Below are 110,969 nucleotides of genomic sequence, written 5' to 3' on the forward strand. Positions count from 1 at the left end.
AGTTAGTTAGGTGCGTGGTTGGATTGCTCAGCACGTAGGCGTGCGTAGCGAGCCAGTGCAGCAATCTTGATGTTTTCACGATGCTGCGGGCTCTTGCTCTTGCCCTTAAGGCTGTTGCTGATGGCCGAGCAGGTGTCCGCGCTGGGTTTCTGTCCTGTCTTGCTTAGAGCGATACGTGCCCTGGTTTCATCCGAATGCTTGGTTCCCTTTTGCATGTGCTGTACCTCAGTTTATTGTTATCTATTTATCTCCGATGTTCCACTTGTCCTTCATTCGGACGATGGTGTGGAACTGATGCACGTTGAGGTACATGCCCTGACCGTTGCGCATGCGGCGTTCCATGCGCATGCGCAGTCGCAACAGGAGTTCGGCAGTTGTGCCGCTCTCGTATGGCATTGTGGCGCATACGATGTCGTACAAAGGCTCGATTTCGTCGGCCTCCACGTCAAGCAATTGGGTCTGATAAGCGTTTGCAACCTTCATGTTACTTAAGCCCCATCTTTTCGAGGCGCATTGTTTCAAGCAGAGTTTTGCCACCCTTCTTGTTCTCGAACACCTCACGCTTAGTCTTCATGTCCGGGTTGATCCAGATGCCGTAAGCCAGCAAGTTGTTGCCTGCACGGCTACCAGCGGGACGCTTGTCGAGCACCACTTCGGTTCCCCAGCCCTGTAGGCTCACCAAGATCGTGGGGTGCTGTTCACTGGCTTCCCAGAACACGATCGCTGCCGTATAGATGATCACCTTGTTGTCGGCGTCCTTGAACTTGGCTCCCAGTGGGCGAATGTGATATTTGGTGTCGCCGAGATTGGCGCGATCAATTGCGTGATCAATCTCGACGTAGAACTCGTCTTGCTCATATCCCTCGGGAACGTTGTTGCGGAAGCCGCGTGCAACGGGGTGGAATGCACCCAGGTAACTGTGCATGAGCCCGCCATCTTCCATGCAGAAGTGGATCTTCACCTTGTAGCGGTTGCTCTTGCTCTTACCGTTCTTGCCTGTGCCGTTGTCGAACAGGTCTACTTTGAGATAGAAGGGCGCAGGCATAATGGTTGCGCGGGCGGCGTCATCCTCACCCTGCTCGCAGTTATTCTCGATTACTTCTGCTGGCACATCCCCATTACCCGGCACGTCGGCCTGAGTGGGCGAAGGCGTGTGCCCGTTATTGCCTTGTTCTTTCTCGATGGCGGTAGCCGGATATTCCTCTGGTACGCAGCCAATGGCGTAGCCAGCAGGCGTGTATCCATTAGTAACATTATTCCCATTAGTAAGGGCGTTAATAATGGATACACGCTCTAGGCTAGTATGATTGCCCTGCTCTAATGGTTGCACGCCTTGGCCATCACTAGTGATCTCAGTGCCCATATTCGGCTGAGTGAGCGGCCTGTTGAACTTGGCCACCTTGATGGGGTCAATGCCGTTCTTGCGTAGGATGCTTTCCAGTTCTGCGGTGTTCATCATGATGCGTCTCCTCTTACAGGCATATGGATAAGCGCCTGTGTTCATTCTTATTTATAGCACTAGGCTAGTTTGCTACGTCAAATAAGAACAGAACAGGAGAGTGCGCTGCCAGCGAATAAATACTGGCATGCAGAAGACAAACAACAGCGGCGTAGACTTGATCCGCCAGTTCGAAGGGTGTGAACTACACGCCTACAGGTGCGCCGCAGGAGTGCTCACTGTGGGTTTTGGGCACACCGGCCCGGACGTAACAGCCAACCTCACCATCACCCCGCAGCGTGCGGTTGAACTGCTGCACGGCGATCTCGCGCGGTTCGAGAAGGCGGTAGCGGCTTCACTACGTGTGAAGGTGACGGATAACCAGTTCAGTGCCCTCGTGGCGCTCGCTTACAACATCGGCCCGGCTGCGCTGGCCAAGAGCACGCTGATCAAGCGCCTCAACGCTGGCCGCACCCAAGAGGCAGCCGATCAGTTCCTCGTGTGGACCAAGGCAGCAGGCAAGACCCTCGCCGGGCTGGTGCGTCGCCGGGAGGCAGAGCGCGCTCTGTTCCTGCACCCATGACCAACGAACCCACATTCACTGCCAACGACCAGCATGCACTACAAGTTCTGCGAAAGTTTCTTGATGCACGAACGCGCTTTGAGACCGTTCAACAAAAACTACAAGAGATGAACAACAAGGGTCTCATCCCTTATCCAACGCCACGCAAAGGCTTGATGGGGGAAGCAAAGGCATTGTGCGATGAAATTGATCGCCTTCGAGAACAGTTGTTTGCGTACGAGCGTGTGCTTCTTGCTTGGCATAGTGGCGAAAACGTTGTGCTCGCTAGGCTGGCCATCCCATGACCAACGAACAGATCATGGCGGCTCTTACGATCTTTGAGGCCATCCGCGATTACGGCATCCTTCTTCGCGATCTCCCTGGCGTCACTGACGAGGAGAAGGCAGCCATACAGAAGGTTGGACAAGTCGCGCTGCGCAAGTTCCAGCAAAGGTATGATCAGTGAGGGGCGGTCGCACTGGCAAGCCCAAGGTCACACTGGCAGCCAAACGGGCCAAGTTCGGTGGCTGTCGCAATGCACTGGAACACCGGGTGCGGCAGCAGTTGGGTGCGGAATTCGAGTACGAAACCACTCGCATGCCCTACACCATCGCGCATCACTATCAGCCAGACTTTATCGATCCCATTGCCAAGCGGATTATCGAAGTCAAAGGACGTTTCCCAGAGAGTGACCGCCGCAAGATGGCAGCCGTGCGCAAGCAGTACCCGGATTACCAAATCGAAATCAGGTTCTCCAATCCCGACACGCTAATATCGAAGACTGGCACACAGACATATAGAACTTGGTGTACCAAGCACGGCATCACAGCAACAAAAGCATAACGGAGTGAGCGTTGCCAACAGAGGCCACCGTAAGAAACACGTTCCAATATCATCGCATTCAAGCAGCCCGAATTGCTGAGACTTTTGACCTTTGCGTGCGGGAGTGGGTTGATGTGTGGCGCAGTCATCCCCAGCGGTATGAACGTGGCTACGTCACGCGCATCAATGATGATGAACCCTGGAGCGCCAGAAACATCGAGTTCAGGCTTGGTCGAGCGAGAAGGGGAGCACACCGCATCCCCAATTACAGGGGCGTTCGCACCCTCACAGTGCAGCAGTGGATCACGGAACTGGGTGGCACTGTGCAGGCCAAGCCCCGGCTAGAACCCCCGCCCAAGCCCAAACGTGTACCCCCACCCAAGCCTGCGCCTCAGCCCTATCGCGTGCACAAGGAGATGGATGCAGCCACCAAGGCGCTGTTGGATGCGGCACGCAACCGGGTGCGCAACGAGTGCACCTATGCCCAACGTCGCGCAGAGCGATCCGGTGAGGCGTTCTCGATCACGGGCCGAGAGTGGATGCGCATATGGCGTGCGAGCCCACATGCGCTGGAACCGGGCCACATGGTGCGCCCCTATCCCGACGAGCCGTGGAGCCCCACCAACTGCGAGTACGTGCAGGGCACAGCCGATGGCAGGCATCGCCGAAAAGCGGAACGCCTCGATAGGATCGCCCAACAATAAATAGAAGTGAGCCAGCAGGATGTTGTGACCCTGCTCTCGTACTCCTTCAGGACGGCGAACAACTCCGGGTTTCACTCCTCTCCCGGAGTTGTTCTACCTGTGAGCAGTTAAATACGATTGCGACCGGGCAGCAACCCCGTCAGTCGTTGAAGGTGTGCTCACCCGCTGCCCGGTTCGCTTAAAGCACTTGCTTCCATGTGCCACCCACGTTGGTGAACACGCTCTGAGCCTGCTTCCATGTGCCTGCGCTGTTGACCCATAGGCTCTGCGCCTGTTTCCAAGTGCCACCTACGTTCACGTTGATGCTGCCCTTGGTGGGCGCGGTGCTGCCGGGCGCGCTGCCATCGGCAAAAATCGAGAACGTGAAGACGTGGCCCCAGCCAAGGCTGCCCGAGGGCGCAAATGATGCAGCGGGAACAGTTTTGGCAGCGCTGGCGGCACTTTCTGCCGCATAACTCACGAGATAGTCGTTCACGCTGGTGCTGGCATCCAAGCGCTCTGTCCAGCCGCTGGGGGGAGTAAATGTGTTCCCTGAATTACTCCAAAAGGTTGCTATGGCGGCAACCATACTGCCCGCTGAGTTCGCCGCTACTGCTGGCGTCTTGAAGCCCGTGTAGGGATTTGTGTTGGTGGTAAAATCACCATCATTTGACGAGTAACTTTCCCATGGCGGATCGTAGGCAGTACTGGCACCACGATAAGCGAGAACTCTCGCATAGATGATACCGTACTGAGGCAGTGAGTATGAAATTGATCCTGCGTCAATGCCTTGACGCGCCCAATAGAGCCCATACACCCCCTTGTTGTTGGGCAACGCTCCCTGATCTACCTTTTGCCACTGACTGGGCAAACTGAACGTGCTGGTGGGTACAAGCGCGATCACGCTGAGCAGCAGCAGATCGCCAGCGGCGATGTTTGCCGGTAGCGTGAGTGCTTTACTTGCGTTGGCAGTGGCACTGTTGCGGTTATTTGCTGTAACGGCTGTGCTAACGCCTACATAGGAAACAGCCATCAGAGCGTGACCACCCAGAAATCACCGCTGGCACCACCAGAGGGCTGAGCCGTGCTGATGGTGACGTTGCGCAGGGCCATGCTGCCGATGCCCGAGACATCGCTGCTGGTGAGTGTGACTGCGCCTGTGCGACCGGCCACGCTGGTGACACCGCCAGTGGCACCAGTTGCGCCCTGCGGGCCTACATCGCCCTTGTCTCCCTTGGGTCCGGTGGGACCCTGTGGACCATTCAGCGTGCCCTGGCTGAACCAACTGCCCGAGGTCTTGCGGTAGTAAGTGCCGTTGCTGCTGTCGATGTAGAAGTCACCATCCGTGCCCGCGCTGCTGGCAGGTGCACCCGAACCGCTGAGCCAACTGGCTCCTGCTGGTCCCTGGCTGCCCGTGTCTCCCTTGAGACCCGCAATGCCCTGTGTGCCCTGTGGCCCCACCACATAGCCGGTGTCGATGGTGCCGCCCGTGCTGAGTGTGACGATCAGTCGGCCGCTGCCGTTCACTGCTGCTGTGGTGACGCCAACACCGTTGCTGCCTGCGGCTCCTGCTGCACCAGTGCTGCCAGTGTCGCCCTTGACGCCCTGCACGCCCTGCGTGCCCTGCGCTCCGGTGTCTCCCTTGGTGCCCTGAATGCCCTGGCTGCCTGTTGCGCCAGTGTCGCCCTTGGCTCCCGCTGCACCCACCACATAGCCTGTGTCGATGGCTGTGCCCGTGCTCAGCGTTACGATGAGCCTGCCAGCACCATTCACTGCTGCTGAGGTGATCGAGACACCCTGAGGACCGGCAACGCCCTGGTTGCCCTGATCTCCCCGGTCTCCCTTGATGCCTGCTGCACCCTGCGCACCAGCAGCACCGGGCAAACCCTGCTCGCCGGTGTCGCCTCGTGCACCAGCCACGCCCTGAATGCCCTGGTCGCCCTTGTCGCCCTTGGCACCAGCAGGGCCAGTGTCTCCCTTGCTGCCGGGCGCACCATCTGCACCGGCAGCACCAGTGACGCCCTGAACACCCTGGATGCCTTGAGCACCAGCCACGCCCTGAATGCCCTGTTCGCCCTGTGGTCCACGCTCGCCCTGTAGGCCGGTGGCTCCGCGTTCGCCGGTATTGCCCGGTAGGCCCTGCACACCCTGCTCGCCCTGAGGGCCAGCATCACCCCGGAGGTTGCCCACCTCGTGCGTGCTGCCATCGCTCAGCGTGACAGTGACTGTACCCTCTTCACTAGTAGTGAAGCCGGTAATTCCCACGCCAGCGTCACCGCGCAAAAACGGTGTGAGGTACGCCACAAACTGCGCCATGCTGGTGCGGCGATCCACGCCGCCCTGAATGGTGTGCCAGTATTCATCGCCACCCAGTGCGCCAACGAATGGCAGGCTGCTGATCTTTTTATTCGCCATGGGCAGCCTCCATCACTAGAGGCGAGCCATCTTCCATCACAACGGTGTCACCGCTCTCCAGCGTGTACTGGGGCTCCGATCCCGTGGGTTCGAGATTGCCTTCTTCATCCAGTGGAATGCGCTTGTGTCGGCCCACTGGACCCGTGTGCAGAGCGAGCCGGGCCATCAGTAGGAGCCCGCCAGCATGACGGCCACTCGGTGGCCGCTCTTGATGATGCCTTCGAACGTGTCCCAGGCAGCGAGAAACCTGCGGGGAGCCACACTGGCATCCGGCTCCACACCCACGCTCACAAAGATGGGGAGGCTGCCGTTGGCCACACGCAGCGTGCCCATGTCCAAGCCCTGGTCGGCCTGATCCGCGCTGGTGACCACAGTGCTCACCGACCCCGGTGACACTTCCACACTCACCAGTGGTCTGGCGTCGTGCAGGCCAGTTTCGCGGCCCTTCACAACGCCAATCTCAATACTTGTCTTGCTCATGCAGCCTCGATCGTACAGGGAAAACTCTACTGTATTTATCTGCGGCAGCAAGATGGGCGGTTTTGAACCCTTTTGAGCACGGTTGCGCGTGTGCCAACCTAAATACTAGGGGCAACAACAAGAGGAGCCGCACAATGGCACACAAGGTAGTGTTTGAAATTGAGACGCACGACGACACGGATATTGCGCTGAGCCCTGGCATGTATGGGGCCTGCAAGGGCAGCATGGACCATCGCTTTCACTGGCCCGCAGCGTGCCCAGATCAGTACGTGTTGGGCAGCATGCGCGGCAGCATGTTGGAGTGGCTGGCCACCAGCCCGCTCAAGGGCAAAAGCCGAATGGGCTTTGACCAGCAGCGCGAGGGTGATCTTCGCTTCACCCGCAGCCTGTGGGTGGAGTTTGACGAACTAAGTGACGCACTGCTGTTCCGGCTTACCTGGGGCTGCGAAACAAGCGAGCCATAAGTAAACGGAAAAGGAGCGCAAGATGATCAAGACAATTTACCACCGCTTGTTTGGTGAGCCACACTATCCCACCTGGGAGGAACTCCCGTACTTCACAATGGACGACATGGAGGCGGTTGGCCGTGCACTGCATGCGGCGGGTGCGCCCATGGTGCTGCCGGTGGATCAACCGACCATGACGCATCTCATCCGCGAGGCCAACGCCATGTGCATGGTGAAGCGCCACAAGAGCGCGGCAGACACCAGGGAACTCATTTACATCACCGCCGCTGGCAGGCTCAGCATCGTGCTTGAAGGCGAAAGTGCCGAGCACTGAGCCATGAACCGACCGCTCATACTCTGAACGGTCGGCGTGTCAGCCCCGCGTTGTTAAACAATACTCAGAGCAACGCGTTAGAATTGCAATTCTTTAGTTGTGCTAAGTGGTAGGCACAAGTATATTAGCCTAACACAACACGAGGAGCACAACATGAACACGTCACCAGCCTTTATAACTTACGGCGCATTTCAAAAGTGGATGTACAACGACAACGCCATGGAGGGCCTCAGCGAAATTACCCGGTGGCTGCCTCCGGACTTTGCCAGCAACCTCACTGGGGTGGGAACCAACAAGGTGAAGGGCACGCTCAACGGGGCCAAGGTGGAGGTGGCCAGGAGCAACCTTGTGCGGTTCAAGCCCAGCAAGCCCGGCGCAGTGAGCCCCAAGGAGTACAAGCGCTTGGTGCTGCGCTTGCAGCACCCGCAGTTCAGCCTCGTGCTGGCGTTTCAGGCCAAGGCCAGCGACATACGCCCCTGGCTCACCCTGGAGAGTGATTGCACTCACGATTTCACCGGGGACAGCACGGCGTTTCTCAACTGGCTCACCCAAGTGAAACTGATGGGCCATCCCATGTTCGACTGGGTGGATCAGGGCGTGATGGCGGGTGCAGCCGTGTATGCCAGCCGCCACCCATGAGCAGCCGCAGTGATGCACAAGAGGTGAGGCGTGCCCTGATCAAGCAGGGCTTCACCGCCACCAAAACCGGCGGTGGACACTGGCGCATCACCCATCCCCGCATGAGTGGCCCGGTGTTCACCAGCGACACACCGGGTGATCGCCGCAGCAGGCACAACCTCCTCGCACTGCTGCGCAGGCGGATGCGCCCCCACTAGAAGTGAAGCAACAGCAGGCCGGGTGCTCACCCGGCCACAACCATGAGTGAACAGCAAGCGTTGCCATGACCGAACTGGATCTCAGCCACAACCGAGCCCTCGCCATGCGGGCCCGTCTCAGCATCGCCGACAGCCGAGCGCAGCAGTTGGTGCGCAACTGGCTGCTGGTGCACCCCGAGGATCAGGCCACCGCGGATCGCAATGCCCGCGTGGTACACACCTGCGCACAAGTGAGCCGCACCAATCTCGATGAGGTGGGCGACTGGGATGCCTTTGCCTACTGCTTTGTGGTCAGCCTATTCAAGGAAGACGCAGACTGGCTGTGCGAACAATCATACTTTTACGACGCAAGCATGTTCCCGCACATTGGCTATGTTGTGCAGGACATATTCGGCACTCGCTATCAGGGCAACGACGTGGTTGAACGCTTTGACCTCTTGGGCGACGCCATGCTCGTAACACCCAGCAGATGGTAGCCCTTCACGAATGGTGGAGCCTCACACAGCAACCACCGGCATTCACTTGAGCACGTGAATGCCGGTGTGGACCCAGCAACCTTATGAGTAGTGGCGCAAGGGTATGTCGCTGATCCGCACGTTCAGATCAGGATGGGGCACACCATTGTCCCCGAGCAACTTCACAAAAGCCTTTTGCATAACCTCTGGATGCAATGTAGGTCCAATGATGAGGTGGCTGAGGAATTCAGGCAAATGTGCCCCGTAGAAGTTGATTGCGGGAATGTTCTCAAGCGGGAGCAGGTACACAATCTGAGGCGTACCCCTGACACTCTGAATGGACTGCTTGATATATTCAGCGGTATGTACAGAATTGTACACCACGCGCCACTCTCGTTCCTCTGCAAAGCCTGGATGCTTGGTGCACAGAACCAAGAACAACAAGAAGTCGTAAAACCTATCCAATATCCAGGATTTTTGCGCCTGATAGTACGCAATATCGCCGCTGATCACAGTGTGCATGTGCGCGAATTTGCTGATGTAGCCATCAGTGCCGCAATAGGTGACGGGAAAAGTCCATGCGCCGAGGTTGTCGTTGGGTTCGATAAAGGGCTTGTTGTTGACCACCATGGCAACGCCAGTTGTGCCGCCATAAGCACGCCACATGCTCAAACGGCCAGTGTTGTCCTCGCTGCTATCATGCTCACTTATGCTGGTGATGTAAGTGCTATTTTTGTATAGGCCGATGTATGCCTCATTATGGAACGGTGTTAGGCCTACTCCATTGATGCTGTATATGAGATCATGTAGCGCTTTGCCCTCTGGAGAATTAAGGCCATTGTTAAGGCATTCGATGCCGTGCTCGATCTCACGGAAATCGTTCATCACGCGTGTGCTGCGCATCCAAACTTGTTTCTTCTCGATGATGCTTCGAGCGACGTCGGCTGTTGTGTAATGGACGAAACGCTTGTTCTTCGCGGCGGCACGTTGAGCACCTTCCGCTGGGTACAGGCTGGCGTACATTTGTTCCAATTGGGACATGAAGATTTCAACGCAGGATCAGAGGCTGGAGTTTGCTGGTGTTACCATGCTACCGGCAAGGATACATACGATTTCCGCATTAAACATGCTCCAATCGTATTGCCAGCCAGCCGCCCTGGTCGCCGCTCATGGAGCCACACCGTAGTTCGCATCAAAAGTGCGAAACGGCGCAAATAAAACTCTATGTTCTGAATGTGTTAGGTTGGCGCTTTGTGCGTCCGGCTACAATGTACTGTCCTTGCGCCGTTTGCGCTGTTGTTGCTCTTATTGTGCGCCGTTTGCCCTGCTGTTCAACCGAAGACTTCGCATGGCCAGCAGAAATCTACACTCGCACAGCCACGAGCACGGCTGTACACACGCATACGCACATTCCGCTCGTGTACATCTTGGTGAAGGAGCCATGCAAAAACGTAGGGTCATCGCTTACTACCGGGTGAGCACGCAGAAACAGGGCGTTAGCGGGCTGGGTCTCGAAGCGCAGCGCAAAGCCGTCTCCGACTATCTCAGTGCAACGGGCGATGAACTCATAGCGGAGTTCACAGAGGTGGAGAGTGGTCGCAAAGCCGACCGGCCTCAACTGGCTGCTGCACTGGCTATGGCCAAACAGGAGAAGGCCACCGTAGCCATTGCCAAACTTGACCGCCTTGCACGCTCGGTGCGGTTCGTGAGCAACCTACTGGATAGCGGCGTGCAGTTTGTATCGGTGGACATGCCCGAGGCCAACCGACTAGTGCTGCACATGATGGCAGCCTTCGCCGAGCACGAGGCGGTCCTCATCTCCCAACGCACCAAGGCCGCACTGGCCGCGGCCAAGGCCAGGGGTGTGCAGTTGGGCAAGCATGCGGCTGTGATCAACGCAGAGGCATCAGCAGCAGCCGACGCTTACGCCAGCAGCCTTGTTGCTGCGCTAGCGGAGATCCGAGCCAGCGGGGCACACAGCGTCAGGGAGACAGCAGCAGCGCTCAACGCACGGGGCATTCGCACACGCAGGGGCAGCCAGTGGCATCCCACAAGTGTGCAGCGGTTGTTGGAGCGGCTGACGGAGATGGAGTTTGCCTCACTCGCAAACAATCTGCGCAATTATCATGTTGCGAGCAATTAGCGGTTGCCCGAAAGGCACACGGCATTACAATGGAATAGTGGAGAGGGGAACAAAGGGGGTTAACGGCTTACGCTGTAACAGTAACACCTATCCATTAGGTGGCCAGGACAGTGCCAGGGCTGGGCCTGGACTTCACAGGGGGGCAGGCCCCCCTTTTTCTACCTGGACCCAATCACGGTTGTGCAACTACCTTGCGACTGCATTCTGTAATGCGAAGCCCTTGCGATACGATTTTGCAATGCGACTGCTATGGTTCAGCCAACCACGCCCCTACAGTTTGCCCCGCGTGTTGTGCCCGCCGTGCTTGCACTCCTGATAGTCTTCAGCCAGCCAGTAGCAGCCCTGGCGCGCAGCCCACTCGCTTCTCGTCTTGAGGTAGGCGTTATTGATGCCGCGGCAGTCCTCGATGTCCGGGCAGCGCAGCGGGAACACCAGCATAGTGAGACCGCCCTGATTGTCCTTGGGTATGTTGAAGCGGATAGTTTCCACCCGCATGCTGCCATCTAAGCACCACTGGTAGAAGTGCCGGCTGAGCGCACCGGTCACCATGAGAATGCGGGCAGTTTGGTATTGACGGCCCAGCATGTCCCGCTTGATGTGTTCGCTAGCCCATTCAAACGTGGTCATTCGGGAAGCCCCTAATGTTTCGGGGCGGGCTTACTGCCACTCAACTTAACGTGATGTCACCGCTGCTTGCGACCCCTGCGGCAGGGCTAACGCCCAGTTAGCGGGTGATCAGCCAAAGAGGATCACGTCGGGATCGAACACAAAGCCCTCAGGTCGCTGCACCCATTCCCCCGCAGTGCTCAGCGCCTCAGTGAGCCACTTGCCTTCATCGCTCGGGATGTATCGCACCACACAGTATGCCGGTGGTTGGCCATCCGGTGTGGTGATCTGCCTGATCTGTGGCAGGCGCATGTCTTCTTCACGTAGCATGGGGTTCTCCTTTTTCACTTAGTTATCGTCGCGCTCGCCCTTCACGGCTTCACCTCTACGGGCTGCGCCTCGATCACTGTGCCCTCGATGGTGTTGGCCCGTGTGGCTTCCACGGCCCGCTGCACCAGTCGGTCCTGTGCCGCCGTGATTGCTGCTGCCAGTCCGCTCGCGTTGTGATCCACCTTGACGTCCACGCTCTGCTTGGGCCTGCCCCAAGCCCTGTCTAGGATTTGAGTGGCAGCCTGCACGCTGGCGCTGTCGTTGCGCCCGTGCATGGCAATGTCGAACAGGCGCTCCACCACCTTTGGTGTGAGTTCCCTGCACATCTCTTGGATTTCGCGATTGATGGGTGGCCTGCCTTTGGGGTTGCCGCTGCTACCCTTCTTGAAACCGCGTGCCTTGCAGGCTTCCGGCTCGTTCTGCTTACGAGGCATCAGCAACCTCCTGGCCACCGATGAGGCTCTGAAACTCTCTGGCGTGCTCGGTGCTAGAGAACATCACATCGAACTGGGCAACGCCCACGTTGCGGAACGAAAATGCCTCCGTGATGTTGCGGGTGATCCACTCCCCATAGCGAGCGGCCACCCACTGCTGTGCAGCCTCATCCGGCGTAGTGCCGGGCGATGCTTCCACAATCGCATTCACTTGCGGCCTGTGGCCGTTTGCAATCTTAACTCGAATTGTTGTTGCCATAGTGCTCCCTGCCCTGGCGCTGTTTCACGTATTTAATGAGAACAGCGAGGTAGAGCAGGTTTCTGGCTGGGCAGGCTATTCTCTGGTTGAACCCATTCTTGCTGGCGCTATCCAGAACGAGCGGCGCACAGGGCGCACAAGGAGAACGCAAATGGCCACCAAATCTCTGATGGATCAGTTCATCGCTTTCGCAGCGCCCAAGGAGAACACCCCCGTGGCACGCGATGCAGTCAGCGTGTTCTACAGCAAGATCGACCGGCAGGTGGCGCTGGCAGAGCAGGCCAAGGCGGGCGAGAAAGTGAGCGCGCGGGTCACGTGGTTCAAGCGCGATGGCGCTGGCTACAGGGTCAAGATCGGACGCGAAGCCCTCAAGTTTGGCGATCACCAGTGGTTTGCAGCGGCCAGCCTCGATGAGGTGATCGAGCGGCTGAAGATGGCCAAGGAGGTGATCACGAATAGTGAAGCGCTGCGCCAGCAGATCGTGCGCAACAGCAACGCGCGCAGCGAACGCATGCAGGGCACGCGCAAGGCCAAGAAGGCTGCCTAGCACGCTCCTCGCGCAACGCAGAGGCCGGGCAATGCCCGGCCTTTCGCACGTCAGAACGCGCTCCCTGGATAAATACGGAACAGCACCAAACAGGGAGACCCGCAGGTGGACGAAACGGAGATCACCTGCGAGGAGAGCCAACAGGCTGCTCCCAAGCCGCGTCGCAGGCGCAAGGCCGCTGCACGGGGCGGCTGGACTGACCCCAGCACTGTAGCAGTTGCCTTTGGCAACGTGGTGGGGGTGTTTGCCAGCAAGCCGCTGGCAGCCGTGCTGGTGACTGTGCTGCTGGGCGTGGGTGCAGTGGGATACGGCGCTTACGAGAAGCCCGAGTTCCGCAATGCCATGTGGACCGCATGGAGCAGCAGATCGGACATCCTAGAGGCGCAGGCCACCCGGGCACGCAAGGACATCGTGCGCGAGAACGCCGTGTGCGATCACGTGCAGCAGTTGGGCAAGCGCATCAGCGCCCATCGCCTCGTGTACTTTCAATTCTCAGACGCAGCACGACAGCCCGCCGCTGGTGGCGTGCCCTGGCGCTACAGCAGCGCCGTGTGTGTGTATCCCAAGCCCGGCGTTGACTATGACGTAGAGGGAGCCAAGGGCGTGCCCAACAGCCTCAACAGCGAAATCCTCAAGGTGCTGTTCCCGCTGGGTGATCGCGATGGCACCTGCGGCAAGTGGCATCCCGAGGAGATCCAGGGCGAATGGCTGCGCGGTCGCTTCGAGCGGAACGGCACTGACCTCAAGATCGCATGTGGGCAGACGAGCCCACAGGGGCTACCGGTGGGCTCGCTCAGTGCGGACTGGCTCAACAGAGGCGCGATCACCGAGCCTCAGACGGACGTAGAGAAGATCCTGCGCGAGGGCATCGACACCATCAACGAGTTGCAGAGCCGCGCTGTTCAGTGAGGCTCGCGCTTGGCTGCTCGCCACGCGTCAAACTTCTCTGCGCCTTCCTTGACCCACTCCCGAAAAGCAAGAGCAAACAGCAGTGCGAAGGGCACGCCCAGCAGCACCTTGGGGTTCTCGCGCAGGAAAGCATCCAGCCCCTGCCATAGCCCGTTGAACCAAGCGTGTATCTCCGCTCCCGCGCCACTGTAGTAGAGAAACGGTGACAACAGGAGCGCGAGCACAAAGCACCCCAGATAAAACAGTGCGAAAGCCAGTTTGATCAGTTCCCATGTGGCTTTGAGGTCTTCTTTGAGGCTGTAAGGTTGAGCCTCGATGTCTTGCTGTACAGCCATATCCAGAACCTTTCCATAGCATGCCTCTGCTAGTAAAAGGCTATCATACAGCCGCGCTTGTGCCGTTCAACCACTGATTTCGCACACTAACAAGTAAATACTTGAAACCACCAAGTTTCAGGTATGCATGGCATCTCAAGATGATCTGGTACTGCTGCTAGAGCAGTTCCGAAACGACATTCCCTTCTTCGTACAGCAGGCATTTGGAACCACGCTGAACGCCAAGCAGGTGGAGTTCGTCACCAAGTACCAAGCCCACACGCAGATCACCTTTCGAGGCGGCATTGGCTTCGGCAAGACGTTCTCGATGGCGGTGCTCATCCACTGGGCTCTGATCACGCACAACGACGTGCAGGTGACCATCTTTGGTCCCAGCGAAGACCAGATCAAAGCGGGTTTGTGGAAAGAGGTGGGCAACCTCTACGGCAAACTGCCACCATATCTGAAAGAACATCTCGAATACACAGCAACTAAACTGTACCGCGTGGAGAACCCCACGGGGGCATTTGCTGAAACGCGCTTGGCCAACAAGGACAACATCGAAACAGCGCGCGGTATCCACCAGAAGAACAACTTTGTGTTTGTGGACGAAGCCACTGGTGTGCCCGATCCGGTGTTCGCAGAGTTGCAGAACATCTTTACGGACCCCAACCCCAAACTGTGCATCATCAGCAACCCATCGCGCACGAGCGGCTTCTTCTTCGACACTTGGGAACACCCGGAGATCAGCAAGGAGTGGACCCCAGTACACGGCAAACTCACCGACAATCCCGGCATCAGCCCTGAGCGGCTGAGGAGCATCACAGCGTCATTCGGTGGTGTCGGTTCCAACGAGTACCGCGTGAAGGTGCTGGGTGAGTTCCCGCTGGAAGACGAAGATGGCGTGATACCGCGCGATATCGTGGTGGAGGCCATCAACCGCGATGTAGTTCCCCAGCCCAAGTATCCTGTGGTGTGGGGCTTTGACCCCTCGGGTACGGGCAAGGACCGTAGCGTTCTCATCAAGCGCCGCGACAACCTCATGATGGGCGATCCCATCGTGTACGGTACCATGCTGCCCGAGCAGTTGGCTGCCCGCGTGCGTGAGGAATACGACCTCACCCCCAAGGCCGACAGACCTACCGAAATCTGCGTGGACGGCATCGGTGTGGGTCACGGCATCGCCGGGCTGCTGCGCACGATGGGCCTGCCGGTCAAAGAGGTGATCGTCAGCAACAAGCCTCGCGATCCCGACCGCTATGTGAGCCTGCGCGACGAACTGTGGTTCAAGTGCAAGGAGTGGTTTGCCACTGGCAACGTAAGCATCCCCAATCACAGCGCGCTGATCAGCGAACTGTGCCTGCCCTCTTATGAATTCGTTGGTCTCAAGCACAAGGTTCAGAGCAAAAAGGACATTCGCAAAGCAGGGCGCAAGAGCCCCGACCTTGCGGATGCGCTGTGCCTTACCTTCGCGAGCGACGCGAGGAACACCCACTTCGGTAAATACGCTTGGAACAAGCCCATCGCCATCAATCGTGGCTGGAACATCGTCTAACCAACAAGATGCGGGCCAACCGCACATGAAAGGCATTGATGGAAGAGGAAGACAACAAGGCTACAACGCCAAAGGATAGTGCACCAAAGCCTCTGAGCGAAAGCGACATTCTTGCCCGTGTGAGCACTGCTTTCCCGCACACCTCCAATTACACGCAGGGCGTTCTAGAGACCAAGCGACTGAATGGTCTGGAACTGTACAATCGCGACGCTTTTGCCGGCGACGAGCAGATCGTTGGCCGCAGCCGCTACGTGACGGACGATGTGTTCGTGAGTGTGGAATGGACGCTGGCCACGCTGATGAGCCTGTTCGACAGCCAGGATCGCGTTGTTCAGTTCTCCCCCACCGGCCCGGAAGATGAGCCCTTGGCCGAGCAGCAGACGGATGTGGTCAACTATGTGCTCACCCAGGGCAACAGCAACGCCAAGGTGCTGCACGACTGGCTCAAGAACGGCCTCATCGGCGGCCTCGGCGTGGTCACAGCGGAGTTCTACAAGGACAAGCGCTGGAAGCCAGCCCAGGTGCTTGAGGGCGTTCCCGACCATCACGCGGTGGAGTTGGAGAACAGCGAGGATCACGAAATCCTAGAGGCAGGTGAGCCCTATGCCATCCCCGGCATGGAGCACATTCCAGGCATGGACATGCGCGACCTCAAGGTGCGCAAGAGTTACCTCGATGCAGGCGTGCGCATCCGCTGCCTGCCCCCGGAAGACTTCTTCGTCAGCAGGGACGCTCAGTTCGACTACCAGACCGGCGGCATTGACGCTGCGCTACAGGGCTTCAAGCGCACTCTGCCGCGCGCTGAACTGGTGGAGATGGGCTACGACGCTGCCAAGGTCACGCGCATCCCAGCCAGTGGCGGCGACCACAGCAGTTATGCCCTCGAACGCAACAGGGATCAGGGGTTCAGCGACGGAACCAACGACGTTGAGGCGGAAGTGGACCTCTACGAGATTTTCATGCGTCTCGATGCCAACGGCGATGGTGTGCGCGAACTGCTGCGCCTCACGATTGGTGGAACGCCAGCCGGTGGCGCTGTGCTGCTGGGCCATGAAGAGGTGGAACTGGCCCCGTTTGCGGCCTTCGTTCCCTACATGATGCCCAACACGCTCAACGGCATGAGCACGGGCGATCTGGTGGGCAAGGATCAGCGCCTCAAGAGCATGTTCATGCGAGGCATCAACGACAACCTCACCCAGGTGCTACGCCCGCAGCGCATCGCGGACGTGGAAGGCGTCAACATCGACGACCTGCTCAACAGCGGTCCCGACAGCATCATCAGGGTCAAGGACAAGGACGCTCTCAGTTACGCCACTACCCCGTTCGTGGGCGGTCAGGCGTTCGGCATGATCGACCAGATCAACCAGAGCGTGGAGCACCGCATGGGTGTGGGTCCCAACCTCATGGGCGTGGACCCCAGCCAGTTGCAGAACACTACAGCCACCGCCAGCAGCCAGCGCCAGACCATGAGCCAGTTGCGCTTGGAGATGATCGCTCGCCTGTTTGCAGAGACCGGCTACCGCTACCTGTTCCGCATGGTGACCAGCCTGCTCGTAGCGAACATGGAGCACACGCAGGCCCTCACGGTGAAACTGCGCGGCAACTGGGTTCCCTATGGCACTGACCAGTGGAACCCCGACCTCGACATCAAGGCCAACATCACCTTCGGCATCACCGACAAGCCCCAGAAATTGGCTGCGCTGAGCAACATCCTCAGCCAGCAGATGACCGCCATGCAGCAGGGCGCGCCCATCACGGACATGGGCAAAATCTACAACACCCTGGCGCTGATCGCGGAGAACTCGGGCTTCAAGAACGCCGAGCGCTTCTGGAACGACCCAGCCAAGATGCCACCGGGTGCAGCCCAGCCCCCGGACAAGCCCGATCCCAAGGCACAGGCAGAGCAGGCCAAGATGCAAGCCGACATACAGCGCGCTCAGGCTCAGTTGCAATTGGATCGCGAAAAGATGCAGGCTGAAATCCAGTTGGAACGTGAGAAGTTTCAGGCGCACATGGAACTTGAGCGCTACAAGGCCGAGCAGGAACTAGAACTGCGGAGGCAGGAGGTGGGCGCTGAAACACAACTCAAGGGCCTACAGATCATCACCAAGCAGAACGCTCAGCCTCAGATCCCCAACCCCCAGTAAGGAGTACTCATGGACGACAGCATTCGTAGGGCGGAAGTTTACAAGCAGTATTTTGAAGACCCCATCTACCGTGAGCCTTGGGAGAAAGTTCGTGAGGCACTGATGGATGCGTTTCCCAAGACAGCGGCGGGTGACACAGCCACGCGCGAGCGCATCTACCTCATGCTGGGCTTGCTCAAGAAGGTGGACGAGTTTGTGGGCCGCACCATCGCCAGTGGCGAAATCGACAAGCGAGCCCTGGACAAACTGGCTCTAGACCGCAAGCAGGGCTTTTTGGGGCTGGGCAACTAAATAAACAAACAAACAACAATCGAGGAAATCGATGAGCGACAGCAATACTCCCGAACAGGGAACTGCAAGTCTTTCGATGGAAGATGCAGCAAGCCAGATCACAGCACTTTTCGGTAACGACGAGGCTGCGGATGCTGAAACGGCCGTTGAGGCTGAAGTACCATCCCACGAGGATGCAGACGCCACAGAGGTACACCCGGAAACGGATACCCATGTGGAAGAGCAGCCGGAAGGGGATGCAGAGCCCGAGGCAGCCCAGCCCTCCACTATTAGTGAAGACGCTGAGGTTGAGTTGAATGGAGAGCGCGTTAAGGTCAAAGACCTCAAGAGCGGCTACCTTCGCCAGTCGGACTACACGCGCAAGACCCAGGAACTGGCCACACAGCGCCAGCAAGCCGAAAGTCAGGTTCGAAACGAACTCACTGCGCAGTACACCAATCATCTTGCTCGTATCGAGCAGAACTTGGTGGACCACTTCCCACAGGAACCCAATTGGATGCAGTTGGCCGAGGACAACCCGGCTCAGTATGCAGTCGAGAGGGAACAGTGGAACAAGCGCATCACTGACCTGAGACAGGTTCAGCAGTTGCGAGCACAGCATGAGCAGAACGTTGCCCAGCAAAAGCAGGCAGCGGTGGCTCAGGCACAGGCAGAGGCATACAACAACTTGGTGCACATGCACCCAGAGTTTGCCCGAACCGAAGATGGCAAGGTCAGCAAGGCCAGCGCAGAATTGGTCAATTTCGCCACTAACGAGGTGGGATTGCCCGAAGAACTGTTGCAGAGCGTGACTGACGCAAGGCTATTCAGCCTCATGTACGATGCAATGCGCTATCGTCGCATGCGGGCACAGGAGCCCAAAACCATCCAGGCCGTAGCGAACAAGCCTCCGCTGGCAAAGCCCGGTGTGACAACCAGCAAAGCCACGCTCGCAAGCACCAGTCAAAAGGATCAGATGGCGCGTCTCAAACGAACCGGCAGCATCGATGATGCTGCAAGCATCCTAGGCAGGCTATTCTGACACAAGATCAGAAAGCCCAATAATAAGGAGCCAGACAATGGCCACTCTCGTTACCAATACCCAGGTTCACATTGCTGAAGACATCGGCAACGTCATCAACAACATCACACCGGAAGAGACCCCGGTGTACAGCATGATTGCCAAGACTAAGGCAACCAACACCCGTCACGAGTTCTTCACTGAAACCCTCAACGCCCCCAACGCTGCAAACGCAGCCGCAGAAGGCGCAGACTTCGTTGACAGCGCGCTGACCTCGCCTGTTCGTCTGGGCAACTACACCCAGATCAGCACCAAGGTGATCAACGTCAGCGGCACTCTCCAGGCCGTCAAGACCGTGGGCAGCAACAACGAGTTCGGCCGTCAGGTTGGCAAGGCCGGTGTTGAACTGCGCAAGGACATTGAGGCTGCCATCGTTGGCAACAGCGCCAGCAATGCTGGTGGTGCAGGTGTTGCTCGTCGCAGCGCAGGCATGGAGAGTTGGATTGCCACCAACGTGAGCGCTGGTACAGGCGGTGCAACCCCTGGCTTCAACGGCGGCACTGTTGCTGCTCCCACCGACGGTACTGCTCGCACCCTCACTGAGAGCATGTTCAAGGACACCATCCAGAAGGCATGGAAGAACGGCGGTGACGTCAAGAAGGTGATCGTTGGCCCCTCTCTCAAGCAGGCCATCTCGGGCTTCACTGGTGGTGCTACCAAGTACACCCTCAGCAAGACCCAGGAACTCACCGCAGGTGTGGACGTGTACGTGAGCGACTTCGGTCGTCACGAGATCATCCCTCACCGCTACATGCGCAGCAGCACCGTGATCCTATTCGATCCGGCTCTGTGGGCGGTGGCTGTTGCCCGCAACTTCACCACTGAGAAGTTGGCCAAGACCAGCGACGCTGATCGCGTTGCACTGCTCGCCGAGTGGACCTTGGAGAGCAAGAACGAACTCGGAAACGCCAAGATTGCCGACGTTCAGCCCTAATAACTAGTTGGGCAGGGGAGAGCCACTCAGGCTCTCCCCATTTTTATTTGATACATATTCCGAGGTTCGCTCGTGACAAGGAAACAACTCTGGGAAGAGAACGAGGATCACCGAGTGTGGATCGTCCATGAGGGCGACTACATGTACTTCGTGACCGAATACAAGGTTGACGCACTGCTCGATGCCAACAAGCGCAAGCAGGTAGACTTCAGTAATACAAGCGCCCTGGGCGACATGGTGCAGGTGGCAAGCATTCCTAATGCAATGTACTGGGATTGGCACAAGCAGGGCATTCTAGACGACGAGGCAGCATTTGCCCGCAAGTTGAATGACAGCAGCCTACAGCACATCCGCACCAACAACTTGAGGGTGTAACGATGGCGCTGGCGAACGTAAACGAACTCAAGAGCGCTGTTGCCGACTACACCACTCGCGGTGACCTGCCCCTCAACGTGCTGATTGCTCTGGCCGAAACCAAGTTCGCCAGTGTGGTCAAGCACCGCCTATCTGAAAAGTACGTGGAGATTGCGGTTGCAGCGAGTTCAGCCTCGTTCCCGCTGCCAGCCGACTTCAAAGAAGGCCGCTCACTAAAAGTGAACCACGAGCCTCTGAGGCTGGCCAGCATCGACGCGCTCAATGCCGATCCCGGCTGCACCAACCAGTATGCCATCGTGGGCAACACCGTTCGGTTGCAGAGCCGACCGGCCAAGGACACCACGGTTGCGCTCGTCTACTACAGCAGGGTTCCTGCCCTCACGGATGCCAACCAGACCAACTGGCTGCTGTCTGCCTTCCCCGATGTGTACCTCTACGGCGTGCTGCTTGAGTACGCCATCTGGGCGCAGGATGCGGACAAGCAGACCTCCTACGGCACGCTGCTGGCCACCGCACTGGCCAACCTCACTGCGGATCACGCCAAGGGCTCGTTCAGCGGCAGCACCCTACAGAGCCGGAGGTTCGCATGAGCCTCAATGTGCCATTCGCGGAATGGCTGCCTGACCAGCCCCCACTCAACAACCCCGGTGTCACTCGCGCTCAGAACGTGATCCCCGGCAGCGGGCAGTTCTACAAGCCGTTTCCCAGTGCCGCGCAGTATGCGCCCACCAGCCTGCCCGGCCGCCCCTACGCGGCTATCTCGCTGCTGGACAATCTCAAGAACGCTCACGTTTACACGGCCACCCAGCGCAACCTGTTCACGCAGGACCCCGGCACAAGCAACTGGGCCGACATCAGCAGGGCTGCTGGGTACACCACCGCTGACATCGAGGGATGGCGCTTCACGGAGGCTTACGGCCTCGTGGTGGCTACCAACTACAGCGACAACCCCCAGTACATCGACGCCACCAAGGGCACAAAATTCGGCGACCTCACCACCCTGGTGAAAGCCCGTTACCTCACCACGCTGCGCGACTTCGTTCTGGTGGGCAACACCTTCGATGCCTTCGATGGTGCAGTTCCATACCGTGTGCGTTGGAGCGCCATCGGCAACCCGTTCGATTGGAATTTCAGCGCCACCACGCAGGCGGACTTTCAGGACATCCTAGGCGGTGGCCCGGTTCAGGCAGTGATCGGCGGTGAAGAAGGCACTGTGCTGCTGAAAAGCCAGATCGTCAAAATGGTGTACGTGGGTTCGCCAGCGATCTTCGAGTTCAAAACAATCTATCAGAACAAGGGCTGTGCCATCCCGCAGAGCGTTATCGCTGCTGACGGCAAAATCTTCTTCTACGGAGAAGACGGCTTCTACATGCTGCAAGACGACAAACTCAACCCCATCGGCAAGGGCAAGGTGGATGCGTGGTTCAAGGCCAACGCCAACCAGACTGGCTTTGACCGTATGACCGTGAGCATTGATCCGCTCAACAAACTGGTGATCTGGATGTACGCCAGCGTGGACAGTTTCGATCTCAAGCCCGATCAAATGCTAGTGTTCAACTACGACACTGGCGCGTGGAGCACGGCCAACAGCAAGGTCACCTTCCTCTTCAACAGCCTCAGCCTTCCCATTACATTGGCAGCGCTCGACAAGTACGGCAGCCTCAACGCTGTGCCTGCATCTCTGGACAGTTCCGTGTGGAGTGGTGGTCGAGCCTTCTTGGCGGCCATGGATGAGGCCGGTGTGATCTACTCGTTCAGTGGGGCCAACATGCCCGCCACCATCGAGACTGGCGAGTATCCCACCGGGCAGATGCTGCAGCAGGTCATGCAAGGCGTGAAGGGCGACAGGGCTCTCGTGCGCGCTGCCAGCCCCAAGGTGCATGGCGTTGGCGATGTGAGCGTGCAGGTGAGCGGCAAGACAACGCCGCAGCAGAACACCAACTACGGCACGGCCAGCCCCATCAACGTCAACGGCTGGTGCCCCCTGCGCAGTGACGCTCGCTACCACCGATACAGGATCACGCTGGCAGGCAACTGGACCCAGGCAATGGGCGTGGAAATCGACGCGGTTCCCACTGGTCTCAGATAAATAAACGCATGAGTACTCGTGCGGATGGAACAGTTAAGCAGGTGATTGACCAGTGCAATCGCCTTGAGCGTAAGACAAACGTCAAGGGCGAATTCACACTGGCCGTCAACACCACGCAGACTGTGGTGACAGTGGCGCAGGCTGGCTTTGATGCAGCAGTTAGCCTCTGCGCCAAGACGGCAACAGCAGCGGCAGAGATGGCCAGCGGTGCTTGCTACGTGAGCGCTTACGGCGCTGGCACTTTCACCGTCACGCATCGCAATCTCGCACAAGCGGATAGAACATTCAGATACATGGTGGCGGTTTGAGCGTACAGTTTTGCAGCACTGATCTTGCCTCCATCGTCACCCAATACACCCACTGCCGCGACTGGTTGCTTGCCGCTCTGGCGCATGGCGATGGCAGAATTAACGAAGACACGCTGCTGCGCGGATTGCTCAAGGGTGACTACCAGTTGTGGCGCACTGAAAACGCTGCCGGTGTCACGCAGATCGATGCCAACGAGCACACGCGGACGCTGTTTATCTTCCTCGCTGGTGGCGATCTCCGCGAGATCGAGCACGTAGCGGGACCCGTTGTTGAAGATTGGGCACGCTCTCAGGGCTGCACTTCAATTGTCCTTAGTGGTCGCAGGGGCTGGGAGCGTGAATTGCGCACGCTTGGATACTCCTACTCCACAACAAATTTGATTAAGAGATTGTGAGAGCCAATGGGAAGCAGTCCAAAGACCGAAACTACAACTACCACCCAAAAGACTGAACCCTGGTACGGCGCGCAGCCTTACTTGCTCGACGTGTACGCTGGTGCTGATGCCGCTCGTAAGAGTGGTGCTCCCGCGCCGTATGCTGGCAGCACGGTTATCGATTGGAGCAAGCCCACCCAGGACGCTTATGCGAGCATGGAGGCTACTGCCCGAGCGGGTTCGCCACTCCTCGGCAATGCCAGCAACGCCACCAACAACGTGCTCACCGGGGCGGCCTACAGCCCCACGCCTACCAACACCTATCAGGGCTTGCAGCAGGGGCTAAACCCCACTGCCAACCCCTACACGGGCATGGTGAACAGCGTGGCCAACGGCGGCCTCATGAACGGCTTCCTCGGCACGAGCGCGCTCACCCAGGGTGCGCAGTGGCAGAACCCCGGAGTAGGCGCTACCGCAGCCGCCGCAGGCACCATCAATAATGATGCTGGTAATGCCCTCATGCAGAACGGCCTCACCGGCACGAATGCCGGTATGGGACTGGCTCAGCAGGCCGCGGCCAATGCCAGCAGCAACCCGGCTCAGGCCGCCTACGCTAGCCAGACCGGCTACACTAATAGTGCTGGCGCGCAGGCAAATGCCTTGTCGCAGACAGCGGGCTTCAACCCCGCCTCGTTCCTGTTCGGCAGTCAGTCTGGCTACACCAACGCGGCGATGGGTGGCCAGACTGCTCTCAGCCAGTACCTCGCGGGCAACAACAACCCCGCTTCGCAAATGTTGAAGAGCACCGCCAACGGCGACTACCTCAACAGCAACCCCTACATCGATCAGGCGATCAAGAACGCCAACCAGAGCACTGTTGACCAGTTCAACAACAGCATCGCTCCTGGCATCGACAGCACCATGGCAGCGGCTGGTCGCTTGGGCAGCAACGCTTACGCCAGTGCCCGCAACAGCGCGGAGAAGACCACAGCAAATGCCATGGCCACCAACGCCGGCAACATGATGAGCGCCAACTACGCGAACGAGCGCAGCAACCAGTTGAACGCACAGAACGCAATCGGTGCACTGTACAACAGCGATGTGAGCAACCTTCAGAACTCGCTCAATAGCCTCAGCAGCACCAGCAACTCGCAGCAGGCTCAGCGACTGGCGGCGATCACTGGCCTGGGTAGCACCGTGGACAGCGCCACCAAGAACGCCATCGCGGCCAACCAGAACGCGGCCAACATCGACAACACCCAGCAGAGCCAGCGCCTTGCGGCGATCACGGGCATGGGCAGCACTGCGGACAGTGTTGCCAAGAACATGATCTCGGCAAGCAACAACGTTGCGAACATTGATGCTCAGCAGCAGACCACCAACAACAATGCCCTACTGAACGCAGGCAACCTCAGCAACGCCACCAGTGGCTTGTATCTGAATGCGGCCAACCAGTTGGGCAACCAGAGCGCGTTGCAGCAGAGCAACAACCTCAACTACCTGAACTCGCTCAGCGACCTGTACAAGTACGACACCACCAATCGCGTGAACGCGATGAACACTGGTGCAAACTTGGCCAATCAGGACTTCACCAACCAACTCAACAACGCCAACTTGCAGTTGAATGCCGCCAACGGCCAGACCAGTGCGCAGAACGCGCAGGCTGCTCAGCAGTTGCAGGCAGCCGGTATGGCCGGTGCGCTTCGCCAGAACGACTATGCCGATGCGCAGGCGCTATTGGGTGTGGGTCAGGCAGATCAGGCACGCCAGGGTGCGTTCTTGCAGGATGACATCAACAAGTGGAACGCCCAGCAGAACGCCGTTTGGACCGGACTGCTGAACGAAGCCAACATCCTCACTGGCGGCGGATACAACAGCACCACTGGCACAAGCACCAAGCCAATCTACACCAACACTGCGGCACAGGGCATGGGACTGGCAACGTCCGCCCTCGGAATGCTCGCGAAGTAAAGGGAGCACTCCATGGGACTACTCGACATTCTCGGCTTGGGTGGCGGCACTGGTGCTGCCCCCGGCACTGGCCCGGCTGCTGGCACTGGCGCATCGCCGGATGCAGGCCAAGGCGGTTTCCTCAGCATGCTGGGTCTCAATGACCCGGAGAAGCGCGCTCGCTTGGGTCAGGGCCTCATCGCCCTCGGCGGTAGCATGATGAAGGCAGGTGGCCCCTCGTACACCCCCAACAACATGCTGGGTGCGCTCGGCGATGGAATGAGCGCGTTCGGTAAGAGTTACAGCGGCAGCGCCGACGACGCGCTCAAGCGCGCTTACACCCGTGCCCAGATTGGCAACCTACAGGCCAACACCTCGCTGCACGGCGTGCAGGCGGCTCAGTTGCAGGCCCAGGCTGCTGCCCGTGCGGCTCTCAACGGCACTGTTAACCCGCTGGGTACTGGTGGCAGCGTGCTCAGCACCACGCCCGGTGCTCCTGGCGCTCCCGGTCAGCCCGCTCCTGGCACACCTGCCGTGCCCGGTCAGGCTCCTGCGCCCACCGGTCAGCCCCTCAACATCTTGCCTCCGGGTGTGCAGCAGCCGCAGTCAGGAAACGCCCAGGCTGCCCCAGGACAGCCCAAACCCCCAGGCGCTGCCCCTGCTGCACCCCAGGCCGCTCCGGCTGGTCCTGGCGCTCCTGCGCAGGCTCCTGCTGCCCCGGCGGTGTCTGGCGCTCCCATGGACACCGGTACGGTACTCATGGCCCGCATCAAGCAGTTGAACGACATGGCCCGTCAGTACCGTGCAGCGGGCTACGACACGCAGGCTCAGACCTATGCCGATCAGGCAATCGCGTTGGAGAAGCACGCCTTCAACAACGGTCAGGTTCTCATGCCCGATGGCACACTGAGTGCCGTGCCCGGCTACGCGGCTGGCAAGGGTCAGGTTGCGCAGGCTGAGGCTGCTGGCAAGAGCGCTGGCGAAATGCCCGGCAAGATGACCATGGCGGATTACGAGAGTGGTCTGCGCATGAAGGAGCAGGCAGCCAAGGACGCAAGCGGCGACAAGAAGACGTTCGATGACCGCGCCAAGGACATGAACAATTCGTGGAACCAAAGCGATTACAACAAGAAGTTCCTGGCGGCCAGCAACATCCGCGCAGGCTTTGATCGTGCTTACAAGGACAACAGCGGCCTTGGCACGGTTCAGTTGGTGCTGGACTGGTACAAACTCAACGATCCGGGTTCGGTTGTAAGCCAGAACGAAATCAACTCGCTCAGCACGCGCACGCAGAGCATGCCTGAAAGCCTCGTGGCTGCCATCAATCAGGCAGCCAACGGCGGCGGCATGAGCGAGGACAACAAGATCAAGATCCTCAAGAACATGGATGGCAAGTACCAGGATCAGCGCCAGACATACGAGAAGCAGCGCGACAACCAGCGCACGCTTGCAGGCACCATTGGTGGTGTCGATCCCACCAAGGTGATCCCGGACATCTCGGAACTGCACGGGGCTTGGAAGAGCCCTGCGGAACTGGCGGCTGAGAAGGCCGCTCAGGAGGCAGCGCAGAAGGCTACCGCCCTTGGTGGTGGTGCTGCACCGGCCACCCCACCCGCGCTGGGTGGTGGTGCTCCGCAGTTGCCCACCTATGCGCCAAACGATCCCAAGTTGCGCTCGCTCAAGAAGGGCGATCAGTTCAAGGGATTGGACGGCAGAATTTATTCGGTCGACTAACTATAAGAAAACACTGAAAGGCCACGCTAAGAATGGCAAGCGAAATCAACAGCACCGCAGTACTCGTGTATCAGCAGTTGCTCTCTTTGGGTGTGGCCCCCGGTACTGCTGCGGGTGCTGTTGGCTCGCTCATGGGTGAGAGCGGCAAAGGCCTGAATACCGCAGCCATCAATCGTGGCGATGGTAGCGATGGCTCGGACAGCATTGGCATGGGTCAGTGGAACCAAAGCCGTGCAACTGCCCTCAAGAACACCGCAGCGGGCATGGGTACGCCCTGGACCGACGCACGCGCCCAGGTTGCGCATATCGGCAACGAACTACAGGGCAGCCACAGGCACGTCCTCAAGAGCCTGCTGGCCGCTGGTGACGACGTAAACGCGGGCAACAACATCTGGACCCGCCAGTATGAGGTTCCCGCTGATGCGGCTGGCCAGAGCCGTATCCGCTTGGGCAATGGCCTCTCGTTCGCTCGTCAGATGGGCGCTATCACCCCCGAGCAGATGGCAGCCATCAGCAGTCAGGTTGCCGCTGCACCGGCTGAGCCTGCCACTCGTGGCGGTCGAGGTGGCAATGCTAGTACTCGCGACATCGTAGCCAACAGCGGCTTCGATATGGGTCCAAGCCCGCTCGCTGGCATGATCGCCCTCGGTGGATTTGGTGGCTCCACTACTAGTGAAGCAGACAAGCCACTGGCTCAGTTGGCCTCAGCCGACAAAGGCCAAGCCGACGCACTCACTGCTCGTGCTCTCGCCAGCGCTATGCCTGCGGCTCCCGCCGCTGCTGCTGCACCCGTCCAGGCTGCTACTGCTGCCGCTCCCGTGCAAACAGCCGGTGTTATTGGCAGCACTCCCGGCAGTGCGGGCAACCCTTATGCGGGCTTTGCCACCCCCACGGCACAGGCTGCACCGCAGCAGCCAGCGCAAACCCAGAGTGAAAGCCCCAACCCCTATGCGGGCTTTGCTACGCCCAGCACCGTGCAGCACGCATCCCCGGATGCAGCGCCAGCGCCAATGACCCCCTCTGCTCGCTATCACTTCGATGATGCAGCCGAAGCACCCGCCGCGTTGCGGTTTGAGGTGGAGGCACTGAGCAAGCCCGAGGATCAGTTGACCGCCTTGCGCAAACACTATCCCACCGCGCAATCCTACGACGGCGACAACTTCATCTATCAGAATGACAAGGGCGACTGGCAGAAGTTCAACAACAAGGGCTGGATCCCATCGCTGGGTGACATTGCCGGTGCTGCACCCATGTTCGCTGAGATGATCGGTGGTGCTGCTGGTGCGGCAGGTGGTGGTGCGCTCGGTGGTCTGGCCGGTGGTGTTGGCGCTGTCCCCGGTGCGATGGCAGGTGCAGCCACAGGCGGCACAGCCGCTCGCGAAGCAGCCCAGCGTGGCATCAACTGGTACTACGGCAACACGGACACTCGATCGACCGGCGAGCAACTGACGGATGCAGCGATCACCGCAGCAGCCAATGGCGTTGGCGAAGGTGTGGGACAGGCAGCACTCAAGGGCCTCAAGGCCGCTGGTGGCACGCTGGGCTTCGGCAAGCAGGCCACCACGGATGCAGCCACAGACCTTCGCGCTATTGGCATCGAGCCCACAGTGGGCATGGCTACCGGCAACGCTCCTACCCAGTACCTAGAACGCGCCGTGAGCGCTGTGCCCGTGTTGGGCAGTCAGGTGAGCAAAGCGGGTGAGAATGCAGCCGCCCGCATGGCAGCAGAGAGCGACCGCATCGTGAGCGGCATCGCATCGAGCACCAACCCCAATGCAGTGCCCGGCACCACCCAGGAAGTGGGCAACGCGCTCAAGCAGGCAGCCGGTGAAGCCGAGCAGCGCTTTTTCGACAGCGCCGACCAGCACTACTCCAACGTGAGCGCTCTCACTGGCAACACTCCGGTTCAGGGCAGCCACATTGCCAACCTCGGCCGTGAACTGGCCAACGAGAGCAGCAGTATCACGTCGTTCGGTCGTGAGACCCACGGCAGCGAACTTGCCCACGCCATGCGTCGAGTGCGTGCGCTGGGCGAAGACGTAGTGAACGGCAGCACCTTCGATAGTATCAAAGCCGCTCGCACCCAGGTGGGTCGCATGCAGGCCGACAGCACCAACGCAGCCGAGCGCGGCTATCTCGGTCGCATGTACGACGCACTCACAGCGGAGATGGGCGCAACCGCTGATGCAGCGGGCAATGGTGCTCGTGCAGCCTGGAACGAGGCTGATGCCGCCTACCGCGCTGGTATGGCCAAGGGTTCGCCCACCAACGTGCGAGAGAACCTAGCACCCATCACCAAGGCTCAGGTGGACGAGGGCGTTCTCGCCAACATGCTCAAAGGCAGCGACAGCGGCGGCAACAGGATCGCTGCTGCCCGCAGGCAGATCGTTCAGGGCCAGGGCAGCGAAGCGTGGGACCAGTTCACTGCTGCTACCGTGCAGCGCATGGGCGAAAGCACGGATGGTTTCTCTGCCACCTCGTTCCTCAAAAACTGGAACAAGATGAGTGCGGAGGCCAAGAGCGCCATGTTCGATGGCACTGCCAACGAGGCATACCGCGCCGACCTCGACCGACTGGCTCGCGTGGCTGCGCAGATGAAGCGCTATGGCAAGAGCGTGAACGGCAGCAACACCAGCAACCTCGAAACTGTGAAGGCTGGACTGGCAGGCATCGGAGCAATCGGCGGTGCAGTGGCCACCGGCAAAGCCGCGCTGGCCTTGGGTAACATCGCTACGGGCGCAGGTACGCTGGTGGCAACCAAGGGTGCAGACATGCTGCTCACCAGCCCCAGGGTGGTGAGTGCTATCGCCAATCTTCCCCGTGCGCAGATGCAGCGCAACGGCGTGCAGAAGACCATTGATGGCTTGCTCGACTATGCGGCTTCGCCCGGCTTGGGTGCAGCATTCCGTGAGAGCGTAACCGAACTGGCACGCAAGATTGAGAACGCGCACCTCAAGGACAACAAGCGCAAGTGAACGAATATGAGGCCCAGCGATAAATAGCGGAGCCTCCAACAATAAGAACGATGGTGAAAGATGGCAGATCTAACAAACTCCAGTTGGAGTGAAGCCGACAGCAGCAACACACAGCCCAGCCCCGCAGGCTTCCCCAGCGGCATTCTGCCCAGTCAGGTAGGCGGTGTGGTTCGCGCATTGATGGGTGCAGTCAAGCGCTCGTTCGATCGAAGCAATGTGATGACCACCAGCACGGGCAGCGCAAACGCTTACGTGCTCACGTATGCGCAGCCGCCCGAAGGCTACACTACTGGTGAAATCTATAGGTTCTTTGCCAACTTCACCAACACGGCTGCACCCACGCTCAACATCAATGGCCTCGGAACTCGCGCCATCCTGCGTGCTGATGGCACTGCGATGGCAGCCAACGAGATCGTATCCGGTCAGGTAGTCAGCGTGGTTGTTAGCGGCAACAACTTCTTGCACCAGCCCGTGGGCACGCGCTTCTTTACCGACGACGTGAGCATCCAGAAGGCCAGCGATAGCGTGCTGGCTCTAGAGGACACCAGCGCCCCCGCAACCACATTCCGTCAGAAGAAAATCTATTCTAGCAAGAACGTTGGCGGTGGTGACGACTGGCTGTTCCGCATGGTGCGGCCCAGCGATGGTGCAACCAGGGACTTCACGCTCAGCGCTGCTGCTCCCGGCACTGTGTGGACCACTGGAAACTTTAATCCCGCAACTAAAGCCGATCTAGCGGGTGCGAACTTTAACGGCAATGTGTTCGCGCCATCGATCACAATGGGTGGCAGTCTCAATCTTATTGGCGCTGGTACAAACAGTTTCCAGAACGGCAATGGTGACGCTGCCACGTATGCAACCCACAACGTGCGTATGTTGCTGTGGAACGGTCTGGGCATCTCCACTTACGACGGCTCGATCAACGGCGTTTACGATGCTCGCGCTGGCCGATGGGATACCAAGGCTGCGCCGCGCGTGAACGGTGCTGATGTCTGGTATCCCGGTAACTTCAATCCCAGCACCAAGGCCGACCTCAACACAAACGTTCGCTTTAATGGCGTGTCTCTCGGCAACAGCGAAGGCTTCATCTACGGCGATCAAAATATCAACAATGTTGTAGTCCGTACCGGCACGAGCAGTGCCGGATACAAGTATTCATTCTGGAACTCAGATGGCTTTTACACGTCGGCGGGTGGAGGTCGCTTCAATAGTGATCTCTATACAAGTGGCCGTGTGATCGTCGGTGAGAACCAGCCCGCCTCGTATATTGAGATGCGCGACACTGACGAGGGCACTCGTTACGTCCACAACAACAGTGGTCTCATCGGCTTCCTCGGCAAGGGTGGCGATTGGATTTTCCGCGTTGGCGATGATGGCGCGGTATGGACCAAGCAGTTTGGCGACCTCAACAGCCGCATTGAGAACCGTGCCAGTGATTTTGCCGTTGCCCGAGCAAATGAACGAGTTGCCAAGACTGGCGACATCATGAGCGGCGATCTCGAAATCCGCAAGAATTACGCTGCGCTGATCTTGCACTATCCTGGCATCAAGCGCGGCCTGTGGCATGTGCGCGAAGATGGCCGACTGCACTGGATGGATCAGGGCGGACAGTCGCACCTCAGCATCGGCGGTGATGGTACAGTTAGTACCCAGCAGTTGGGTGATCTAGCCACATACATCAACAACACTGCCAACAATGCTCGTGCTGATCGCGTGTTCAAGGGTGGCGACACCATGACGGGTCCGCTGTATATCGATTACGGTTATCCGCAGTTGCAGTTGACCAACCGCGATGGCAACGGTTTCGCCTACATCGACTTTACGAACGTTCCCTACGGCCACACCGATTTCTCGTGGAGGATGTGGCACAACACCGGCAACAACGAATGGAGCGTAAGTTACGTAGACAATGGCGCTCGCTTTTCAGTGCGTACTGACGGCAGCCTGTGGAGCGCGCAGATGGGTGACATCAACACCCGTATTGAGACACGCGGCCAAGCATTTGCCGATGACCGACTGAACACTGCAACAGCCCGCATCAACAACAAGAGCGCCCGACTGGCATACGTGGGTGACCTCAACTGCGGTAACTACGGTCGAGACATGGCTGAACCTTGGGGCGGTGGCGTGATCACCGGTCTACAGAGCAACAATGCTAGCGGTTACGCCACCGGCGGTCGCGGTCGCCAATTGCAGATGAGCGACAGCAACGGCAACTGGTACGCCTGCGGTTATGTTTGAGGTATTTGAATGAGCGATTATACTAGCATTGAAATTCTAGGCGATTTCGATTTTTACACCCCAGCGACGCGGCCAGAACTTGCTCCCGGTGATGCGCTGTTCATGCAGCGCACCTCGGATGGCTTGGACTGGTACGAGAATTGGAGCCACAAGCCGGATGCGTTCGACCCCAACGACGTGCTGGCTACAGTGCTGGCCGATGACCGGGGTGCTGTGATCCAGTGCGTGCTTCGCGCCACCCTCGTGCAGCAGATGCCCGTGGGCAAGGAGCGCATCATCGTGATCAAGGGCGTGGATCCCACGATTGAGAAGCCCCACCGTTTGTTCGAGCAGAAGGGCTTCGATGAGGCCACGCTCAGTATCGTGGACCTACCCGGCCTCGCAGTGCCGGTGATCACCTACAAGCGTGACATCTGGGTACGCTGCACGGACGAGGAAGCCGACATCATTGAGGCGGTGCTAGCCAAGCAGAGCACGCGCAAGCAGAACATGTTCAGGGATGCGCAGTACCTCGACCACGCGGACCCCTATTTTGCGGAACTGATGGCGGGCTTTGTACAAGCGTTCGGACAAGACAGAGCCAGCCAATTGCTGGCTGGCTCTAGCGCTTGATCCCAAGTGCTTCACTAATCGTGTAGGGCTACGAGCGGCTGAGCAGTTTGTTCAGCCGCGCTTCTTCTTCGGGAACAGCGTCAATTGTTTTGCCGTCCGCAGTGAATGACCTGGTGGGGATCTTGCCCAACTTGATGTCACCCAACTGGTCTGTGAGGTCGAACGAGCCAGTGAGTTTGTAGTTCTCAAACCTGTACGCACGAAGGCCATTCATCACGATCACCGTCACCGTGTAGTGCTTGCTGTTGAACGTCACCGCATCCACAAACGTGCGTAGGGCAGCGTTGGCCTTGGCACGCAGCATGTAAGCGGTGCTCTGGTCGGCTGTTGCCCACTCCTCGCGCATGCGGGCGATATCTGCCTCAGTGATGCCCTGACTGCTCGCTGTTAGTTCGGCATCGCTCTTTTGCCGCTCCAACTGTACCAGTGCTGCTTCTAGGTCCGCTCGCTGGCTTTTGCGTTGTGCGAGCCTCTGCCGGATTTCAGCGGTGTCACCATCAGTTTCCTCCAACTGGTCCAGCAAGCGCGCTTCACGCCGGGCGATGTTGTCGATCTCGCTGCGGGTGGTGGCGATCTGCTCCAACAGCGCATCCACGGGATTGGCCATCTGCCGCTGCCGTAGCACTTCGCTCAGTCGGAACTCCCGCACATTGTCGAGGATGGCCGCTTCGATCTTGTCGTAGTGGAACAGCCGGGCATGCTCGGGGCAACCCTTGCCCCGCTTGCGATTGCTGCAAGTGATGTAGTGCTTGGTGAAGGGCGAAAAGTTGCGCCGGGTGTTGCTCTGCACCGTCATGCTGCCCCGGCAGTGCTCGCACTTGCCCAGCCCGCTCAGCAAGTTGGTAAACAGCGTGCCCTTGCGACCGCCGGTATCCTTGTAGGGTCGCTTTTGCTGCTGTGCCTTGGCCCACACCTCTGGCGTCACCACCGCAGGGAAATAGCCCTGGATGGGATCGCCCACCGGAATGGCTTTCTTTTTGGGACCCGTCTTGTTGGGCTGGAACTCGCCAAGTGTGTCCCGGCCGTTGAGCACCCGGCCCACCATGCCAGCGAACCAACCGTCACTGGTGGACTTGAAGGTGGGCACGCCTTCGCGGTTGAACGTTTGCGCGATGGCGTTCTGACCCATGCCGTTGGCAGCCATGTCGAAGATGCGGCGAACCGTGGCTGCATGCTCGTTGAATGCAAACTCGTACTTGCCTCGCCCCACCTTGGTGGCAGTGAGCCAGCCCGGCGTTATGAGGGTGAAGGCGTAGCCACCCTCGGCGTACATGGCCCGCCGGGCTTCATACGATTTTTGGATGCGCTGGCTTTTGCGCAGGCTCTCCTCATGGGCTCGTGCCATGATGGTGAGCGAGATGATCAGTTTGCTCCAATCGTTGCCCACCGTCTCTTGGCTGTACACCTGATCGTCACCCAGCGTGACGATGGTGATGCCTGAGCGGATGATTTCTAGGAACAGGCTGAGCGCTTCCAGCACCTGATCGCGGCTGAGCCGGTCAAGGCTTTCTACCAGTAGGTAGGAGCCTCTGCGCACTGTGCCCTGTTCCACCATTTCGAGAAAGCGACCCAGCGCCCCCTCTCGACGGTTGCGCCCCTTGAAGGCGCTCACGCCGATGTCGCGCAGACTGCCGTCGAGCGTGACGTTGTGCCGTTCAGCCCATTCGCGGCTCATGTCCAACTGGCGACGCAGGCTGTCGCCTGTGACCTGTCGCTCCGTGCTCATACGTATGTATGAGTAGGCGACGTGTTCGGTGTTGATGGGTATGCCCGTCATTGCAGTTCCTTCTTACGATCAAACCGTTGTGCAATCGTAAGGGGCTGGCTGCACCCGCTTCCGCACCTACGACGTGGCGCTGCCGCCGGGCGCCGCCGCCTACCGCGACACGATCCTCCACTGGCCGCTCATGATCGAGTGGGCCGAAGCCGCCGCCCAAGAGCCGGAGGAGATCGAAGAACTCGACATGGAGTTCTGACGGCCGGCACTTTTCTGCATGTCTCGCGCCAAGCTCGACAGCCGTTCGCCGTGACCGAGGATCTTGTCAGCCCGCTGCAAACGCTGGCGAAAGGTTTCGGTAGCACCGCCCCACGCTGAGGGCGGACGGGGAGATCGGTCGCCCGCAAGGTAACAGTTCAACAGACGTCCTTTGTCGGCCCACCGGACAGCGCGATTGAAGCGCACCTGCAATTCTGTTCCACTTCGACTTAGAACAGGAACAGACTGGGCAGGAAACCTATGCCGCGTCACGAGCCCTGGAGCCACGAGCGGGCCTCGGGCATCATCGCCGAGCACAGCCATCTCGAAGGCGCCACGCTGCCGATCCTGCACGCGTTGCAGGAAACCTTCGGCTACGTGGATCACGGCGCGATCCCCCTGATCGCCGATGCCCTGAACGTGTCGAACGCCGAGGTGTTCGGCTGCGTCAGCTTCTACCACGACTTCCGCAAGGCGCCGGCCGCCGGCCGCCACGAGGTGAAGCTCTGTCGGGCCGAGGCCTGCCAGGCGATGGGCTCGGACTCCCTGCACCGCGAAATCCTCGGCCGTCTCGGCTGCGACTGGCACGGTACCGCCACCGACGGCTCCGCCACGGTGGAGCCTGTCTATTGCCTCGGCCTCTGCGCCAACGGCCCGGCGGCCCTGGTCGATGGCGAGCCCGTCGCGCATCTCACCGCCGACGCCCTGGAAGCCGCCCTGACGGAGGTACGCCAGTGAGCGTCACGCTTTACGTCCCCCGCGATGCCGTGGCCCTCGGGCTCGGCGCCAACAAGGTGGCCCGCGCGCTGTTCGCAGGCGCCGAGCGGCGCGGCCTCGACGTCACCATCGTCCGTACGGGCTCGCGTGGCCTGTTCTGGCTGGAGCCGATGGTCGAGGTGGCCACGCCCGAGGGCCGCGTCGCCTACGGGCCGGTGACGCTCAAGGACATCGACGCCCTCCTCGATGGCGGTCTCCCGACCGGCGGCGAGCATGCCCTGCGCCTGGGCGACCCCGAGAAAATCCCGTTCCTCGCCAAGCAGCAGCGCCTGACCTTCCACCGCTGCGGCGTGATCGATCCGGTCTCCGTCGAGGATTACCGGGCCCATGGCGGCTATCGCGGTCTCGAGGCGGCGCTGAAGCTCGATGCCGAGGGCATCGTGACGGCGGTGCGCGAGTCGGGCCTGCGCGGGCGCGGCGGCGCCGGCTTCCCGGCGGGCATCAAGTGGAACACGGTGATGCTAGCCAAGGCGGACCAGAAATACGTGGTCTGCAATGCCGACGAGGGCGATTCCGGCACCTTCGCCGACCGGATGATGATGGAGGGCGACCCCTTCAACCTCATCGAGGGCATGACCATCGCCGCCGTCGCCACCGGCGCGACGCGGGGCTACATCTACCTGCGCTCCGAATATCCGCAGGCCTTCGACACGCTGAAGGAGGCCATCGCCAACGGCGTGAAGGCGGGGGTGCTCGGCGAGAACATCCTGGGCTCGGGCAAGACCTTCCATCTGGAGGTCCGTCTCGGCGCCGGCGCCTATATCTGCGGCGAGGAGACTTCGCTGCTGGAGAGCCTGGAGGGCAAGCGCGGCATCGTGCGGGCCAAGCCCCCGATCCCGGCGCTCAAGGGCTTCCTCGGCAAGCCGACGCTCGTTAACAACGTAATGACCTTCACGGCCGTGCCGTGGATCCTGGAGAACGGCGCCAAGGCGTATGCCGATTACGGCATGGGCCGCTCGCTCGGCACCCTGCCGATCCAGCTTGCCGGCAACATCAAGCATGGCGGCCTGATCGAGCTCGCCTTCGGCATCACCCTGCGCGAGGTGATCCAGGAGTACGGCGGCGGCACCCGCTCGGGCCGTCCGGTCCGGGCCGTGCAGGTCGGCGGGCCGCTCGGGGCCTACTTCCCCGATCACCTGCTCGACACGCCCCTCGATTACGAGGCGATGGCGGCCAAGAAGGGCCTCGTCGGCCACGGCGGGATCGTCGTGTTCGACGACACCGTCGACATGGCCTCCCAGGCCCGCTTCGCCTTCGAGTTCTGCGCCACCGAGTCGTGCGGCAAGTGCACCCCCTGCCGCATCGGCGCGACGCGCGGCGTCGAGACGATGGACAAGGTGATCGCCGGCATCCGGCCCGAGGCGAATCTCAAGCTCGTCGAGGACCTCTGCGAGGTCATGACCGACGGCTCGCTCTGCGCCATGGGCGGCCTGACGCCGATGCCCGTGATGAGCGCCATCACCCACTTCCCCGAGGATTTTCGCCGCGCGGGCTCGCTGCCTGCGGCGGCTGAGTGAGGAGGCTTCCATGGCCCTCATCAAAGAGATCGACTACGGCACCCCGATCCGGGTCGCCGAGCAGACGGTCACCCTGAGCATCGACGGCATGGAGGTCACGGTCCCGGCCGGCACCTCCGTCATGGCCGCCGCCATGACCGCCGGCACGCAGATCCCCAAGCTCTGCGCCACCGACAGCCTGGAGCCGTTCGGCTCCTGCCGCCTCTGCCTCGTGGAGATCGAGGGCCGTCGCGGCACGCCGGCCTCCTGCACCACGCCGGCCGAGAACGGCATGGTCGTGCGCACGCAGACCGACAAGCTCGCCAAGATGCGCAAGGGGGTGATGGAGCTCTACATCTCCGACCACCCGCTGACCTGCCTGACCTGCGCCGCCAACGGCGATTGCGAGTTGCAGGACATGGCCGGCGTCGTGGGCCTCCGCGACGTGCGCTACGGCTACGAGGGCGACAACCACGTCGTGCCGAGTGCCGAGAAGTACCTCCCGAAGGACGAGTCCAACCCGTACTTCACCTACGACCCGTCGAAGTGCATCGTCTGCAACCGCTGCGTGCGCGCCTGTGAGGAGGTGCAGGGCACCTTCGCGCTGACCATCGCCGGCCGGGGCTTCGACAGCCGCGTCGCCGCCGGGCCGACGAACTTCATGGAATCGGAGTGCGTGTCCTGCGGCGCCTGCGTCCAGGCCTGCCCGACCGCGACCCTTCAGGAGAAGACGATCCACGAGTTCGGCCAGCCCGAGCACGCGGAGGTCACGACCTGCGCCTATTGCGGCGTCGGCTGCTCGTTCAAGGCGGAGATGCAGGGCACCCGCGTGGTGCGCATGGTCCCCTACAAGGGCGGCAAGGCCAATGAAGGCCATAGCTGCGTCAAGGGCCGCTTCGCCTACGGCTATGCCACCCACAAGGACCGCATCACCAAGCCGATGATCCGCGAGAAGATCACGGATCCGTGGCGCGAAGTCTCTTGGGACGAAGCGATCGGCCGGGCGGCAAGCGAGTTCAAACGCATCCAGGCGAAATACGGAAAAGATTCGGTCGGCGGCATCACCTCGTCGCGCTGCACGAACGAGGAAGCTTACCTCGTCCAGAAGCTGGTCCGCGCCGCCTTCGGCAACAATAACGTCGACACCTGCGCCCGCGTCTGCCACTCGCCGACCGGCTACGGCCTGATGTCCACGCTCGGTACCTCGGCCGGCACGCAGGACTTCAAGTCCGTCGAGCATTCCGACGTGATCCTCGTGATCGGCGCCAACCCGACCGACGGCCACCCGGTCTTCGGCTCGCGGATGAAGAAGCGCCTGCGCCAGGGCGCGAAGCTGATCGTCGCCGATCCGCGCAAGATCGACCTCGTGAAGTCGCCCCACATCAAGGCCGATTTCCACCTGCCGCTGAAGCCCGGCTCGAACGTCGCCTTCATCAACTCGATGGCGCATGTCATCGTCACCGAGGGCCTGATCGACGAGGCTTACGTCCGCGAGCGCTGCGACCTGCCGGAGTTCGAATCCTGGGCGCGCTTCGTCGCCGAGGAGCGGCACTCGCCGGAGAGCCAGGAGCAGTTCACCGGCCTCGACCCGCAGGCCGTGCGCGGCGCGGCCCGGCTCTACGCCCAGGGCGGCGCGGCCGGCATCTATTATGGCCTCGGCGTCACCGAGCACAGCCAGGGCTCGACGATGGTCATGGGCATGGCCAACATCGCCATGGCCACCGGCAACATCGGCAAGCTCGGCGCGGGCGTGAACCCGCTTCGCGGCCAGAACAACGTGCAGGGCTCCTGCGACATGGGCTCGTTCCCGCACGAGCTGACCGGCTACCGCCACGTCTCGGACGACGCCACCCGCGAGAGCTTCGAGGCCCTGTGGGGCGCCAAGCTCGACAACGCGCCGGGCCTGCGCATCACCAACATGCTGGACGAGGCCGTCGAGGGCGCGTTCAAGGGCATGTACATCCAGGGCGAGGACATCGCGCAGTCGGACCCCGACACGCACCATGTCACCGCCGGCCTGATGGCGATGGAATGCATCGTCATCCAGGACATCTTCCTGAACGAGACGGCGAAATACGCCCACGTCTTCCTGCCGGGCGCGTCGTTCCTCGAGAAGGACGGCACCTTCACCAACGCCGAGCGGCGCATCAGCCGCGTGCGCAAGGTGATGCCGCCGATGGGGGGCTACGGCGACTGGGAGGGCACGATCCTGCTCGCCAAGGCGCTCGGCTACGAGATGCACTACGATCACCCGTCGCAGATCATGGACGAGATCGCGAGCCTCACCCCGAGCTTCACCGGCGTGTCCTACGCCAAGCTCGATGAGCTGGGCTCGATCCAGTGGCCGTGCAACGAGCGGGCGCCGCTCGGCACCCCGATGATGCACGTGGACCGCTTCGTGCGCGGCAAGGGCCGGTTCATGATCACCGAGTTCGTGCCAACCGAGGAGCGGACGGGGGCGAAGTTCCCGCTCATCCTCACCACGGGCCGCATCCTGTCCCAGTACAATGTCGGCGCGCAGACCCGGCGCACCGAGAACTCGCGCTGGCACGAGGAGGACGTGCTGGAGATCCACCCCTTCGACGCCGAGCTGCGCGGCATCGTGGACGGCGATCTCGTCTCCCTGGAGAGCCGTTCGGGCGACATCGCCCTGAAGGCCAGCGTGTCCGAGCGGATGCAGCCGGGGGTGGTCTACACCACCTTCCACCACGCCAAGACCGGCGCCAACGTCATCACCACCGACTATTCGGATTGGGCGACCAACTGCCCCGAATACAAGGTGACGGCGGTGCAGGTGCGGCGGACCAACCGGCCCTCCGACTGGCAGGCGAAGTTCTACGAGGAGGACTTCTCCCTCACGCGGATCGCACAGGAAGCGGCGGAGTAAGGCGCGATGGCGGCGGCGACCCAGGAAGACAAGCTCCTGCGCATGGCGAACCAGATCGCCTCGTTCTTCCGGTCCTACCCGGACGACGAGGCGGTCGCGGGAATCCACAAGCACATCGAGGCGTTCTGGACGCCGAAGATGGTCCACAAGCTCGAAGCGGCCCTGCCGGGCTTCGGCGAGAAGGCGGACATCCTCGTCCGCCGGGCGATGCAGATCGACGAGCCGGTGGCCGAGAGCCCGATCCGCGCGGCCACTCGCGATCCGCAGAAGCTCGGTGACGGCGCCAGCGACGCCGGTTGAAACGACGCGCCGCCATGCAATGGATGGCGGCGCGATGACAAAGATCGGGTTTCCCCGTGGGATTAACCTCGGGGTGTCATCCGTGAACTAGCCTCGTCTTGGCCCGTGCGCTAAGTGCATTTCGTATTACGGCCCGTTGAACGAGGCTGTTACGGGAGGCGACGCATGACGACTGGGGTTGCGGGTGCAGTTGCGCCCGGTGAGACGCATGGCGTCCTGTCGCGAGAGCACATCGTCGCCAAGCCCGGCTTCAACCGCTGGCTCGTTCCCCCCGCCGCCCTCGCCATCCATCTTTGCATCGGCATGGCCTACGGCCTGTCGGTGTTCTGGCTGCCCCTGAGCCGCGCGCTCTCGGTGGGCAAGCCGGCGGCCGCCGCCTGCCCCGACATGGGCGTGATGACCGCCCTGTTCACCACCACCTGCGATTGGCGGGTGAGCGATCTCGTCACCGTCTTCTCCATCGGCATTGTGGTGCTCGGCCTGTCGGCGGCCCTGTTCGGCGGCTGGCTGGAACGGGCCGGCCCGCGCAAGGCCGGGCTCGTGGCGGCCCTGTGCTGGGGCGGCGGCTTCCTCCTCGGCTCGCTCGGCGTCTACATCCACCAGCTCTGGCTGGTCTGGCTCGGCATGGGCCTGATCGGCGGCATCGGGCTGGGCCTGGGGTACATCTCCCCGGTCTCGACGCTCATCAAGTGGTTTCCCGACCGGCGCGGCATGGCCACCGGCATGGCGATCATGGGCTTCGGCGGCGGCGCGATGATCGGCTCGCCCCTCGCCGACCTGCTCATCAAGACCTTCCGCACCCCCGACACGGCCGGCGTCTGGCAGACGCTGGCAGTGATGGGCGTGGGCTACCTGCTGTTCATGATGGCCGGCGCCTTCGGCTACCGCGTGCCGCCGGCCGGCTGGAAGCCGGAGGGCTGGACGCCGCCGGCGGCCTCCACCAACGCGATGATCGCCGCCGGGCACGTCCACCTGCGGGACGCGCACAAGACCTTCCAGTTCTGGATGATCTGGCTGGTGCTCTGCCTCAACGTCTCGGCCGGCATTGGCGTGCTGGCGCTGGCCTCCCCGATGCTGCAGGAGATCTTCGGCGGCGCGCTGATCGGACAGCCGGGTACGGCGCTCGCCGCCCTCGACGGCGGCCAGAAGGCGCAGGTCGCGGCCATCGCGGCGGGCTTCGTCGGGCTCCTGTCCCTGTTCAACATCCTGGGCCGGTTCTTCTGGGCCTCCCTCTCCGACCGGATCGGCCGGAAGGTCACCTACGCCACGTTCTTCCTCCTCGGCGCGCTGCTCTACGCCGCCGCGCCCTCCGCCGCGACGGCCGGCTCGCAGGCGCTGTTCGTAGCGATCTTCTGCGTCATCCTCTCGATGTATGGCGGCGGCTTCGCCACCATCCCGGCCTACCTCGCCGACATCTTCGGCACGCAGTTCGTAGGTGCCATCCACGGGCGGCTGCTCACCGCGTGGTCGACGGCGGGCATCGTCGGGCCGTTCGTGGTGACGAAGATCCGCGAGATCCAGGCGGCCGCCGGCGTACAGGGCGCCGACCTCTACGGGCGGACCATGTACGTGCTGGCCGGCTTCCTCGTGGTCGGCTTCGTCTGCAACCTCGCCGTCCGGCCCCTGGCCCGACGCTGGTTCATGGCGGATACGGAGGTGGCGGCGTTGAGCGCCGCCCCCGGCACGCGGCAGGTGCCCTCGGGCTCGTTCGGCATCGGCCGGGGCGGGTTCAGCCTCGGCGCGCTGCTCGCCTGGGCGGTGGTCGGCATCCCGATCCTCTGGGGCATCGGCATCACGCTCTCCAAGGCCTTGATCCTGTTCCGGTAAGGGGGCCGGCGCCCGCCGCATTGTGTCGGGGCGGGCGGGCGCTTACCTCCCTGGGGAACGGGGGCCGGGAATGACGACGTGATCGACAAGCTCGACTTCCTGCTCGCGCTGGCCCGCGAGCAGCATTTCGGCCACGCGGCCGAGGCCTGCGGCGTCACGCAGCAGACGCTTTCGGCCGGGGTGAAGCAGCTGGAGAACCGGTTCGGCGTGCAGCTGGTGCTGCGCGGCTCGCGCTTCCAGGGCTTCACGCCGGAGGGCGAGCGGGTGCTGGCCTGGGCGCGGCGGATCGTGGCCGATGCCCGCGCCATGCACGAGGAGGTCACCGGCCTGCGCCGGGGCCTCACGGGCCACTTGCGCATCGCCGCCATCCCCACCGCCCTGCCGATGGTCGCGCGGCTGACCACGCCCTACCGGGAGCGCCACCCGGACGTGCGGCTGACGATCGAGTCCGCGACCTCGACCGACATCTTCTCCTTGATCGAGAACCTGGAGGCCGATGCCGGCCTCACCTATCTCGACAACGAGCCGCTGGGCCGCGTCGTCTCGGTGCCGCTCTATCAGGAGCGCTATCGCTTCGTGACGGCGGCGGGCGGGCCCTATGACGGGCGCGACTCGGTGACCTGGGCCGAGACCGGCCAAGTGCCCCTCTGCCTGCTGACGCCGAACATGCAGAACCGGCGGATCATCGACCAGCAGATCCGCGCCGCCGGGGGCGAGCCCGCCGCGACCCTCGAATCGAACTCGATGATCGTGCTGATGAGCCATGTGCGCACGCTGCGCTGGGCGTCGATCATGCCGGCGGTGCTGGTCAACGCGCTGGGCTCCATCGAGGGGCTGCAGGCGATCCCGATCACCGCCCCCGACGTCGTGCACACGATCGGCCTCGTGGCACCCCGGCGGGAGCCGTCCACGCCGATGGTGACGGCGTTGGTCTCGGTGGCCCGGCAGCTTGCGCAGACGATGGCGCAGGAGGCGGACGCCTGAGGCCAAACAAAAAGGCCGCCCCAGAGGGACGGCCCGTCGTGCGGCGCAGAGAGGTGCGCTTACTTGATCTTGCTTTCCTTGAAGTCGACGTGCTTGCGCGCGACCGGGTCGTACTTGCGCATCGTCAGCTTCTCGGTCTGCGTCCGCGAGTTCTTCTTGGTGACGTAGAAGTAGCCCGTGTCGGCGGTGGAGACGAGCTTGATCTTGACGGTGACGGCCTTGGCCATGGCGGTTGCTCCTGGGCGGGTGGCATTCCGCCGCGTGAGCGAAACGCAAAAGGGCCGGGGAGGCCCGGCCGAATACGGCGGGTGGCATGCCCGATCGAGGCGGTCAGGTCAAGGGGAGCGCCGCCTCAGCGTCCCCGCCAGGGGCAGGGCGTAGGCCAGGAACAGGCCGAGCAGGGCATAGGCGAAACCGTTCGGCGGGATCAGGTCGAGCCCGCCGCCGATGACCGGCGGCCCGAGGATCAGGCCGACATTGTAGAGCACCACGAAGGTCGCGTTGGCGCCCGCCAGATCCGCCGCCGAGACCCGCGCGCCGAGGGCGGCGAGCCCCACCGTGTAGAGCGTGCCCGCGAGCCCGCCCCAGAGGAACAGCAGGATCGCGAAGGCGGTCGCGGACCCGGAGGCCGCCGGGATCAGCGCCGAGCCCACGGCGCAGCCGAGGCTGGTGCCGAGGAGGACGAGGGTTCGGTCGAACCGGTCGGCGAGCCAGCCGAAGGGGATCTGGAACAGCACGTTGCCGAGCGCGATCAGGCTCACGAGCCCCGCCGCCCCCTGCGCGTCGTAGCCGATGCGCAGCCCGTAGAGGGGCAGGATCGCGAAGATGCCGGTCTCGACGGCGCCGTAGAGCAGGGCAGCGCAAAGCGCGGCGGGGGCGAAGCGGACATAGCCGAACACCCCGCGCCCGGTCCCGCCCTCGACGGCGGGCGACAGGCCGCGCGCGAGGAGCACGGGCAGGAGGCCGGCGAGCACGAGGAGCGCGCCGGTCAGGTAGGGCCAGAGCCCCATCGTGCCGACGAGGGTGATGAGCACCGGCCCGGTGGCGAAGCCCAGCGCCAGCACGGTCGTGTAGATGCCGAGGACGAGGCCCCGCCGCTCCGGAGGCGCCGCCGCGTTGATCCAGTATTCCGACAGGACGAACAGCGCCCCGAGCCCCGCCGAGAACACGAAGCGCAGGGGGAACCACGGCCACAGACCGGGAAGCAGCGGAAAGGCGACGAGGCTCGCCGCCGAGACGACGAGCGACAGGGTCAGCAGCGGCACGACCCCGATCCGCGACGCCACGCGCGGCACGAAGGGCACGACCAGGATGCTGCTGATCCCGGCCATCGCCGTGTTGAGGCCGATCAGCGTGCTCGACGCCCCCCGCCGCTCCATCTCCAGGGAGAGGAGCGGGATCGACAGGCTGAGGCCGATGCCCACCACCGCGACGCAGGCGATGGCCGCCGCGATGGCCGCGACGCGCTCCCGCTCGGTCGGCATCCAGCCGCCGCGTCCTCCGGCCGCCGCGACGGGGCCGGATCCGTTGAACTCTGTCACAAAAACTCCCGCTCGCGGCGGCCGTAGCGCTCGTAATGGAAGGGGATCTGCCGGTGGGGCGCGAAGTCCACGGCGATCTGCGCCTCCAACTCGTCGAGGATGGCGCGGGTGATGAAGGGCAGGTCGAGCTTGCGCGCCGCGTCGAGGCGCACCCAGGCGAGTTCGGTGAACTCGCTGTCCTCGCTCACCCGGCCGGCTTCCTCGGCGGCGACGCCGGTGCGGTCCACGGCGAAGAAGCGTGTGTCGAACCTCCGCACGCGCTTCGGCGGCGTGATCGCGCGGGCGACGAGGTGCAGGGCTTCGAGGTCAGGCAGCACCCCGTGCCGCTGAAACGCCTCCCAGCCCTCCGGCACGTCCTCCGGTGGGCCGTACTCGGCGGTGCCGAGCATCAGGCCGGTCTCCTCGTAGGTCTCGCGGATCGCGGCGAGCGCCAGGGCGCGGCCGAGATGGTGCGGCGGGCGGGAGATGCGGCGGGCCAGGGCGGCCTCGGCGTAATCGGGCAGGGCGCCGGCCACGGCCATGGAGCGGTCGCCGAGTTCGATGCGGCCGCCGGGGAACACGAACTTGCCGGGCATGAAGGCGAGGCGGGCGTTGCGCCGGCCCATCAGCACCTTCGGCCCGCCCCGCCCGCGCCGGTCCAGGACGATCATCGTCGCGGCGTCGCGGGGGCGCAGGCTCGCGGCCGGACGAGGGGCCTCAGGTGCGGCTTGCGGGGGCGCCGGGTCCGGCTGGGGCAAGGCGTGTCTCCTCCGGCCCCGGTGCGGGGCGGGCCTGCGGTAGCGCGGCGAAGCCGTGCATGCCAAGGGCGTATTGCAGGCCGACGACCGCCCCCTTCACGGGCTGCAGCAGCCCCAGGGCGAGCACCAGGGTGAAGACCGGCCAGACGCCCATCTCCACCCACAGCGGCACGTCGTACGCGCTCTCCGTCTCTAGGATCAGGTAGCCCACGATGTGGGCGACGATGAAGATCACCACGTAGGGCGGCAGGTCGTCGGCGCGGTGGTGGTGCAGTTCGAGGCCGCACGCCTCGCAATGCGGCCGCACCTTCAGGAAGCGGCCGAACAGCTTACCCTCCCCGCAATGGGGGCAGCGGCCGATGAAGCCGCGCGCCAGGGAGCGGATCAGCCCCGTGCGGGCGGGCGTCTGCGTCGTGGGCATTCATCCATTCCCCAACGAACTTAGCGGCGCGAGCCGCGATGGCGCGTGCCGGTGTTGCGGATGCCGGAGGGGCGTCCGGGCGGGGCCGCCTTGAACGGCCGTCCGGGGGCCTTGCTCGTCCCGCCGCCGCCCCTCTTCCTGCCCTCGCTCAGCAACTCGAAGCGCAGCGCCCCGGCCACGGGCGCGGCCTCCACGAGGCGCACCTCCACCCGGTCGCCGAGGCGGAAGGTCTCGCCCGTGCGCTCGCCGACGAGGGCGTGGCGGCCCTCCTCATGGCGGAAGTAGTCGGCGCCGAGCTGCGAGATCGGCACGAAGCCGTCCGCCCCGGTCTCGTCGAGCTTGATGAACAGGCCCGCCCGGGTCACGCCGGAGATCTGCCCGGCGAAGGTCGCGCCGACCCGGTCCGCGAGATGGCCCGCGATGAGCCGGTCGATGGTCTCGCGCTCGGCGGCCATGGCCCGGCGCTCCGTCGCGGAGATGCTCTCGCCGATGGCGGCGAGGTCTCCCGCCGACACGTCGGAGGACAGCCCGCCCGATCCGAGCTTGCAGGCCGAGATCAGCGCCCGGTGGACGATGAGGTCGGCATAGCGCCGGATCGGCGAGGTGAAATGCGCGTAGCGGCGCAGGTTCAGGCCGAAATGGCCGAGGTTCTCGGAGGCGTAGACCGCCTGGGCCTGCGAGCGCAGCACGACCTCGTTGATGAACACCGCGTGCTCCGTCTCGGCCACCGAGCGCAGGATGCGGTTGAACAGGTCGGGCCGGAGCGCCCCCTCCTTCGGCAGCTTGATGCCGACAGAAGCCAGCACCTCACCGAGCGCCCGCACCTTCTCCACGGCCGGCTCGTCGTGGACACGGTAGATCAGCGGGTGCTTGGCCGCTTCCAAAGTCTCGGCGGCGGCGACGTTCGCCTGGATCATGAACTCCTCGATCAGCCGGTGGGCGTCGAGGCGTTGGGGCACGATCACCCGGTCGACGCCGCCCTCCGGTGTGAGCAGCACCTTGCGCTCGGGCAGGTCGAGGGCCAGCGGCCCGCGCCGGTCGCGCGCCGTTCGCAGGGCGGCGTAGGCGGCCCAGAGGGGCTTGAGCGCCTTGTCGAGGAGCGGCCCGGTCTTCTCGTCGCCATGGCCGTCGATGGCGGCCTGGGCCAGCGCGTAGGAGAGCTTCGCCGCCGAGCGCATCATCACCCGGTGGAACGTGTGCTTGCGCTTCGTCCCATCGGCGGCGATCACCATGCGCACGGCGAGCGCCGGGCGGTCCTCGCCCTCGCGCAGCGAACACAGGTCGTTCGAGATGCGCTCCGGCAGCATCGGCACGACGCGGTCGGGGAAGTAGACCGAGTTGCCCCGCTCCAAAGCCTCCCGGTCGAGGCTGGTGCCGGGGCGGACATAGGCCGCCACATCCGCGATGGCGACCGTCACGACGAAGCCGCCAGCATTGGTCGGGTCCTCGTCGGGCTCGGCCATCACCGCGTCGTCGTGGTCCTTGGCGTCGGGCGGGTCGATGGTCAGCAGAGGGCGGTCGCGCCAATCCTCGCGGCCCTTCAGCGTGGCGGGCTTCACCGCGTCGGCCTCGGCCAGCGTCGCGTCGGCGAAGACGTGCGGGATGCCGTGGATGTGCAGGGCGATCAGGCTCACCGCCTTCTCGGAGCCGAGCGACCCCAGCCGCTCCTTCACACGGCCCTTGGGCAGGCCGAAGCGGGTCTCGCGTTCGAGCGTGACGCTCACGAGGTCGCCGTCGCGGGCCTCACCCTCCTCGCCGGGCGGGATCAGGATCTCCTTGCCCTGGCCCTTCTTCTCGACGGGCACGATCCGCCCGCCCTGGGCGCCGGCCCGGTAGACGCCGATGATCTCGGCCTTGTTCTTCCCGATGACCTTGACGATCCGGCCGGAATAGCCGCCCTCCGCGTCGCGCTCGACGCGGATCAAGGCGCGATCACCGATGCCCGGCGCCGGGCGCTTGGCGCCCCGCCCGCCGCGCACCGGCATCAGCACGATGGAGGGCGGCTTGCCCTCGCCGGCCCACTCCACCGGCACCGCGAGGAAATCGCCGTGGCGGTCGCGGGAGCGGATGTCGGCCAGCACGACGGGCGGCAGGCGCCCGGCTTCCGCGAGGCCGCCGCGCCCGCGCTCCAAGGCGCCTTCGCCCTCGATCTCCTTGAGAATCGCCTTCAGCTCGATCTTCGCCGCGCCGCCCTTCACGCCGAAGGCCTTGGCGATCTCGCGCTTGCCGACGCGTTCCTTTGATTCGGCGACGAAGGCGAGGATCTGCTCGCGCGTGGGGAGCGTCTGGGGGAGGGCGGTGTCCGCCTTCGCGCGGGTGCGGGGTGCCAAAGATCCGTGCCGTATCTGGAGAAGGGGCAAGCAGGCCGTGCGGCCCGCGCTTCCCCCCGAAGGTGGTGGCGCAGACGGCGCACGGCAACGACTCATCCGTGTTCGTCAACAGATGCCGCAGGTTGGCTCCGGTCAAGTCGCCGCGTCAGCCGGTCGAGGCCGACTTGCGGATGGTCTCCACCGCTCCATCGATGTCGAAGCCCGGTGCCAGCAGGTCGGCGAGGGCGAACGGGCACTGGCGCGGCAGCGTCAGGTTCACCTGTCCCTCCTCGTCAACGAGCTCCGGCGACTCGGCCTCCTGGATGGCGAGCGTCCAGGCGCCGTCGATTCGGACATGGGCCGGGTCCGGCGGGCTCGCGGCCAGCGCCTTCAGCCTCGCGGCCCCTTCCTCCCGGCAGGCGAGGCTCTTGGCGTCGTCCGAGAGCAGCGCCGCCTTGATCAGTTCGGCCAGGGCATCCCTGACCCGCTCCACATCCGCGTTCATGCCTTGTCCCGGTGAGTGACTGCTGCGACGGACTGGCAAGGGCAGTGCCAGTTGCTTCGGCTTCCCTCGCGGGCCGCCGGGTGTAGAACGCGCGGCATGATCCCGGTTCTCACCCGCACCGCCGACGCGGTTCCCCTCTACGAGGCCGCCTGCGCCGAACTCCTCGCGCGCGGCTTCGAGGGCGACCTGTCGCTGACGCCGGCCGACCGCACCGTCTTCGCCACGGACAACTCGATCTATCAGGTCGAGCCCGGCGCCGTCGCCTTCCCGCGCAGCCGCGACGACCTCGTGCGGATCGCGCGCCTGCTGGACGATCCGCGCTTCACGGAGATCGTCATCCGCCCGCGCGGCGGCGCGACGGGGACCAACGGGCAGTCGCTCGGCCACGGCCTCGTGGTCGACACCTCCCGGCACATGAACCGCATCCTTCAGATCGACGTCGCGAACCGGGTGGTCCGCGTCGAGCCCGGCGTGGTGAAGGACCAGCTCAACCGCGAACTCGCCAAGCACGGCCTGTTCTTCGCGCCCGAACTCTCGACCTCGAACCGCGCCACCCTCGGCGGCATGATCTCCACGGACGCCTGCGGCCAGGGATCCTGCCTCTACGGCAAGACCCGCGACCATGTGCTGGCGCTGACCTGCGTGCTCACCGACGGTACCGTCTGGACGGCCGAACCCCTCGACGCCGAAGGTCTCGCCGCCGCCAAGGCGCAGCCGGGCCGGGTCAGGGACATCCACCGGACGGTGGACGAGGCCATCACCGCGAACGCCGCGCTCATCGCCGAGCGCTTCCCCAAGCTCAACCGCTGCCTCACCGGCTACGACCTCGCCCATGTCCGCGACGGGGAGGGGCGGTTCGACCTGAAGAGCCTGATCTGCGGATCGGAGGGGACGCTGGCCCTCATCGCCGAGGCGCGACTCAACGTCCTGCCGATTCCGAAGGCGGCGGCGTTGGTCGCCCTGTCCTACGTCGATTTCGACGCGGCGCTCCGGGACGCGCAGGCGCTGATGCCCTTCGGCGCGGCCTCCGTCGAGACCATCGATTCGACCGTGCTCGGCCTCGCCCGCAAGGATCCGATCTGGGCCGAGGTGCGGGCCTTCTTCCCCGACGATCCGGCGGGCCGCAAAGTCGAGGGCATCAACCTCGTGGAGTTCGTCGGCGACGACGAAGGGGCCGTCGCGGCGGCCTTGAGCCGGCTCACGACCATTCTCGATGCGGAGCGCGAGAGCCACGGCAAGCGCGTCGGCTACACGGTGGCGAAGGGCGCGGCCATCGAGCGCCTGTGGACCATGCGCAAGAAGGCGGTGGGCCTGCTCGGCGCGGCGAAGGGCGAGGCGAGGCCGATCCCCTTCGTGGAGGACACGGCCGTGCCCCCCGAGGTGCTGGCCGATTACATCGCCGAGTTCCGCGCCCTCCTCGATGCCAAGGGCCTGCGCTACGGCATGTTCGGCCATGTCGATGCCGGTGTGCTCCATGTCCGCCCGGCCATCGACCTGAAGGACGAGCGCCAGGCCCCCCTGATCCGCGAGGTGACGGAGGGCGTCGTAGCGCTCACCAAGCGCTACGGCGGGCTGCTCTGGGGTGAGCACGGCAAGGGCTTCCGCTCGGAATTCGTGCCCGAGACCTTCGGGCCGCTGGTGCCCGTGCTGGAGATCGTGAAGCGCGCCTTCGACCCCGGCGACCGGATGAACCCCGGCAAGATCGCCTCCTCCGCCGGCCGGCCGCTCACGCGGATCGACGGTGTACCCCGCCGGGGCGAGGCCGACCGGACGATTCCCACCCCCGTCCGCGCCGCGTTCGATGCCGCGCTCCATTGCAACGGCAACGGCGCCTGCTTCTCCTACGACGCCGACGAGGCGATGTGCCCGTCGTGGAAGGCGACCCGCGAGCGGCGGCATTCGCCGAAGGGCCGCGCCTCGCTGATGCGGGAATGGCTGCGGCTCGCCACGGCCGCCGGGGCGGACCCCGCCGCCGCGCTCAAGGCCGAGCGCCCGAACTGGCTCGGCGACCTGCTGCGCAGCCTGCGCCCCGCCGGCAACCGGGACGACTTCTCCCACGCGGTGAAGGAGGCGATGGACGGCTGCCTCGCCTGCAAGTCCTGCACGGGCTCCTGCCCGATCAAGGTGGACGTGCCGACCTTCCGGGCGAAGTTCCTGGCGCTCTACCACCAGCGCTACCCGCGCCCGCTGAAGGACCATCTGATCGCGGCCCTCGAACCGCTGCTGCCCCTGGCGGCGCAGGCGCCGCGGCTCGGCAACGCACTCGCCGCAAACCCCCTCGCCCGCGCGGTGATGGCGCGGCTCGGGCTGGTGGCGATCCCCGCCCTTTCGACCTTCGACCTCGCGGGGGCGCTGGCGAGGCTCGGCGTCGCCACCGCGACCCCGCTGGCCCTGCGCGGTCTCGGCGAAGACGAGCGCAAGAAGTCCGTGGTGATCGTGCAGGACGCCTTCACCACGCATTTCGAAGCGGACCTCGTCGCAGACCTCTGCGCCCTGCTGGTCGAACTCGGCTTCCGGCCCTGGCTGGCGCCCTACCGGCCGAACGGGAAGCCGCTCCATGTCCACGGCTTCCTCGCCCGGTTCGGCCGGGTCGCCGCCGAGGGCGCGGCGGCGTTGCGGGCACTGGCCGCCGAGGGCGTGCCCCTCGTCGGCCTCGATCCGTCGATGACGCTCACCTACCGTTCGGAATACGCCGCCGCGCTGCCGGCCGGGGCGGTGCCGAAGGTCGAGATGGTGCAGGAATGGCTGTCCGGCCGGCTCGGGGCAATCGCCCCACGCGAGGGCGGGGGTCGCTACCGCCTGCTGCCCCATTGCACCGAGCGCACCAACGCCCCTGGTGCGGTGAAGGATTGGCAGGCCGTGTTCACCCATCTCGGCCTGAGCCTCGACGTGCCGGCCTCCGGCTGCTGCGGCATGGCCGGGACCTACGGCCACGAGGCGAGCCACCGCGCCACCTCCGAGACGATCTACCGGCAGAGCTGGGCGCATCATGTCGCCGCGTCGGCGGGGGATCTCCTGGCGGATGGCTATTCCTGCCGCTCCCAGGCGAAGCTCGTGGACGGCATCCGCCTGCGCCACCCGGTGCGGGCGCTCCTCGACCATGTGCGGACGAGCGCCGTCGCGGCGCCCCGGAAGGCGGCAGCATGAGCGAGGCCCGCACGATGCGCGTCGCCGTGATGGGGGCGGGGGCGGTCGGCTGCTATTACGGCGCCGTGCTGGCCAGGGCCGGGCATCCGGTCACGCTGATCGGCCGCCCGGCGCTGGCGGAGGCCGTGGCCGAACGGGGCCTCGTCCTCGACACAGCGCAGGGACGGGAAATCCTCGCGCTCAACGCCGTCACTGGGCCGGAGGGCGTGGCCGGGGCGGATTGCGTCCTGGTCTGCGTGAAGTCGGGGGATACGGAGGAGGCCGGGCGGTCGATGCGGCCGCATCTGGCACCCGGCGCCGTGATCCTCAGCCTGCAGAACGGCGTCGACAACGGCGAGCGGCTGGCCTCGATCCTCGGGCGGCCGGTCGTGCCGGTGGCGGTCTACGTCGCCACCGCCATGGAGGGGGCGGGCCATGTCCGCCATCACGGGCGGGGCGATCTGATCCTCGGGCCGGGCGGCGAGGCGGTTGCGGATCATCTGAACGCGGCCGGCATATCGGCCACCGTCTCCGAGCGGGTGCGGGACGCCCTCTGGGCGAAGCTCACGATCAACTGCGCCTGGAACGCCCTCTCGGCGCTGGGCGGCCAGCCCTACGGGCGGCTCTTCGCCGGCGAGGGCGTCGCGGCCGTGCTGGCGGACGTCACCGCCGAATGCCGCGCGGTGGCGGAGGCCAGCGGCGTGCGCCTGCCGGAGGACATGCTGGATCAGGTCCGCGCCATCGCAGCGACCATGGCGGAGCAGCGCTCCTCCACGGCCCAGGATCTCGCCCGGGGCCGCCGGACGGAGATCGATCATCTCAACGGCCTCGTCGTCCGCGAGGGCGAGCGGCTGGGTATCCCGACTCCGGCGAACCGGGTGCTGCACACGCTGGTAAGGCTGGTGGAGCCCTGAGGGGCGCTAGCCTTTCGCGGTCCCGGCCTTGGCACGGCCCGATCCCCCCGGATGCTTGCCGCCGCCGTCGTCCTTGTTGACGGTCGCCCAGGCGCGGGCCTCGGCTTCCTTCTCCGGAACGCCCTTGTCCTCATAGGACTCGGCGATGTGCTCGGCCTTGCGCTTCTGCTTGTCCGTGTATTTCGACTTGTCGCCCTGGGACATGGCGCGTCCTCCCGATGGAAGCGGCGGCCTCACGAGACTCCGGTGGGGCCGTCGAGGATCGCCCGCACCCGCCGGATCAGCTCCGTGCGGCGATAAGGCTTGTTCAGAATGTCGAATTCCGAACCCCCCACATCGGTTCGCTCCAGGCTCGCCTCCGCGTAGCCGGTGGCGAGCAGCACCTTCAGGCGCGGCTGGCGGCGACGGGCCTCGCGGGCGAGCACCACGCCGTTCATGCCGCCGGGCATGATCATGTCGGTGAAGAGCAGGTCGATGCGCTCGCTGGAATCGAGGATTTCCAGCGCCTCCTTGCCGCTCCCGGCCATCAGCACCGTGTAGCCGAAGTCGCGCAGGATGGTGCGGGCGAGTTCGGCCACGTCCTGGCGGTCGTCCACCACGAGGACCGTCTCGGTGCCCGGCCGGTCGACGGTGCGCAGGGCGACCTTGGCGGGCATGGCTTGCTCGCCCTCGACCGCCGGGAAGGACAGCTTCACCGTCGTGCCGGACCCGACGGCGGATTCGATCTGCGCCGCCCCGCCGGATTGCTTGGCGAAGCCGTAGACCATGGAGAGGCCGAGCCCGGTGCCCTTGCCCTCCTCCTTGGTGGTGAAGAACGGGTCCATCACCCGCGCCAGCACGGCGGGGGGCATGCCGGTGCCGGTGTCGGTGACGGCGATGGAGGTGTAGCGCCCCTCGCGCAGGGGGCCGACCTCGTGGTCGGCAGTCACCGTCACGGTGCGGTTGGCGGTGGCGATGCGCACGGTGCCGCCGCCCGGCATCGCGTCGCGGGCGTTGATGAGCACGTTAAGGAGCGCGACCTCGGCCTGGGTCGGGTCCACGCGGCAGTTCCAGAGGTCCTCCGCGAGGGCGAACTCTACCTGCACCGCGTCGCCGACCGAGCGGTCGATCATGTCCCGCATCCCCTCCACGAGGGTGTTCAGGTTCACCGAGCGGCCATCCAGGCGCTGCTTGCGGGCGAAGGCCAGAAGCTGCTGCGTGAGGGTGGTAGCGCGCTCGGCCGCCTGCCGGATGTTGTCCGTCGCCCGGCCGAGCCGCGCCCGGTCGGCATCGGGCTTCTCCAGCCCGGCGGCGAGGATGTCGACGTAGCCGACGATCACCTGCAGCAGGTTGTTGAAGTCGTGGGCGATGCCGCCGGTCAGCTGGCCGAGGGCTTCCATCTTCTGCGCCTGGCCCAGCGCCTCCTCCGCGTCGCGGCGGCGGGAGACGTCGAGCTGCGAGCCGAAATAGTAGACGAGCTCACCCTCCGTGTTGTGCACGGGCGAGACGAACAGGGCGTTCCAGAAGGTCGAGCCGTTCTTGCGGTAGTTCAGGATCTCGGTGGCGAATTCCCGACGCTCCGCGATGGCGGCGCGCACCTGGGCGATGGTCTCCTGGTCGGTCTCGGGCCCCTGGAGGAAGCGGCAATTGCGGCCGATCAGTTCCTCCGGCGTGTAGCCGGTCATCGCCAGGAAGGCGCGGTTGGCGAAGATGATCGGGTTGTCGGGCTGGCGCGGGTCGGTCACGATCATCGGCATCCGCGTCGTCTCGACGGCGGCGAAGAAGATCTCGCTCTTGGGGTCGGACACCTCGGCCGGGGCGTCGTCGTGGACGCGGGTCCCTTGGGACTCGGACATCTGTTCGGTCTCGCGCATCCCGCCGGTCGCCGGCGACGGTGGGAATCGCTCCGCCGACGCCAACGGTTCCCCCTAGCTTGGGCGGAAATCTGCGCAAGTGCGAAAGGGGATGCCGGCCCTTACGCGAGGGCCAGCGCGGGCTCCTGCGTCGCCGGCTTGGCCAGGGCGGGAGTGGGCTGTGGCGCCCGGCTCGCCGCCAGGGCGGCGGAGAGGGCGTCGCTCAGCGAGGTGACGAGGTAGTCCGCCGAGGTCGCCCGGCGCAGGCGGGCGAGGCTCGCCGGGTCGCGCTCCCGCCAGAAGCCCACGAGCACCTTCACGCCGGGAATGGCGGCGCGGGCCTGCCGCACGGAGAAGCGCACCTGCGAGAGGCTGACGGGTTCGAGGTAGGAGAAGCACACCATCGCAATGCCCTCCTGCTCCTCCGGCCGCTCGCCCGCGCGGATCGCGGCCATGGACAGGGTCTGCGAGGCGAGGCCGTGCCGGGCGAGGACTTGGCTCAGCATCAGCGTCGCCGCCTCGTCGAACGGGCCGCGGCTCGACACGCAGAGCACCGGCTTGGCGCCGCGCCACGCGGGGGCGAGGTCTTCCCGCCCGAGCACGATGGCCGCCTCCTGCCGGTCGGGGCCGACCGCGTCGAGGGCCGCCGCCGTCTCGGTGTCGGCGCCCCGGCTGTTCTTGCGCCGCGCCCGCCGGGCGACGGGCAGGGTGCCGAGGCGCGCGACGACGGCGCGGATCGCCGTGCCGACTTCCTCCTGCCGCTCGCGCACCAGCGTCCCGCGCGAGAGGTCTTCCTGCGCCAGCAGCAGCCCCGCCTGCACCACCTGATCGTAATAGGTGACGAGGGCGCGCTCCTTCAGGAATTGCCGCCCCTGCTCGATGGCCTCGGCGGGGTCGTTGGCCAGCATCCGCTGGTAGAAGATCTCGGAGGGCGCCAGCGCCGGCCGGTCGCCGAGCAGCACGTCGAGATACCAGAGCCGGTCGACATGGCGGCCGAGCACCACGAGGCAGACGGTGAGCGGCGTCGCCAGGACGAGGCCGATCGGCCCCCACAGGAAGGTCCAGATCGTCGCCGAGAGGATCACCGCCACGGGCGAGATGCCGGTGGAGTGGCCGTAGAGCAGCGGCTCGATCACGTGGCCGCACAGGGGTTCGACCACGAGGAACAGGGCCACGGTGGAGATCACCATCGACCAGCCGGGGTCCACCGCCGCCGCCAGGATCACCGGCAGCAGGGCGCTGATCGCCGCGCCGATATACGGGACGAAGCGCAGGATCGCCGCGAGCACGCCGAACAGCGTCGGGCTCGGCACGCCGATGAAGCCCAGGCCGAGGCCGATCACGAGGCCGAAGGCGATGTTCAGGGCGAGCTGCGCCAGGAAGAACTTGGAGAGCCGGCTCGTGGCGTCGTCGATGGCGGCGGTCGTCCGCCGCAGGTCGCCGGGGCCGATGAGGCGGATGGCGCGGTTCCGCAGATCCTCGCGCTGCATCAGGATGAAGATCGTGAAGATCAGGATCAGACCGGTCGTGGCCAGCGGATGCAGCACCGGGCCGGCGAAGGTCTGCAGCGTGTCGAGGACGCTCGCCCGCGCGGGGCTCAGTTCCACGGTCAGCGGATGGGTGGGGGTGCCGGGCTCCCCCTTGTACTCGGCGGCCGGCGGCGGCGAGATCGCCGCGCCGAGGTCCTGCACCATGTCCACGAGGCGCGACAGGGAGCTCGACCCGTCGGTGGCCCCGCGCAGATCGCGGATCTTGTCGCGCATCGTCAGGGTGTAGCGGGGCAGGTCGGAGGCGAGTTGCGACGCCTCGCTGGCGATGAGGCTGCCGATCCCGAACAGGGCGCCGAACACGATCACCACGACGAGCATGACGGCGGGCGCCCGCGGCACTCTCACCCGGCGCAGGATCCGCACGAAGGGCGCCAGCACGAAGCTGAGGAGGATCGCCAGGGTGACGGGCACGAGGATCTCGCGCCCGAAATAGAGCGCGGCCATCACTCCCACGACGAGGAGGAAGGAGGCGAGCGCCACCATGATCGGCAGGCCCTGCTTCAGGCGCTGCGCCGTGACGGGATCCTCGCTCACTGACACCCTTCCCTTATCACAGTGCCTCTGGCGCGAAGCCGGCCTCAGCCGGTCTGCGCCGTCTCCCCGAGCGCCGTGCTGATCTGGCTGAGCAGCTTTGAGAAATCGACCGGCTTCGGATGGTAGTCGTCGCAGCCCGCCTGGATCGCCTTGTCCCGGTCGCCGGACATGGCGTGGGCGGTCAGCGCGATGATCGGGATGGTGCGGGTGTCCGCCCCGGCCTTCAGGGCACGGGCGGCGGACCAGCCGTCGAGGACGGGCAGGTTCATGTCGAGGAGGATCACGTCCGGTTGCCCGGCGCGGGCCTGCCGCACGCCGGCCTCGCCGTCATGGGCCAGGATCACCTCGTAGCCCCGCCGCTTGAGGCGCCGGGACAGGAAGTCCCAGATCTCCTCATGGTCCTCTACGAGCAGTATCTTCGCCATCCCCAACCCCCATCGCCCCGATCCTGCTCTGCGCCATCGCGCGGCGATGCACAATGCTCCGACTTCCTCCAACGTCCGCCGAGGCGATCCGGTCCCTCCGACCCTGACGCTTCCGTGCGTCTGAATTGATTATTCAGCGATCAGGGGCGTTCGGCACGTCCCAGGAACCCGTCGCGGCGGTCTGGGGGCCCGGCTCCGGCGTGCTCCAGCGGAAGGGCAGGGCACCGGGCCGGCGCCAGCCCCGCGTGACCGCGAATCGCCAGGAGCGCTCGGCCCCGGCGAAGCGTGCGGCCGTGTTCCCGCTCCAATCGATCTCGGCGCGGCCCTGAAGGACGAGGAGGTCGCCGGTCTCGAAATCCGGGATCAGCAGGGAGGCGCGCGAATCGCCGAGCAGGTTGCCGAACGTGTTGAAGAAGCGGTTGCCGGAGAAGTCCGGCACGCTCAGCCCATCGCCCTCCACGCGGACGAAGCCCGGCCGCCCGCCCCGATGGGAGATGTCCACGCCCCCGCCCAACTCCGCGCGCGACCGGCTGGCGACGAACAGCGTGTCGGCGGCCCCGATGATCGCGCGGGCGGCGGCGTCGAGGCCGGTGAGCGGCACGCTCCGGCCCGTCCGCCGCAGGAGGGGGCTCGCCTCCCGGCGCTGAATGTATTTCGGGCAGTTGCCGAAGCTCTCCGCGACTTCGACGGTGTATCCATCCTCGTCCCGTCCGGTGATCGTGCCGTTGGCTCGGTTGCGGCGGCGGTTCGACAGGTCGAGCCCGAGCAGGCCGACCGGGCGTCCCGCCACGAGGTGGCGGCCGGCGGGGTCGTCGGGGGCCGGGGTATCGGCAATGCGCAGATGCGTCGCGTCGGGCGAGCGGATGAAGCCCGGCGCGCCGGTCGCCACCGTGGCGACGGGCCAGCCCGCCTCGTCGAGAGTCCCGACGAAGAGGTAGGGCAGGCCGGCGAAGAAGGTCCGGTGCTGATCCGGCATGAAGGACCGGATCGCCGGGATATCGCCAAGGACGTGGCCGGCCAGCGCCTGCGCCGCGCGCTCGTCGTCGTGGAAGGTGGCCATGGCACTCACTCCTGCGGGATGAGCGAGGCGAGCATCCAGTGGCCGTCGGGAGCGGAGCAGGCCGCTAGATCGACGAGGATGGCGTTGCTGTCGGGGACGACCACCTCGCCAACCATGAGCATCGGCACCTGCCCGAGCGGGTTGAGCCGCGACAGGAACAGCTCGGCGCGGTGCGAGTGATCCGAGAGGCGCAGGCCATGGAGGGTGATATCGGGGTCGGGCATGGTGGATTCTCCTTCGACCGGTAAGATCGCCCTTGCACGCACTGCGCGAAACCGGGTCTCCTCGGCATTCAGAATTTCAGATGCCGCAACGATCATGGACCGCCTGGACGAACTGGCCCTCTTCGTCGCGATCATCGACGCCGGCAGCCTCGCCGGCGCGGCGCGACGCCTGAACCGCTCCGCTGCGGCCACGACGCGGGCTCTCGCCGCCCTGGAGGCGCGGGTCGGGGCGCGGCTCGTGGCGCGCACCACCCGCCGCCTCGCTCCCACCCCGGCGGGGCTGGCGCTGGCCGAGCAGGCGCGGGGGCTCGTCTCGGGCTACGAAGGAGCAATCCTCGGGGCGGGCGAGGGGCTGGTGCGGGGCCTCGTGCGCATCACGGCCCCGGTCCTGTTCGGGCGGCGGCACATCGCGCCGGTGGTCGCCTCCTTCCTCGACGCCTACCCCGAGACGCAGGTCGAGCTCGTTCTGGCCGACCGCAACGTCGATCTCGTGGAGGAGCGGCTCGACGTGGCCCTCCGCATCGGGGCGCTCGCCGAATCGCGCCTCGTCGCCCGCCGGGTGGGTCAGGTCCGCCGGATCCTCGTTGCGAGCCCGGATTACCTTGCCGCCCGTGGCGTCCCGCAGAAGCCGGGCGATTTGGCCGCCCACGATACGATTCTCGTCCAGATCCGCTCTGGTTCTCTTGAATGGCTGTTCGGCCGTACCCGCGTGCGCCTTGCGCCGCGCCTCATCGTCAACGAGGTCGAGGCCGCGCTCACGGCGGCGCGGGCCGGGCGGGGCATCGCCCGCGTCCTGTCCTATCAGGCCGCCGAGGACATCGCGGCAGGGCGGCTGGTGCGCCTTCTCCCCGGCCACGAGCCGCCCCCGGTGCCGGTGCAACTCGTCACCTCCGGTGCCGACCACCGCCCGGCGCGGGTGAACGCCTTCCTCGACCACGCGAGCGCGGCTCTGCGGGCGCTCCCCGTGCTGCACAGCGAGGGAGGGAACAGCGGGGCGGGGATGTCCTGACTCCCGGGCGATGTGTGCCGCAGCACACTTTTGCTCCCGACGCTGGCATGCCAAGGCGGCCCTCGCGCTTTCGCCGGGTCCCGCTGCGATGTCCGCCCCCTCCGCCTCGGCCGATCCGATCCCGAGGCTCATCGTCGTCCTCGCCTGCGCCGGATTCGGCAGCACCTTCGCGCTCCGGTCGTTCGAGCCGCTGGTCGGCGTGATCGCTCGCGACCTCGGCGGCGATCCCCACCGGGTCGCCCTGCTCTCCACCGCCTTCGCGCTGCCCTACGCTCTCATCCAGCCGATCCTCGGCCCGGTGGGCGATGCGCTCGGCAAGGCGCGGGTGATGACCGGCTGCCTCGCCGTGCTGGGCCTCGCCCTGGCGCTCTGCGTCGTCGCGCCGGATCTGTCCGCGCTCTTCGGCCTGCGGATGCTCGCCGGGGCGGCGGCCGGGGGCTGCATCCCCCTCTCCCTCGCCCTGCTTGGTGACCGGGTGCCGATGGCGGGCCGGCAGGTCGCCATCGGGCGGTTCCTCGTGGCGGTGATCCTCGGGCAGCTCTCGGGCTCGACCGTCGCGGGGTTAATCGAGACCTCCATCGGCTGGCGGGGCGTGGCGGGGGTGACGGCCATCGTCGCCGGCCTCGCCTGCGCCGCCGTGGCGTTCGGCTTCCCCGCCGGGGATCGCGTCCCCGCCCGGCGCCCGGCCTTCGGCGCCGCGCTCACGAACTACCGGACGATCCTCGCCAACCCGCGGGCGCGGGTGCTGTTCGGCGCCGTCTTCGTGGAGGCCATCGCGATCTTCGGGGTGTTCCCCCACCTCGCGCCCCTGCTCGAAGCGCGGGAGGCCGGGGGCCCGCGCGAGGCGGGGCTGGCGCTCGCGGGCTTCGCCGTCGGGGGGCTGGTCTACGCGGCGCTGGTCGGCGTGATGGTGCGCCTGCTCGGCATGGCGCGGATGCTGATCGTCGGCGGTATCACCTGCGCCATCGCCCTGCTGATCATCGGCTCCGCCGGATCCTGGCAGGCGGATTGCGCCGCCCTGACGGTGATGGGGCTTGGCTTCTACATGCTCCACAACACCTACCAGACGCAGGTCACCGAGGTCGCGCCCAAGGCGCGCGGCTCGGCCGTGGCGCTGCACGCCTTCTCCTATTTCGGCGGGCAGGCGGTGAGCGTCGCCATCGTCGGCGAGGGGTTGCAGGTCCTCGGGCAGTTCTGGGCGCTCGCCGCCTGCGCGGCGACCATCGTCGCGCTGGGTTTCACCACCGCCACGTTGCTGTCGCGGCCGGTGGTCAGCCCCGTCCCATCGCCAGCGCCTTGAGGTCGAGGGCCGGGTCGGCGGCCTGATCGGCGGTGAGGGGCGTACCGGCGCTCAACAGGCGCCGGGCGATCATGTGGTCGCCCGCCCGGTTGACGGATTCGACCGCGCTCAGCCGCCCGTCCCGGAAGCGGAACACCGAGAAGGCGGAGCCCTCGCCCCGGATCACCGCCGCGTCGCCGGGCGCCGAGAGCCCGGCGATCTGGAGCTTGTGCGGACCTTGGTCGCTCCAGAACCACGGCAGCGCGGCATAGGCCGCCGGCTTGCCGGTGAGCCGGGCGGCGAGGCAGCGGCCCTGGTCGATGGCGTTCTGCACCGATTCGATGCGCACGGTGCCGTCCCCGTTGAGCCCGTGGGCGAAGGGGCTCGGGAAGCGGGCGCAATCGCCGATGGCCGAGATCGCCGGATCGGACGTGGCGAGGAAGGCGTCCACCCGCACCCCGTCGGCGGCGGGCAGGCCCGCCTCGGCCGCGAGGTCCGCGTTCGGCAGGACGCCGATGCCGATCAGGACGAGATCGGCCTCCAACGCGCGCCCATCCGCCAGGGCGACGGCGCGGACGCGGCCTCCCTCTCCGGTCAGCGCCGTCACCCCCGCCGCGAAGGCGAAGCGCACGCCCAACGCTTCGTGCGCCGTGCGGAAGAACGCCGCGGTCTCGGCGGAGACGGCCCGCGCCATCGCTCGCTCGGCGGCCTCCACGACGGTGACGTCGAGCCCCCGCCCGGCAGCCACCGCCGCGAATTCGAGCCCGATGAAGCCCGCGCCGATCACGACGATGCGTGGGCCCCCTTCGAGGGCCGCCTTGAGGGCGTCGGCATCGGCGAGGCCGCGCAACTGGCGCACCCCGTCGAGATCGGCGCCCGGCACCGGCAGGGGCCGGTTGCGCGAGCCGGTGGCGAGGACGAGATGCGCGTAAGGCAGCACGGTGCCGTCCGCGAGGACGAGGCGCCGGCCCTCCCGGTCGATGGCCTTCGCCGGGCTCGCCGCGTGGAGGGTGATGCGGTGGTCCGCGAAAAACGAGGCGGGCCGCAGGGCGAGGCCGTCCGCATCCGTCTTGCCCGCGAGATAGGCCTTCGACAGCGGGGGGCGCTGGTAGGGCAGGGCGGTCTCGTCGCCGACGAGGGTCAGGGGGCCGTGATACCCGCCCTCCCGCAGCGAGGCGGCGGCCTGGAACCCCGCCTGCCCGGCGCCGACGATGACGATGCCCGGTTCCACGCCTAGCTCTCCCGCGCCGCCACGGCCGGCTTGATCAGGTCGAGGCCGGGGAGCCAGCGCGCCCCGTCGCTCATCAGGTAGCTCCACACCGCCGAGGCGGCGGGGCCGAGCACCTTGTCGGCGCGGCGCACGGCGTACCAGTCGCGCCGGATCGGCAGGCCCGCCACGTCGAGGACGGCGAGGCGTCCGCTCTCCACCTCGGCGGCGACGGAATGGGCCGAGAGCAGGGCGAGGCCGAGCCCGGCGATCACCGCTTGTTTGATCGTCTCGTTCGAGCCGGTGTCGATGTCGAGGAGGGCGCGCTTCACCAGCACGCCGCTCATGAATTCCTCGAACACGGTGCGCGTGCCGGAGCCTTCCTCGCGCATGAAGAAGGCCTGATCCGCGAGGTCGGTGCGGGCGAGGTTCCGGCGGCCGGCGAGGGGATGGTCCGGCGCGGCCACCAGCACCAGCGGGTGCGGGCCGAAAGTCGCGGCCTCGATGGGGAAGTCGCGCGGCGGGCGGCCCATCACCGCGAAGTCGATCTCGTAGCCGCGTAGCGCCTCCACCGTCTGGCCCCGGTTGCGCACCGAGAGGCTGATCTCGACTCCGGGATGCAGCTTGGAGAACCCGGCGATGACTTGCGGCGCGAAGTACTTCGCCGTCGTCACCACGCCGAGCGCCACGCGCCCGCCGGAGATGCCGCGCAGGGAGCGCAGCCGGTCGGTGCAGGTTTCGAGGATGGTGTTGATGCTGTCGATCGCCCACAGCATCTCGCGGCCGGCATCCGTGGGCTTGAGGCCCGAGGGCGTGCGGTCGAACAGGAGGAGCCCGGCCTCCTCCTCCAATTGCCGGATGCGCGCGTAGAGCGCGGCCGAGGTGACGTTGAGCTCCTGCGCCGCCCGCGTCATGGTGCCCAGCTTGGCCACCGCCGCGACCGCCTGGAGCTGTTTCAGGGACAGGTTGCGCATGCGGGCTTCTCGTTTTTTTTGACCCGGGCCGCAAGGCCGTGCACATTTCTTGACGAGTGTATCCGAGGGTTCTTATCGATCCTCCCGCATGGCCGTCTATGACGGACGGCCCCGGACGGCTACAGATCCGATCCCGAACGTAACAGCCGTAAGAAGAAGGACAGGCCGATGGCGGATCTAGCGGTCGGGACACCCCTCGACGCCTATCTCGCGCAGGTGGTGCAGGCCAATGCGGGCCTGCGGGACACCGCCGCCGTGGTCGCGGCCGTGGCCGAGGCCTCCATCGAGATCAGCGCCGTCATCGGGCGCGGGGCGCTCGGCGGCGACCTCGCCGCAACGGGCGACCAGAACAGCGACGGCGACGTGCAGAAGGCCCTCGACGTGATCGCCCACGAGCGCGTCACGGCGGCCCTGCGCGGCGCCCCCGTCGCCACCGTCGCCTCGGAAGAGGCGGCGGACGTGATGGTGCTGAACCCGTCCGCGCCGCTCGCCGTCGCCATCGATCCGCTGGACGGCTCGTCCAACATCGGCGTCAACATGGTGGTGGGCACCGTGTTCGGCATCCGCCCGGCGATTTCCGGAGACGATGTCGAGGCGAGCTTCCGGACGCCGGGCACGGCGCAGCTGGCGGCGGGCTTCGTGAATTACGGGCCGGCGACCACGCTCATCGTCACCTTCGGGCAGGGCACGCAGACCTTCGTCCTCGACCGGGAGGTGGGCCAGTTCCGCCTCACCGTCGCGGCCATGAAGATCCCGGCCTCGGCCAAGGAATACGCGATCAACGCCTCGAACGCCCGCTTCTGGGACCCGCCGGTCAAGGCCTTCGTGGAGGATTGCCTGCGCGGGACGGAAGGCCCGCGCGACAAGGACTTCAACATGCGCTGGCTCGGCTCGATGGTGGCCGACATGCAGCGGGTGCTGACGCGCGGCGGCGTGTTCCTGTACCCCGGCGATTCCCGGAAGGGCTACGCCCGCGGGCGCCTGCGGCTGCTCTACGAGGTCGCCCCCGTGGCGATGCTCATCGAGCAGGCCGGCGGCACCGCCACGGACGGGCAGGAGCGCATCCTCGACCTCGTCGCCACGGGCATCCACGAGCGCGCCCCGCTGATCTGCGGCTCGACGGAGGAAGTCACCTGCGTCGGAACCTACTATGCCGGCGGCAAGCCGGATGCGGGCCGCTCGCCGCTCTTCGGCCAGCGCGGCCTGATGCGGCCCTGAGGGCGGATCCGTCCGGTCCAAGGCGATGTCCGCACGCCATCCCATCATCTCCGTGACCGGCTCCTCGGGGGCCGGCACCACCTCCGTCCGCAACACGTTCGAGCAGATCTTCCGCCGAGAGGATGTCCACGCCGTCTTCATCGAGGGCGACGGCTTCCACGCCTTCGACCGGGACACGATGCGCCAGATGATGGCGCGGGAGGCGACGCTCTCCCACTTCGCGCCCAAGGCGAACCTCCTGCCCGAGTTGGAGGAGGTGTTCCGCGCCTATTCCGAATCGGGCGGCGGGCGCACCCGCCACTACGCCCACGATGCCCACGACGCACGGCTCTACGGCATCCAAGAGGGCACCTTCTCCGAGTGGGAGGAGTTCCAGCCGGGCTCGGACCTCCTGTTCTACGAGGGGCTTCACGGCTGCGTCGTGAACGATCAGGTCGACATCGCCCGCTACGCCGACCTGAAGATCGGGGTGGTGCCGGTCATCAACCTCGAATGGGTGCAGAAGCTGCACCGGGACCGCTCGTTCCGGGGCTATTCCACCGAGGCGGTGACGGACGTGATCCTGCGGCGGATGCCCGATTACGTGCAGACGATCTGCCCGCAATTCTCGTGGACGGACATCAACTTCCAGCGGGTGCCGACGGTGGACACCTCGAACCCGTTCATCGCCCGCTGGATTCCCACCGCCGACGAATCGCTGGTGGTGATCCGCTTCAAGAACCCGAAGGGGATCGACTTCTCCTATCTCGTGTCGATGATCCACGACTCGTTCATGAGCCGGGCGAATTCCATCGTGATCCCCGGCGGCAAGCTCGATCTGGCGATGCAGCTCATCCTCACGCCGATCATCATGCAACTCGTGGAGCGGCGGCGGCGGCTCGCCTGAGCGCCCCCGCCCGATACCGGACCAGTCCCGAAAGACGCGACCCCATGCTTCCTCCCGTCATCGCCCCCTCGATCCTCTCGGCCGACTTCTCGCGGCTCGCGGAGGAGGTGCGCGCCATTGAGGCCGCCGGCGCCGACTGGATCCACCTCGACGTGATGGACGGGCATTTCGTGCCCAACATCACCTTCGGCGCCCCCGTGGTGAAGGCCCTGCGGCCGCACACGCAGAAGTACTTCGACGTCCACCTGATGATCGCCCCGGCCGATCCCTACCTCGCCGCCTTCGCTCAGGCCGGGGCGGACGGCATCACCGTCCATGCCGAGGCCGGGCCGCATATCCACCGCTCGCTTCAGACCATCCGCGACCTCGGCAAGCGCGCCGGCATCGCGATCAACCCCGGCACCCCGGCCTCGACCGTCGAACCGCTTCTCGACAGCGTGGACCTCGTGCTGGTGATGACCGTGAACCCCGGCTTCGGCGGCCAGAGCTTCCTGAAATCCTCGATGGAGGCCGTCGCCCGGGTGCGGGCGATGATCGCGGGCCGTGACATCCGCCTCGAGGTTGATGGCGGCATCGACGCCGAGACGGTGCGGCTCGCGAGCCGGGCCGGCGCCGACACCTTCGTGGCCGGCAACGCCGTCTTCGGCGGCGGCGAAGCGGCCTATGCCGAGCGCATCGCGGCGATCCGCGCAGGCGCGGAGGGGGCGTCGGGGCGCAGCCTGTCGGTGTGAGGGCGAGCCCACCGTTCCTCCTGCCCGTCGCGGCCCTGCTGACGGGAATGGTCTCGCTTCAGGGCGGGGCGGCCATCGCGAAATCCCTGTTCCCCTCCGTCGGCGCGGCGGGGACGGCAAGCCTGCGCGTCGGCTTCTCGGCCCTCGTGCTGCTGGCCGTCTGGCGCCCGTGGCGGCGCAGCCTCACGTGGCGGGAGGCCGGGTGGATCGCCCTCTACGGCGCGGCGCTCGGGGTGATGAACCTGCTGTTCTACCTCGCCCTGACGCGGCTCCCCATCGGCCCGGCGGTGGCCATCGAGTTCACCGGCCCCCTCGTCCTGGCCATCGCCGGCTCCCGGCGGACGGCGGATCTCGCCTGGATCGGCCTCGCCGTGCTGGGGCTCGGCCTGCTCCTGCCCCTCGGGGGCGTGGGGGGCCTCGATCCGCTCGGCATCACCCTGGCCCTGGCGGCGGGAGCGGCCTGGGCGCTCTACATCCTGTTCGGGCAGCGGGCGGGGCGCGTCGATGGCGGGCAGGCGGTCGCCTGGGGGATGCTCGCCGCCGCCCTCGTCGTGGCGCCGGCGGGTCTCGCGGAAGCCGGCACGGCCTTGTTCGCGCCCGCGACCCTGCTGCTCGGATTGGCGGTGGCGCTCCTGTCGAGCGCCCTGCCGTATTCGCTGGAGATGGTGGCCCTGCGCCGCCTCGACCGGACGACCTTTGGCGTGCTGATGAGCGTGGAGCCGGCGATCGCCGCCCTGCTCGCCTATGTCCTGATCGGTGAGGCGCTGACGCCGATGCAGTGGCTCGCCATTGGCTTGGTGATCGCGGCCTCGGCCGGCATCACCGCCACCCGCCGCCCTCAGCCGGCGGCCTTGCTCACTTCCCCGCCAGAACCCGCGACGCGACGTTGATGTATTTGCGCCCCGCTTCCTGGGCGTGAAGCACCGCGTCGCCGAGGCTTTCCTCGTCGCGTACGCTCGCGAGCTTGATGAGCATCGGCAGGTTGATGCCTGCCACCACCTCCACCGAGCCGCCGTTCATGCACGACAGGGCAAGGTTGGAGGGGGTGCCGCCGAACATGTCGGTCAGCACGACGACGCCCTCGCCGGTGTTCACCCGGCACACCGCGGACATGATGTCCCGGCGTCTCAATTCCATATCGTCTTCCGGCCCGATCGTGATCGTTTCGATCTGATCCTGGGGGCCGACCACGTGCTCGAGTGCGGCCTTGAACTCGGTCGCGAGCAGTCCGTGGGTGACGAGCACCATGCCAATCATCGACACGTGTTCCGACATCCTGTGCGGACCGCCATGTTGTGCATCGCACAGTATCTCACAAGGCGATCGCGACTCTTTGCCCGCGCAATCATGGAATCATGCCATGGTACGCAGGCCGACGCTACGGGTTGCAGGGCAATTAAGCAAAACGCCGGACGTGTGCGGCTGCGAAGTCACGCTCCCCTCCCGCGCAGGGCGGCCCTCACGAGCATCGGCGCGAGCCCCGCCGCCCTGGCGCCCCGGTCGAGGATCAGCCGGGGCAGGCCTATCCCCAGGATTCGCGACTCCTCCGGCGGCTCGGGCAGGCGCGGCTGCGTCTCCACGAGGTCGATGGCGAGGCTCAGGACCGCCTCCGGCCGCCGCGCGAGGCCCAGCGCCTCGGCGGTGAGGAGGCCCTGGCCCCGGATCTCCACCCGCCCAGCCTCGGCGGGGTGGGGACAGGCGACGAGGCGCCCCTCCCGCGACAGGATCCGCACCCTATCGTCGGCCACCAGCGCCCCGCCGGGCGAATCGGCGAGCATGAGGGCGAGCGTCGACTTGCCCGCCCCCGACGGCCCGAGAATCAGCACGCCCGCCTCGCCCAGCACGACGCAGGCGGCGTGCAGGCTCTCCATCAGGCCGCGTGCTGCGACAATTGCCGGGACGCGGCCGGCAGGCGGACGATGAAGCGGGCGCCGCGCACGGTGGGCTCGCCCTCCTCGTTGGGGGCGCCGGGCCGGTTCTCGGCGCGGATCGTGCCGCGATGCGCCTGGACGATCTGTCGGGAGATCGAGAGGCCGAGGCCGGAATTCTGCCCGAAGCCCTGTTCCGGCCGGTCGGTGTAGAAGCGCTCGAAGATCCGCTCCAGGGCGTGTTCGGGGATGCCCGGCCCTTCGTCCTCGCAGACCAGTTCGATCTCGTTGCGCACCCGGCGCAGGGCGACGCGCACCTTCGCGTCCGAGGGCGAGAACGAGCGGGCATTGTCGAGGAGGTTGTTCACCACCTGCCCGAGGCGGCTGTCGTGGCCGATGATCGCGTAGGCGCCCTCGGGGTCGTTGGGGTCGAGGTCGAGCTGGATCAGGCAATCCTTCGGCCGCCGCCGCTCGTTCGCCACCGAGACGACGGTGGACAGGAGCTTCTTGAGATCGACCCGCCGCGCCTCGGCGCGGGCGAGCTCGGCATCGAGGCGCGAGGCGTCGGCGATGTCGCTGATCAGCCGGTCGAGGCGCTTCACGTCGTGCTGGATGATCGCCATCAGCCGGCCGCGCGAATCCTCGGTCTTGGCCAGCGGCAGGGTCTCGACGGCGCTGCGCAGCGAGGTCAGCGGGTTCTTCAACTCGTGGCTGACGTCGGCGGCGAAGTTCTCGATGGCGTCGATGCGCCGGTAGAGCGCCTGGGTCATGTCCCGCAGGGCGCCGGAGAGGTGGCCGATCTCGTCGGTGCGCTCGGTGAAATCGGGGATCTCCTCGCGTGTCTTGATGCCCATGCGCACCTTCTCGGCGGCCTCCGCGAGGCGCCGCACCGGTCCGGCGATGGCGCCCGCCAGCAGGAAGGAGAGCACCACCATCACCACGGCGGCGATCAGGAACACCTGGAACAGGCCGAACCGCTCGGAGGCGATCACCCGGTCGATGGCGTCCCCTTGCGTGGAGATGAGCAGCGCGCCGCGCACGGCGCCGGCCTTGTGGATCGGCACCGCCACCGAGACGGTGGTCTCGCTGAGGGCGTTGCGGCGCACGAGGCTGCCGCGCGCGCCGTTCAGGGCGGCCTGGACCTCGCGCAGGGAATGGCCGTTGACGGGGCCCGCTTCCTCCTGCGGCGTCGCGCGCCCGAACAGGCCGGTGAGCTTGGCGTGAACTGTATCGAAGGCCGATTCGAGCAGCCCCGCCTTGTGCGGGCGGCCCGCCGCCGGCTCGGAGCGGGCGGCATCGCCGCGCTTGAACAAGGTGCGGGTGTCGAAGAGCAGCCCGCCTTCCTGATCGTAAACGCGGGCGCGGTTGCCGGTGGGCGTCACAAGGCGGGCGAGCAGAGGCGCCACCCGTTCCGGGTTCAGAGAGAAGGCGAGGGATTGCGCCTCCTCGTCGCCCTCGCCGGCCTGCTGCTGGAGCAGCTTGTCGGGGTCGATGCGGATCGTGTCCGGGTCCACCGAGGCGGAGGCCGCGATGGCGCCCGCGATGATCTCGCCCTGGATGGCGAGGCTCTGGACGCGGGCCTGGATCAGGCCCTGCCGGAACTGGTTCAGGTAGAGGAAGCCGACGAGGAGGGCGATCAGCCCGACGAGGTTGAGGACGACGATGCGCCGCGTGAGGCTCGACGAGGCGCGCTGCCCCACCCCGTCCCACAGGGCGCGCGGCAGGCGCAGCGGGTAGGACAGGGCGTGGCGCGTCCAGGGGCGGGAGGGGACATCGTCGGCGGCAACGTCGTGAGCCTGGGAGGCGTGCGGTGGCGACACGGGTGAGCGATCCATCCTGGCCCGGCCTACGCCTCCTTGAACCGGTAGCCGACGCCGTAGAGCGTCTCGATCATGTCGAAGCTCTGGTCGGTCGCCTTGAACTTCTTGCGCAGGCGCTTGATGTGGCTGTCGATGGTGCGGTCATCGACATAGACCTGATCGTCGTAGGCCGCGTCCATCAGGGCGTTGCGGCTCTTCACGACGCCGGGCCGGTGGGCCAGCGCCTGGAGGATCAGGAACTCGGTGACGGTCAGCGTCACCGCCTCGCCCTTCCAGGTGCAGGTGTGCCGCTCGGGATCCATCATCAGCGCGCCGCGCTCCAGGGAGCGGGCGGCGGCCTCGGCCTCGCCGCGCGGCGGGGCGCCGGGGGCTTCCTTCGCGAAGCGGCGCAGCACCGCCTTCACCCGCTCCACCAGAAGCCGCTGCGAGAACGGCTTATGGATGAAGTCGTCCGCGCCCATCTTCAGGCCGAACAGTTCGTCAATCTCCTCGTCCTTCGACGTGAGGAAGATGACCGGCAGGTCCGATTTCTGGCGCAGCCGCCGCAGCAGCTCCATCCCGTCCATGCGCGGCATCTTGATGTCGAAGATGGCGAGGTCGGGGGGCGAGTGGCGCAGACCGTCCAGGGCCGAGGCCCCGTCGGTGTAGGTCTGGATCCGGTAGCCTTCGGTCTCCAGGGCGATCGACACGGAGGTCAGGATGTTCCGGTCGTCGTCGACGAGGGCAATGGTCGGCATGCGCGGATCCCTGGCTGAACGGGGTCGGGCGCGGCCGCGCAAACGGCCGCGTCGCATCCCGGCCCCATCGGGGCTGGCTGTAGGCGCGAGGGCATTCCGCCGCGGGAAGCGGTTCCGGCTCGCGCCGAGGGGGACGGGTGCTTTAATATGTTCCCTGGGAAAAAGCGAGCGGCGGTCATAGCTTGGCCGTAATCTTCTGGATCGCTCGGGTCACGGAGGCGTGTGCATGGCTGACACTGGCGGCGTATCCGAGGGGCCGCGGGACCCGGCCCGGCCCCTGCCGGCGGCGGAGGCGCCCTTCGACGCGATCGGCCTCGCGCGGATGCTCCTGCGCACCATCCGCTCCGGGGCGCTGGCAACCATCGACGCGGAGGGCATGCCCTTCGCCTCCCTCGTCACGATGGCCACCGATGTGGACGGCACGCCGCTGATGTTGTTGTCGCGCCTTTCGGCCCATACCCGCAACCTCCTGGCCGATCCGCGCTGCTCCCTGCTGTTCAGCCAGGGCGGCAAGGGCGACCCGCTCGCCCATCCCCGCCTGACGGTGAACGGCCGCGCGATGCAGAGTGCCGAGCCCCGCGCTCGCGAGCGCTTCCTGGCCCGCCACCCCAAGGCGAAGCTTTACGCCGACTTCCCGGACTTCGCTTTCTTCGCCCTGGCGCCGGAGGCGGGCCACCTCAACGGCGGCTTCGCCAAGGCTGCGACGCTGACGCCCGCCGAACTCCTCCTCGACCTGACGGGCCGGGAGGCCATCGTGGCGGGGGAGGGCGGTGCCGTCGCCCACATGAACGCCGACCACGCGGATGCCCTCGCCCTCTACGCGACGGCGGCGGGCGAGGCGGAGGCGTCCTGGCGGCTCAGCGGGCTCGATCCCGAGGGCATGGACCTGATGGCTGGCGACCGGACGGCGCGGGTTCTCTACCCCGAGCCGGTCTCGGACATGGGGGGGTTGCGCAAGAGTCTCGTCGCCATGGCCGCGCGCGTACGGTCGGGCAGCCCTGCGGAGGGTTCAACCGGCGCGTGAGAGGAATGCGTTGCCGGGATGGCAAAAGGCGGCGATCCGCCCCATATGGGCAGCATGAACGATACGCACTCCGACACCTTTCCCTTCAGCCTCGAGGTTCATCCGGTCGGCGAGAGCGGCGCGCTCTACCAGTGGAGCATCCGCAAGCACGGCAAGCTTCACCAGCGGTCGGACCGGAAGCACCCGACCGAGGCCAAGGCCCGCTCTCATGGCGAGGCCGAGATCGAGCGACTGATCCGCGACCGCGGCCGGTAACGCTCGACCCGAACGAAACGCAAACCGCCCGGAGCCGCCCGCTTCGGGCGGTTTCGTTTGCGCGGTCGGAAGTCCCGCGATTCCCTTGCGCTCGACGCTGTGGCCCGGCGCTGCTATCTCGCAGGCGCCCGGTCGGCCCCTGGCCCGACCATCGCGATTTGCCGGCATGCGCCCGCCTTGGCCGTGCGCCCGAACGGAACATCGATGACCGCCCCGATCGACACCATCCGCAACTTCTCGATCGTCGCCCATATCGACCACGGGAAATCGACGCTCGCCGACCGCCTGATCCAGGCCACCGGCACCGTCGCGCTCCGCGACATGAGCGAGCAGATGCTCGACTCGATGGACATCGAGAAGGAGCGCGGCATCACCATCAAGGCGCAGACCGTGCGCCTGGAATATCCGGCCAAGGACGGCCGGACCTACATCCTCAACCTGATGGACACGCCCGGCCACGTGGACTTCGCCTACGAGGTCTCGCGCTCGCTCGCGGCTTGCGAGGGCTCGCTCCTGGTGGTCGATGCCTCGCAGGGCGTCGAAGCGCAGACGCTGGCGAACGTCTATCAGGCCCTCGACGCCAATCACGAGATCGTGCCCGTCCTCAACAAGGTCGATCTCCCCGCTGCCGAGCCGGACCGGGTGAAGGAGCAGATCGAGGAGGTGATCGGCCTCGACGCCTCGGAGGCGGTGCCGATCTCGGCTAAGACCGGCCTCAACATCGAGGCGGTGCTGGAAGCCATCGTCACCAAGCTGCCGGCGCCGAAGGGCGACCCGGCCGCGCCCCTCAAGGCGCTCCTCGTGGATAGCTGGTACGACGCCTATCTCGGCGTCGTGGTGCTGGTGCGCATCGTGGACGGGGTGCTCAAGAAGGGCATGACCATCCGCATGATGGGCGCCGACGCGGTCTACGGCGTGGACCGGATCGGCGTGTTCCGGCCGAAGATGTCCGAGATCGAGGCGCTGGGCCCCGGCGAGGTCGGGTTCTTCACGGGCTCGATCAAGGAAGTGGCCGACACCCGCGTCGGCGACACGATCACCGAGGACAAGCGCCAGACCAGCGGCATGCTGCCGGGCTTCAAGGAAGTCCAGGCGGTGGTGTTCTGCGGCCTGTTCCCGGTGGACGCGGCCGAGTTCGAGAACCTGCGCTCGGCGATGGGCAAGCTCCGGCTGAACGACGCCTCGTTCTCCTACGAGATGGAGAGTTCGGCGGCTTTGGGCTTCGGCTTCCGCTGCGGCTTCCTCGGCCTCCTGCACCTGGAGATCATCCAGGAGCGGCTGGAGCGCGAGTTCAACCTCGACCTGATCTCGACGGCCCCGTCCGTGGTCTATCGCCTGCAGATGCGCGACGGGACCACCAAGGAGCTGCACAACCCGGCCGACATGCCGGACGTGATGAAGATCGAGATCATCGAGGAGCCTTGGATCCGCGCCACGATCCTCACGCCTGACGAGTATCTCGGCGGCGTGCTGAAGCTCTGCCAGGACCGGCGCGGCATCCAGATCGACCTCAACTACGTCGGCAAGCGCGCCATGGTCATCTACGACCTGCCGCTGAACGAGGTGGTGTTCGACTTCTATGATCGGCTGAAGTCGATTTCGAAGGGCTACGCTTCGTTCGACTACCACGTGTCCGACTACCGCGAGGGCGACCTCGTGAAGATGTCGCTGCTCGTGAACGCCGAGCCGGTCGACGCCCTCTCGATGCTGGTCCACCGCACCCGCGCCGAGAGCCGGGGCCGGGCCATGTGCGAGAAGCTGAAGGATCTGATCCCCCGTCACCTGTTCCAGATCCCGGTCCAGGCGGCGATCGGCGGCAAGATCATCGCCCGCGAGACGATCCGGGCGCTCTCCAAGGACGTGACCGCCAAGTGCTACGGCGGCGACATCTCGCGCAAGCGCAAGCTCCTCGACAAGCAGAAGGAGGGCAAGAAGAAGATGCGCCAGTTCGGCCGTGTGGAGATCCCGCAGGAGGCGTTCATCGCCGCCCTGAAGATGGACGACTGATACGGCCTCGCTCGAAGACTTCGGCCCGGCCCCTCCACCGTCATTGCGAGGCGGAGCCGAAGCAATCCAGGGCGCGACTCGTCCGGATAAGGCGGCGCTGACTGGATTGCTTCGCTCCGCTCGCAATGACGGAGAGGGTGGTCAACCCGGCGGCAGCACGTCGATCTGGATGCCCGCGTAATACGCCGCGAGGTTCGCAATATCCGCGTCGGTCAGCTCCTTCGCGACAACGTTCATGATCTCGTTCTGGCGCTTGCCCTCGCGGTACTCGGTGAGCGCCTTCACCAGATAGGGCTCGACCTGGCCGGCGAGGTTCGGCGCCTCCGGCAGCTTCGAGAGGCCGTCCATGCCGTGGCAGGTCTGGCAGGCAGTCGCCCGCTTCTTGCCGAGGGCGGCATCGCCCGCCTGCGCGCCCAGCGGCACCAGCGTGGCGGCGAGGATGAGGATCAGGCGGGTCATCGGTTCCGGCTCGTTTGACGCGACGCGGCTCCCCTCCACGAGGGAGGGGAGCGACACTCCAAAAACCTACTTCTCGTAGGAGATCCGATACACCGCCCCGGCGGAATCGTCGGAGACGAGCAGCGAGCCGTCGAGCATCACCGCCACGTCCACGGGGCGGCCGAGATACTCGCCGTCGCCGGTCAGCCAGCCCTCCGCGAAGGGCTTCACCGATTCGACCTTCCCGTCCGCGCCGAGCTTGGCGAACATCACCCGCGCGCCGATCGGCTGGGTGCGGTTCCACGAACCGTGCTCGGCGATGAAGATGCCGCCCTTGTACGAATCAGGGAACGACTTCCCGTTGTAGAAGGTCATACCGAGATCGGCCGCATGGGGCGGCAGTTCGGCCATCGGCGGCACCGCGTCCGCGGGCGGGGTCTCGTCCTTGTACTCGACCGTGCGCACCGCGCCGCCGCCGAACCACGGGAAGCCGAAGTTCTGCCCGGCCTTGGTGGCGTGGTTCAACTCGCCCGGCGGCTTGTCGTCGCCCATACCGTCGACCTGATTGTCCGTGAACCACAGGCTCTTGTCGGTGGCGAAGTCCATGCCCACCGAGTTGCGGATGCCGGTGGCGTAGACCTCGCGGTTCTTGCCGTCGGCGTCCATGCGGATGATCCCGCCGATGCCCTGCTTCCGGTACAGGTCCATCTTGGCGGCGGGCGGCACGTTGTAAGGCTGGCCGAGCGCGATGTAGGTCTTGCCGTCCGGCCCGACGCGGCACACGCGGGCCGTGTGGTTGAAGCTCTCCTCGGAGGTGGGGATCAGCTCGCCCTGCTTCACCAGCACGCCGGCGGCCACATCCGGGTTCTCGTAGAAGAACTCGGCCGCCGGGAAGGCGAGCACGCGGTTCTGCTCCACCACCGTCAGCACGCCGTCCCGCGAGAAGCAGACGCCGTTCGGGATCTTGAAATCGATGCCCGGCGCGAAGGCGCGGACCTCGTCGGCGACGCGGTCCTTGTCGCGGTCGGTCACCGTGTAGACCTTCGACTTGCGGGTGCCGACGAACAGCACGCCGGCATTCGGCCCCACCGCCAGGGCGCGGGCATCCGGCACGATGGCGTAGAGGGCGATCTTGAAGCCGTCCGGCAGCTTCACCTTGGCGAGGCTCTTGGCGATCGCGTCGGCCTTGCGGCCGGTCTGCGGGATCTCCGGCGCGGGCTGCGTCGAGGTGCTGTGGAAGCTCTCCAGCTTCTCGAGGTCGTCGGTCTTGGCCTTGGTCTCGGCGGGCGCGGCCCCCTGAGCCAGGGCGGGAATCGCCACGCCCGTCAGAAGCGCGGCGAGGATCAGCGTTCGCATGGGCGGTCTCTCCCGATCCGCCCTGTCACGCGGGCGGATGCATAAAGGATAGATCGCCGTATATCGGGCACAAGGGAGTTGCGTGACGGGATGTGCGCTTCGTGATCCCTACCAGTTCCACTCCTCGAAGCCGGGCTCGCGGCAACGGTAGCCGATCGGGCATTGCGGGTTGTCCCGCGTCGGCACGAATCGCAGTTCCGCGATGTCCGACAATTCGCACTGGTTGCGGTCGCGGACGAGGCGTTCCGGCGCGGCGCCGGCGGCGATCATGATGTCGCCCTCGCGCTGCACCAGCGCCATCGCCTCGGCACAGGTCATCCGGGCCGTCACGGAGCCCCGGGGCGTGCGCGGGGGCTCGGCGCGGGCCGAGAGCCCGGTCGCGAACGCGGCGAGAGGGGCCAAAAGCAGGGTGAGGACCAACGGCCTCATCGCAGGTCGTACCGGATCCGGGTTACGCACGCCCCGCGAAGGGTCGCGGGTCTGGTCATCCTGCACGGGTGGGTGCCCGGCGACTGTCACCGGAATGCGCCACCCCACCGCTTTCGCCGTCTGACCGCCGCATTCCGCCGCCTAAATAGCCGGCGCGGGCACAGCGGCCCTAACAATTTGTGAACGTGATCCGCTTGCGAGGACGCGCACCGCGTGATTCCCGTTCCGTACAGCGCGACACCCAGGGACACTCAGCGATGACGGCTCTCTCGATCCTCGACGTTCAGGCGATTCGCGCCGCGCCGCTCTCGCGGGAGCCCTATCCGTACACCCTCGGCACGAACGTCCTGAACCGCGACTCGATCGAGGAGATCCGGCGCGACTTCCCGGAGATCGGCAAGCCCGGCTATCTCACCGTGGACGAGGTCTCCCTCCAGGGCCGGTTCAAGGCGCTGATCGACGAACTGGAGAGCGACGAGTTCTCCCGCATCCTCGGCGAGAAGTTCGGGATCGATCTCGTCTCCTGCCCGCGCCTCACCACCATCATGAAGCGCAGCCAGCTCAAGTACGGCGCCATCCACACGGACGGCCCGTCGAAGGTGCTGACGCTCCTCGTCTACATGAACGACGCCTGGGACGCCCCGGCCGCCGGTCGCCTGCGGGTGCTCTACGACGGCAAGAACTTCGAGCCCTTCGCCGTCGAGGTGCCGCCGACCATGGGCACGATGTTCGCCTTCCTGCGCGCCGACAATTCCTGGCACGGCCACGAGCCTTTCGAGGGCGAGCGCCGGGTGGTGCAGGTGGCATGGATCAAGGACGCCTCGGAATTGGAGCGCAAGCGCAAGCGCAACCGCACCGCCCAGTTCCTGAAGGGCATCTTCGGGCGGTGATGCCATGGAGATGACGCTCGACAGGGCCCAGTGGCGGGACGACACCGTGACCGCCGCCGCCTTCCCTACGCCGCTCGCCCTCGGCGGGCCGGGGATGAGCGCCCTCGTCGTGCCGCCGCCTCCGCCCGAACCGGACGCCCCCGCCCGAAAGGGCGGAGCGCGCTACGCGATCCCGGCCCTGCTCGTGGTGGGCTGGGGCGGGCTGTTCGCCTATTGCGCCACCTACCTTCGGGAGGATCTGCCCTTCCGCCCCCTGGCCTCCGCCGAGGCGGCCCACCGGACCGACGAGCCGCCCAAGCGCGTCACCGTGCTGCCCGAACTGCCCCCCGAGGCGATGCCGGCCGTCGCGCAGCCGCCCGCAGAGGTTTCGGCCATCGCCGCCGCCGTGCCGGCCCCGGCCGCGATCCAGGCCGTCGCCCCGAAGCGCCCCGGATTGCCGGTGGCCGAGTTCGTCGGCACTTGGGGGCCGACCCCGGCCGCCTGCCTCAGCCCCTCGCGGCGGCGCGGCTACCTGCCGGCGACGATCTCGATGGAGAAGGCGCGGGCGGGCAAGACCCTCTGCAGCTTCCATGACGGCCACCGCGTCGGCGGCGCGTGGGTGATGGCGGCCGAGTGCAGCGACCGCGGCCGCCGCTGGTCGTCCCAGGTCCGCCTCCTCGTGGAGGGCGACCGCCTGACCTGGACCAGCAGCAAGGGCACCTCGACCTATGTCCGGTGCGGGCGCCGCGCCGGGTGACGTAGGACACGCGAGACCCCTCGACGCTGCCGCGCGCCTGCGCGAGACGACAGGCCCCTTCCCCGACACGGACGCCTTGCGGCGCCGCAGGAGCGCCCAGCATGGCCGAGACCGCCGCGCCGCAACCGCAGGACGGGTTGCCGCTGCGCGAGCGGAGGCTCGCCATGGCCGCCATCGCGCTCGCCATGACCATGGCCGTGCTCGACGGGGCCATCGTCAACGTGGCGCTGCCGGTCCTGGCCAAGGACCTCGCGGTGAAGCCGGCCGACGCGATCTTCGTGGTCAACTCGTATCAGGTCGCCGTCACGGCGAGCCTCCTGCCCTTCGCCGCCCTCGGCGACATCTTCGGCTTCCGGCGCGTCTATTTGCCGGGGCTCGCGGTGTTCGTCGCCGCCTCGTTGGCCTGCGCCCTGGCGCCGAGCCTCGGGCTGCTCGTCGCCGCGCGGATCGTGCAGGGACTGGGCGCCGCCGCGATCATGAGCGTCAACATCGGCTTCGTGCGCTTCATCTACCCGCACAAGATCATCGGGGCGGGGGTGGCGAACGTCGCGCTGGTCGTGGCGGTGGCCTCGGCGGCGGGGCCGACCGTCGCCGCCGCGATCCTCTCCGTGGCGACCTGGCCGTGGCTGTTCCTCGTGAACGTGCCGGTGGGGCTGCTGGCGCTCGCCGTCGCGACCCGCACCCTGCCCGCGACCCCGGAGAGCCGCCGGCCCTTCGACGGCTTGAGCGCCCTCCTCAACGCCTTGACCTTCGGCCTGCTGATCGTCGGCATCGATGGGCTCGGCGATCCCAGCGGGGCCGCCCGGGGAGCGGCCGAGATCGCCGCCGCCCTCGTGTTCGGGGTGATCTTCGTGCGCCGCCAGATCCGCCTGCCGGCGCCGCTCCTGCCGGTCGACCTGCTGCGGATCCGGGCCTTCGCCCTGTCGATGGCCTCCTCGGTCTGCGCCTTCGCGGCGCAGATGGCGTCCTACGTCGCCCTGCCGTTCTACTTCCAGGACGTGCTCCACCTGTCGAGCACGCAGACCGGGTTTCTCATGACCCCCTGGCCCATCGCCGTCGCGGTGATGGCGCCGATCTCCGGGCGGCTCGCGGACCGCTACCCGCCGGGGCTGCTCGGCGGCGCCGGCCTCGCGGTGATGGCGGCCGGGCTCGCCCTCGTCGCCGCCCTGCCCACGGGGGCGCCAGTCCTCGACATCGTGTGGCGGCTCACCCTCTGCGGCCTCGGCTTCGGCCTGTTCCAGTCGCCCAACAACCGGATCATCGTCACCTCGGCCCCGCGCGAGCGCAGCGGCGGCGCCAGCGGCATGCAATCGACCGCGCGGCTCACCGGGCAATCCCTCGGCGCGGCCCTGGTCGCGGTGCTGTTCGGCCTGACCCATGGCAGTGGAGCGGGCTCGGCGGTAACACTCTCCCTGTCAACGGCCGTGGCGCTCTCCATGGTCGGCGCCTGCACCAGTGCCCTGCGCTGGCAGCGGAACGGGTAGGAGTGGTCTCCGGCCCGGCCGACCCCACCTTCGCGTCACGGGGTGAATGGCAAAGGACAGCCGATCATGGATCTCGATCTCAGCGGACGCAAAGCCCTCGTCACCGGCTCGACCGGCGGCATCGGCTACGCCATCGCCCGGGCGCTCTGCGACCTCGGCGCCGAAGTCGGCATCAACGGGCGCACGACGGAGCGGGTCGATGCCGCCCTGGCGAAGCTGCGGGGCGAGGCGAGCGGGGGGCGCGCCTTCGCGGCGGTGGGGGACGTCTCCGACGCAGCGGGGGCCGAGGCCCTGGCGTCGGCCAATCCCGGCATCGACATCCTCGTCAATAACACCGGCATCTTCGAGCCGAAGCCGTTCTTCGACATCCCGGACGCGGATTGGCAACGCTTCTTCGACGTGAACGTGATGAGCGGCGTGCGCCTGTCCCGCGCCTACACGCCGGCCATGGTCGAGCGTGGCTGGGGCCGGGTGATCTTCATTTCGAGCGAATCCGCCCTCAACGTCCCGACCGAGATGGTCCATTACGGGATGACGAAGACGGCGCAGCTCTCGATCGCGCGCGGCCTTGCGCAGACGGTGGCCGGCAGCGGCGTCACCGTGAACAGCGTCCTGCCCGGCCCGACCCTCTCCGAGGGCGTCGAGACCTTCCTCAAGCAGATGAGCGACGGTGCGACCGGCGATAGCGAGGAACTCGGCCGCCAGTTCGTGACGCAGCATCGGCCGACATCGCTGATCCGACGTCTCGCCAAGGTGGACGAGGTCGCCAACCTCGTCGCCTATCTGTGCAGCCCAGCCGCAAGCGCGACCACGGGCGCGGCCATGCGGGCCGATGGCGGCGTCCTGCAATATCTCGCATGACGCCAGGATCTGCCGCGACCGGCCCGCGGGCCGGTCCGGCAAGAAGCGCCGTTAGGACTTCAGGTGCGCCGCGAGGTGCTTGTTCATCTCGAACATGGAGCACTTGTCCTTGCCGAAGACCTTCTTCAGCTTGTCGTCTGCGACGATCTCGCGCTTGTTCTCGGGGTTCTGCAGGTTGTGCTTCTTGATGTATTCCCACACCTTGCTCACCACCTCGCCGCGCGGAAGCGGGCTGGTGCCGACGATGGCGCCAAGCTCGGCCGAAGGCTTCAGCGGCTGCTGAAGGGCGTTCGGCTTCGCGGCCGCTGCCTTCGCAGCTGGCTTGGCGGTCTTGGCGGGGGCGGACTCAGAAGCAGCCTTGGTGGTCTTGGCCGCCTTCGGCGCAGCCTTCTCCGTCTTCGTCGCCATCAATATCCTCCGATGCTCGGACCGCGCCGGGGCAAACCGCACCCCGTCGCCGCGTCAGCATAGCAGCATCAACTAAGCGGTGACGCGCCCGTTCCAAGGGGAAAGTCGGTGCTAACCGCTTCAATCCACAGGGTGGACCAGCCTTTGGCCCATTCGGCAAGGATGCCGAAGCAGAATCTTATCGCATAGGTTGGGATATGAAACATTATCGTAACCGCGATTTGCAAGTCTCGGTGACATGTTCACACCGATCCTCTCCCTCGCACTGGTGCTCTCCGTGGCGCTGGTCGTCGCCCTGGCGGCCGGAACGCGGCGGGACGACACCGGCCGGGCCCCCGAGGCCCGCGTCCTGATCTGACCGGGCCCCGCCCGCTCGACCACGAATCACGCGGACGCCGCGACGGAACCGGTTGCGGCGGTGCTCGTAACCCCTCCATCACCCCCGCCGCGTGGCCGCGGGGCGCCTGAGGAGGGACCATGCCCACCGATCTGCCGACCGAACGCGCCGTCAGGAAGCCGGGCACGCTGGAACTCGACCCGGCCGCCGAAGGCGTCGCCCTCGACGAGACGCCGCGCCTGATCGCCTCGAACAAGGTCGAGGGAACCGACGTCTACGACGGCGAGGGCCGCCATCTCGGCACGGTCTACAATTTCATGGTCGATAAGGTGTCGGGGCAGGTGGCCTACGCCGTCCTGGCCTTCGGCGGCTTCCTGGGCCTCGGGGAGAACCACCACGCGCTGCCCTGGCGGGCCCTGCGCTACAGCACGGAGCTCGGCGGCTACGTGGTGGATATCGACCCCGGCTCGCTGGCGGGTGCGCCGACCCACGGGCCGGGCGAGGACAGTTTCGCCGACCCGAACTACAAGAAGCGGTTGGACGAATATTACGGCAGCCGCCTCGCTTCCGCTTAGAACTTGCCGCCGAGGCCGACGCTGCCGCCGGGGGTGAGCGACGGGGCCATGCCGTTCGAGCCGCTGCCGCTGCGGGCGTCGCTGCCTTCCAGCTCGTCGCGGCGGATCCGCCGCTCGCTCGCATCGGCGGAGCGGCTCGCGGCGCCCGCGCTCTTCGGGATGTCGATGTTGCGGGTCGGGGCGGCCGGCAGCGGGCGGCCGTCGTCGTCCAGGGTCGCCGTCCGCGCCTGACGGCCGGGGATGGCGCCGCGCATGGAGGGCGGCAGGCCGACATCGGTATCGGGCATCACGCCATTCGTGCCGCCCAGCGCCTGACATCCCGCGAGGCCGCCAGCGGCCAGGGAGACGGCGAGAATCAGGGCAGGCACGGGGGCCGGAAACGGGGTGCGGGACATTGACGGTTCCTCGCGCGGGCCGCGCAATGCCAGGGCCCACGAACTGTTTGTTAGGATCTAAGCCGGGGTTGCGGCGAAAAACAGACGCGCCGGGGGCGGGCGGGCCGCCCGGGGCGCGCCGGAGGGGGAATGTGGCGCGGATCTCGCACCCTGTTGCCCTCAGCCCACAGACCTGATCCATAACTTCGCCCAGGTCCGACGGTATCACCGTCATGCCGCGCCGGATTCGGGCGGTAGGGCTCCCCGCCTGGCCGACCATCGGATTTCGCAGAGGACGACGCGTGCGTACTACCAGTCGGATGATCGCGGCCCTGGTGCTCGCCCTGGGGGCGACGGGGGTTGCCGCCCAGACGCCGCCCGCTGGCGGTGAGGGCGCCTCCGGCCCGGGCGCCTCGCCCCCGCCTCTGCCTCCGTCCACCGCCACCTCACCCGCCCCGACGCCCGCGCCGGCCGCGCCGCCCGCCGCCACCCCGGCGCCGCCGCCCTCGGCCCCGCCCGCGACCCCTCCGGCGCCCGCCGCCGGGGCGCAGCCGCAGCAGGGCACGCCCGCCACGGTCCTCGACACCTCGGATTACGAGAGTCTCCTCGGCCGCAGCGTCCGCAGTGCGCAGGGGGACGAACTCGGCCGGGTGATCGACGTGATCATCGACAAGGAAGGGCATCCCCGCGCGGCGATCATCGATTTCGGCGGCTTCCTCGGCGTGGGCACCCGCAAGATCGCCGTCGATTGGCGCGCCCTGCGCTTCGCCTCGGACGGCAAGGAGCGCCGGCTTTCGGTGGCGCTCACCCGCAATCAGGTCCGCGTCTCGCCGGAATACAAGTCGGGCGAGCCGATCGTCGTGCTCGGCCCGGCGAGCGGCACGCCGCCCGAGGGCGAGCAGGCCGGCGTGGCTCCGGCGGGACCGCCGGCCCCCGTCGTGCCCCCCGCGCCGATGCCGCCCACTGCGCCCGCCGCCGCCCCTCCCGTCGCGACGCCTGCCGCCCCTCCCGCTGCGCCCGCGCCCGAAAAGGCTCCGGATAAATGACGGTGGCCCGATTGAAGGCACGGCCCCCCGTTCCCGCGACACCGGCCCGAGACGTCCACCGCCCGGACGCGCGCAAGGATGCGGTGGCCGAGGCGCGCCAGCGGCTCGCGGCGGTGCCGGATGCGGCGGCGGCGTCCGGGGCTCCGGCCCCGGCCGAGGCCGTCGTCTCCCGGGGGAGCCGGCGGGGCCTCGATGCCTTCGCCTTCTTCGTGGCCAACCTTCAGACCGGGTTCGGGCCGTTCCTGGCCGTCTACTTCTCCCAGGCCAAGTGGACCCAATCCGACATCGGTTTCGCCCTCACGGTGGGGAGCCTTGTCGGCCTGCTCGGGCAGGTGCCGGGGGGCGCCTTCGTGGATGCCGCCCGCTCCAAGCGTTTCGCGGCGGCGGTGGCCACCCTCGCCGTGGCGGGCAGCGCCCTCGCGCTCGCCGTCTGGCCGAGCTTCCTCGTCGTGCTCCTCGCCATGGCGCTGCACTCGGCGGCGAGCTGCGTGCTGACGCCAGCCATCGCCGCGATCAGCATCGGCCTCGTCGGCCATGCGCGGGCCGGCGAGCGCCTGGGGCGCAATGCCAGCTTTCAAGCGCTCGGCAACGCCGTCGCCGCCGCCGGAATGGGCGCCTGCGGCTACTACCTCTCGAACGGCGCCGTCTTCTACCTCACCGCCGCCCTCGGCATTCCCGCCGTCATGGCGCTGTCGGCGATCCGCGCCGACGAGATCGATGCCAGCACGCGCGTCCAGGCCGCCGCCGAACCCGCCGCCGCCTCGCCGAACGGGCGCGGGGCGCTGCGGGCGCTCCTCGGCAACCGGGGCCTGATGAGCTTCGGCGCCTGCATGCTGCTGTTCTTCCTCGCCAACGCGGCGATGATGCCCCTGGTCGGCAGCGTCCTGACGCTCCGCGCCAGCGAGACCGCGACCGCGCTGGTTGCAGCCTGCATCATGGTTCCGCAGGCGGTGCTCGCCGTCTGTGCACCGGCGGTCGGGCGCGCCACGGAGCGGTTCGGCCGCTACCCCGTCCTGCTCGTCGGATTCGCGGCCCTGCCGCTGCGCGGCCTGCTCCTCGCCTCCACCACGAACCCCTATGCCCTGGTTGCGATCCAGGTGCTCGACGGCGTCTCGGCCTCGGTGCTCGGCGTGATGGTGCCCCTCGTCGTGTCCGACCTGACGCGCGGCACGGGCCGGTTCAACCTCGCCCTGGGGGCGGTGGGAACGGCCATGGGCATCGGCGCCGCCCTCTCGACCTCTCTGGCGGGCATCATGGCCGACCGGCTCGGAAGCCACAGCGCCTTCCTCGGCCTCGCTTTCCTGGGCTTCGCTGCCTTCATGCTGGTGGCGTTGATCATGCCCGAGACCCGCCGGTCCGGCGGCAAGGAGCGTGAGATCGCGGAGCCCGCCTGACGGGCGCGGCATCGCTTTCGCTTGGGCGAGGCGATCAAGCTATGTTCAGCTTGGGCCGCTAAAAGCGCGCGATCCAGAGAGTCACACTGCAACGTATGGCAACGCTCCTGCGTTGGCGCTACGGGACGGACTTGCCTTTAGAACCGCATGCTCGCACGGCTGCCGCCGGCCGGTCACGCGAGAACGGGATGGTCGCCACGATGGAAGAACTCCACCGATACGCCGAACGGCCCTTCGCCTTCGTCGGACGGTACCTGCGCCGCCGCTGGCTACCGCACCTTGTGATCCTCATCTCGGTGCTCGGTGCGGTCGGGTTCTCGGTCTCGACCGACTACGCCCTGAAGGGCGTGGTCGATGCCCTCACGAAGGGGCCGGGGCCGGAGAACACCGGCATCTGGAGCGCGCTGACCGTCCTCATCGTCTTCATCGCCATCGACAACGCCCTCTGGCGCGTGGCCGCGCTGACGGGCGCCTTCACCTTCGTCGGGGTGACGGGCGACATCCGCCGCGACCTGTTCCGGCACATGACCGGCCATTCGCCGACCTTCTTCTCCGACCGCCAGCCCGGCACGCTGGCGAGCCGCATCACCGCGACCTCGAACGCGATCTTCACGGTCGAGAACATGTTCGTGTTCAACGTGATGCCGCCGACCGTCGCCGCCTTCGGCTCCATCGCCTACATCGCCTCGGTCAGCCTCACGATGGCGGGGATCCTCGCCGGCATCTTCGCGGCGGTGGTCGTGCTGATGTTCAAGATGGCCTCGGCCGGCAAGCCGCTGCACCACGACTTCGCCGCCAAGGCCGCGAGCGTGGACGGCGAGATGGTCGACCTCGTCGGCAACATGTCCCTCGTGCGCGCCTTCTCGGCCTTCAAGCGCGAGGGCGCCCGGTTCGAGGGCACCATCGCCACCGAGATGCGCGCCCGGCGCTCGTCGCTCCTCTACCTCGAGAAGCTGCGCATCGTTCACGCCATCCTCACCGTGCTGGCGATCCTCGGCCTGCTCTACTGGTCGATCCGGCTGTGGGAGGCCGGACAGGCGACGAACGGGCAGGTGGTCCTCGTCTGCACGCTGGGCATCCGCATCCTGGCCGCGACCCGTGACCTCGCCGTCGCGCTGGTGGACGCCACGCAGCACACGGCCCGCCTCGCCGAGGCGCTGCACACCCTGCTGCAGCCCCACGACCTCGTGGACCACCCGGAGGCGAAGCCCCTCGCCGGCCAGGGCGCCAAGATCGAGTTCGAGCACGTCGCCTTCCACTATCCGGACGGGCGCCCGGTGTTCAGCGACTTCGATTTGACCATCGAGCCCGGCCAGCGGGTCGGCCTCGTGGGCAAGTCGGGCGGGGGCAAATCGACCCTGTTCTCGCTGATCCAGCGCTTCTACGACGCGCAATCGGGGGCGATCCGCATCAACGGCCAGGATATCGGCCGCATCACCCTGGATTCGCTGCGCGAGGCCATCACGGTGGTGCCGCAGGACGTGTCGATGTTCCACCGGACGCTGCGGGAGAACATCCGCTACGGACGGCCCGAGGCCACCGACGAGGAGGTCTGGCAGGCGGCCGAGGCGGCCCATTGCACCGACTTCATCAAGGCCCTGCCGGAAGGCTTCGACACCATCGTCGGCGACCGGGGCGTGAAGCTCTCGGGGGGCCAGCGCCAGCGCATCGCCATCGCCCGCGCCATCCTGAAGAACTCGCCGATCCTGCTCCTCGACGAGGCCACGTCGGCGCTCGATGCGGAATCCGAGCAGGCGATCCGCCACGCCCTCGGCAACTTGATGAAGGGCCGCACGGTCATCGCCATCGCCCACCGCCTCTCGACGCTCCAGGACTTCGACCGGATCGTCGTGCTGGAGGGGGGGCGCATCGCGCAGGATGGCTCGCCCGAGAAGCTGACGCATCTCGACGGCTTCTTCCGCGAGCTGATGAAGAAGGAATCGATGGGCACGGCGCTCGCCGCCGCGTGACGGGGGCCCGGTCCTTGCTTAAAGGACCGGGGCTTTGCAGGGCGCCGCCCTGCACCCGCAAAAGGTCTCGGACCTTTTGAAACCACGACTGGCCATGCCCGATCTCGATACCGTCGTCCGTGACATTGCGGAGGAGATGGCCGCGCGCGCGGATCGCGGTACGGTCGCCGATTACATCCCCGAACTCGCCCATGTGGACCCGAACCGCTTCGGCATGGCGGTGATCGACCGGGACGGGCGCGTCAGCGCGGGCGGCGACAGCGAGACGCTGTTCTCGATCCAGAGCATCTCGAAGGTCTTCACCCTGACGCTGGCCATCGGCATGATCGGCGACCGGCTGTGGCGGCGCGTCGGGCGGGAGCCCTCGGGCAACCCGTTCAACTCCATTGTGCAATTGGAGCGGGAGCGCGGGGTGCCGCGCAACCCCTTCATCAATGCCGGCGCCATTGCGGTGACGGACGTGATCCTCTCCGGCCACGCGCCGCGCGAGGCCCTGGGCGAGATCCTGCGCTTCATGCAGTTCCTCTCGCAGGACCCGAGTGTCTTCATCGACGAGACGGTGGCGGCCTCGGAGCGGCGCACGGGGTTCCGGAACAGCGCGCTCGCCTATTACATGAAATCGTTCGGGGTGATCGAGAACCCGGTCGACTACACGCTGGGCGTGTACTTCCACCATTGCGCCATCGCGATGAACTGCCGCCAGCTCGCGACGGCGGGGCAGTTCCTGGCCCATAACGGCCTGAACCCGGCGACTGGCTTCAACGTGGTATCGCCGGAGCGGGCGCGCCGCATCAACGCGATCATGCTGACCTGTGGCCACTACGACGGCTCGGGCGAGTTCGCTTACCGCGTCGGCCTGCCGGGCAAGAGCGGGGTGGGCGGCGGCATCCTCGCGGTGGCGCCGGGCAAGGCCTCCATCGCGGTCTGGTCCCCCGGCCTCGACGCCGCCGGCAATTCCCATCTCGGCCGCGTGGCGCTGGAACAGCTGACCCAGCGCATGGGGTGGTCGGTGTTCGGGGTGTGAGGGGCGCCTTGCGCAGCCGCCCTTTCCGGGGCAAGCGGCGCGGCGATCCCACGAGCGAGCCTTCCCCATGACGACCAGCGCGGCTTCCCATGATCCGGGCCTGATCGTCGCCCGGCTCGACCGGCTGCCCGCGACGCGGAGCGTCTGGCGCCTCGTGGCACTGCTCGGCCTCGGCTTCTTCTTCGAACTCTACGATCTGCTCTTCACCGGCTACGTCGCGCCGGGCCTCGTGAAGGCCGGCATCCTCACGCCGACGACGCCCGGCCTGTTCGGGGCGACGGGCGTGGCGGGGTTCGTGGCCGCCCTGTTCACCGGCCTGTTCATCGGCACCGTCGCTTGCGGCTGGCTCGCGGATCGGTTCGGGCGGCGGGCGATCTTCACGTGGTCGCTCCTGTCCTACACCGCCGCCAACGTCGTGATGGCCTTCCAGACGGACGCGTTCGGCCTGAACCTGTGGCGGCTCATCGCCGGGATCGGGCTGGGGCTGGAGATGGTCACGATCGGCAGCTACCTCTCCGAACTGGTGCCGAAGGCGATCCGGGGGCGGGCCTTCGCCCTCTGCCAGGGCATCGGCTTCTGCGCCGTCCCGGTCGTCGCCTTCCTGTCCTACCTGCTGATCCCCCTCACGCCCCTCGGCCTCGACGGCTGGCGATGGGTCGCCCTCATCGGCGCCTCGGCGGCGGTCCTGGTGTGGTGGATGCGCTCCGGCCTGCCCGAGAGCCCGCGCTGGCTCGTGGAGCGCGGGCGCTTCGCCGAGGCCGAGGCGGTGATGGCTCGCCTGGAAGCGCAGGTGCAGGCGGAATACGGCCGCCCCCTGCCGCCCCCCGGCCCGCCGCAGCCGATGCAGCCGCGCGGCGCCTTCCGCGACATGTGGGTGCCGCCCTACCGGCGCCGCACGCTAATGATGGCGGGGTTCAACGTGTTTCAGACGGTGGGCTTCTACGGCTTCGCCAACTGGGTGCCGACCCTGCTGATCGCGCAAGGCATCACCGTCACGTCGAGCCTTGCCTACACGGCGCTGATCGCGCTGGCCGCGCCGGTCGGGCCATTGATCGGGCTCCTGATCGCCGACCGGTTCGAGCGCAAGCACGTCATCGTGGCGGCGGCCTTCGTCTACATCGCCTGCGGCCTCGCTTTCGCGCAGGTGCGGGACGTCGCCGCCATCGTGGCGCTCGGCATCGGGCTGACGCTCGCCTCGAACGTCATGTCCTACAGTTTCCACGCCTATCAGGCGGAGCTGTTCCCCACGGGCATCCGGGCGCGGGCGGTGGGCTTCGTCTATTCGTGGAGCCGCTTCTCGGCGATCTTCACGGGCTTCCTCATCGCCTTCGTCCTGCGCGAGGCGGGCGCCCCCGGCGTCTTTCTGTTCATCTCCGTCGCCATGCTCATCGCGGGCGGCCTCGTCGGCCTCCTCGGGCCGCGCACCCGGGACGTGGCGCTGGAGGAGATCGCGGGGTGAGGGCGTCTTAAAGCCTTGATCCGGCGGGCGGCCAATGCCACAGCCGCCGCAATCATCGGCAGACGGATACTTGCATGAGCGCTTCCCTCGACCTCCTCGTCCTCGGTAACGCCATCGTCGACGTCATCGCGCGCACCGACGATGCCTTCCTCGAAAAGGAAGGAATCGCCCGGGGGGCGATGACGCTGATCGACGAGCCCCGCGCGGAAGCCCTGTTCCAGGCCATGGGCCCGGCGACGATCGTGTCGGGCGGTTCGGGCGCCAACACCGCCGTCGGCGCGGCGATGCTCGGCGCGAAGACCGGCTTCGTCGGCCGCGTCCGCGACGATGAGCTGGGCCAGCTGTTCCGCCACGATCTGAAGGCGACGGGCGTCTCCTACGACGTGCCCGCCGCCACGGACGGCCCGGCCACGGCCCGCTGCTTCGTGCTGGTGACGCCGGACGGCGAGCGCACCATGAGCACCTATCTCGGCGCCTGCCAGGGCCTCGGGCCGGACGACATCCACAAGGAGACGGTCGCCGCCGCCCGCGTCGTCTACCTCGAAGGCTACCTGTGGGATCCGCCCGCCGCCAAGGAGGCGTTCCGCAAGGCCGTGGAGATCGCCCACCGGGCCGGCAACGCCGTGGCGCTGACCCTGTCCGACGCCTTCTGCGTCGGCCGCTACCGCGACGAGTTCCTGGGCCTGATCCGCGACGGCAGCATCGACATCCTGTTCGCCAATCTCGGCGAGTTGAAGAGCCTCTACGAGACCGACGACGAGGAAGCCGCCGTGGCGGCGCTCCGCGACGAGCGCAACGGGCGCGGCCTGCACATGCTCGGCCTCGTCACCCGCTCGGAGAAGGGCGCCCTCGTCGTCAACGGCGGCCATGTCCGCGAGGTGGCCGCGAGCCCGGTGGAGCATGTCGTCGACACGACCGGCGCGGGCGACCTGTTCGCCGCCGGCTTCCTCGCCGGCCATGCCCGTGGCCTCGACCACGCGACCAGCGCCCGCCTCGGCGCCCTGGCCGCGGCGGAGGTCATCCAGCATATCGGCGCCCGGCCGCAGGCGGATCTGGTGATGCTGGCGCGGGAGCAGGGGCTCCTCTGAGCCCCGCCTAGACCCGCAACAGCACCTTCCCCACGGCCTCCCGCCGGATGAGCACCGCGAACGCCTCGCGGTAATCGTCCAGCGGATAGACGCCGTGGACCTTGGCGCTGAGCTTGCCCTCCGCCACCCAGGCTAGCAGCTGTTTCTGGTCGGCCCGGTGGCCCTCCGGGTCGCGCTCGGTGAAGGCGCCCCAGTGGACGCCCTGCACGTCGAGTTCCTTGAGCAGGATCAGGTTGAGCGGTAGACGCGGAATGGCGCCGGCCGCGAAGCCGATCACGAGGTAGCGCCCCCGCCACGCCAGGGCGCGCAGGGCCGGCTCGGCGAAGGCATCGCCCACCGCGTCGTAGACCACGTCCACCCCGGCGCCGCCCGTGATGCGGCGCAGGTCATCTTTCAGGGTCTCCGGTGAGTAGACCAGCCCCTCGGCGGCGCCGTGGGCGCGGGCGGCAGCGACCTTGTCTTCCGATGAGGCGCAGGCGATGACCTTCGCTCCCATCAGCGCCCCGAGCTCCACCGCCGCGAGCCCGACCCCGCCCGAGGCGCCGAGCACCGCGAGCCATTCGCCCTGCCGGAGCTTCGCCCGGTTGGCGAGCGCATGGAGGGTGGTGCCGTAGGTGATGGTGAGTCCGGCCGCCTGCTCGTCGGGCACGCCGTCCGGCACGGGGGTGAGCTTCTTCGCATCGATGGCGATCCGCTCGGCGCAGCAGCCGTAGCCGGCATGGATCACCACGCGCTGGCCGACCGCGAGCCCGCTGACGCCCTCGCCCAGCGCCTCGATGACGCCGACGCCCTCGCCCCCCGGCGAGAAGGGCAGGGGCGGCTTCACCTGATACTTCCCGGCGACGATCAGCGTGTCGAAGAAGTTGAGCGCGGCCAGCGTGACGCGCACCAGCACCTGCCCGGCGGTGGGGGTGGGGTCTGGCCTCTCCGCGATGGCGAGACTGTCCGCGCCGTCGAGGCTCTGGCAGAGGAGGGCTCGCATCGTTTCGCTCCCGTATTTTTATTCGGCGCCTTCGCCACGATGGGCGAAGGTTGCGCCTCTTTCGACGGCTTCAACCCCCCTCCCAGTCCACCATCGTCATTGCGAGTGAAGCGAAGCAATTCAGGGATGCAGGCCGTTTTCGAACGTAGCGCTACCCTGGATTGCTTCGCTGCGCTCGCAATGACGGCTAGGATGCAAGGGGCGCTGCATTTCTGTGAATTATCCGCCATCCGTCTTTGCGAGCGAAGCGAAGCAATCCAGGGATCCGCGACTTAAGTCGCAACCCTCCCGAGGGCCGCCGTGCGCGCGCCGAGCGTCTACATCATGGCCAGCCGACGCAACGGCACGCTCTATGTCGGCGTGACCTCCGATCTGGCCCGGCGGGTCTACGAGCACCGCGAAGCCCTGCTGCCGGGTTTCACGCGGCAATACGGCTGCAAGGCGCTCGTCTGGTACGAGTCTCACGCCTCGATGTTCGAGGCCATCGACCGCGAGAAACAGATCAAGGCCGAGTCGCGGAAGCGCAAGCTTGCGCTCATCGAGGCAATGAACCCGGATTGGACCGACCTGTACCCTGGGCTGGTGTAACCTCCGGCGATGGCGCGGCGCCCTGGATTGCTTCGCTGCGCTCGCAATGACGGATTTGGCGGGAGAAACGTCATTGCGAACGGAGTGAAGCAATCCAGGGACGTGGGCCGCTTCCGAACATGACGCCGCCCTGAATGCGCGGCGCACGCAGTGACAGGCGCGCCTCAATGCGCCTCCTGCCAGTTCAGCGCCGCCTTGGCCTCCACCACCAGCGGCACCCTGAGCGTCAGGGCGGGGGCGGGCGCCTCCTCCATGATTGAGGCGATGATCGGGATCGCCGTGTCGACCTCGTCCTCGCGGGCCTCGAAGACCAGTTCGTCGTGCACCTGCAGCAGCATCGTCACGCCGAGATGCTTGGCCTTCAGCGCCGTCTCCATGCGGATCATCGCCCGGCGGATGATGTCGGCGGCCGAGCCCTGGATCGGGGCGTTGATCGCCTGCCGCTCGACGCTCGCCCGCTCGTTAGGGTTGTTGGAGCGGATCTGCGGGTAGTGGCACACGCGCCCGAACAGGGTAGTGACGTAGCCCTTGTCGCGGCAACTGCGCTTCGTCGTGTCGATGTAGTCCCGGATGCCGGGGAACTGCTCGAAATACTGCTTGATGAAGGCCGAGGCCTCCTCCCGGCCGATGCCGAGCCGGTCGGCCAGCCCGAAGGCCGAGATGCCGTAGATGATGCCGAAGTTGATCGTCTTCGCCCGGCGGCGCAGATCCGGCGTCATCTCCTTCAAGGGCACGCCGAACATCGCCGAGGCCGTGGCGGCGTGGATGTCGATCCCATCCTCGAAGGCTTTGCGCAGTTCGGGGATGTCGGCCATGTGGGCGAGCAGCCGCAACTCGATCTGCGAGTAGTCGGCCGAGATCAGCTTCATGCCCGGCGCCGCCACGAAGGCCCGGCGGATGCGCCGTCCCTCCTCCGTGCGCACGGGGATGTTCTGCAGGTTCGGCTCGGAAGAGGAGAGCCGGCCCGTCGTCGTCGCCGCGAGCGAGAACGAGGTGTGGACCCGCTGCGTCTCCCGGTCGGCATGGGTCTGGAGCGAGTCGGTGTAGGTCGATTTCAGCTTCGAAAGCTGGCGCCATTCGAGGATCTTCTTGGGCAATTCGTGCCCTGCCTGGGCCAGCTCCTCCAGCAGCGTCGCGGGCGTGGCCCATTGGCCGGAGGGCGTCTTCTTGGCGCCGGGCAGGCCCATCTTGCCGAACAGGATGTCGCCGATCTGCTTCGGCGAGCCCACCGAGAACTTCTCGCCCGCGTCCTCCTGGATCTCTTCCTCCAGGCGCACGAGGATCTGCGAGAAATCGCCCGAAAGCCGGCTCAGCATGTCGCGGTCGACGCGGATGCCGGCCATCTCCATGCGGGCGATGATCGGCAGGAGAGGCCGCTCCAGGGTCTCGTAGACCGCGACCCGCCGCTCGGCCACGAGGCGCGGCTTCATCATCCGCCACAGGCGCAAGGTGACGTCCGCATCCTCGGCGGCGTAGGCGGTGGCCTTGTCGAGGGCGACCCGGTCGAACGTCACCTTGGCCCGGCCGGTGCCGGCGACGTCGGAGAAGGTGATTGGCTGGTGGCCGAGATGGCGGCGGGCGAGCTCGTCCATGCCGTGCCCGCCCTTGCCGGCGTCGAGCACGTAGGAAATCAGCATCGTGTCGTCCAAGGGCGCGACTTCGATGCCGTAGCGTGAGAACACGACCCAATCGTATTTGAGGTTCTGGCCGACCTTCAGCACGCCGGGATTTTCGAGCAGCGGCTTGAGCCGTGCGAGGGCTGCGTCGAGGGGGATCTGGCCGGCCAGGGGCTCGACCAGATCGGTCGCCGCCGCGCCCTGGCCGAACAGGTCGCCGGCATCGGCGGGGGCGGAGACCGCCTGCACATGCGCCAGCGGGATGTAGCAGGCCCGCCCCGGCGCCACCGCCAGTGAGACGCCGACGAGCCCGGCGCGGAAGGAATCCAGCGCATCGGTCTCGGTATCGACGGCCACCACGCCGGCTTCCTCGGCCTCGGCGATCCAGGCGTCGAGATGTTCGAGGGTGAGGATCGTTTCATAAGCGGCGGTGTCGAACGGCTTCACCGATTCGCCCGCCCGCGCCGCCACGAGGCCACCCGGCGTCGGCTCGGCGGGGCCGCGGGGCTTGGGCGCCGCATCCGGCAGGTTGAGATCGGCGAAGGGATCGACCTCGCCGCCCTCGGGGGGCGCATCGCCCGGCGGGCGCTCCGAGCCGGCGGCGGCGGTTTCCGGGTCCGGGGGGACGCTGTCGCCGAAGAAGGGCACGGGCTCGCCCGCCGCGCCCTTGGCGCCGGGGAGGAGGGCGGGGTCCGGCTTCACCTTCTCCGGGTCGACGTGCAGCATCTGCGCGATGCGCCGGGTGAGGGTGTTGAACTCCATCGCCTTGAGGAAGCCGACGAGCTTCTCGGGGTCGGGTTTGGGCACGGTGAGGTCGTCGAGCGCCACCGGGACCGGCACGTCCTCCATCAGCGCCACGAGTTTGCGCGAGAGGCGGGCCTGATCGATGTTGGCGAGCAGGGTCTCCCGGCGCTTCGGCTGCTTGATCTCGCCCGCCCGCTCCAGCAGCGCGTCCAGGGAGCCGAATTCCTTGATGAGGGCGGCGGCGGTCTTCAGGCCGATGCCGGGCACGCCCGGCACGTTGTCCGAGGTGTCGCCGATCAACGCCAGCGCGTCGCCGATCTGGTTCGGGCTCAGGCCCTCCCACTTGGCGATGATGGCGTCCACATCGAGGTTGCGCTCGGGCCGGTAGCCCGGCTTACCCTTGGACCCGGATTCGAAATCGTAGAATCGCACGAGCGGCCCGACGAGCTGCATCAGGTCCTTGTCGGAGGAGACGATGATGACGCCCGCCCCCCGCGCCTCGGCCTGCCGCGCGTAGGTGGCGATGAGGTCGTCGGCCTCGTAGCGCGTCAGCTCGACGGCATGCAGGCCGAAGGCCCGCACCGCATCGCGCATCAGCGGCATCTGGCGCTTGAGGTCGTCGGGTGCGTCGGGGCGATGGCCCTTGTAATCCGGGAACATTTCCTTGCGGAACGAGCCCTCGGACTTGTCGAAGACGATGCCAAGATGCGTCGGCATGGTGCCGGCCGCGCCGTCCTGCAGGAACTGGGCGATCTTGGTGCAGAACAACCGCACCGCACCGGTCGGCAATCCGTCCGAGGGGCGGGAATTGTACTTCTGGTCTTGGTTGATCGACTGAAAATAGGCCCGGAAGATGAAGGACGAGCCATCGACCAGGATCACCTGATCGCCGGGGCCGACGGGCTTGGGGGTGGAGGCGGTCGTTTTTGCAGTCACGCTGTGTGCCGAATGTCCGAGGATGCCGAGGGGCGAGCGAGTTCAATGACGAACGATACGTTCAGTCGGGATGGCTCAACTCAACCTTACACACGACGATCAGATCTGACATTCTATGGCGCGCGACGCGCCAGACCATCTCGGCGGTGACGTTCTTGTAGGCGTGCCGGTAGACGTTGCCGGCATCCGCGATCTGCCGCCAAGGGATGTGGGGATGGCGTGTTCGGGTCCCGTCATCGACACGACGGCTCGCCTCCGAGATGATCTCCGGGCAGCGCGTCACGGCGTAGAGCCTCATGCGATCGTGGGCGAACGCATCTGCATCGATGCCGGCCGTGAATTCAAGCGCGGCTTCCGCATTGTCCAGGATACCGAGAAGCGCGTCTCGCCCCCGCTCAGAAAGCATGGATCGCGTCCCGTTCGGCCGACGGCCTCACGTAGGGCTTCAGCATCTCCCGGTTCGCCACATCGACCTTGATGGAAAATAGATCGCTGATGAAGCCGATTACACCTGCGTAATCGTAGACATCTTGAACGACCGAGGTGTCGATATCGATCATGATATCGAGGTCGCTGTCAGGTGTTGCTTGGTCGCGAGCGACCGAACCGAAAAGGGAGACATGACTCACGCCACGACGGTGCAGCTCTTCTTGATGCGCGCGCAGGATGGCGAGGGCGGCGTCACGGTTCATTGTATGAGACCGTCGGAATCGTGTCAGTTCTGACCTATACCAAAAAACAAGCGGCGGGGCACTTGGGCCCCGCCGCCTCATGCACTGGCGTTGGTGTGGGTCTCAGCAGCGGTTGCCGCCGGTGGTCTGGCCGTACTGCTTCACCGGGCGGGTCTGCTGGTTGGCGTTGCCCTCGGCGGCCGAGCTCGGGCGGCAATAGCCGGGGTGAGACTCGTAGAACTGCGAGTCGTGGACGCCGATGGAGCCGGTGTAGATCGGACCCGTGTCACGGGAGAACGGGTAGGCCGTCGCGGAGGTGACGGGGGCGGCGGCACCGATCACGAGGGCGGCGACGGCGGCGGCGATACGGGTCTTCATCTTTATTACTCTCTCTTTGCGCATCGCGGATCGCTTATTGGCGTCCGCTTCATCTGTCATGAGAGAGATATAGGAACGTCTTTCCCGGAGCGACGTGCCTCGTCGCACGCAGCACAAGGGATTAAAACCGGCGCCTCACGCCGCGAGCTCGGCCCCAAGCGTGGCAATACGCTTCAGGTCGGTGATGAAGGCGGCATAGGCCTCCTCCTTGGCCTCGTCGGGTAGGCGCAGCAGGTAGGAGGGGTGGACGGTGATGTAGCCCTGGAAGCGGTTGTCCAGTCGGTCGAACCGGAAGGGGCCGCGGGCGCGGGTGATCGGGATCGCCTTGCCCGTCAGCGCCAGCACCGCCGTCGCGCCGAGCGCCACGACGAGCTTCGGCGCCACGAAGTCGAGTTCGCGGTCGAGCCACCAGCGGTAATGGCTCACCTCGCCGGCCGTCGGCTTCTCATGGATGCGGCGCTTGCCGCGCAGGGTGAATTTGAAGTGCTTCACCGCGTTAGTGAGGTAGCTCGCCTCGCGGTCGATGCCGGCCTCCGCCATGGCGCGGGCCAGGAGCTGCCCCGCCGGCCCCACGAACGGGCGGCCCTTCAAATCCTCCTGATCGCCCGGCTGCTCGCCGACGAAGGCGACCGTAGCGCCGATCGGGCCTTCGCCCAGCACGGCCTGGGTCGCGCCGGGCACCAGGGGCTCCGTCTTGCGGATGATAGCGTTGAGCTCGTCGAGGCTCTTCGGGTCCTGGTCCGCCATCGCGGCGACGGCTCGGGCGGGTTCGCGGCGTGCGGGCAATGTCGGCTCCCTCTCGATCATCTGCGCGGTCCGGTCCGCCGCGCCCCGCAGCAGGGCGGGGATGGCGGCCGTCTCCGGCATGTTGCGCCAGTACTTCTTCGGCATCTCCGCGCGCATCGCCTTCGGGTTCACGCGGGCCGGGTTGAAGGTCGTCTCGTAATAGGTCTGCCAGCCGGCCTCGAAGCCGTCGCCCTCGGGCACCTCGGCGCGGGAGCCCGGCGGGCCATAGGCGAGGGTGTCCCCGTCCCAGACGGCCCGGCCCTCCGGCGTCAGGATCGTCCAGCGCATGCCGGCGAAGCGGCGCACGAAGAACGGCGCGGCGGCTTCCAGAATGTGATGGTCGGGCTCGAACCACGCGACGTAACGCTCGCCCGCCGGATCCTCGACCCGGCGGAAGCGCAGGAAGGCGTGCATCTTGTGCAGGTCGCGGCCGATGGCCTTGGCCATGCGGGTCAGGCGGTGAACGAGCGGATCGCTCGCGACCTCCATCAGGTGCCGCTCCCCGTGGAGGACGCGCCAGATCAGGGCGTAGAGCAAACCGTAGCGCTCGGGGTCTAGATGGGGGACCACGCTCGGGATCAGGGACGTGACCGCCCGGGGCAGGACGAGGGGCGCGTCGGACCCCGGCGATGCATCGTCGCCGAACAGGCTCGGCGCGGACTCTGCGGAGAAGGTCACGGCCTCCGGCGGCACGCCCTCGGCGGCGAGGCGGCGGGCGGCATCGCGGAAGCCCGTCAGGTCGGCGCCGGGGCGCAGGAGGATGGTGCGCGCGGACGCGGCGCGGGAGGTCGCGCCCGCCATCAGAACAGGCTCAGCTGCTGGGCCGGCTCCACGAGGCGGGCGCGCAGGTCGGCGCGGTCGGTGAGCGCCACCGGACGGTGGTCGGCGGCGATGAGGAAGGGGCGTGCCCGCTTGAGGCTGGAGGTCAGCCGCGCCACGTCGTCGAGGCGGAGCGTCGTGTGCTTGCGCGCCTTCACGATCCGGTCCACCGCCCGCGCCCCGAGGCCGGGGACGCGCAGCAGCATCTCCCGGTCGGCCTTGTTCACGTCGACGGGGAAGCGCGCGCGGTTCTTCAGCGCCCAGGCGAGCTTCGGATCGATGTCGAGGGCGAGCATCCCGCCTTCGGAGGCCGAGGCGACCTCCTCGGCCGAGAACTCGTAATACCGGAGCAGCCAATCGGCCTGATACAGCCGGTGCTCGCGGGCGAGCGGCGGGGCCTTCAGGGGCAGGATCTGCGAGCCGTCCGGGATCGGGCTGAAGGCCGAGTAATAGACGCGCTTGAGCCCGACGCTGCCGTAGAGGTTTTCGCTCTTGGCGATGAGGGCGGCGTCGGTCGTGTCGTCGGCGCCCACGATCACCTGCGTCGAATGCCCGGCCGGGGAGAAGCGGCGGCGCTCGGCCTTGGCCTCGACGATCCGCTCGCCGATCTGCGCCATGGCGTTCTGGATCGCCGCGCCGTCCTTCTCGGGGGCGAGCCGGCCCAGGCTCGCCTCGGTCGGCAATTCGACGTTGATCGACAGGCGGTCGGCGTAGAGCCCCGCCTCCTCGATCAGCCACGGGCTCGCCTCGGGGATCGACTTGAGGTGGATGTAGCCCGCGAAGCCGTGATCCCGGCGCAGGGACTTCGCCACGCGGGTCAGCAGCTCCATCGTGTGGTCGGGCGACTTGATGATGCCCGAGGACAGGAACAGACCCTCGATATAGTTACGCTTGTAGAAGTTGATCGTGAGGTTCACCACTTCCTCGACGGTGAACTTCGCCCGCCGCACGTTCGAGGAGCGGCGGTTGACGCAATAGGCGCAATCGAACAGGCACCAGTTGGTCAGCAGGATCTTCAGCAGCGACACGCAGCGCCCGTCGGGCGTGTAGGCGTGGCAGATCCCGGCCCCCGTGGTGGAGCCGATCCCGTCCTTGCCGGCCGCGCGCTTGGGCGCCCCCGACGAGGCGCAGGACGCATCGTATTTCGCGGCATCGGCCAGGATGCGGAGCTTCTTGGCGAGGGCGTCATCCATGGAACGGAAGATGAACGTTTCGGGGGCGGATACAAGGGCACCACGCCCCTGCTCCCTAGCCGCAACGCCGCACCCCGTCAGGCGGGTTCCTCGTCGGCGTCGATGATCCGCCGCGCCAGGCCGTAGGGAAAGCCCTGCCGGGCGAGGCTGCCGAGGTCGCGCTCCCGGTAGTCGGCCCGCCGGTCCGGCTGGCGGAAGGGGCCGAGGCGGCGGCGCTTGGCATAGGCCCAGGCGGCCTTCTCCTCGCTGTCCTCCTCCGGCGAGGCCTCGCGCTCGGCCTCCATCACGGCAGCGACCACCTCGCGCGGCACGCCCTTGGCGGCGAGCTTGAAGCCCGCCCCCCGGCGCGAGGTGCCCAGGCGGCGCAGAGCCGCGAGGCGCCCCTCGGCGAAGCGGGCATCGTCCACGAGTCCGGCCGAGAGGGCGCGGGCCACCGTCGCCTCGATCATCTCCGCGAAGGCGGCGGGCTCCTCCCCCCGAGCCCGCGCCCGCTTCTCGACACGCCGCGAGAGGGTGCGGCGAAGCATCTCGGTCGAGGCGCTGTAGCGCTGCAGGTAGTCGAGGGCGGCCCGCTCCAGCCACGCCGCGCTCACCGGGCGCGGGGGTGGCTTGGGTGTCTCCGGCCCGGAAGATGCAACGGAGGGAGGCTTCACGTGTTCTTCACGATCTGGACAGGTTTGCGCTTCATGAACGACCCATGGAACGCGCGCAACGCGACAGGCCGGGCGATGTCCCACCTCCTGATTCCAAGCTTGGGGCACTGCAGCGAAAGCTGTGGGCGGCCGCCTCCGTCCTGATGCGGCGCGAATGGCTCCTCGTCCTGGTGGCGCTCGGCTTGATCGCGCTCGCGAGCGGGGTCGCCTACCTGTGGCGTCCGAACACCCTCACGGTGGCGGTCGGCCCGCAGGACGGGCCGGAAGCCGCGCTGATCGAGGCCTACGCGGCCGCCCTCGACCGGGCCCGCGAGGATGTGCGGCTGAAGGTGGTGCGCTACGAGGACGTGCGCGACAGCGGCCTCGCCCTCCAGCGCAACAAGGCCGACCTCGCCGTGGTCCGCCCCGACGTGTTCCTGCCGGAGAACGGCCTGACGCTGGCGATCCTGCACGACGAGGCGCTGGTCGTCGCCCGTCCCGAGCACAGCGACATCGACGAGTTTCCCGATTTCGCCCGCAAGCGCCTCGGCATCGTGGTGCGGCACGGGGCGGACATCCCCTTCCTCACCAACGTCCTCTCCTTCTACGATCTCCTGCCCGACACGCCCGCCGGCGACGACACCGCCGAGCCCGCGCCCGGCCATGTCCTCGTGGTGCCGCTGAAGTTCGGCGAGATCACCCAGGCCATCGCGGACAAGCGCGTCGATGCCGTGGCGATCATCGCGAGCCCCGCCTCGAAGATGGCGGGCAGCGTGATCCGGGCCGTCGAGGCGGGCTCGCCCGAGCGCAAGATCGGCTTCGTGTCGATCCCCGACGGCGACGCCATCCTGCAGCGCTTCCCCGAACTGCAATCCGTCACGATTCCCGCCGGCACCTTCGGCGGTCGGCCGAAGCGGCCGGACGAGGAGATCCGCACCGTCGGCGCGTCCTACCGGCTGATGGCGCGGGGCACGGTGAGCCGCGTCGCCGTTGCCTCGGCGACCCAGCACCTGTTCGAGTGGCGCTCGCGCCTCGCCGCCGCCGCACCCATCGCCAAGCTGATGAAGGCGCCCGATTTCGACACCACCGTCGCGGCGACCTCGGCCCGCCTGCCGAACCACCCCGGCGCAGTCGATTATTTCGAGCGCGAGCAGCAGACCTTCCTCGACCGCTACGAGGATTACATCTACCTCGTCGCCTTCTTCGGCGGCACGATCGGCTCGGGCTTCGCGTGGCTCGGCCAGCGCCTCGCCCGCAAGCGGCGGGAGCGGATCGACATCGTTCTCGACCGGCTGCTCGACATCCTGCGCGAGATTCGCGCCGCCACGAATGTCGAGCAACTCGACGCCATCGTCCTCGAGATCGACGACCTCATCGCCGACGTGGTCTCGCATACCCGCGAGCGCACCATCGACCTGCGGACGGTGAGCGCGCTGATCCTGGCGGTGGACAGCGTCCACGAGGCGGTGGGCGATGCGAGGCGGCGGATCGGCGTGCCCCCGCCCGAGGGCGAGCGCCGCCGCTCGGCCCAGCTCATGGCGCTCCACCTACCCGCCGCCGAATAGGGCCGGGCACAGAACGGGTTCCGCCGCGTTTGGCCTGCGCACGACCGCAGGACCGAACCCCATGGCCGCGTTGACCCATTTCCTGATGCGCCGGGACGTCCTCCTCGTGGCCAGCGCCCTGTTGCTCTGCCTCGGCGGCGCGGCGGCGTGGTATCTGCTGCGCCCGACGACCCTCACCATCGCGGTGGCGCCCAAGGACGGCACCGAGCCGGGCCTCATCAAGGCCTATGCCGATGCCCTCGACGCGAGCGGGGAGGGCATCCGCCTGAAGATCCTCTCCTTCGACGACGTGCGCGAGAGCGCCGCGGCGTTGCAGGATGGGCGGGCCGACCTCGCCGTGGTGCGCCCGGACGTGCTCCTGCCGACCAACGGCCTGACGCTCGCCATCCTGCGCGATCAGGCGATGATCGTCGCCTCGCCGGAGCAGGGGGGCATCAAGTCCTTCGCCAAGCTCGGCGGCAAGCGCCTCGGCATCGGCGCGCAGAAGGACGCCGATTACTGGCTGCTCAAGAACCTGCTCTCCTATCACGGCCTCGCCCTGGAGACGGCTCCCGCCGCCGGCCCGGTGCCTGCCGGCACGGTGCAACTCGTGCCCGTGGACGAGGGCGCCGTCGCACCGGCCTTCAAGGAGAAGCGGATCGACGCCTTCCTCAGCATCATCGCCCCCTCGGCCCCGAAGGCCATCGCCCTCGTCGGCGCAGTGCGCTCGGTGGCGAAGGACGGCAAGGTCGAGTTCGTCGCCGTGGAGGACGACGACGCCATCATCGAGCGCTTCCCGAAGCTCCAGGCGGTGACGATCCCCGGCGGCCTGTTCGCCGGCCGCCCGAAGCTGCCCGCCGACGACGTGAAGACGGTCGGCGCCTCCTACCGGCTGATGGCGCGGGGCTCGCTCAGCCGGGTGATCGCGGCGGATTTCACGCAGCAATTGTTCGAGAAGCGCACGGCGGCGGCCCAGCAGACGGACGCCGCCGAATACGTCCTGGCGCCCGCCTACGAGACCACCGTGGCGGCGACCAGCGCGCGCATCCCGATCCATCCCGGCGCCATCGACTATTACGAGCGCGAGCAGCACGGCTTCGTGGAGCGCTACGGCGACACGCTCTACCTGCTCGGCGCCCTGGCGGGCGGCCTCGTCTCGGTGCTGGCCTGGGTGCGCCAGCGCCTCACGAGCCTCGGCCGGGAACGGATCGACGACGTGATCGACCGGCTGATCGCGATCACCCAGGAGGCCCGCCGCCTCAAGGACCCGCAGGCCATCGAGGCGCTGACCATCGAGGTCGATGGGCTGGCGGCGGACGTGGTGCGCTATGCCCGCGAGCGCGAGCCGGAGCCCTCCACCCTCTCCGCCGTCTCCATCGCCATCGAGACGGCGCGGGCGACGATCCACGATTGCCGGATCGCCGCCGTCGGGTCTCCCCGAGAGCGGGAGGAGGCGCCGCTCAGCGCGCCGCTGGCGGGTTGAAGGCCGTGTCGATCAGCCCGTCGACCGCCTTCGGAACGTCCACGTCCGAAGCGATCACGCCGGCCTGCTGCAACGCCACGCCGGCCGCGCGGATCGCATCGGCCTGGGTCGGGCCGATGGCCGGCTGGGACAGGTCCGTGCGCTCGAGCTGGCGGGCGACGACGGGCTCGGGCAGCTTCGTCGCGGCGACGAGTGCCGCTTTGAGGGCGGCCGGGTCCTTCAGCGCCTCGGCGCGCACCCGCTCGTAGGCGGCGATCACCGCCTTCACGAGGTCGGGGTTCTCCTTGGCGAAGGCCTCGCGCACGTCGAGCACGCCCCAGGTGTTGGCGGCGGGGTCGCGGAAGAACAGTACGTCGCCGTTCTCGATCTCGGCCGAAGCCATCATCGGGTCGAGCCCGGCCCAGGCGTCCACGTCGCCCCGGTCGAGGGCGGTGCGCCCGTCCGGGTGCTGCAGCAGGACGAGCTTGGCGTCCTTCTCGGTCAGCCCGGCGCCCTGCAGGGCGCGGATCAGGAAGATGTGCGGGTCCGTGCCCCGCGTCACCGCCACGCGCTTGCCCTTCAGGTCGGCGGGCTTGGTGATGCCCGTGTCCTTGCGCGTGACGAGGGCGGTCCATTCCGGCCGCGAGAAGGCGTAGATCGCCTTGATCGGGTTGCCGTTGATCCGCGCCACCAGGGCGGCGGCGCCGGCCGTCGAGCCGATGTCGATGGCCCCGGCATTCAGGAATTCGAGCGCCTTGTTCGACCCGAGGGATTGCACCCAGCGGACCTTGATGCCCTTCGGCTTCAGCGCCTCCTCGACATAGCCGCGCTCCTTCAGGAGAAGGCTCAAGGGATTGTAGGTCGCCCAATCGAGCCGCACTTCCGTCGGCTCGGCGGCTTTCGCCGGGCCGGTCGTGCACAAGGCCAGGGCGAGGGCGGCTCCCAGGACGGAGCGGCGGGCGAGCGGCATCGAATCGTCTCCTCGGCTTGTCTTTGCCGCCGAGCTAAGCCGATCCGTTCTTTATGTCAAACGGAACGTCCGTCTTGCAGGACGCCGGGGGTGTTGTGACCTGCGGCGCGTCGGCATGACTGGCAACGTAGGCATATCATGCTAACGGACATCATGCTCGATCCCGTCGCAGAGCTCGAACCCATCATCGCCGGCCTCGACCGGGACATCCGCGAGCCGACACGGCTGCGCGCGGCCCTCGTGCCCGAACTCCGGCGCGTCCTCGAAGAGGGCCACCGGGCGGCGGAGGCGCAACTTCTGGCCGACCGCAACGGCATGGCCTGCGCCCAGAGCCTGTCGCGCCTCACCGACGCGGTGGTGCGCGCCATCCACGATGCCGTGGTCTGGCGCCTCTACCCGAACGACAATCCGACCACGGGCGAGCAACTGGCGGTGGTTGCCACCGGTGGCTACGGCCGGGGCACGATGGCGCCGGGCTCGGACATCGATCTGCTGTTCCTGCTCCCCTACAAGCAGACCGCATGGTCCGAGAGCGTCGTGGAGGCGATGCTCTACGTCCTGTGGGACCTGAAGCTGAAGGTCGGCCACGCCACCCGCTCGGTGGAGGAATGCCTGCGCGAGGGCCGCGCGGACATGACGATCCGCACCGCGCTGCTCGAAGCCCGCTACCTGTTCGGCTCGCGCGTCCTCTACGAGGAACTGGTCACGCGCTTCGACGCCGAGGTCATCGTCGGCTCGGCCTCCGAGTTCGTGGAGGCGAAGCTGCGCGAGCGCGACACCCGCGTCGCGAAGGCCGGCATGTCGCGCTACCTCGTGGAGCCCAACGTCAAGGACGGGAAGGGGGGCCTGCGCGACCTCAACACCCTGTTCTGGATCGCGAAATACACCTACCGGGTGCGCGACCAGAGCGAACTCGTCGGCGCCGGCCTGTTCACGCCGGAGGAATACGCGCTGTTCGAGCGCTGCGACGAGTTCCTGTGGCGGGTGCGCTGCCACATGCACTTCGTCACCAAGCGCGCCGAGGAGCGCCTGTCCTTCGGCCTGCAGCCGCGCATCGCGGAGCGCCTGGGCTACGAATCGCGGGGCGGCCTCTCGGGCGTCGAGCGGTTCATGAAGGCGTATTTCCGCGTCGCCAAGGATGTGGGCGATCTCACCGCCATCGTCAGCGCCGAGATGGAGGCGCGCCACGCCAAGCGCACCCCCGTGCTGGACCGCTGGATCGGCAAGTTCCGCGACCGCTTCCGCGCGACCTCCGTCGAGGCCGAGGATTTCTGGATCGACCACGGCCGGGTGAACCTGCGCGCCGAGGAGGCGTTCGAGCGCGACCCCGTGAACCTCATCCGCCTGTTCTGGCTGGCGGATCGCCACAACGTGCCGATCCACCCGGATGCCAAGCGGCTCGCCACGCGCTCGCTGCGCCTCATCACCCCGTCGCTGCGCGGCGACGAGGAGGCGAACCGGCTGTTCCTGGAGATCCTGACCTCGCGCAACGCCCCCGAGGAGGCCCTGCGCGAGATGAACGAGGCGGGCGTGCTCGGCCGGTTCATCCCGGATTTCGGCCGCGTCGTCGCGATGATGCAGTTCAACATGTACCACCACTTCACGGTGGACGAGCATCTGCTCCGCACGGTCGGCGTGCTCTCCTCCATCGAGAGCGGGCGGGTGGAGGAGACCTACCCGCTGGTCACGCGGCTGATCCATTCCATCCACAACCGGCTGGCGCTCTACGTCGCGATCCTGCTGCACGACATCGCCAAGGGGCGGCCGGAGGACCATTCGGTGGCCGGCGCGCAGATCGCCAAGAAGCTCTGCCCGCGCTTCGGCCTCAGCCCGGCCGAGACGGAGACCGTGGCGTGGCTGGTGGAGCACCACCTGCTCATGTCCATGACGGCCCAGAGCCGCGACCTGTCCGACCACAAGACGATCGAGCGCTTCGCCTCCATCGTGCAGACCCTGGAGCGGCTGAAGCTCCTCACCCTCCTCACCGTCGCGGACATCACCGCCGTGGGGCCGGGCGTCTGGACCGCGTGGAAGGGCACGCTGCTGCGCACCCTCTACGACGAGACCGAGGTGTACCTCTCCGGCGGCCATTCCGAGATCGCCCGCACCGACCGGGTGCGGCTGATCCAGATGAGCCTGCGCGAGCAATTGCCCGATTGGGAATCGGACAGGTTCGACACCTACGCCGCCCGGCACAAGCAGGCCTATTGGCTGAAGGTCGACGGCAACCGCCAGATCAAGAACGCGCGCCTGCTCCGGCGGACGACGGAGGAGGGCCGCACCAGCGCCACCGAGGTCGGGCTCGATCCGGTGCGGGGGGTGACGGAGGTAACGGTGTATTCGCCGGACCATCCGAGGCTGCTCGCCATCGTCACCGGGGCCTGCGCGGCGGCGGGGGCGAACATCGTCGATGCGCAGATCTTCACCACGGCGGACGGGTTCGCGCTGGACACCTTCGTGATCTCCCGCGCCTTCGACCGGGACGAGGACGAGCTGCGCCGGACGAAGCGCATCACCGACGTGATCGACCGGGCGCTCAAGGGCGAGATCCGCATCGCGGAACTCGTCGCCGACAAGCACCCGCCGACCAGCGCCCGCGCCAAGACCTTCCTCGTCGCCCCCGACGTGACCATCGACAACGCCCTGTCGAGCCGCGAGACGGTGATCGAGGTGACGGGCCTCGACCGGCCCGGCCTGCTCTTCGACCTGACGAGCGCGCTCGGCGCCCTCAACCTCAACATCACCTCGGCGCATGTGGCGACCTTCGGCGAGCGGGCGGTCGACGTGTTCTACGTGACCGACCTCACCGGCACCCGCGTCACCCAGCCCGACCGGCAGGTGGCGATTCGCAAGACCGTGCTGCAGGTCTTCGCCGCCGACGTGGCCATGCTGAAGGCGGAGGGGCTGGAAGCCCTCGTCACCACGCCGCCGCTGCGGGAGACGTGAGGGCCCGCGCAGGGCGAACATCTGCGAAAGCGCAACGGCTTGGGTTGATTTCACGGGGACGCGGCCTGATATCACGCCCGGTTTATCCCCGGACCATCACTCACCCGAAGATGCGATGACGAACGACGAAAAGCCTCAGGACGTCCACGCCCGGCCCGAGGACGAGGCCGCGCCGAAGCCCGCCGACGCCTCCGTCGATCCCGTGGCCGAGGCGCTGGCCCTGCTCACCGCCGAGCGCGACGAGTTGAAGGATCGGATGCTGCGCACGCTCGCCGAGATGGAGAATCTCCGTCGCCGCACCGAGCGCGAGGTCGCCGACGCGCGGACCTATGCCGTGACAAACTTCGCCCGCGACATGCTCAACGTCGCCGACAACGTCCGCCGGGCGCTGGAGAGCGTGCCCGCCGACCAGCGCGATGCCGCCGAGGGCTCCTTCAAGGGCCTGATCGACGGGATCGAGCTGACCGAGCGCGATCTCGTGAAGAACCTGGAGCGCCACGGGGTGAAGCCGGTGGAGCCGCAGGGACAGAAGTTCGACCCGAACCGCCACCAGGCGATGTTCGAGGTGCCGAACCCCGACGTGCCGGCGGGCACCGTCGTGCAGGTCGTGCAGACCGGCTACGTCATCGGCGACCGGGTGCTGCGCCCGGCGCTCGTCGGCGTCGCCAAGGGCGGCCCCAAGGCCGCGCCGAACCCCGCCGACGCCGCCTGAACCCGGACGGCCCCGCGATGCGTCATCGCGGGGCCGTTCCGATCAGTGGTCGAGCGGTTCGCAGGGCATGGCCGTCGCGAGGTCGGCGATGAACCGCGCGGTCTGCCGCGTCTCGGCCGGCGTGCGAGGGTCGCGCGCCACGCGCCCGGCCTCGACATGCAGCCGCTCGTTGCAACTGCAGGCCGGCAGCATCGCCGGATCCACCGGCCAGCACGCATCGTGATGCATGCAGGCGGCGTCGAGGGCGTCGATCGGCTTGAAGGCGGGCCCGCGATTGCCCGGCCCGCAATAATTGCCGTGGATGAGCAGGCCGGGGCCGCGTGGGGTCTGGATCACTTCCTGCGCCCCGGCGGCGGGCGCCCCCAGGACCGCGAGAACGGCGAGACTCGATAATAGGGTGCGAAGGTTGGACACGGCTGGTTCTCCGGTGCGCCCACTCCCGCTGCGAGCTAGGCCGGACCGAATCAGCGGCAACGACGTGCGGCCGGCTAACCGACTATTTCACAAACTTCGCAAAGCGTTGATGCGCCAAAAGGCACTCGCCGGCAGTCTTGCAGCCGGCGAAATGCGGAGTGGGAGGTCAGAACCGGTAGTTCAGGCCGGCGCGGACCAGTGCGAAGCCGGCGTCGGACTTGCCGGCCCCGTAATAGGCCGGGACCGAAGCGTCGTAATAAGCTGCGCCGCTGAAGCCGCGCCCCAGATGCATGTAGAGCGCCTCGACCTTCGCCGAGATCTTCTGTGTGAAGGCGTATTCCACGCCGCCACCGACCGTGTAGCCGGTGCGCGTCGTGCCCGGCAGGCTATAGGGATAGGCCGAGGCCGCCGCGGGCAGGGATCCGCCGCCATAGGCGAAGCCGCCCGTGCCGTAGATCATCACCCGGTCGAAGGCGTAGCCGACCCGGCCGCGCACCGTCCCGAAATAATCGAGGCTTGGGCGGATGCTGTAATAGGGCGTGCCGCCGATATAGGCCGCGTCGGCCTTGCCGAAGGCCGCCCCCTGGATGTCCGTCTCGACGCCGATCACGAAGCCGGAGCCCGGCGTGAACTGGTAATTGTAGCCGACCTGCCCGCCCCCGGCGAAGCCGCCGGAGCGCCCCCCGCCCGTTGCGGTGCCGTAGGTCGGATCGGTGAAGCCGCCGCTTCCCGTGGAGAAGCCGTAGCCCGCGTTCACGCCGGCATAGAAGCCGGTCCAGGTGAAGACCGGCAGGGCCGGCGGCGGGGGCGGAGGGGCCTGCCGGGGCAGGTCGGCCGCCTGCGCGGCGACGGCGAAGGACATCGCCGCCGCTCCGGAGAGCGCGGCCTTGAACACATGACGCATGAAAGAGCCTCGATGGGCGAAGCGGGCGGCGTCCTCAGAGGGCGAGGAGCAGCAGGCCGGTGACGGCGACCGCGAGGATGAGGCAGAGCGCGAGGTCGAGGACCTGGGCGCCGCCGCAGGGTTCCGAGTTCCGGTGTCCGGAGGCGGTGAAGGGGGTCATCCGCGCAGCGCCCGGGTCGGACGGTGGGGGGACGCCATCCCCAGCCGGATGGCGGGGATGGCGTCCGGTGAAACCGCAGCCCCGACTGAGGGGGAGGACGGGGCGGCGGCCTGCGTCGCCTCCGGGTCAACGGCGCGATGGACCAGATCCGCGACGGTGATCCCGAGGGCGGGCAGCGAGAACGCGGCGAGGAGCCAGGCAAGGCGCCCGAGCCGCGGAAGGGGGTTGTCCCGGAAGGGGCGTTGGGCGCCGGCCCGGGGGAGGACCATGGGCGGAACGTCGGGGGCGACGAGGATGCGCTGCATGTCGGTCATCGGTGTCGCCCCGCTCCTTTTCAGTTCGTGGGAAATTTGACCACGCCAATTACCTACGTGTGCAAAAATCCCACGTCAATCGGAATAGCGCAGCTTCCGGTGCGCGGACGCACAGCGTGGGATTGTCTCCCACGGCACCGAAACGCTATGGACGGTACATGTCCGACAGCCGCGATACGCCGCCGGAGGGGGGAGGGCTTCACGCGCCGCTGGCGCGGCTGCTGCGTCCCCTGATCCGCCTCCTCGTGGCGCGGGGAATCACCTTCCCGGCGCTCACCGATCTGTTGCGGGAACTCTACGTGAACGTCGCGGAGTACGACTTCGTCCTGCCCGGCAAGGAGCAGACGGACAGCCGGGTCTCGCTGCTCACCGGCATCCACCGCAAGGAGGTCCGCCGCCTGCGCGGAGCCGGAGCGCCGGTGAGCGCGGTGCCGGCGACGGTCTCGCGCACCGGGCGCATCGTGGCGCGCTGGCTCGCCGATCCCGCCTTCACCGATGCCAAGGGCCAGCCGTTGCCCCTGCCGCGCAACGCCGAGCCGGGCAAGCCCTCCTTCGAGAGTCTGGTCGCCGGGGTGACGCGGGATGTCCGCCCCCGCGCGGTGCTCGATGAATGGCTCGACCGGGGGCTCGCCTTCGCGGATGCGCAGGACCGGATCGTCCTGGCCGAAGCCGCCTACCTGCCCCGCGCGGACGGCGACGCGGAGGCGCAGCTCTATTATTTCGGGCGCAACCTGCACGACCATTTCGCGGCGGCGGCGGAGAACATCCTCGGCCCCAGCCCGCGCTTCCTGGAGCGCGCGGTGCATTACGACGGGTTGTCGGAGGAGTTGGCGGGCAAGCTCGAAGCGCGGGCGCGGGAACTCGCCATGGAGGCGCTGACTCAGGCGAACCGCGAGGCCCATGCCGCCTGCCGCGACGATGCCGGCGGGACGCATCGCTGGAATTTCGGCCTCTACGTCTATCGCGAGGCGGAGGGCCGGGTGCCCGGCGCCGCCGCAGAGCGTGCGGACAAGGGCTGAGGGACCGCGCCGTGGCCCTTCCCCCGCACCGCCGGCTCGTTCTGCAACTGCTCGCCGGCGCGGCCGGGCTGGCGCCTTCCCTGGCGCGCCCGCAGGACGCCCCGCGCGACCAGGGCATCGGCGGAACCGGCGCCCGGCCGGAGCCGGCGCCCGCCGAGCCGCCGCTGGGCGGCGGCGACCGGGGTATCGGCGGCACGGGGGTGATCGGCACCATCCGCCGCTTCGGCTCGATCATCGTCAACGACCTGCGCATCGCCTACCCGAAGGACGTGGCCGTGCGGATCGACGACGCGCCCGCCACCGCCGAGGCGCTGAAGATCGGGCAGGTGGTGCATGTGGTGGCCCGCCCAGGCGAGGCCGGGCTCTCCACGCAGCGCATCGACGTGACCAGCGAGGTGGTCGGCCCGGTGGAGTTCGCCGCGCCCGGCCGCCTCGTGGTGCTCGGGCAGCGGGTGGTGACGGCGGGGCTCGCGGGCGAGTGGGCGCAGGGCACCCGCGTGGCGGTGAGCGGCCTGCGCCGGCCGGACGGGGTGATCGTCGCGAGCCTCGTCGAGCCGCGCGCCACCGGGCCGGATCGCGTCGCGGGGCCCGTCCGTCGGGAGAAGGGCGGGCTCGCCATCGGCGGGCTGCGGCTCCAGGGGGCCGACGCCCTCGTGCCCGGCAAGCGCGCCCTCGTCACCGGCACGGCCGAGGCGGGCACGCTGCGCGTCACCATGGCCGCGTTCAACGGCACGCCCTTCCCGCCGGGCCTCAGCCACGTCTCCATCGAGGCCTATATCGGCCGCGCCGGGCCGGGCCTTTCGCTGGGCTCCGGCCTCGCGGTCACGGGGCGGCCCAACACGACGGTGCCGCGCCAGGGCAGCGTGCGGGCGGTGGTGACGGCGAGCGTCGCCCCGGATGGCGGCCTGACGGTGGAGCGCCTGCGCGCCGACGGACGCCTCGCGCCGCAGCCGCAGGAGCCGCAGGCACCCAGGTTCGAGCGCGAGCGCGACCGCCTCGACATGCGCGTCCTGCCCGAGGACGGGCCGGGCCGGTTCGGGCCGGAGACCGGCGGGCGGTTCGGCGGCTTCGAGCCGCGCGGACCCGCCATCGACACCCGCCCCGGATCGGGGGACATCCCGGGCCTCGGCGGCCCCGGACGCGGCGACGGCTTCGGCCGGCCGGGCGGCATGCCCGGCGGCGGCCCCCCTGGCGGCGGTCCCCCCGGCGGGGCGCCCCCCGGTGGGTTCGGCGGGCCGGGCGGCGGCTTCGGAGGGCCGGGTGGGCCAGGAGGGCCGGGTGGTCCGAGACGGTGAGGCCTACGGCACCCCCTCGCGGGTGAGGAGGTCGCGCTTGCGGGCGACGCCCCAGCGGTAGCCGGAGAGGGTGCCGTCCGAGCGCACCACCCGATGGCAGGGAATCGCTACGGCGATGGCGTTGGCGCCGCAGGCGAGCGCCACCGCCCGCGACGAGCCCGGCGCGCCGATGGCGCGGGCGACGTCGGCATAGGTCGCCGTGGTCCCCGCTGGGATCGCCCGCAGGGCCTCCCAGACGCGCTGCTGGAACGCGGTGCCGCCGATGTCGAGGGGCAAGTCGTGCGCCCGGCCCGGCGTTTCCACGAGGCCGATGGCCCGCGCCATCCACGCCTCGAACGCCGCATCGCCCCCGATCAGCTCGGCGGCGGGGAACCGGTCCTGAAGGTCGCGGACCAGGGCGTCAGGATCGTCGCCGAGCAGGATCGCGCAGAGGCCCCGCTCCGTCGCCGCCACGAGGATCGCCCCCAGGGTGCACGCGCCGACCCCGAACCGGATCCGCGCCCCGGCGCCACCCTTGCGGTAGCGCGAGGGCGCCATGCCGAGGCGTTCGCCGGCCTCGGCATAGAAGCGGCTCGATGCCCCGTAGCCGGCGTCATAGATCGCCCCGGTGACGGTCGGCGCGGTCGCCAGGGTCTCTTCCAGGCGGGCGGCCCGGCGGGCGCGGGCGAAGGCGGCGGGCGTCACGCCCGTCACCGCGCGGAACACCCGGTGGAAATGGAAGGCGCTCATCCCCGCCGCCCGGGCGAGGTCGGCCAGGGCGGGGGGCGTCTCGGCGGTCTCGATCAGCCGGCAGGCGCGGGCGATGGCCTCGCGGCGGCGCTCGGCCGGGGGCGGATCGTCGGGCCGGCAGCGCAGGCAGGCGCGGAAGCCCGCCGCGCGGGCGTCCTCGCCCGTCGCGTGGAAGGTCACGTTCTCCCG

At 66.8% G+C, this 110,969-nt stretch carries 110 protein-coding genes and 2 pseudogenes (1 of these 112 running past the window's edge); 63 read left to right on the forward strand and 49 right to left on the reverse strand.

The window, feature by feature from the left end:
- Nucleotides 1-240 precede the first annotated feature (240 nt).
- Both AAHF99_RS02535 and AAHF99_RS02540 read right to left on the reverse strand, forming a co-directional pair.
- Nucleotides 241-483: a hypothetical protein gene (locus tag AAHF99_RS02535; RefSeq protein WP_342162522.1), complete on the reverse strand. Its 243-nt coding sequence runs from the start codon at nt 481-483 to the stop codon at nt 241-243.
- A 1-nt stretch (nt 484) separates the two neighbouring features.
- Nucleotides 485-1,459: a hypothetical protein gene (locus AAHF99_RS02540; RefSeq protein ID WP_342162523.1), complete on the reverse strand. Its 975-nt coding sequence runs from the start codon at nt 1,457-1,459 to the stop codon at nt 485-487.
- A gap of 127 nt (nt 1,460-1,586) precedes the next feature.
- On the opposite strand from AAHF99_RS02540, the gene AAHF99_RS02545 reads away from it, so the two are divergent.
- The 5 genes from AAHF99_RS02545 (at nt 1,587) to AAHF99_RS02565 (ending at nt 3,526) form a co-directional block, all read left to right on the forward strand.
- Entirely contained in the window at nt 1,587-2,021 is a 435-nt protein-coding gene (locus tag AAHF99_RS02545; protein WP_342162524.1) for a lysozyme, read from the forward strand.
- Nucleotides 2,018-2,305 carry a hypothetical protein gene (locus AAHF99_RS02550; protein ID WP_342162525.1) on the forward strand — a complete coding sequence of 96 codons (288 nt, stop codon included), beginning with the start codon at nt 2,018-2,020 and terminating at the stop codon, nt 2,303-2,305. Before AAHF99_RS02545 ends, AAHF99_RS02550 begins: the two co-directional genes overlap by 4 nt.
- Nucleotides 2,302-2,466 (forward strand): hypothetical protein, encoded by a 165-nt coding sequence (locus AAHF99_RS02555; RefSeq protein WP_342162526.1) that lies wholly within the window; start codon nt 2,302-2,304, stop codon nt 2,464-2,466. Before AAHF99_RS02550 ends, AAHF99_RS02555 begins: the two co-directional genes overlap by 4 nt.
- A complete protein-coding gene (locus AAHF99_RS02560) occupies nt 2,463-2,843 on the forward strand; it encodes a PDDEXK family nuclease (RefSeq protein ID WP_342162527.1) in 381 nt (126 codons plus the stop codon). Before AAHF99_RS02555 ends, AAHF99_RS02560 begins: the two co-directional genes overlap by 4 nt.
- A 395-nt stretch (nt 2,844-3,238) precedes the next feature.
- Nucleotides 3,239-3,526, forward strand: a complete 288-nt coding sequence (locus AAHF99_RS02565; protein WP_342162528.1) for a hypothetical protein — start codon at nt 3,239-3,241, stop codon at nt 3,524-3,526.
- A gap of 178 nt (nt 3,527-3,704) precedes the next feature.
- On the opposite strand, the gene AAHF99_RS02570 is transcribed toward AAHF99_RS02565, so the two are convergent.
- The 3 genes from AAHF99_RS02570 to AAHF99_RS02580 all read right to left on the reverse strand — a co-directional run bounded on the left by AAHF99_RS02570 (nt 3,705) and on the right by AAHF99_RS02580 (nt 6,400).
- Nucleotides 3,705-4,538, reverse strand: a complete 834-nt coding sequence (locus AAHF99_RS02570; protein ID WP_342162529.1) for a hypothetical protein — start codon at nt 4,536-4,538, stop codon at nt 3,705-3,707.
- Nucleotides 4,538-5,920 carry a collagen-like domain-containing protein gene (locus tag AAHF99_RS02575; RefSeq protein ID WP_342162530.1) on the reverse strand — a complete coding sequence of 461 codons (1,383 nt, stop codon included), beginning with the start codon at nt 5,918-5,920 and terminating at the stop codon, nt 4,538-4,540. The genes AAHF99_RS02570 and AAHF99_RS02575 overlap by 1 nt, the downstream gene beginning before the upstream one ends.
- Before the next feature lie 165 nt (nt 5,921-6,085).
- Nucleotides 6,086-6,400 carry a hypothetical protein gene (locus AAHF99_RS02580; protein WP_342162531.1) on the reverse strand — a complete coding sequence of 105 codons (315 nt, stop codon included), beginning with the start codon at nt 6,398-6,400 and terminating at the stop codon, nt 6,086-6,088.
- Between the two features lie 134 nt (nt 6,401-6,534).
- On the opposite strand from AAHF99_RS02580, the gene AAHF99_RS02585 reads away from it, so the two are divergent.
- The 4 genes from AAHF99_RS02585 (at nt 6,535) to AAHF99_RS02600 (ending at nt 8,492) form a co-directional block, all read left to right on the forward strand.
- The gene (locus AAHF99_RS02585) at nt 6,535-6,864 is read left to right on the forward strand and encodes a hypothetical protein (protein WP_342162532.1); all 330 of its coding nucleotides are present in this window, start codon (nt 6,535-6,537) and stop codon (nt 6,862-6,864) included.
- A gap of 22 nt (nt 6,865-6,886) precedes the next feature.
- The gene (locus AAHF99_RS02590; RefSeq protein WP_342162533.1) at nt 6,887-7,180 is read left to right on the forward strand and encodes a hypothetical protein; all 294 of its coding nucleotides are present in this window, start codon (nt 6,887-6,889) and stop codon (nt 7,178-7,180) included.
- A 153-nt stretch (nt 7,181-7,333) separates the two neighbouring features.
- Entirely contained in the window at nt 7,334-7,819 is a 486-nt protein-coding gene (locus AAHF99_RS02595; RefSeq protein ID WP_342162534.1) for a hypothetical protein, read from the forward strand.
- 262 nt (nt 7,820-8,081) lie between these two features.
- Nucleotides 8,082-8,492, forward strand: coding sequence for a hypothetical protein (locus tag AAHF99_RS02600; protein ID WP_342162535.1), 411 nt, complete (start codon nt 8,082-8,084; stop codon nt 8,490-8,492).
- A gap of 81 nt (nt 8,493-8,573) precedes the next feature.
- Here AAHF99_RS02600 and AAHF99_RS02605 read toward each other — a convergent pair whose 3' ends face one another.
- Complete coding sequence (locus tag AAHF99_RS02605; RefSeq protein WP_342162536.1) at nt 8,574-9,512, reverse strand: DUF2971 domain-containing protein; 939 nt, start codon at nt 9,510-9,512, stop codon at nt 8,574-8,576.
- Between the two features lie 400 nt (nt 9,513-9,912).
- Between AAHF99_RS02605 and AAHF99_RS02610 the strand changes: the two genes are divergently transcribed.
- Nucleotides 9,913-10,614, forward strand: coding sequence for a recombinase family protein (locus tag AAHF99_RS02610; RefSeq protein WP_342162537.1), 702 nt, complete (start codon nt 9,913-9,915; stop codon nt 10,612-10,614).
- Between the two features lie 270 nt (nt 10,615-10,884).
- On the opposite strand, the gene AAHF99_RS02615 is transcribed toward AAHF99_RS02610, so the two are convergent.
- From AAHF99_RS02615 to AAHF99_RS02630, 4 genes are all read right to left on the reverse strand, one after another.
- Nucleotides 10,885-11,241 carry a hypothetical protein gene (locus AAHF99_RS02615; protein ID WP_342162538.1) on the reverse strand — a complete coding sequence of 119 codons (357 nt, stop codon included), beginning with the start codon at nt 11,239-11,241 and terminating at the stop codon, nt 10,885-10,887.
- Nucleotides 11,242-11,349: 108 nt separating this feature from the next.
- The gene (locus tag AAHF99_RS02620; RefSeq protein WP_342162539.1) at nt 11,350-11,550 is read right to left on the reverse strand and encodes a hypothetical protein; all 201 of its coding nucleotides are present in this window, start codon (nt 11,548-11,550) and stop codon (nt 11,350-11,352) included.
- Between the two features lie 41 nt (nt 11,551-11,591).
- Nucleotides 11,592-11,984: a DUF5681 domain-containing protein gene (locus tag AAHF99_RS02625; RefSeq protein ID WP_342162540.1), complete on the reverse strand. Its 393-nt coding sequence runs from the start codon at nt 11,982-11,984 to the stop codon at nt 11,592-11,594.
- Nucleotides 11,974-12,243, reverse strand: coding sequence for a hypothetical protein (locus AAHF99_RS02630; RefSeq protein ID WP_342162541.1), 270 nt, complete (start codon nt 12,241-12,243; stop codon nt 11,974-11,976). The genes AAHF99_RS02625 and AAHF99_RS02630 overlap by 11 nt, the downstream gene beginning before the upstream one ends.
- Nucleotides 12,244-12,394: 151 nt before the next feature.
- On the opposite strand from AAHF99_RS02630, the gene AAHF99_RS02635 reads away from it, so the two are divergent.
- Together AAHF99_RS02635 and AAHF99_RS02640 are read left to right on the forward strand one after the other, a co-directional pair.
- The gene (locus AAHF99_RS02635) at nt 12,395-12,790 is read left to right on the forward strand and encodes a hypothetical protein (protein ID WP_342162542.1); all 396 of its coding nucleotides are present in this window, start codon (nt 12,395-12,397) and stop codon (nt 12,788-12,790) included.
- A gap of 105 nt (nt 12,791-12,895) precedes the next feature.
- A complete protein-coding gene (locus AAHF99_RS02640; protein ID WP_342162543.1) occupies nt 12,896-13,699 on the forward strand; it encodes a hypothetical protein in 804 nt (267 codons plus the stop codon).
- On the opposite strand, the gene AAHF99_RS02645 is transcribed toward AAHF99_RS02640, so the two are convergent.
- Nucleotides 13,693-14,034, reverse strand: coding sequence for a hypothetical protein (locus tag AAHF99_RS02645; protein WP_342162544.1), 342 nt, complete (start codon nt 14,032-14,034; stop codon nt 13,693-13,695). The two genes, AAHF99_RS02640 and AAHF99_RS02645, sit on opposite strands and share 7 nt — an antisense overlap.
- A 127-nt stretch (nt 14,035-14,161) precedes the next feature.
- On the opposite strand from AAHF99_RS02645, the gene AAHF99_RS02650 reads away from it, so the two are divergent.
- From AAHF99_RS02650 to AAHF99_RS02720, 15 genes are all read left to right on the forward strand, one after another.
- Nucleotides 14,162-15,568 (forward strand): hypothetical protein, encoded by a 1,407-nt coding sequence (locus tag AAHF99_RS02650; RefSeq protein WP_342162545.1) that lies wholly within the window; start codon nt 14,162-14,164, stop codon nt 15,566-15,568.
- A gap of 38 nt (nt 15,569-15,606) precedes the next feature.
- On the forward strand, nt 15,607-17,715 hold the full coding sequence (locus tag AAHF99_RS02655; protein WP_342162546.1) for a portal protein: 2,109 nt from the start codon (nt 15,607-15,609) through the stop codon (nt 17,713-17,715).
- Nucleotides 17,716-17,724: 9 nt separating this feature from the next.
- Nucleotides 17,725-18,006, forward strand: coding sequence for a hypothetical protein (locus AAHF99_RS02660; RefSeq protein ID WP_342162547.1), 282 nt, complete (start codon nt 17,725-17,727; stop codon nt 18,004-18,006).
- 31 nt (nt 18,007-18,037) lie between these two features.
- On the forward strand, nt 18,038-19,027 hold the full coding sequence (locus AAHF99_RS02665; protein ID WP_342162548.1) for a hypothetical protein: 990 nt from the start codon (nt 18,038-18,040) through the stop codon (nt 19,025-19,027).
- Nucleotides 19,028-19,064: 37 nt separating this feature from the next.
- Nucleotides 19,065-20,000: a DUF5309 domain-containing protein gene (locus AAHF99_RS02670; RefSeq protein ID WP_342162549.1), complete on the forward strand. Its 936-nt coding sequence runs from the start codon at nt 19,065-19,067 to the stop codon at nt 19,998-20,000.
- Between the two features lie 141 nt (nt 20,001-20,141).
- A complete protein-coding gene (locus tag AAHF99_RS02675) occupies nt 20,142-20,375 on the forward strand; it encodes a hypothetical protein (RefSeq protein ID WP_342162550.1) in 234 nt (77 codons plus the stop codon).
- 2 nt (nt 20,376-20,377) lie between these two features.
- Nucleotides 20,378-20,965: a phage adaptor protein gene (locus tag AAHF99_RS02680; protein WP_342162551.1), complete on the forward strand. Its 588-nt coding sequence runs from the start codon at nt 20,378-20,380 to the stop codon at nt 20,963-20,965.
- Entirely contained in the window at nt 20,962-22,464 is a 1,503-nt protein-coding gene (locus AAHF99_RS02685; RefSeq protein ID WP_342162552.1) for a hypothetical protein, read from the forward strand. Before AAHF99_RS02680 ends, AAHF99_RS02685 begins: the two co-directional genes overlap by 4 nt.
- 8 nt (nt 22,465-22,472) lie before the next feature.
- Entirely contained in the window at nt 22,473-22,772 is a 300-nt protein-coding gene (locus tag AAHF99_RS02690) for a hypothetical protein (RefSeq protein WP_342162553.1), read from the forward strand.
- Nucleotides 22,769-23,167, forward strand: a complete 399-nt coding sequence (locus AAHF99_RS02695) for a hypothetical protein (RefSeq protein WP_342162554.1) — start codon at nt 22,769-22,771, stop codon at nt 23,165-23,167. The genes AAHF99_RS02690 and AAHF99_RS02695 overlap by 4 nt, the downstream gene beginning before the upstream one ends.
- Nucleotides 23,168-23,248: 81 nt before the next feature.
- The gene (locus tag AAHF99_RS02700) at nt 23,249-25,117 is read left to right on the forward strand and encodes a hypothetical protein (protein WP_342162555.1); all 1,869 of its coding nucleotides are present in this window, start codon (nt 23,249-23,251) and stop codon (nt 25,115-25,117) included.
- Between the two features lie 12 nt (nt 25,118-25,129).
- Nucleotides 25,130-26,830 (forward strand): hypothetical protein, encoded by a 1,701-nt coding sequence (locus AAHF99_RS02705; RefSeq protein ID WP_342162556.1) that lies wholly within the window; start codon nt 25,130-25,132, stop codon nt 26,828-26,830.
- A gap of 32 nt (nt 26,831-26,862) precedes the next feature.
- The gene (locus tag AAHF99_RS02710) at nt 26,863-29,805 is read left to right on the forward strand and encodes a phage tail tip lysozyme (protein WP_342162557.1); all 2,943 of its coding nucleotides are present in this window, start codon (nt 26,863-26,865) and stop codon (nt 29,803-29,805) included.
- Between the two features lie 60 nt (nt 29,806-29,865).
- Complete coding sequence (locus tag AAHF99_RS02715) at nt 29,866-32,046, forward strand: hypothetical protein (protein WP_342162558.1); 2,181 nt, start codon at nt 29,866-29,868, stop codon at nt 32,044-32,046.
- Nucleotides 32,047-32,055: 9 nt separating this feature from the next.
- Nucleotides 32,056-32,658, forward strand: coding sequence for a hypothetical protein (locus AAHF99_RS02720; protein WP_342162559.1), 603 nt, complete (start codon nt 32,056-32,058; stop codon nt 32,656-32,658).
- A gap of 28 nt (nt 32,659-32,686) precedes the next feature.
- On the opposite strand, the gene AAHF99_RS02725 is transcribed toward AAHF99_RS02720, so the two are convergent.
- A complete protein-coding gene (locus AAHF99_RS02725) occupies nt 32,687-34,435 on the reverse strand; it encodes a recombinase family protein (RefSeq protein WP_342162560.1) in 1,749 nt (582 codons plus the stop codon).
- Nucleotides 34,436-34,484: 49 nt separating this feature from the next.
- Here AAHF99_RS02725 and AAHF99_RS02730 point away from each other — a divergent pair.
- The 7 genes and pseudogenes from AAHF99_RS02730 to AAHF99_RS02760 all read left to right on the forward strand — a co-directional run.
- Nucleotides 34,485-34,634: pseudogene (locus AAHF99_RS02730) on the forward strand (glutathione S-transferase); the annotation flags it as partial.
- A gap of 260 nt (nt 34,635-34,894) precedes the next feature.
- Complete coding sequence (locus AAHF99_RS02735; RefSeq protein WP_243959157.1) at nt 34,895-35,371, forward strand: formate dehydrogenase subunit gamma; 477 nt, start codon at nt 34,895-34,897, stop codon at nt 35,369-35,371.
- Entirely contained in the window at nt 35,368-36,927 is a 1,560-nt protein-coding gene (locus AAHF99_RS02740; RefSeq protein WP_342162561.1) for a formate dehydrogenase beta subunit, read from the forward strand. Before AAHF99_RS02735 ends, AAHF99_RS02740 begins: the two co-directional genes overlap by 4 nt.
- A 10-nt stretch (nt 36,928-36,937) precedes the next feature.
- Nucleotides 36,938-39,793 carry a formate dehydrogenase subunit alpha gene (fdhF, locus tag AAHF99_RS02745; protein WP_342162562.1) on the forward strand — a complete coding sequence of 952 codons (2,856 nt, stop codon included), beginning with the start codon at nt 36,938-36,940 and terminating at the stop codon, nt 39,791-39,793.
- Between the two features lie 6 nt (nt 39,794-39,799).
- The gene (locus AAHF99_RS02750) at nt 39,800-40,093 is read left to right on the forward strand and encodes a formate dehydrogenase subunit delta (RefSeq protein WP_342162563.1); all 294 of its coding nucleotides are present in this window, start codon (nt 39,800-39,802) and stop codon (nt 40,091-40,093) included.
- A 165-nt stretch (nt 40,094-40,258) separates the two neighbouring features.
- Nucleotides 40,259-41,920, forward strand: coding sequence for an OFA family MFS transporter (locus AAHF99_RS02755; RefSeq protein WP_342162564.1), 1,662 nt, complete (start codon nt 40,259-40,261; stop codon nt 41,918-41,920).
- A gap of 78 nt (nt 41,921-41,998) precedes the next feature.
- Nucleotides 41,999-42,904: a LysR family transcriptional regulator gene (locus AAHF99_RS02760; RefSeq protein WP_243959146.1), complete on the forward strand. Its 906-nt coding sequence runs from the start codon at nt 41,999-42,001 to the stop codon at nt 42,902-42,904.
- A 59-nt stretch (nt 42,905-42,963) separates the two neighbouring features.
- Here the strand turns inward: AAHF99_RS02760 and rpmG are convergent, their stop codons facing one another.
- From rpmG to AAHF99_RS02790, 6 genes are all read right to left on the reverse strand, one after another.
- A complete protein-coding gene (gene rpmG, locus AAHF99_RS02765) occupies nt 42,964-43,131 on the reverse strand; it encodes a 50S ribosomal protein L33 (RefSeq protein WP_238252163.1) in 168 nt (55 codons plus the stop codon).
- 108 nt (nt 43,132-43,239) lie between these two features.
- Nucleotides 43,240-44,388: an MFS transporter gene (locus AAHF99_RS02770; protein ID WP_342162869.1), complete on the reverse strand. Its 1,149-nt coding sequence runs from the start codon at nt 44,386-44,388 to the stop codon at nt 43,240-43,242.
- Nucleotides 44,389-44,441: 53 nt separating this feature from the next.
- A complete protein-coding gene (locus AAHF99_RS02775) occupies nt 44,442-45,182 on the reverse strand; it encodes an NUDIX hydrolase (protein WP_342162565.1) in 741 nt (246 codons plus the stop codon).
- Nucleotides 45,142-45,603, reverse strand: coding sequence for a DUF983 domain-containing protein (locus tag AAHF99_RS02780; protein WP_342162566.1), 462 nt, complete (start codon nt 45,601-45,603; stop codon nt 45,142-45,144). The genes AAHF99_RS02775 and AAHF99_RS02780 overlap by 41 nt, the downstream gene beginning before the upstream one ends.
- Before the next feature lie 20 nt (nt 45,604-45,623).
- The gene (rnr, locus tag AAHF99_RS02785; protein ID WP_342162567.1) at nt 45,624-47,933 is read right to left on the reverse strand and encodes a ribonuclease R; all 2,310 of its coding nucleotides are present in this window, start codon (nt 47,931-47,933) and stop codon (nt 45,624-45,626) included.
- Between the two features lie 145 nt (nt 47,934-48,078).
- Complete coding sequence (locus AAHF99_RS02790) at nt 48,079-48,417, reverse strand: hypothetical protein (RefSeq protein WP_342162568.1); 339 nt, start codon at nt 48,415-48,417, stop codon at nt 48,079-48,081.
- A 96-nt stretch (nt 48,418-48,513) separates the two neighbouring features.
- Here AAHF99_RS02790 and ydiJ point away from each other — a divergent pair, with 96 nt between their 5' ends.
- The gene (gene ydiJ / locus AAHF99_RS02795) at nt 48,514-51,564 is read left to right on the forward strand and encodes a D-2-hydroxyglutarate dehydrogenase YdiJ (RefSeq protein ID WP_342162569.1); all 3,051 of its coding nucleotides are present in this window, start codon (nt 48,514-48,516) and stop codon (nt 51,562-51,564) included.
- Nucleotides 51,561-52,457 (forward strand): ketopantoate reductase family protein, encoded by an 897-nt coding sequence (locus AAHF99_RS02800; RefSeq protein WP_342162570.1) that lies wholly within the window; start codon nt 51,561-51,563, stop codon nt 52,455-52,457. Before ydiJ ends, AAHF99_RS02800 begins: the two co-directional genes overlap by 4 nt.
- Nucleotides 52,458-52,484: 27 nt before the next feature.
- On the opposite strand, the pseudogene AAHF99_RS02805 reads toward AAHF99_RS02800, so the two are convergent.
- From AAHF99_RS02805 to AAHF99_RS02830, 6 genes and pseudogenes are all read right to left on the reverse strand, one after another.
- Nucleotides 52,485-52,661: pseudogene (locus AAHF99_RS02805) on the reverse strand (plasmid stabilization protein); the annotation flags it as partial.
- Between the two features lie 29 nt (nt 52,662-52,690).
- Nucleotides 52,691-54,310: a hybrid sensor histidine kinase/response regulator gene (locus AAHF99_RS02810; protein WP_459558952.1), complete on the reverse strand. Its 1,620-nt coding sequence runs from the start codon at nt 54,308-54,310 to the stop codon at nt 52,691-52,693.
- A 101-nt stretch (nt 54,311-54,411) separates the two neighbouring features.
- Nucleotides 54,412-56,373 (reverse strand): AI-2E family transporter, encoded by a 1,962-nt coding sequence (locus AAHF99_RS02815; protein ID WP_342162572.1) that lies wholly within the window; start codon nt 56,371-56,373, stop codon nt 54,412-54,414.
- Between the two features lie 44 nt (nt 56,374-56,417).
- Complete coding sequence (locus AAHF99_RS02820; protein WP_243959128.1) at nt 56,418-56,798, reverse strand: response regulator; 381 nt, start codon at nt 56,796-56,798, stop codon at nt 56,418-56,420.
- A gap of 133 nt (nt 56,799-56,931) precedes the next feature.
- Entirely contained in the window at nt 56,932-57,858 is a 927-nt protein-coding gene (locus AAHF99_RS02825) for a pyridoxamine 5'-phosphate oxidase family protein (RefSeq protein WP_342162573.1), read from the reverse strand.
- 5 nt (nt 57,859-57,863) lie between these two features.
- Nucleotides 57,864-58,082: a thioredoxin domain-containing protein gene (locus tag AAHF99_RS02830; RefSeq protein WP_342162574.1), complete on the reverse strand. Its 219-nt coding sequence runs from the start codon at nt 58,080-58,082 to the stop codon at nt 57,864-57,866.
- Between the two features lie 94 nt (nt 58,083-58,176).
- Between AAHF99_RS02830 and AAHF99_RS02835 the strand changes: the two genes are divergently transcribed.
- Together AAHF99_RS02835 and AAHF99_RS02840 are read left to right on the forward strand one after the other, a co-directional pair.
- A complete protein-coding gene (locus AAHF99_RS02835) occupies nt 58,177-59,091 on the forward strand; it encodes a LysR family transcriptional regulator (RefSeq protein WP_342162575.1) in 915 nt (304 codons plus the stop codon).
- An 88-nt stretch (nt 59,092-59,179) separates the two neighbouring features.
- The gene (locus AAHF99_RS02840; protein ID WP_342162576.1) at nt 59,180-60,391 is read left to right on the forward strand and encodes an MFS transporter; all 1,212 of its coding nucleotides are present in this window, start codon (nt 59,180-59,182) and stop codon (nt 60,389-60,391) included.
- On the opposite strand, the gene AAHF99_RS02845 is transcribed toward AAHF99_RS02840, so the two are convergent.
- Together AAHF99_RS02845 and AAHF99_RS02850 are read right to left on the reverse strand one after the other, a co-directional pair.
- A complete protein-coding gene (locus tag AAHF99_RS02845) occupies nt 60,363-61,601 on the reverse strand; it encodes an NAD(P)/FAD-dependent oxidoreductase (protein ID WP_342162577.1) in 1,239 nt (412 codons plus the stop codon). The genes AAHF99_RS02840 and AAHF99_RS02845 overlap by 29 nt on opposite strands.
- Nucleotides 61,602-61,603: 2 nt before the next feature.
- Entirely contained in the window at nt 61,604-62,551 is a 948-nt protein-coding gene (locus AAHF99_RS02850; RefSeq protein ID WP_342162578.1) for a LysR family transcriptional regulator, read from the reverse strand.
- 168 nt (nt 62,552-62,719) lie between these two features.
- On the opposite strand from AAHF99_RS02850, the gene AAHF99_RS02855 reads away from it, so the two are divergent.
- The 4 genes from AAHF99_RS02855 to AAHF99_RS02870 are packed head-to-tail and all read left to right on the forward strand — an operon-like array spanning nt 62,720 to nt 66,276.
- Nucleotides 62,720-63,769, forward strand: coding sequence for a class 1 fructose-bisphosphatase (locus AAHF99_RS02855; protein WP_342162579.1), 1,050 nt, complete (start codon nt 62,720-62,722; stop codon nt 63,767-63,769).
- A gap of 25 nt (nt 63,770-63,794) precedes the next feature.
- Nucleotides 63,795-64,655 carry a phosphoribulokinase gene (locus AAHF99_RS02860; protein ID WP_243959112.1) on the forward strand — a complete coding sequence of 287 codons (861 nt, stop codon included), beginning with the start codon at nt 63,795-63,797 and terminating at the stop codon, nt 64,653-64,655.
- 44 nt (nt 64,656-64,699) lie between these two features.
- A complete protein-coding gene (gene rpe / locus AAHF99_RS02865) occupies nt 64,700-65,386 on the forward strand; it encodes a ribulose-phosphate 3-epimerase (protein WP_342162580.1) in 687 nt (228 codons plus the stop codon).
- 47 nt (nt 65,387-65,433) lie between these two features.
- The gene (locus AAHF99_RS02870; protein ID WP_342162870.1) at nt 65,434-66,276 is read left to right on the forward strand and encodes an EamA family transporter; all 843 of its coding nucleotides are present in this window, start codon (nt 65,434-65,436) and stop codon (nt 66,274-66,276) included.
- On the opposite strand, the gene AAHF99_RS02875 is transcribed toward AAHF99_RS02870, so the two are convergent.
- The 4 genes from AAHF99_RS02875 to AAHF99_RS02890 all read right to left on the reverse strand — a co-directional run bounded on the left by AAHF99_RS02875 (nt 66,242) and on the right by AAHF99_RS02890 (nt 69,811).
- Nucleotides 66,242-66,643, reverse strand: a complete 402-nt coding sequence (locus AAHF99_RS02875; protein ID WP_243929963.1) for a PTS sugar transporter subunit IIA — start codon at nt 66,641-66,643, stop codon at nt 66,242-66,244. The two genes, AAHF99_RS02870 and AAHF99_RS02875, sit on opposite strands and share 35 nt — an antisense overlap.
- A 173-nt stretch (nt 66,644-66,816) precedes the next feature.
- Complete coding sequence (locus AAHF99_RS02880) at nt 66,817-67,257, reverse strand: HPr kinase/phosphorylase (protein WP_342162581.1); 441 nt, start codon at nt 67,255-67,257, stop codon at nt 66,817-66,819.
- The gene (locus AAHF99_RS02885) at nt 67,257-69,089 is read right to left on the reverse strand and encodes a stimulus-sensing domain-containing protein (RefSeq protein WP_409564739.1); all 1,833 of its coding nucleotides are present in this window, start codon (nt 69,087-69,089) and stop codon (nt 67,257-67,259) included. The genes AAHF99_RS02880 and AAHF99_RS02885 overlap by 1 nt, the downstream gene beginning before the upstream one ends.
- 11 nt (nt 69,090-69,100) lie before the next feature.
- Nucleotides 69,101-69,811: a response regulator transcription factor gene (locus tag AAHF99_RS02890; protein WP_238252065.1), complete on the reverse strand. Its 711-nt coding sequence runs from the start codon at nt 69,809-69,811 to the stop codon at nt 69,101-69,103.
- 226 nt (nt 69,812-70,037) lie between these two features.
- Between AAHF99_RS02890 and AAHF99_RS02895 the strand changes: the two genes are divergently transcribed.
- The 3 genes from AAHF99_RS02895 (at nt 70,038) to lepA (ending at nt 73,097) form a co-directional block, all read left to right on the forward strand.
- A complete protein-coding gene (locus AAHF99_RS02895) occupies nt 70,038-70,835 on the forward strand; it encodes a HugZ family pyridoxamine 5'-phosphate oxidase (protein ID WP_342162582.1) in 798 nt (265 codons plus the stop codon).
- Between the two features lie 54 nt (nt 70,836-70,889).
- Complete coding sequence (locus AAHF99_RS02900) at nt 70,890-71,090, forward strand: hypothetical protein (protein ID WP_238201181.1); 201 nt, start codon at nt 70,890-70,892, stop codon at nt 71,088-71,090.
- Nucleotides 71,091-71,294: 204 nt separating this feature from the next.
- Complete coding sequence (gene lepA / locus AAHF99_RS02905; RefSeq protein ID WP_243959104.1) at nt 71,295-73,097, forward strand: translation elongation factor 4; 1,803 nt, start codon at nt 71,295-71,297, stop codon at nt 73,095-73,097.
- Nucleotides 73,098-73,238: 141 nt separating this feature from the next.
- Here lepA and AAHF99_RS02910 read toward each other — a convergent pair whose 3' ends face one another.
- From AAHF99_RS02910 to AAHF99_RS02920, 3 genes are all read right to left on the reverse strand, one after another.
- Nucleotides 73,239-73,556, reverse strand: a complete 318-nt coding sequence (locus tag AAHF99_RS02910) for a c-type cytochrome (RefSeq protein WP_342162583.1) — start codon at nt 73,554-73,556, stop codon at nt 73,239-73,241.
- Between the two features lie 66 nt (nt 73,557-73,622).
- On the reverse strand, nt 73,623-74,891 hold the full coding sequence (locus AAHF99_RS02915) for a PQQ-dependent sugar dehydrogenase (RefSeq protein ID WP_342162584.1): 1,269 nt from the start codon (nt 74,889-74,891) through the stop codon (nt 73,623-73,625).
- Between the two features lie 108 nt (nt 74,892-74,999).
- Nucleotides 75,000-75,320 (reverse strand): hypothetical protein, encoded by a 321-nt coding sequence (locus AAHF99_RS02920; protein WP_243959097.1) that lies wholly within the window; start codon nt 75,318-75,320, stop codon nt 75,000-75,002.
- Between the two features lie 257 nt (nt 75,321-75,577).
- Between AAHF99_RS02920 and AAHF99_RS02925 the strand changes: the two genes are divergently transcribed.
- The 4 genes from AAHF99_RS02925 to AAHF99_RS02940 all read left to right on the forward strand — a co-directional run bounded on the left by AAHF99_RS02925 (nt 75,578) and on the right by AAHF99_RS02940 (nt 79,291).
- The gene (locus AAHF99_RS02925; protein WP_243959095.1) at nt 75,578-76,210 is read left to right on the forward strand and encodes a 2OG-Fe(II) oxygenase; all 633 of its coding nucleotides are present in this window, start codon (nt 75,578-75,580) and stop codon (nt 76,208-76,210) included.
- A 10-nt stretch (nt 76,211-76,220) separates the two neighbouring features.
- Nucleotides 76,221-76,946 (forward strand): peptidase inhibitor family I36 protein, encoded by a 726-nt coding sequence (locus AAHF99_RS02930; RefSeq protein WP_342162585.1) that lies wholly within the window; start codon nt 76,221-76,223, stop codon nt 76,944-76,946.
- A gap of 101 nt (nt 76,947-77,047) precedes the next feature.
- Nucleotides 77,048-78,430 (forward strand): MFS transporter, encoded by a 1,383-nt coding sequence (locus tag AAHF99_RS02935; protein WP_342162586.1) that lies wholly within the window; start codon nt 77,048-77,050, stop codon nt 78,428-78,430.
- 66 nt (nt 78,431-78,496) lie between these two features.
- Nucleotides 78,497-79,291, forward strand: a complete 795-nt coding sequence (locus tag AAHF99_RS02940; protein ID WP_342162587.1) for an SDR family NAD(P)-dependent oxidoreductase — start codon at nt 78,497-78,499, stop codon at nt 79,289-79,291.
- Between the two features lie 51 nt (nt 79,292-79,342).
- Here the strand turns inward: AAHF99_RS02940 and AAHF99_RS02945 are convergent, their stop codons facing one another.
- On the reverse strand, nt 79,343-79,699 hold the full coding sequence (locus AAHF99_RS02945; protein ID WP_243959087.1) for an SWIB/MDM2 domain-containing protein: 357 nt from the start codon (nt 79,697-79,699) through the stop codon (nt 79,343-79,345).
- A gap of 477 nt (nt 79,700-80,176) precedes the next feature.
- Between AAHF99_RS02945 and AAHF99_RS02950 the strand changes: the two genes are divergently transcribed.
- Nucleotides 80,177-80,611 carry a PRC-barrel domain-containing protein gene (locus AAHF99_RS02950; RefSeq protein WP_342162588.1) on the forward strand — a complete coding sequence of 145 codons (435 nt, stop codon included), beginning with the start codon at nt 80,177-80,179 and terminating at the stop codon, nt 80,609-80,611.
- Here AAHF99_RS02950 and AAHF99_RS02955 read toward each other — a convergent pair.
- Complete coding sequence (locus AAHF99_RS02955; RefSeq protein ID WP_342162589.1) at nt 80,608-81,006, reverse strand: hypothetical protein; 399 nt, start codon at nt 81,004-81,006, stop codon at nt 80,608-80,610. The two genes, AAHF99_RS02950 and AAHF99_RS02955, sit on opposite strands and share 4 nt — an antisense overlap.
- 299 nt (nt 81,007-81,305) lie before the next feature.
- On the opposite strand from AAHF99_RS02955, the gene AAHF99_RS02960 reads away from it, so the two are divergent.
- From AAHF99_RS02960 to AAHF99_RS02985, 6 genes are all read left to right on the forward strand, one after another.
- The gene (locus tag AAHF99_RS02960) at nt 81,306-82,031 is read left to right on the forward strand and encodes a PRC-barrel domain-containing protein (protein ID WP_342162871.1); all 726 of its coding nucleotides are present in this window, start codon (nt 81,306-81,308) and stop codon (nt 82,029-82,031) included.
- Entirely contained in the window at nt 82,028-83,425 is a 1,398-nt protein-coding gene (locus tag AAHF99_RS02965; protein WP_342162590.1) for an MFS transporter, read from the forward strand. The genes AAHF99_RS02960 and AAHF99_RS02965 overlap by 4 nt, the downstream gene beginning before the upstream one ends.
- A gap of 200 nt (nt 83,426-83,625) precedes the next feature.
- Nucleotides 83,626-85,395, forward strand: a complete 1,770-nt coding sequence (locus AAHF99_RS02970) for an ABC transporter ATP-binding protein (protein ID WP_342162872.1) — start codon at nt 83,626-83,628, stop codon at nt 85,393-85,395.
- Between the two features lie 94 nt (nt 85,396-85,489).
- The gene (locus AAHF99_RS02975; RefSeq protein WP_342162591.1) at nt 85,490-86,419 is read left to right on the forward strand and encodes a glutaminase; all 930 of its coding nucleotides are present in this window, start codon (nt 85,490-85,492) and stop codon (nt 86,417-86,419) included.
- Between the two features lie 67 nt (nt 86,420-86,486).
- Nucleotides 86,487-87,878, forward strand: coding sequence for an MFS transporter (locus AAHF99_RS02980; RefSeq protein ID WP_342162592.1), 1,392 nt, complete (start codon nt 86,487-86,489; stop codon nt 87,876-87,878).
- A gap of 74 nt (nt 87,879-87,952) precedes the next feature.
- On the forward strand, nt 87,953-88,966 hold the full coding sequence (locus AAHF99_RS02985; RefSeq protein ID WP_342162593.1) for an adenosine kinase: 1,014 nt from the start codon (nt 87,953-87,955) through the stop codon (nt 88,964-88,966).
- A gap of 7 nt (nt 88,967-88,973) precedes the next feature.
- Here the strand turns inward: AAHF99_RS02985 and AAHF99_RS02990 are convergent, their stop codons facing one another.
- Nucleotides 88,974-89,948 (reverse strand): NADPH:quinone oxidoreductase family protein, encoded by a 975-nt coding sequence (locus AAHF99_RS02990; RefSeq protein WP_342162594.1) that lies wholly within the window; start codon nt 89,946-89,948, stop codon nt 88,974-88,976.
- A gap of 300 nt (nt 89,949-90,248) precedes the next feature.
- Between AAHF99_RS02990 and AAHF99_RS02995 the strand changes: the two genes are divergently transcribed.
- The gene (locus AAHF99_RS02995; protein ID WP_342162595.1) at nt 90,249-90,536 is read left to right on the forward strand and encodes a GIY-YIG nuclease family protein; all 288 of its coding nucleotides are present in this window, start codon (nt 90,249-90,251) and stop codon (nt 90,534-90,536) included.
- Between the two features lie 164 nt (nt 90,537-90,700).
- On the opposite strand, the gene polA is transcribed toward AAHF99_RS02995, so the two are convergent.
- The 7 genes from polA to AAHF99_RS03030 all read right to left on the reverse strand — a co-directional run bounded on the left by polA (nt 90,701) and on the right by AAHF99_RS03030 (nt 98,332).
- Entirely contained in the window at nt 90,701-93,832 is a 3,132-nt protein-coding gene (gene polA / locus AAHF99_RS03000) for a DNA polymerase I (RefSeq protein ID WP_342162596.1), read from the reverse strand.
- Between the two features lie 61 nt (nt 93,833-93,893).
- The gene (locus tag AAHF99_RS03005; protein ID WP_342162597.1) at nt 93,894-94,238 is read right to left on the reverse strand and encodes a HepT-like ribonuclease domain-containing protein; all 345 of its coding nucleotides are present in this window, start codon (nt 94,236-94,238) and stop codon (nt 93,894-93,896) included.
- Nucleotides 94,228-94,524, reverse strand: a complete 297-nt coding sequence (locus AAHF99_RS03010) for a nucleotidyltransferase family protein (RefSeq protein ID WP_342162598.1) — start codon at nt 94,522-94,524, stop codon at nt 94,228-94,230. The genes AAHF99_RS03005 and AAHF99_RS03010 overlap by 11 nt, the downstream gene beginning before the upstream one ends.
- A 102-nt stretch (nt 94,525-94,626) precedes the next feature.
- Entirely contained in the window at nt 94,627-94,881 is a 255-nt protein-coding gene (locus tag AAHF99_RS03015) for a hypothetical protein (protein ID WP_342162599.1), read from the reverse strand.
- Nucleotides 94,882-95,016: 135 nt separating this feature from the next.
- The gene (locus tag AAHF99_RS03020) at nt 95,017-96,468 is read right to left on the reverse strand and encodes a UdgX family uracil-DNA binding protein (RefSeq protein ID WP_342162600.1); all 1,452 of its coding nucleotides are present in this window, start codon (nt 96,466-96,468) and stop codon (nt 95,017-95,019) included.
- Nucleotides 96,468-97,679, reverse strand: a complete 1,212-nt coding sequence (locus AAHF99_RS03025; protein ID WP_342162601.1) for a putative DNA modification/repair radical SAM protein — start codon at nt 97,677-97,679, stop codon at nt 96,468-96,470. Before AAHF99_RS03025 ends, AAHF99_RS03020 begins: the two co-directional genes overlap by 1 nt.
- 77 nt (nt 97,680-97,756) lie before the next feature.
- Entirely contained in the window at nt 97,757-98,332 is a 576-nt protein-coding gene (locus tag AAHF99_RS03030) for a regulatory protein RecX (RefSeq protein WP_342162602.1), read from the reverse strand.
- Nucleotides 98,333-98,475: 143 nt separating this feature from the next.
- On the opposite strand from AAHF99_RS03030, the gene AAHF99_RS03035 reads away from it, so the two are divergent.
- Both AAHF99_RS03035 and AAHF99_RS03040 read left to right on the forward strand, forming a co-directional pair.
- Nucleotides 98,476-99,876 carry a TAXI family TRAP transporter solute-binding subunit gene (locus AAHF99_RS03035; protein ID WP_342162873.1) on the forward strand — a complete coding sequence of 467 codons (1,401 nt, stop codon included), beginning with the start codon at nt 98,476-98,478 and terminating at the stop codon, nt 99,874-99,876.
- A 61-nt stretch (nt 99,877-99,937) separates the two neighbouring features.
- A complete protein-coding gene (locus AAHF99_RS03040) occupies nt 99,938-101,338 on the forward strand; it encodes a TAXI family TRAP transporter solute-binding subunit (RefSeq protein WP_342162603.1) in 1,401 nt (466 codons plus the stop codon).
- Here the strand turns inward: AAHF99_RS03040 and AAHF99_RS03045 are convergent.
- The gene (locus AAHF99_RS03045) at nt 101,316-102,287 is read right to left on the reverse strand and encodes an aliphatic sulfonate ABC transporter substrate-binding protein (protein WP_342162604.1); all 972 of its coding nucleotides are present in this window, start codon (nt 102,285-102,287) and stop codon (nt 101,316-101,318) included. The two genes, AAHF99_RS03040 and AAHF99_RS03045, sit on opposite strands and share 23 nt — an antisense overlap.
- 153 nt (nt 102,288-102,440) lie before the next feature.
- On the opposite strand from AAHF99_RS03045, the gene AAHF99_RS03050 reads away from it, so the two are divergent.
- On the forward strand, nt 102,441-105,233 hold the full coding sequence (locus tag AAHF99_RS03050; protein ID WP_342162605.1) for a [protein-PII] uridylyltransferase: 2,793 nt from the start codon (nt 102,441-102,443) through the stop codon (nt 105,231-105,233).
- Between the two features lie 115 nt (nt 105,234-105,348).
- Nucleotides 105,349-105,945, forward strand: coding sequence for a nucleotide exchange factor GrpE (grpE, locus tag AAHF99_RS03055; protein WP_342162606.1), 597 nt, complete (start codon nt 105,349-105,351; stop codon nt 105,943-105,945).
- Nucleotides 105,946-105,987: 42 nt separating this feature from the next.
- Here the strand turns inward: grpE and AAHF99_RS03060 are convergent, their stop codons facing one another.
- The 4 genes from AAHF99_RS03060 to AAHF99_RS03075 form a co-directional block, all read right to left on the reverse strand.
- Entirely contained in the window at nt 105,988-106,359 is a 372-nt protein-coding gene (locus AAHF99_RS03060; protein WP_342162607.1) for a hypothetical protein, read from the reverse strand.
- A gap of 166 nt (nt 106,360-106,525) precedes the next feature.
- Nucleotides 106,526-107,263 (reverse strand): outer membrane protein, encoded by a 738-nt coding sequence (locus AAHF99_RS03065; RefSeq protein ID WP_342162608.1) that lies wholly within the window; start codon nt 107,261-107,263, stop codon nt 106,526-106,528.
- Between the two features lie 34 nt (nt 107,264-107,297).
- The gene (locus AAHF99_RS03070; protein ID WP_342162609.1) at nt 107,298-107,423 is read right to left on the reverse strand and encodes a hypothetical protein; all 126 of its coding nucleotides are present in this window, start codon (nt 107,421-107,423) and stop codon (nt 107,298-107,300) included.
- Nucleotides 107,420-107,737: a hypothetical protein gene (locus tag AAHF99_RS03075; protein ID WP_342162610.1), complete on the reverse strand. Its 318-nt coding sequence runs from the start codon at nt 107,735-107,737 to the stop codon at nt 107,420-107,422. The genes AAHF99_RS03070 and AAHF99_RS03075 overlap by 4 nt, the downstream gene beginning before the upstream one ends.
- 158 nt (nt 107,738-107,895) lie before the next feature.
- Here AAHF99_RS03075 and AAHF99_RS03080 point away from each other — a divergent pair, with 158 nt between their 5' ends.
- Together AAHF99_RS03080 and AAHF99_RS03085 are read left to right on the forward strand one after the other, a co-directional pair.
- Complete coding sequence (locus AAHF99_RS03080) at nt 107,896-108,756, forward strand: DUF6502 family protein (RefSeq protein WP_342162611.1); 861 nt, start codon at nt 107,896-107,898, stop codon at nt 108,754-108,756.
- Nucleotides 108,757-108,767: 11 nt separating this feature from the next.
- The gene (locus AAHF99_RS03085; protein WP_342162612.1) at nt 108,768-110,051 is read left to right on the forward strand and encodes a DUF5666 domain-containing protein; all 1,284 of its coding nucleotides are present in this window, start codon (nt 108,768-108,770) and stop codon (nt 110,049-110,051) included.
- A 3-nt stretch (nt 110,052-110,054) separates the two neighbouring features.
- Here the strand turns inward: AAHF99_RS03085 and ada are convergent, their stop codons facing one another.
- Nucleotides 110,055-110,969 carry the 3' portion of a bifunctional DNA-binding transcriptional regulator/O6-methylguanine-DNA methyltransferase Ada gene (ada, locus tag AAHF99_RS03090; protein ID WP_342162613.1) on the reverse strand. 147 nt of this gene lie beyond the right edge of the window, so the window shows 915 of its 1,062 coding nt (coding positions 148-1,062); its start codon lies beyond the right edge, outside the window; the stop codon is at nt 110,055-110,057.

The organism is Methylobacterium litchii, assembly GCF_038442315.1.
Taxonomy (GTDB): domain Bacteria; phylum Pseudomonadota; class Alphaproteobacteria; order Rhizobiales; family Beijerinckiaceae; genus Methylobacterium; species Methylobacterium litchii.

Excerpts from the sequence above, each read along its gene's own strand:
- AAHF99_RS02605 (WP_342162536.1), bottom strand. The coding sequence starts at position 9,512 with ATGTCCCAATTGGAACAAATGTACGCCAGCCTGTACCCAGCGGAAGGT.
- AAHF99_RS02930 (WP_342162585.1), top strand. The coding sequence starts at position 76,221 with ATGACGCTCGACAGGGCCCAGTGGCGGGACGACACCGTGACCGCCGCC.
- AAHF99_RS02535 (WP_342162522.1), bottom strand. The coding sequence starts at position 483 with ATGAAGGTTGCAAACGCTTATCAGACCCAATTGCTTGACGTGGAGGCC.
- rpmG (WP_238252163.1), bottom strand. The coding sequence starts at position 43,131 with ATGGCCAAGGCCGTCACCGTCAAGATCAAGCTCGTCTCCACCGCCGAC.
- AAHF99_RS02540 (WP_342162523.1), bottom strand. The coding sequence starts at position 1,459 with ATGATGAACACCGCAGAACTGGAAAGCATCCTACGCAAGAACGGCATT.
- AAHF99_RS02590 (WP_342162533.1), top strand. The coding sequence starts at position 6,887 with ATGATCAAGACAATTTACCACCGCTTGTTTGGTGAGCCACACTATCCC.
- AAHF99_RS02750 (WP_342162563.1), top strand. The coding sequence starts at position 39,800 with ATGGCGGCGGCGACCCAGGAAGACAAGCTCCTGCGCATGGCGAACCAG.
- AAHF99_RS02635 (WP_342162542.1), top strand. The coding sequence starts at position 12,395 with ATGGCCACCAAATCTCTGATGGATCAGTTCATCGCTTTCGCAGCGCCC.
- AAHF99_RS02965 (WP_342162590.1), top strand. The coding sequence starts at position 82,028 with ATGACGGTGGCCCGATTGAAGGCACGGCCCCCCGTTCCCGCGACACCG.
- AAHF99_RS02990 (WP_342162594.1), bottom strand. The coding sequence starts at position 89,948 with ATGCGAGCCCTCCTCTGCCAGAGCCTCGACGGCGCGGACAGTCTCGCC.
- AAHF99_RS02915 (WP_342162584.1), bottom strand. The coding sequence starts at position 74,891 with ATGCGAACGCTGATCCTCGCCGCGCTTCTGACGGGCGTGGCGATTCCC.
- AAHF99_RS02710 (WP_342162557.1), top strand. The coding sequence starts at position 26,863 with ATGGCAAGCGAAATCAACAGCACCGCAGTACTCGTGTATCAGCAGTTG.
- AAHF99_RS02890 (WP_238252065.1), bottom strand. The coding sequence starts at position 69,811 with ATGCCGACCATTGCCCTCGTCGACGACGACCGGAACATCCTGACCTCC.
- AAHF99_RS02830 (WP_342162574.1), bottom strand. The coding sequence starts at position 58,082 with ATGCCCGACCCCGATATCACCCTCCATGGCCTGCGCCTCTCGGATCAC.
- AAHF99_RS02900 (WP_238201181.1), top strand. The coding sequence starts at position 70,890 with ATGAACGATACGCACTCCGACACCTTTCCCTTCAGCCTCGAGGTTCAT.
- AAHF99_RS02660 (WP_342162547.1), top strand. The coding sequence starts at position 17,725 with ATGGACGACAGCATTCGTAGGGCGGAAGTTTACAAGCAGTATTTTGAA.
- AAHF99_RS02575 (WP_342162530.1), bottom strand. The coding sequence starts at position 5,920 with ATGGCGAATAAAAAGATCAGCAGCCTGCCATTCGTTGGCGCACTGGGT.
- AAHF99_RS03045 (WP_342162604.1), bottom strand. The coding sequence starts at position 102,287 with ATGCCGCTCGCCCGCCGCTCCGTCCTGGGAGCCGCCCTCGCCCTGGCC.
- AAHF99_RS02780 (WP_342162566.1), bottom strand. The coding sequence starts at position 45,603 with ATGCCCACGACGCAGACGCCCGCCCGCACGGGGCTGATCCGCTCCCTG.
- AAHF99_RS03080 (WP_342162611.1), top strand. The coding sequence starts at position 107,896 with ATGTCCGACAGCCGCGATACGCCGCCGGAGGGGGGAGGGCTTCACGCG.
- AAHF99_RS03025 (WP_342162601.1), bottom strand. The coding sequence starts at position 97,679 with ATGGATGACGCCCTCGCCAAGAAGCTCCGCATCCTGGCCGATGCCGCG.
- AAHF99_RS02810 (WP_459558952.1), bottom strand. The coding sequence starts at position 54,310 with ATGCGCGAGACCGAACAGATGTCCGAGTCCCAAGGGACCCGCGTCCAC.
- AAHF99_RS02580 (WP_342162531.1), bottom strand. The coding sequence starts at position 6,400 with ATGAGCAAGACAAGTATTGAGATTGGCGTTGTGAAGGGCCGCGAAACT.
- AAHF99_RS02735 (WP_243959157.1), top strand. The coding sequence starts at position 34,895 with ATGCCGCGTCACGAGCCCTGGAGCCACGAGCGGGCCTCGGGCATCATC.
- AAHF99_RS02600 (WP_342162535.1), top strand. The coding sequence starts at position 8,082 with ATGACCGAACTGGATCTCAGCCACAACCGAGCCCTCGCCATGCGGGCC.
- AAHF99_RS02625 (WP_342162540.1), bottom strand. The coding sequence starts at position 11,984 with ATGCCTCGTAAGCAGAACGAGCCGGAAGCCTGCAAGGCACGCGGTTTC.
- AAHF99_RS03035 (WP_342162873.1), top strand. The coding sequence starts at position 98,476 with ATGCGGCGCGAATGGCTCCTCGTCCTGGTGGCGCTCGGCTTGATCGCG.
- AAHF99_RS03065 (WP_342162608.1), bottom strand. The coding sequence starts at position 107,263 with ATGCGTCATGTGTTCAAGGCCGCGCTCTCCGGAGCGGCGGCGATGTCC.
- AAHF99_RS03020 (WP_342162600.1), bottom strand. The coding sequence starts at position 96,468 with ATGGCGGGCGCGACCTCCCGCGCCGCGTCCGCGCGCACCATCCTCCTG.
- AAHF99_RS02825 (WP_342162573.1), bottom strand. The coding sequence starts at position 57,858 with ATGGCCACCTTCCACGACGACGAGCGCGCGGCGCAGGCGCTGGCCGGC.
- AAHF99_RS02935 (WP_342162586.1), top strand. The coding sequence starts at position 77,048 with ATGGCCGAGACCGCCGCGCCGCAACCGCAGGACGGGTTGCCGCTGCGC.
- AAHF99_RS02585 (WP_342162532.1), top strand. The coding sequence starts at position 6,535 with ATGGCACACAAGGTAGTGTTTGAAATTGAGACGCACGACGACACGGAT.
- AAHF99_RS02835 (WP_342162575.1), top strand. The coding sequence starts at position 58,177 with ATGGACCGCCTGGACGAACTGGCCCTCTTCGTCGCGATCATCGACGCC.
- AAHF99_RS03010 (WP_342162598.1), bottom strand. The coding sequence starts at position 94,524 with ATGAACCGTGACGCCGCCCTCGCCATCCTGCGCGCGCATCAAGAAGAG.
- AAHF99_RS03040 (WP_342162603.1), top strand. The coding sequence starts at position 99,938 with ATGGCCGCGTTGACCCATTTCCTGATGCGCCGGGACGTCCTCCTCGTG.
- AAHF99_RS02985 (WP_342162593.1), top strand. The coding sequence starts at position 87,953 with ATGAGCGCTTCCCTCGACCTCCTCGTCCTCGGTAACGCCATCGTCGAC.
- AAHF99_RS02885 (WP_409564739.1), bottom strand. The coding sequence starts at position 69,089 with ATGGATCGCTCACCCGTGTCGCCACCGCACGCCTCCCAGGCTCACGAC.
- AAHF99_RS02610 (WP_342162537.1), top strand. The coding sequence starts at position 9,913 with ATGCAAAAACGTAGGGTCATCGCTTACTACCGGGTGAGCACGCAGAAA.
- AAHF99_RS03050 (WP_342162605.1), top strand. The coding sequence starts at position 102,441 with ATGCTCGATCCCGTCGCAGAGCTCGAACCCATCATCGCCGGCCTCGAC.
- AAHF99_RS02715 (WP_342162558.1), top strand. The coding sequence starts at position 29,866 with ATGGCAGATCTAACAAACTCCAGTTGGAGTGAAGCCGACAGCAGCAAC.
- AAHF99_RS02870 (WP_342162870.1), top strand. The coding sequence starts at position 65,434 with ATGGTCTCGCTTCAGGGCGGGGCGGCCATCGCGAAATCCCTGTTCCCC.
- AAHF99_RS02875 (WP_243929963.1), bottom strand. The coding sequence starts at position 66,643 with ATGATTGGCATGGTGCTCGTCACCCACGGACTGCTCGCGACCGAGTTC.
- grpE (WP_342162606.1), top strand. The coding sequence starts at position 105,349 with ATGACGAACGACGAAAAGCCTCAGGACGTCCACGCCCGGCCCGAGGAC.
- AAHF99_RS03070 (WP_342162609.1), bottom strand. The coding sequence starts at position 107,423 with ATGACCCCCTTCACCGCCTCCGGACACCGGAACTCGGAACCCTGCGGC.
- AAHF99_RS02555 (WP_342162526.1), top strand. The coding sequence starts at position 2,302 with ATGACCAACGAACAGATCATGGCGGCTCTTACGATCTTTGAGGCCATC.
- AAHF99_RS02655 (WP_342162546.1), top strand. The coding sequence starts at position 15,607 with ATGGAAGAGGAAGACAACAAGGCTACAACGCCAAAGGATAGTGCACCA.
- fdhF (WP_342162562.1), top strand. The coding sequence starts at position 36,938 with ATGGCCCTCATCAAAGAGATCGACTACGGCACCCCGATCCGGGTCGCC.
- AAHF99_RS02770 (WP_342162869.1), bottom strand. The coding sequence starts at position 44,388 with ATGCCGACCGAGCGGGAGCGCGTCGCGGCCATCGCGGCGGCCATCGCC.
- AAHF99_RS02970 (WP_342162872.1), top strand. The coding sequence starts at position 83,626 with ATGGAAGAACTCCACCGATACGCCGAACGGCCCTTCGCCTTCGTCGGA.
- AAHF99_RS02980 (WP_342162592.1), top strand. The coding sequence starts at position 86,487 with ATGACGACCAGCGCGGCTTCCCATGATCCGGGCCTGATCGTCGCCCGG.
- AAHF99_RS02790 (WP_342162568.1), bottom strand. The coding sequence starts at position 48,417 with ATGAACGCGGATGTGGAGCGGGTCAGGGATGCCCTGGCCGAACTGATC.
- AAHF99_RS02840 (WP_342162576.1), top strand. The coding sequence starts at position 59,180 with ATGTCCGCCCCCTCCGCCTCGGCCGATCCGATCCCGAGGCTCATCGTC.
- AAHF99_RS02755 (WP_342162564.1), top strand. The coding sequence starts at position 40,259 with ATGACGACTGGGGTTGCGGGTGCAGTTGCGCCCGGTGAGACGCATGGC.
- AAHF99_RS02975 (WP_342162591.1), top strand. The coding sequence starts at position 85,490 with ATGCCCGATCTCGATACCGTCGTCCGTGACATTGCGGAGGAGATGGCC.
- ydiJ (WP_342162569.1), top strand. The coding sequence starts at position 48,514 with ATGATCCCGGTTCTCACCCGCACCGCCGACGCGGTTCCCCTCTACGAG.
- AAHF99_RS02800 (WP_342162570.1), top strand. The coding sequence starts at position 51,561 with ATGAGCGAGGCCCGCACGATGCGCGTCGCCGTGATGGGGGCGGGGGCG.
- AAHF99_RS02680 (WP_342162551.1), top strand. The coding sequence starts at position 20,378 with ATGGCGCTGGCGAACGTAAACGAACTCAAGAGCGCTGTTGCCGACTAC.
- AAHF99_RS02685 (WP_342162552.1), top strand. The coding sequence starts at position 20,962 with ATGAGCCTCAATGTGCCATTCGCGGAATGGCTGCCTGACCAGCCCCCA.
- AAHF99_RS02860 (WP_243959112.1), top strand. The coding sequence starts at position 63,795 with ATGTCCGCACGCCATCCCATCATCTCCGTGACCGGCTCCTCGGGGGCC.
- AAHF99_RS02720 (WP_342162559.1), top strand. The coding sequence starts at position 32,056 with ATGAGCGATTATACTAGCATTGAAATTCTAGGCGATTTCGATTTTTAC.
- AAHF99_RS02645 (WP_342162544.1), bottom strand. The coding sequence starts at position 14,034 with ATGGCTGTACAGCAAGACATCGAGGCTCAACCTTACAGCCTCAAAGAA.
- AAHF99_RS02670 (WP_342162549.1), top strand. The coding sequence starts at position 19,065 with ATGGCCACTCTCGTTACCAATACCCAGGTTCACATTGCTGAAGACATC.
- AAHF99_RS02820 (WP_243959128.1), bottom strand. The coding sequence starts at position 56,798 with ATGGCGAAGATACTGCTCGTAGAGGACCATGAGGAGATCTGGGACTTC.
- AAHF99_RS02650 (WP_342162545.1), top strand. The coding sequence starts at position 14,162 with ATGGCATCTCAAGATGATCTGGTACTGCTGCTAGAGCAGTTCCGAAAC.
- AAHF99_RS02550 (WP_342162525.1), top strand. The coding sequence starts at position 2,018 with ATGACCAACGAACCCACATTCACTGCCAACGACCAGCATGCACTACAA.
- AAHF99_RS02850 (WP_342162578.1), bottom strand. The coding sequence starts at position 62,551 with ATGCGCAACCTGTCCCTGAAACAGCTCCAGGCGGTCGCGGCGGTGGCC.
- AAHF99_RS02910 (WP_342162583.1), bottom strand. The coding sequence starts at position 73,556 with ATGACCCGCCTGATCCTCATCCTCGCCGCCACGCTGGTGCCGCTGGGC.
- AAHF99_RS02630 (WP_342162541.1), bottom strand. The coding sequence starts at position 12,243 with ATGGCAACAACAATTCGAGTTAAGATTGCAAACGGCCACAGGCCGCAA.
- AAHF99_RS02675 (WP_342162550.1), top strand. The coding sequence starts at position 20,142 with ATGTACTTCGTGACCGAATACAAGGTTGACGCACTGCTCGATGCCAAC.
- AAHF99_RS02920 (WP_243959097.1), bottom strand. The coding sequence starts at position 75,320 with ATGAGGCCGTTGGTCCTCACCCTGCTTTTGGCCCCTCTCGCCGCGTTC.
- AAHF99_RS02565 (WP_342162528.1), top strand. The coding sequence starts at position 3,239 with ATGGATGCAGCCACCAAGGCGCTGTTGGATGCGGCACGCAACCGGGTG.
- AAHF99_RS03075 (WP_342162610.1), bottom strand. The coding sequence starts at position 107,737 with ATGACCGACATGCAGCGCATCCTCGTCGCCCCCGACGTTCCGCCCATG.
- AAHF99_RS02690 (WP_342162553.1), top strand. The coding sequence starts at position 22,473 with ATGAGTACTCGTGCGGATGGAACAGTTAAGCAGGTGATTGACCAGTGC.
- AAHF99_RS03015 (WP_342162599.1), bottom strand. The coding sequence starts at position 94,881 with ATGAAGACCCGTATCGCCGCCGCCGTCGCCGCCCTCGTGATCGGTGCC.
- AAHF99_RS02570 (WP_342162529.1), bottom strand. The coding sequence starts at position 4,538 with ATGGCTGTTTCCTATGTAGGCGTTAGCACAGCCGTTACAGCAAATAAC.
- lepA (WP_243959104.1), top strand. The coding sequence starts at position 71,295 with ATGACCGCCCCGATCGACACCATCCGCAACTTCTCGATCGTCGCCCAT.
- AAHF99_RS02940 (WP_342162587.1), top strand. The coding sequence starts at position 78,497 with ATGGATCTCGATCTCAGCGGACGCAAAGCCCTCGTCACCGGCTCGACC.
- AAHF99_RS02955 (WP_342162589.1), bottom strand. The coding sequence starts at position 81,006 with ATGTCCCGCACCCCGTTTCCGGCCCCCGTGCCTGCCCTGATTCTCGCC.
- AAHF99_RS02665 (WP_342162548.1), top strand. The coding sequence starts at position 18,038 with ATGAGCGACAGCAATACTCCCGAACAGGGAACTGCAAGTCTTTCGATG.
- AAHF99_RS02960 (WP_342162871.1), top strand. The coding sequence starts at position 81,306 with ATGATCGCGGCCCTGGTGCTCGCCCTGGGGGCGACGGGGGTTGCCGCC.
- AAHF99_RS02615 (WP_342162538.1), bottom strand. The coding sequence starts at position 11,241 with ATGACCACGTTTGAATGGGCTAGCGAACACATCAAGCGGGACATGCTG.
- AAHF99_RS02855 (WP_342162579.1), top strand. The coding sequence starts at position 62,720 with ATGGCGGATCTAGCGGTCGGGACACCCCTCGACGCCTATCTCGCGCAG.
- AAHF99_RS02895 (WP_342162582.1), top strand. The coding sequence starts at position 70,038 with ATGGCTGACACTGGCGGCGTATCCGAGGGGCCGCGGGACCCGGCCCGG.
- AAHF99_RS02950 (WP_342162588.1), top strand. The coding sequence starts at position 80,177 with ATGCCCACCGATCTGCCGACCGAACGCGCCGTCAGGAAGCCGGGCACG.
- AAHF99_RS02620 (WP_342162539.1), bottom strand. The coding sequence starts at position 11,550 with ATGCTACGTGAAGAAGACATGCGCCTGCCACAGATCAGGCAGATCACC.
- AAHF99_RS02705 (WP_342162556.1), top strand. The coding sequence starts at position 25,130 with ATGGGACTACTCGACATTCTCGGCTTGGGTGGCGGCACTGGTGCTGCC.
- AAHF99_RS02545 (WP_342162524.1), top strand. The coding sequence starts at position 1,587 with ATGCAGAAGACAAACAACAGCGGCGTAGACTTGATCCGCCAGTTCGAA.
- AAHF99_RS02595 (WP_342162534.1), top strand. The coding sequence starts at position 7,334 with ATGAACACGTCACCAGCCTTTATAACTTACGGCGCATTTCAAAAGTGG.
- AAHF99_RS02880 (WP_342162581.1), bottom strand. The coding sequence starts at position 67,257 with ATGGAGAGCCTGCACGCCGCCTGCGTCGTGCTGGGCGAGGCGGGCGTG.
- AAHF99_RS02925 (WP_243959095.1), top strand. The coding sequence starts at position 75,578 with ATGACGGCTCTCTCGATCCTCGACGTTCAGGCGATTCGCGCCGCGCCG.
- AAHF99_RS02945 (WP_243959087.1), bottom strand. The coding sequence starts at position 79,699 with ATGGCGACGAAGACGGAGAAGGCTGCGCCGAAGGCGGCCAAGACCACC.
- AAHF99_RS03005 (WP_342162597.1), bottom strand. The coding sequence starts at position 94,238 with ATGCTTTCTGAGCGGGGGCGAGACGCGCTTCTCGGTATCCTGGACAAT.
- AAHF99_RS02725 (WP_342162560.1), bottom strand. The coding sequence starts at position 34,435 with ATGACGGGCATACCCATCAACACCGAACACGTCGCCTACTCATACATA.
- rpe (WP_342162580.1), top strand. The coding sequence starts at position 64,700 with ATGCTTCCTCCCGTCATCGCCCCCTCGATCCTCTCGGCCGACTTCTCG.